The 101,320-nt window shown below is 70.4% G+C and carries 95 protein-coding genes, 5 tRNA genes and 2 pseudogenes (1 of these 102 cut by a window edge); 40 read left to right on the plus strand and 62 right to left on the minus strand.

Annotated elements, in window-relative coordinates; all coding sequences use genetic code 11:
• The 4 genes from ABD240_RS15775 to ABD240_RS15790 all read right to left on the minus strand — a co-directional run.
• A protein-coding gene (locus ABD240_RS15775; protein WP_344338413.1) for a nucleoside hydrolase crosses the window boundary here: on the minus strand, positions 1–480 show its start. It extends 480 nt beyond the left edge of the window; the window shows 480 of its 960 coding nt (coding positions 1–480); its start codon is at positions 478–480; the stop codon falls past the left edge of the window.
• Complete coding sequence (locus tag ABD240_RS15780; protein WP_344338415.1) at positions 477–1,505, minus strand: LacI family DNA-binding transcriptional regulator; 1,029 nt, start codon at positions 1,503–1,505, stop codon at positions 477–479. Before ABD240_RS15780 ends, ABD240_RS15775 begins: the two co-directional genes overlap by 4 nt.
• A 14-nt stretch (positions 1,506–1,519) precedes the next feature.
• Complete coding sequence (locus ABD240_RS15785) at positions 1,520–2,872, minus strand: MFS transporter (RefSeq protein ID WP_344338417.1); 1,353 nt, start codon at positions 2,870–2,872, stop codon at positions 1,520–1,522.
• A gap of 177 nt (positions 2,873–3,049) precedes the next feature.
• Positions 3,050–3,718, minus strand: coding sequence for a FadR/GntR family transcriptional regulator (locus ABD240_RS15790; protein WP_344338419.1), 669 nt, complete (start codon positions 3,716–3,718; stop codon positions 3,050–3,052).
• 148 nt (positions 3,719–3,866) lie between these two features.
• Between ABD240_RS15790 and ABD240_RS15795 the strand changes: the two genes are divergently transcribed.
• Together ABD240_RS15795 and ABD240_RS15800 are read left to right on the plus strand one after the other, a co-directional pair.
• Positions 3,867–4,646, plus strand: a complete 780-nt coding sequence (locus tag ABD240_RS15795; RefSeq protein WP_344338421.1) for an ABC transporter ATP-binding protein — start codon at positions 3,867–3,869, stop codon at positions 4,644–4,646.
• Between the two features lie 132 nt (positions 4,647–4,778).
• Positions 4,779–5,954, plus strand: a complete 1,176-nt coding sequence (locus ABD240_RS15800; RefSeq protein WP_344338423.1) for an ATP-binding protein — start codon at positions 4,779–4,781, stop codon at positions 5,952–5,954.
• A gap of 5 nt (positions 5,955–5,959) precedes the next feature.
• On the opposite strand, the gene ABD240_RS15805 is transcribed toward ABD240_RS15800, so the two are convergent.
• The gene (locus ABD240_RS15805) at positions 5,960–6,649 is read right to left on the minus strand and encodes an endonuclease III domain-containing protein (protein WP_344338425.1); all 690 of its coding nucleotides are present in this window, start codon (positions 6,647–6,649) and stop codon (positions 5,960–5,962) included.
• 99 nt (positions 6,650–6,748) lie between these two features.
• On the opposite strand from ABD240_RS15805, the gene ABD240_RS15810 reads away from it, so the two are divergent.
• Positions 6,749–8,035, plus strand: coding sequence for an MFS transporter (locus ABD240_RS15810; RefSeq protein ID WP_344338427.1), 1,287 nt, complete (start codon positions 6,749–6,751; stop codon positions 8,033–8,035).
• 55 nt (positions 8,036–8,090) lie between these two features.
• Here the strand turns inward: ABD240_RS15810 and ABD240_RS15815 are convergent, their stop codons facing one another.
• The gene (locus ABD240_RS15815) at positions 8,091–8,396 is read right to left on the minus strand and encodes a helix-turn-helix transcriptional regulator (RefSeq protein WP_344338429.1); all 306 of its coding nucleotides are present in this window, start codon (positions 8,394–8,396) and stop codon (positions 8,091–8,093) included.
• Between the two features lie 289 nt (positions 8,397–8,685).
• Entirely contained in the window at positions 8,686–10,209 is a 1,524-nt protein-coding gene (locus tag ABD240_RS15820; protein WP_344338431.1) for an aminotransferase-like domain-containing protein, read from the minus strand.
• Between the two features lie 60 nt (positions 10,210–10,269).
• Between ABD240_RS15820 and yczE the strand changes: the two genes are divergently transcribed.
• The gene (gene yczE, locus ABD240_RS15825) at positions 10,270–10,995 is read left to right on the plus strand and encodes a membrane protein YczE (RefSeq protein WP_291793984.1); all 726 of its coding nucleotides are present in this window, start codon (positions 10,270–10,272) and stop codon (positions 10,993–10,995) included.
• Here yczE and ABD240_RS15830 read toward each other — a convergent pair.
• Entirely contained in the window at positions 10,972–11,328 is a 357-nt protein-coding gene (locus ABD240_RS15830; protein WP_344338435.1) for an iron chaperone, read from the minus strand. The two genes, yczE and ABD240_RS15830, sit on opposite strands and share 24 nt — an antisense overlap.
• Positions 11,329–11,452: 124 nt before the next feature.
• Between ABD240_RS15830 and ABD240_RS15835 the strand changes: the two genes are divergently transcribed.
• Positions 11,453–11,965 (plus strand): AAA family ATPase, encoded by a 513-nt coding sequence (locus tag ABD240_RS15835; protein ID WP_344338437.1) that lies wholly within the window; start codon positions 11,453–11,455, stop codon positions 11,963–11,965.
• Positions 11,966–12,033: 68 nt separating this feature from the next.
• On the opposite strand, the gene ABD240_RS15840 is transcribed toward ABD240_RS15835, so the two are convergent.
• Together ABD240_RS15840 and ABD240_RS15845 are read right to left on the minus strand one after the other, a co-directional pair.
• A complete protein-coding gene (locus tag ABD240_RS15840) occupies positions 12,034–13,464 on the minus strand; it encodes an APC family permease (protein ID WP_344338439.1) in 1,431 nt (476 codons plus the stop codon).
• Positions 13,465–13,540: 76 nt separating this feature from the next.
• Entirely contained in the window at positions 13,541–14,005 is a 465-nt protein-coding gene (locus tag ABD240_RS15845) for a RidA family protein (RefSeq protein WP_344338441.1), read from the minus strand.
• A gap of 208 nt (positions 14,006–14,213) precedes the next feature.
• Between ABD240_RS15845 and bla the strand changes: the two genes are divergently transcribed.
• Together bla and ABD240_RS15855 are read left to right on the plus strand one after the other, a co-directional pair.
• Positions 14,214–15,188 carry a class A beta-lactamase gene (bla, locus tag ABD240_RS15850; protein WP_344338445.1) on the plus strand — a complete coding sequence of 325 codons (975 nt, stop codon included), beginning with the start codon at positions 14,214–14,216 and terminating at the stop codon, positions 15,186–15,188.
• Between the two features lie 198 nt (positions 15,189–15,386).
• A complete protein-coding gene (locus ABD240_RS15855; protein ID WP_344338447.1) occupies positions 15,387–15,959 on the plus strand; it encodes an AAA family ATPase in 573 nt (190 codons plus the stop codon).
• A gap of 27 nt (positions 15,960–15,986) precedes the next feature.
• Here the strand turns inward: ABD240_RS15855 and ABD240_RS15860 are convergent, their stop codons facing one another.
• The 3 genes from ABD240_RS15860 to ABD240_RS15870 form a co-directional block, all read right to left on the minus strand.
• A complete protein-coding gene (locus ABD240_RS15860) occupies positions 15,987–16,196 on the minus strand; it encodes a helix-turn-helix domain-containing protein (protein ID WP_344338449.1) in 210 nt (69 codons plus the stop codon).
• Positions 16,186–17,688 carry a DNA polymerase III subunit alpha gene (locus ABD240_RS15865; RefSeq protein ID WP_344338451.1) on the minus strand — a complete coding sequence of 501 codons (1,503 nt, stop codon included), beginning with the start codon at positions 17,686–17,688 and terminating at the stop codon, positions 16,186–16,188. Before ABD240_RS15865 ends, ABD240_RS15860 begins: the two co-directional genes overlap by 11 nt.
• Positions 17,689–17,840: 152 nt before the next feature.
• The gene (locus ABD240_RS15870) at positions 17,841–18,527 is read right to left on the minus strand and encodes a 4'-phosphopantetheinyl transferase family protein (RefSeq protein ID WP_291793966.1); all 687 of its coding nucleotides are present in this window, start codon (positions 18,525–18,527) and stop codon (positions 17,841–17,843) included.
• A gap of 125 nt (positions 18,528–18,652) precedes the next feature.
• Between ABD240_RS15870 and ABD240_RS15875 the strand changes: the two genes are divergently transcribed.
• The gene (locus ABD240_RS15875; RefSeq protein ID WP_344338454.1) at positions 18,653–22,648 is read left to right on the plus strand and encodes a Pls/PosA family non-ribosomal peptide synthetase; all 3,996 of its coding nucleotides are present in this window, start codon (positions 18,653–18,655) and stop codon (positions 22,646–22,648) included.
• Between the two features lie 22 nt (positions 22,649–22,670).
• Positions 22,671–24,026: a M1 family metallopeptidase gene (locus ABD240_RS15880; protein WP_344338456.1), complete on the plus strand. Its 1,356-nt coding sequence runs from the start codon at positions 22,671–22,673 to the stop codon at positions 24,024–24,026.
• A 59-nt stretch (positions 24,027–24,085) separates the two neighbouring features.
• Here ABD240_RS15880 and ABD240_RS15885 read toward each other — a convergent pair.
• A pseudogene (locus tag ABD240_RS15885) lies at positions 24,086–24,745 on the minus strand (alpha/beta fold hydrolase); the annotation flags it as partial.
• Positions 24,746–25,067: 322 nt separating this feature from the next.
• A tRNA-Val gene (locus ABD240_RS15890) sits at positions 25,068–25,141 on the minus strand.
• 261 nt (positions 25,142–25,402) lie between these two features.
• Between ABD240_RS15890 and ABD240_RS15895 the strand changes: the two genes are divergently transcribed.
• The gene (locus ABD240_RS15895; protein WP_344338458.1) at positions 25,403–27,208 is read left to right on the plus strand and encodes a putative sodium/potassium/calcium exchanger; all 1,806 of its coding nucleotides are present in this window, start codon (positions 25,403–25,405) and stop codon (positions 27,206–27,208) included.
• A 132-nt stretch (positions 27,209–27,340) separates the two neighbouring features.
• Here the strand turns inward: ABD240_RS15895 and ABD240_RS15900 are convergent, their stop codons facing one another.
• Positions 27,341–27,757: a DUF779 domain-containing protein gene (locus ABD240_RS15900; protein WP_344338460.1), complete on the minus strand. Its 417-nt coding sequence runs from the start codon at positions 27,755–27,757 to the stop codon at positions 27,341–27,343.
• A gap of 222 nt (positions 27,758–27,979) precedes the next feature.
• Between ABD240_RS15900 and ABD240_RS15905 the strand changes: the two genes are divergently transcribed.
• Positions 27,980–29,458, plus strand: coding sequence for a sunset domain-containing protein (locus ABD240_RS15905; RefSeq protein ID WP_344338462.1), 1,479 nt, complete (start codon positions 27,980–27,982; stop codon positions 29,456–29,458).
• A gap of 82 nt (positions 29,459–29,540) precedes the next feature.
• On the opposite strand, the gene ABD240_RS15910 is transcribed toward ABD240_RS15905, so the two are convergent.
• Genes ABD240_RS15910 through ABD240_RS15920 form a run of 3 tightly spaced genes read right to left on the minus strand, consistent with a single transcriptional unit; the run spans position 29,541 to position 32,545 of the window.
• Positions 29,541–31,079, minus strand: a complete 1,539-nt coding sequence (locus tag ABD240_RS15910) for a tripartite tricarboxylate transporter permease (RefSeq protein WP_344338463.1) — start codon at positions 31,077–31,079, stop codon at positions 29,541–29,543.
• 3 nt (positions 31,080–31,082) lie between these two features.
• Positions 31,083–31,556, minus strand: coding sequence for a tripartite tricarboxylate transporter TctB family protein (locus ABD240_RS15915; protein WP_291796313.1), 474 nt, complete (start codon positions 31,554–31,556; stop codon positions 31,083–31,085).
• Positions 31,553–32,545, minus strand: coding sequence for a tripartite tricarboxylate transporter substrate binding protein (locus ABD240_RS15920; protein WP_344338466.1), 993 nt, complete (start codon positions 32,543–32,545; stop codon positions 31,553–31,555). Before ABD240_RS15920 ends, ABD240_RS15915 begins: the two co-directional genes overlap by 4 nt.
• Before the next feature lie 174 nt (positions 32,546–32,719).
• On the opposite strand from ABD240_RS15920, the gene ABD240_RS15925 reads away from it, so the two are divergent.
• Positions 32,720–34,108, plus strand: coding sequence for a sensor histidine kinase (locus tag ABD240_RS15925; RefSeq protein ID WP_344338468.1), 1,389 nt, complete (start codon positions 32,720–32,722; stop codon positions 34,106–34,108).
• Positions 34,105–34,833, plus strand: coding sequence for a response regulator (locus tag ABD240_RS15930; protein ID WP_344338471.1), 729 nt, complete (start codon positions 34,105–34,107; stop codon positions 34,831–34,833). The genes ABD240_RS15925 and ABD240_RS15930 overlap by 4 nt, the downstream gene beginning before the upstream one ends.
• Positions 34,834–34,864: 31 nt before the next feature.
• Here the strand turns inward: ABD240_RS15930 and ABD240_RS15935 are convergent, their stop codons facing one another.
• Positions 34,865–35,776: an alpha/beta hydrolase gene (locus ABD240_RS15935; protein WP_344338474.1), complete on the minus strand. Its 912-nt coding sequence runs from the start codon at positions 35,774–35,776 to the stop codon at positions 34,865–34,867.
• Between the two features lie 256 nt (positions 35,777–36,032).
• Here ABD240_RS15935 and ABD240_RS15940 point away from each other — a divergent pair, with 256 nt between their 5' ends.
• The gene (locus ABD240_RS15940; RefSeq protein WP_344338476.1) at positions 36,033–36,653 is read left to right on the plus strand and encodes a class I SAM-dependent methyltransferase; all 621 of its coding nucleotides are present in this window, start codon (positions 36,033–36,035) and stop codon (positions 36,651–36,653) included.
• Positions 36,654–36,738: 85 nt separating this feature from the next.
• Here the strand turns inward: ABD240_RS15940 and ABD240_RS15945 are convergent, their stop codons facing one another.
• The 3 genes from ABD240_RS15945 to ABD240_RS15950 form a co-directional block, all read right to left on the minus strand.
• Positions 36,739–37,152 (minus strand): histone-like nucleoid-structuring protein Lsr2, encoded by a 414-nt coding sequence (locus ABD240_RS15945; protein ID WP_344338478.1) that lies wholly within the window; start codon positions 37,150–37,152, stop codon positions 36,739–36,741.
• Between the two features lie 188 nt (positions 37,153–37,340).
• Entirely contained in the window at positions 37,341–37,421 is an 81-nt protein-coding gene (locus ABD240_RS17140; protein ID WP_363316580.1) for a hypothetical protein, read from the minus strand.
• A 400-nt stretch (positions 37,422–37,821) separates the two neighbouring features.
• Positions 37,822–37,895, minus strand: a tRNA-Pro gene (locus tag ABD240_RS15950).
• A gap of 172 nt (positions 37,896–38,067) precedes the next feature.
• Between ABD240_RS15950 and ABD240_RS15955 the strand changes: the two genes are divergently transcribed.
• Complete coding sequence (locus ABD240_RS15955) at positions 38,068–38,550, plus strand: TetR family transcriptional regulator (RefSeq protein ID WP_344338480.1); 483 nt, start codon at positions 38,068–38,070, stop codon at positions 38,548–38,550.
• A 30-nt stretch (positions 38,551–38,580) separates the two neighbouring features.
• On the opposite strand, the gene ABD240_RS15960 is transcribed toward ABD240_RS15955, so the two are convergent.
• From ABD240_RS15960 to ABD240_RS15970, 3 genes are all read right to left on the minus strand, one after another.
• Entirely contained in the window at positions 38,581–38,970 is a 390-nt protein-coding gene (locus ABD240_RS15960; RefSeq protein ID WP_344338482.1) for an HIT family protein, read from the minus strand.
• A gap of 93 nt (positions 38,971–39,063) precedes the next feature.
• The gene (locus tag ABD240_RS15965) at positions 39,064–39,585 is read right to left on the minus strand and encodes a redoxin domain-containing protein (protein ID WP_344338748.1); all 522 of its coding nucleotides are present in this window, start codon (positions 39,583–39,585) and stop codon (positions 39,064–39,066) included.
• 79 nt (positions 39,586–39,664) lie between these two features.
• Entirely contained in the window at positions 39,665–40,102 is a 438-nt protein-coding gene (locus ABD240_RS15970; RefSeq protein WP_291791511.1) for a DUF3052 domain-containing protein, read from the minus strand.
• A 265-nt stretch (positions 40,103–40,367) separates the two neighbouring features.
• On the opposite strand from ABD240_RS15970, the gene aceE reads away from it, so the two are divergent.
• From aceE to ABD240_RS16000, 6 genes are all read left to right on the plus strand, one after another.
• A complete protein-coding gene (aceE, locus tag ABD240_RS15975; RefSeq protein WP_291791513.1) occupies positions 40,368–43,136 on the plus strand; it encodes a pyruvate dehydrogenase (acetyl-transferring), homodimeric type in 2,769 nt (922 codons plus the stop codon).
• A gap of 167 nt (positions 43,137–43,303) precedes the next feature.
• Complete coding sequence (locus ABD240_RS15980) at positions 43,304–44,530, plus strand: PucR family transcriptional regulator (RefSeq protein ID WP_291791514.1); 1,227 nt, start codon at positions 43,304–43,306, stop codon at positions 44,528–44,530.
• 49 nt (positions 44,531–44,579) lie between these two features.
• The gene (locus ABD240_RS15985) at positions 44,580–45,503 is read left to right on the plus strand and encodes an ACP S-malonyltransferase (RefSeq protein WP_291791516.1); all 924 of its coding nucleotides are present in this window, start codon (positions 44,580–44,582) and stop codon (positions 45,501–45,503) included.
• A gap of 46 nt (positions 45,504–45,549) precedes the next feature.
• Positions 45,550–46,551: a beta-ketoacyl-ACP synthase III gene (locus ABD240_RS15990; protein ID WP_291791517.1), complete on the plus strand. Its 1,002-nt coding sequence runs from the start codon at positions 45,550–45,552 to the stop codon at positions 46,549–46,551.
• A 140-nt stretch (positions 46,552–46,691) separates the two neighbouring features.
• Positions 46,692–46,943, plus strand: a complete 252-nt coding sequence (locus ABD240_RS15995; protein WP_291791520.1) for an acyl carrier protein — start codon at positions 46,692–46,694, stop codon at positions 46,941–46,943.
• Positions 46,944–47,021: 78 nt separating this feature from the next.
• Positions 47,022–48,281: a beta-ketoacyl-[acyl-carrier-protein] synthase family protein gene (locus ABD240_RS16000; protein WP_344338488.1), complete on the plus strand. Its 1,260-nt coding sequence runs from the start codon at positions 47,022–47,024 to the stop codon at positions 48,279–48,281.
• A gap of 86 nt (positions 48,282–48,367) precedes the next feature.
• Here ABD240_RS16000 and ABD240_RS16005 read toward each other — a convergent pair whose 3' ends face one another.
• The 3 genes from ABD240_RS16005 to ABD240_RS16015 all read right to left on the minus strand — a co-directional run bounded on the left by ABD240_RS16005 (position 48,368) and on the right by ABD240_RS16015 (position 51,103).
• Positions 48,368–49,630: a glycosyltransferase gene (locus ABD240_RS16005; RefSeq protein WP_486303409.1), complete on the minus strand. Its 1,263-nt coding sequence runs from the start codon at positions 49,628–49,630 to the stop codon at positions 48,368–48,370.
• Positions 49,617–50,582, minus strand: a complete 966-nt coding sequence (locus ABD240_RS16010) for a DMT family transporter (protein WP_344338490.1) — start codon at positions 50,580–50,582, stop codon at positions 49,617–49,619. Before ABD240_RS16010 ends, ABD240_RS16005 begins: the two co-directional genes overlap by 14 nt.
• 98 nt (positions 50,583–50,680) lie before the next feature.
• On the minus strand, positions 50,681–51,103 hold the full coding sequence (locus ABD240_RS16015; RefSeq protein WP_344338492.1) for a ChaB family protein: 423 nt from the start codon (positions 51,101–51,103) through the stop codon (positions 50,681–50,683).
• 261 nt (positions 51,104–51,364) lie between these two features.
• On the opposite strand from ABD240_RS16015, the gene ABD240_RS16020 reads away from it, so the two are divergent.
• Together ABD240_RS16020 and ABD240_RS16025 are read left to right on the plus strand one after the other, a co-directional pair.
• A tRNA-Asn gene (locus ABD240_RS16020) sits at positions 51,365–51,437 on the plus strand.
• Between the two features lie 85 nt (positions 51,438–51,522).
• Positions 51,523–51,595 (plus strand) — tRNA-Asn (locus ABD240_RS16025).
• 109 nt (positions 51,596–51,704) lie between these two features.
• Here the strand turns inward: ABD240_RS16025 and gluQRS are convergent.
• Positions 51,705–52,625 (minus strand): tRNA glutamyl-Q(34) synthetase GluQRS, encoded by a 921-nt coding sequence (gluQRS, locus tag ABD240_RS16030; RefSeq protein WP_344338494.1) that lies wholly within the window; start codon positions 52,623–52,625, stop codon positions 51,705–51,707.
• A 108-nt stretch (positions 52,626–52,733) separates the two neighbouring features.
• On the opposite strand from gluQRS, the gene ABD240_RS16035 reads away from it, so the two are divergent.
• Positions 52,734–54,278 carry an MFS transporter gene (locus tag ABD240_RS16035; RefSeq protein ID WP_344338496.1) on the plus strand — a complete coding sequence of 515 codons (1,545 nt, stop codon included), beginning with the start codon at positions 52,734–52,736 and terminating at the stop codon, positions 54,276–54,278.
• Positions 54,279–54,330: 52 nt separating this feature from the next.
• On the plus strand, positions 54,331–55,596 hold the full coding sequence (locus ABD240_RS16040; RefSeq protein ID WP_344338499.1) for an EAL domain-containing protein: 1,266 nt from the start codon (positions 54,331–54,333) through the stop codon (positions 55,594–55,596).
• 13 nt (positions 55,597–55,609) lie between these two features.
• Here ABD240_RS16040 and ABD240_RS16045 read toward each other — a convergent pair whose 3' ends face one another.
• From ABD240_RS16045 to ABD240_RS16055, 3 genes are all read right to left on the minus strand, one after another.
• A complete protein-coding gene (locus ABD240_RS16045) occupies positions 55,610–56,563 on the minus strand; it encodes an Fpg/Nei family DNA glycosylase (RefSeq protein ID WP_344338501.1) in 954 nt (317 codons plus the stop codon).
• Positions 56,563–58,008, minus strand: a complete 1,446-nt coding sequence (locus ABD240_RS16050) for an amidase (RefSeq protein WP_344338502.1) — start codon at positions 58,006–58,008, stop codon at positions 56,563–56,565. Before ABD240_RS16050 ends, ABD240_RS16045 begins: the two co-directional genes overlap by 1 nt.
• A gap of 175 nt (positions 58,009–58,183) precedes the next feature.
• Entirely contained in the window at positions 58,184–58,675 is a 492-nt protein-coding gene (locus ABD240_RS16055; protein ID WP_291792165.1) for a DUF3145 domain-containing protein, read from the minus strand.
• A gap of 122 nt (positions 58,676–58,797) precedes the next feature.
• Here ABD240_RS16055 and ABD240_RS16060 point away from each other — a divergent pair.
• Positions 58,798–58,871: transfer RNA gene (locus ABD240_RS16060), tRNA-Ile, on the plus strand.
• A 71-nt stretch (positions 58,872–58,942) separates the two neighbouring features.
• Here ABD240_RS16060 and ABD240_RS16065 read toward each other — a convergent pair.
• The 3 genes from ABD240_RS16065 to ABD240_RS16075 form a co-directional block, all read right to left on the minus strand.
• Positions 58,943–59,587 (minus strand): cysteine hydrolase family protein, encoded by a 645-nt coding sequence (locus ABD240_RS16065; protein WP_344338504.1) that lies wholly within the window; start codon positions 59,585–59,587, stop codon positions 58,943–58,945.
• A gap of 114 nt (positions 59,588–59,701) precedes the next feature.
• Positions 59,702–59,917: a hypervirulence associated TUDOR domain-containing protein gene (locus ABD240_RS16070; RefSeq protein WP_344338506.1), complete on the minus strand. Its 216-nt coding sequence runs from the start codon at positions 59,915–59,917 to the stop codon at positions 59,702–59,704.
• A gap of 160 nt (positions 59,918–60,077) precedes the next feature.
• Positions 60,078–60,671 (minus strand): TetR/AcrR family transcriptional regulator, encoded by a 594-nt coding sequence (locus tag ABD240_RS16075; protein ID WP_344338508.1) that lies wholly within the window; start codon positions 60,669–60,671, stop codon positions 60,078–60,080.
• A 157-nt stretch (positions 60,672–60,828) separates the two neighbouring features.
• Between ABD240_RS16075 and ABD240_RS16080 the strand changes: the two are divergent.
• The 4 genes and pseudogenes from ABD240_RS16080 to ABD240_RS16090 form a co-directional block, all read left to right on the plus strand.
• Positions 60,829–61,041 (plus strand): annotated as a pseudogene (locus ABD240_RS16080) (ubiquinone-dependent pyruvate dehydrogenase); the annotation flags it as partial.
• A 32-nt stretch (positions 61,042–61,073) separates the two neighbouring features.
• The gene (locus ABD240_RS16085; RefSeq protein ID WP_344338510.1) at positions 61,074–61,937 is read left to right on the plus strand and encodes an SDR family NAD(P)-dependent oxidoreductase; all 864 of its coding nucleotides are present in this window, start codon (positions 61,074–61,076) and stop codon (positions 61,935–61,937) included.
• Positions 61,938–62,002: 65 nt separating this feature from the next.
• Complete coding sequence (locus tag ABD240_RS17145) at positions 62,003–62,353, plus strand: tyrosine-protein phosphatase (RefSeq protein WP_363316520.1); 351 nt, start codon at positions 62,003–62,005, stop codon at positions 62,351–62,353.
• Complete coding sequence (locus ABD240_RS16090) at positions 62,254–62,886, plus strand: tyrosine-protein phosphatase (RefSeq protein ID WP_344338512.1); 633 nt, start codon at positions 62,254–62,256, stop codon at positions 62,884–62,886. Before ABD240_RS17145 ends, ABD240_RS16090 begins: the two co-directional genes overlap by 100 nt.
• A gap of 206 nt (positions 62,887–63,092) precedes the next feature.
• Here the strand turns inward: ABD240_RS16090 and ABD240_RS16095 are convergent, their stop codons facing one another.
• The 4 genes from ABD240_RS16095 to ABD240_RS16110 form a co-directional block, all read right to left on the minus strand.
• Positions 63,093–63,368 carry a hypothetical protein gene (locus ABD240_RS16095; protein ID WP_291797786.1) on the minus strand — a complete coding sequence of 92 codons (276 nt, stop codon included), beginning with the start codon at positions 63,366–63,368 and terminating at the stop codon, positions 63,093–63,095.
• A gap of 289 nt (positions 63,369–63,657) precedes the next feature.
• A complete protein-coding gene (locus ABD240_RS16100) occupies positions 63,658–64,158 on the minus strand; it encodes a GbsR/MarR family transcriptional regulator (protein ID WP_291797783.1) in 501 nt (166 codons plus the stop codon).
• Positions 64,155–65,768, minus strand: coding sequence for a hypothetical protein (locus ABD240_RS16105; protein ID WP_344338515.1), 1,614 nt, complete (start codon positions 65,766–65,768; stop codon positions 64,155–64,157). Before ABD240_RS16105 ends, ABD240_RS16100 begins: the two co-directional genes overlap by 4 nt.
• Positions 65,765–66,670, minus strand: coding sequence for an ABC transporter ATP-binding protein (locus tag ABD240_RS16110; RefSeq protein ID WP_291797778.1), 906 nt, complete (start codon positions 66,668–66,670; stop codon positions 65,765–65,767). The genes ABD240_RS16105 and ABD240_RS16110 overlap by 4 nt, the downstream gene beginning before the upstream one ends.
• Before the next feature lie 84 nt (positions 66,671–66,754).
• Here ABD240_RS16110 and ABD240_RS16115 point away from each other — a divergent pair, with 84 nt between their 5' ends.
• Positions 66,755–67,807: a YdcF family protein gene (locus tag ABD240_RS16115; protein WP_344338517.1), complete on the plus strand. Its 1,053-nt coding sequence runs from the start codon at positions 66,755–66,757 to the stop codon at positions 67,805–67,807.
• A gap of 30 nt (positions 67,808–67,837) precedes the next feature.
• On the opposite strand, the gene ABD240_RS16120 is transcribed toward ABD240_RS16115, so the two are convergent.
• The 5 genes from ABD240_RS16120 to ABD240_RS16140 form a co-directional block, all read right to left on the minus strand.
• The gene (locus ABD240_RS16120; protein ID WP_344338519.1) at positions 67,838–69,400 is read right to left on the minus strand and encodes a class I adenylate-forming enzyme family protein; all 1,563 of its coding nucleotides are present in this window, start codon (positions 69,398–69,400) and stop codon (positions 67,838–67,840) included.
• Positions 69,401–69,465: 65 nt separating this feature from the next.
• Complete coding sequence (locus tag ABD240_RS16125; RefSeq protein ID WP_344338521.1) at positions 69,466–71,013, minus strand: long-chain-fatty-acid--CoA ligase; 1,548 nt, start codon at positions 71,011–71,013, stop codon at positions 69,466–69,468.
• Between the two features lie 10 nt (positions 71,014–71,023).
• A complete protein-coding gene (locus ABD240_RS16130) occupies positions 71,024–71,881 on the minus strand; it encodes an enoyl-CoA hydratase (RefSeq protein WP_344338524.1) in 858 nt (285 codons plus the stop codon).
• Positions 71,882–71,894: 13 nt separating this feature from the next.
• The gene (locus tag ABD240_RS16135) at positions 71,895–72,683 is read right to left on the minus strand and encodes an enoyl-CoA hydratase/isomerase family protein (protein WP_344338526.1); all 789 of its coding nucleotides are present in this window, start codon (positions 72,681–72,683) and stop codon (positions 71,895–71,897) included.
• A gap of 12 nt (positions 72,684–72,695) precedes the next feature.
• Complete coding sequence (locus ABD240_RS16140) at positions 72,696–73,451, minus strand: SDR family NAD(P)-dependent oxidoreductase (protein ID WP_344338528.1); 756 nt, start codon at positions 73,449–73,451, stop codon at positions 72,696–72,698.
• A gap of 243 nt (positions 73,452–73,694) precedes the next feature.
• Between ABD240_RS16140 and ABD240_RS16145 the strand changes: the two genes are divergently transcribed.
• Positions 73,695–74,861 carry a TetR/AcrR family transcriptional regulator gene (locus tag ABD240_RS16145; protein ID WP_344338530.1) on the plus strand — a complete coding sequence of 389 codons (1,167 nt, stop codon included), beginning with the start codon at positions 73,695–73,697 and terminating at the stop codon, positions 74,859–74,861.
• Here ABD240_RS16145 and ABD240_RS16150 read toward each other — a convergent pair.
• The 4 genes from ABD240_RS16150 to ABD240_RS16165 form a co-directional block, all read right to left on the minus strand.
• A complete protein-coding gene (locus ABD240_RS16150) occupies positions 74,840–75,640 on the minus strand; it encodes an isoprenyl transferase (RefSeq protein ID WP_291797752.1) in 801 nt (266 codons plus the stop codon). The two genes, ABD240_RS16145 and ABD240_RS16150, sit on opposite strands and share 22 nt — an antisense overlap.
• Positions 75,637–76,365 carry a DNA repair protein RecO gene (recO, locus tag ABD240_RS16155; RefSeq protein ID WP_291797750.1) on the minus strand — a complete coding sequence of 243 codons (729 nt, stop codon included), beginning with the start codon at positions 76,363–76,365 and terminating at the stop codon, positions 75,637–75,639. Before recO ends, ABD240_RS16150 begins: the two co-directional genes overlap by 4 nt.
• Positions 76,366–76,396: 31 nt before the next feature.
• Positions 76,397–78,157: a 2-isopropylmalate synthase gene (gene leuA / locus ABD240_RS16160; protein ID WP_291797747.1), complete on the minus strand. Its 1,761-nt coding sequence runs from the start codon at positions 78,155–78,157 to the stop codon at positions 76,397–76,399.
• A gap of 273 nt (positions 78,158–78,430) precedes the next feature.
• Positions 78,431–79,630: a hypothetical protein gene (locus tag ABD240_RS16165; RefSeq protein ID WP_344338535.1), complete on the minus strand. Its 1,200-nt coding sequence runs from the start codon at positions 79,628–79,630 to the stop codon at positions 78,431–78,433.
• A gap of 166 nt (positions 79,631–79,796) precedes the next feature.
• Between ABD240_RS16165 and ABD240_RS16170 the strand changes: the two genes are divergently transcribed.
• Entirely contained in the window at positions 79,797–80,666 is an 870-nt protein-coding gene (locus tag ABD240_RS16170; RefSeq protein WP_344338537.1) for a L,D-transpeptidase family protein, read from the plus strand.
• On the plus strand, positions 80,663–81,520 hold the full coding sequence (locus ABD240_RS16175; protein ID WP_344338539.1) for a dihydrofolate reductase family protein: 858 nt from the start codon (positions 80,663–80,665) through the stop codon (positions 81,518–81,520). Before ABD240_RS16170 ends, ABD240_RS16175 begins: the two co-directional genes overlap by 4 nt.
• Here the strand turns inward: ABD240_RS16175 and ABD240_RS16180 are convergent.
• Positions 81,486–82,781: an alpha/beta hydrolase gene (locus tag ABD240_RS16180; RefSeq protein ID WP_344338541.1), complete on the minus strand. Its 1,296-nt coding sequence runs from the start codon at positions 82,779–82,781 to the stop codon at positions 81,486–81,488. The genes ABD240_RS16175 and ABD240_RS16180 overlap by 35 nt on opposite strands.
• Positions 82,782–82,942: 161 nt before the next feature.
• Here ABD240_RS16180 and msrB point away from each other — a divergent pair, with 161 nt between their 5' ends.
• Together msrB and ABD240_RS16190 are read left to right on the plus strand one after the other, a co-directional pair.
• Entirely contained in the window at positions 82,943–83,398 is a 456-nt protein-coding gene (gene msrB / locus ABD240_RS16185; RefSeq protein ID WP_344338543.1) for a peptide-methionine (R)-S-oxide reductase MsrB, read from the plus strand.
• Positions 83,395–83,970 (plus strand): GNAT family N-acetyltransferase, encoded by a 576-nt coding sequence (locus ABD240_RS16190; RefSeq protein ID WP_344338545.1) that lies wholly within the window; start codon positions 83,395–83,397, stop codon positions 83,968–83,970. Before msrB ends, ABD240_RS16190 begins: the two co-directional genes overlap by 4 nt.
• Here ABD240_RS16190 and hemQ read toward each other — a convergent pair.
• The 4 genes from hemQ to ABD240_RS16210 form a co-directional block, all read right to left on the minus strand.
• Positions 83,954–84,664 (minus strand): hydrogen peroxide-dependent heme synthase, encoded by a 711-nt coding sequence (gene hemQ / locus ABD240_RS16195; protein ID WP_291791572.1) that lies wholly within the window; start codon positions 84,662–84,664, stop codon positions 83,954–83,956. The two genes, ABD240_RS16190 and hemQ, sit on opposite strands and share 17 nt — an antisense overlap.
• A complete protein-coding gene (hemG, locus tag ABD240_RS16200) occupies positions 84,661–86,181 on the minus strand; it encodes a protoporphyrinogen oxidase (RefSeq protein WP_344338548.1) in 1,521 nt (506 codons plus the stop codon). The genes hemQ and hemG overlap by 4 nt, the downstream gene beginning before the upstream one ends.
• Positions 86,182–86,186: 5 nt before the next feature.
• Positions 86,187–87,239, minus strand: coding sequence for a uroporphyrinogen decarboxylase (hemE, locus tag ABD240_RS16205; RefSeq protein ID WP_291791578.1), 1,053 nt, complete (start codon positions 87,237–87,239; stop codon positions 86,187–86,189).
• Positions 87,240–87,326: 87 nt separating this feature from the next.
• Positions 87,327–87,836: a flavin reductase family protein gene (locus ABD240_RS16210; protein ID WP_291791581.1), complete on the minus strand. Its 510-nt coding sequence runs from the start codon at positions 87,834–87,836 to the stop codon at positions 87,327–87,329.
• 165 nt (positions 87,837–88,001) lie between these two features.
• Here ABD240_RS16210 and ABD240_RS16215 point away from each other — a divergent pair, with 165 nt between their 5' ends.
• Positions 88,002–88,616 (plus strand): DUF3000 domain-containing protein, encoded by a 615-nt coding sequence (locus ABD240_RS16215; RefSeq protein ID WP_344338551.1) that lies wholly within the window; start codon positions 88,002–88,004, stop codon positions 88,614–88,616.
• A gap of 55 nt (positions 88,617–88,671) precedes the next feature.
• The gene (locus ABD240_RS16220) at positions 88,672–90,015 is read left to right on the plus strand and encodes an HRDC domain-containing protein (protein ID WP_344338553.1); all 1,344 of its coding nucleotides are present in this window, start codon (positions 88,672–88,674) and stop codon (positions 90,013–90,015) included.
• Between the two features lie 49 nt (positions 90,016–90,064).
• Here ABD240_RS16220 and dxs read toward each other — a convergent pair whose 3' ends face one another.
• From dxs to dut, 7 genes are all read right to left on the minus strand, one after another.
• Complete coding sequence (gene dxs, locus ABD240_RS16225; protein ID WP_291795055.1) at positions 90,065–91,969, minus strand: 1-deoxy-D-xylulose-5-phosphate synthase; 1,905 nt, start codon at positions 91,967–91,969, stop codon at positions 90,065–90,067.
• Positions 91,970–92,273: 304 nt separating this feature from the next.
• Positions 92,274–93,260 (minus strand): PIN domain-containing protein, encoded by a 987-nt coding sequence (locus ABD240_RS16230; protein WP_344338555.1) that lies wholly within the window; start codon positions 93,258–93,260, stop codon positions 92,274–92,276.
• A complete protein-coding gene (locus ABD240_RS16235; RefSeq protein WP_344338557.1) occupies positions 93,257–93,670 on the minus strand; it encodes a helix-turn-helix domain-containing protein in 414 nt (137 codons plus the stop codon). The genes ABD240_RS16230 and ABD240_RS16235 overlap by 4 nt, the downstream gene beginning before the upstream one ends.
• Positions 93,671–94,008: 338 nt before the next feature.
• Positions 94,009–96,693, minus strand: coding sequence for an aconitate hydratase AcnA (gene acnA / locus ABD240_RS16240; RefSeq protein WP_344338559.1), 2,685 nt, complete (start codon positions 96,691–96,693; stop codon positions 94,009–94,011).
• Positions 96,694–96,795: 102 nt separating this feature from the next.
• Positions 96,796–98,226, minus strand: a complete 1,431-nt coding sequence (locus tag ABD240_RS16245; protein WP_291795048.1) for a class I SAM-dependent RNA methyltransferase — start codon at positions 98,224–98,226, stop codon at positions 96,796–96,798.
• 96 nt (positions 98,227–98,322) lie between these two features.
• Positions 98,323–99,186, minus strand: coding sequence for a DUF3710 domain-containing protein (locus tag ABD240_RS16250; protein ID WP_344338562.1), 864 nt, complete (start codon positions 99,184–99,186; stop codon positions 98,323–98,325).
• A gap of 32 nt (positions 99,187–99,218) precedes the next feature.
• Positions 99,219–99,683 (minus strand): dUTP diphosphatase, encoded by a 465-nt coding sequence (gene dut / locus ABD240_RS16255; RefSeq protein WP_344338564.1) that lies wholly within the window; start codon positions 99,681–99,683, stop codon positions 99,219–99,221.
• A 110-nt stretch (positions 99,684–99,793) separates the two neighbouring features.
• Here dut and ABD240_RS16260 point away from each other — a divergent pair, with 110 nt between their 5' ends.
• Positions 99,794–100,240 carry a DUF3093 domain-containing protein gene (locus ABD240_RS16260; protein ID WP_344338566.1) on the plus strand — a complete coding sequence of 149 codons (447 nt, stop codon included), beginning with the start codon at positions 99,794–99,796 and terminating at the stop codon, positions 100,238–100,240.
• 143 nt (positions 100,241–100,383) lie between these two features.
• Here ABD240_RS16260 and ABD240_RS16265 read toward each other — a convergent pair whose 3' ends face one another.
• Positions 100,384–100,677 (minus strand): DUF4193 domain-containing protein, encoded by a 294-nt coding sequence (locus tag ABD240_RS16265; RefSeq protein ID WP_291799086.1) that lies wholly within the window; start codon positions 100,675–100,677, stop codon positions 100,384–100,386.
• A gap of 296 nt (positions 100,678–100,973) precedes the next feature.
• On the opposite strand from ABD240_RS16265, the gene ABD240_RS16270 reads away from it, so the two are divergent.
• A complete protein-coding gene (locus ABD240_RS16270) occupies positions 100,974–101,258 on the plus strand; it encodes a hypothetical protein (protein ID WP_291799083.1) in 285 nt (94 codons plus the stop codon).
• Positions 101,259–101,320: the final 62 nt, after the last annotated feature.

The following is a 101,320-nucleotide window of genomic DNA, read 5'->3' on the forward strand; positions in this document are numbered from 1 at the left end:
GACCCGCTCGACGCCGGCGAGGGCAGCGGGGGCATGACGGAGCAGCCGGGCCAGATTGGTCAGCGGGCCGAGGCACACCAGCGTCACGCTGTCGCCCGCGGCGAGGAGGTCTGCGGCGAGTGCGGGCAGTGGGTCCTCCCCCGCCTCGGCGCCGTACCGGTGCGGAGGTTCCGCGACCCCCCACCGCCGGCAGACCTCGGGAGAGCGCCCCGGGGCGTCCAGACGCGACCGCCAGGCGGCCCGCTCCCCGGACAGTGGTGTGTCCGCGCCCTGCAGGAGGCGGGGTCCGCGCCCACCGAGCTCCCGCAGCAGCCGCGCCGCGGCATCACGGCCCTCCGCCGCCGAGGTGTTGCCGAACACCGTCCAGATGGATTCGACCTCGATCTCCGGATGCCGGAGGGCGAAGGCCAGGGCGATCGCGTCGTCGACGTTCGCGCCGGGGATGCCGTTGCCGGGATCGCAGTCGATCACGACCTTCATGCGTCCGCCTCCGCTGCCGGAACCTCACAGCCACAGCTCTCCCGGCGCACGAGCTCGGAGGCGGCGGTGAGTCCGGTGACTGCGGAATCGGGTTCGAGCGCATCCGCGATCTCGCGCGCGAGTGCGGACACCTGCAGCTCGACGGTGGTCAGCGAGGGAATGGCGAAGGCCGCCGCCGGCGTACCGTTGTAGGCGACGACGCTGAGGTCCTCAGGGACCCTGACGCCTGCTCGATGGAGTCCTCTGAGCAGCCCGGTCGCCTGCATCTCGTTCGCGGTGACGACGGCGTCGCAGCCGGACTCGAGTAGGTGTCCCGCCGCGTCCGCGCCGGCCTCCTGGGTGAATGGCACGTTCATCCGGACGGTCGGAGACAACCCTGCCGCGGAGACCGCATCGGCCCAGCCTCGGGATCTCTCCGCGGAGTTGAGCCTGCCCTGGGGCCCACCCAGATGCGCGATGCGGGTGCGCCCGTGCGCGAGCAGATGCTCCGTCGCCAGCCGCACACCTCGGTACTCCTCCGCGTCCACGGAGATGAGGCGACCGGCCGGCGCGGCCTCCGTGACTCCGGAACCGGCGAGGTCGTTGACCACGACCACAGGCAGGGCGGAGCCTCCGAGCACGTCGAGCGGCGGCGGCAGGTCGACCGAGTACCAGACGAGGCCCGCCACCTGCTGGGCGAGGAGCGTCTCGACGACTGTCGCCGCCCGGGCGGGTTCATCGCCGGAGTCCCCGATGAGCAGCGAGTAGCCGCGGCCGAAGAGCTCCCGCTCCAGGCTCTGCGTCAGCTGGGCGAGGAAGGGGTTCGCCAGATCCGGAACCACCAGGCCGATGACGGTGCTGCGGCCGGAGACGAGCGCGCGTGCCGCGCTGTTGGGCCTGTACCCGGTCTTCGCGATGGCGGCGAGCACCCTCCGCCGCGCGTCCTCGGAGACCGAGCGCGGACCGTTGTTGAGCACATAGCTGACGACGGCTGTCGAGGTCCCGGCGATCCGCGCGACCTCCTCCTGGGTGGGCCGTTTGGTCACGTGTGCGCCTTTCGTCAGACTGCGTCCGTCAGCAGCGTGAGATCACGGCCGCGGGTCTCCGGAGCGAAGAAGGTGGTGACCAGACCGATCCCGGCCATGACCACGAAGTAGACCGCCAGCGGGATCCACGATCCCCAGGCCGCGAGCAGAGCCGCGGCCACCATCGGCGCCGTCCCTCCGGAGAGTATAGAGCCGAGCTCCTTCGCGACCCCCATCTTCGTGTACCGGTGCTGCACCCCGAAGAGCTCCGCCCCGTAAGCCGCCTGCGCACCGAACATGCCGAGCGAGGCCAGGCACATGCCCACGACGATGACGCCTCCCACCACAAGGGGCTCGCGGGATTCCAGGAGCAGGAATGCGGGCACGCCGTAGACGACGAGCAGAAGGCAGAACACGCGGTAGACGATGCGGCGGCCGAACCGGTCGGTGAGCCAGCCGGAGAAGGGGATGACCGCGAAGCCGAGGAGGGAGGCGACGACCACGGCGGTGGTGGGCACCGACTTGTCGACCGCCAGCGCGTTGACGACATAGCCGATCAGGAACCCCTGCGCGATGTAGGAGGGGCCGTTCTCACCGATGCGCAGGCCGAGCATGACGAAGAACGCCCGCCATCCGGAACCCTGTGGCTCCTGCGCGGCGTGTGCGAGGTTCTGCTCCTTCGACTCCTTGAAGGACTCGAAGACCGGGCTCTCCCTCATCGTCCTGCGCAGGAGCAGAGCGGCACCGGCCACGAGGATCGAGCACAGGAACGGGATGCGCCAGCCCCAGGCCACGACGTCCTCCTGCGGCAGGAGGAGAACCAGGAGCCACACCGAGGAGGCCAGCAGGGTTCCGCTGTTCGAACCCACACCGATGAGAGAGGCCACGAGCCCGCGCCTCTTCGTGGGTGCGCTCTCCGCGAGCATCACCGCACCTCCCGAGAGTTCCGCACCTGCACCGAATCCCTGGCAGATGCGCAGGAACACGAGGATCGCAGGCGCCCACACGCCGATCGCGGCATAGCTCGGGATGAGGCCGATCGCCGTGGTGGAGACGCCCATGAGCGCCACGGTGATGACGAGGACCAGTTTCCGCCCGTGTCTGTCGCCCACCCGTCCCAGCACGATGGCACCCACGGGGCGCGCGATGAAGCCGACGGCCCAGGTGGCGAACGAAGAGAGCAGCGCGACCACCGGCCCCTGTTCGGGGAAGAAGACCTCCCCGAACACCAGTCCGGCGGCGAGGCCGTAGAGCGCGAAGTCCACGTACTCCATGGTCGTCCCGAGCCAGATCGAGACGATCGTCGACCAGAAGTTCCGGCGGCCCTCGGGGGTCTCGTAATGGAGATCCGCCTGCTGCGGAGCGCCGGCGGTATCAGTACGGCTCACTGCTGAACCCTTTCGGAGGAGGTGCCTGCCGGGTGAATCTATACGCTTAGATCCCTTGCGGACAAGCGCAGGAGGCCACCGCTCCGTGAAGCTCCGGTGAACGCGGGCCCGGGCCTGCCCATGCGGGAGGAATGCTCAGCAGCGCGGCGAGCAGGACACCCACATGCTGGCCCGCCCCTACTGCAGAACACCCATCAGTGCCGTGAGGTGTGCGCGGCTCAGACGGCGGGCTGCCACAGCATCACCTGCCGCAATGGCTTCCACGAGGCCCGCATGGCTGTCATGATCCGACTCGTCCGAGAGGCCCTTGCCCATACGGAGCATCTCGAGCATCGCTCTGCGCACTCGCGGCACGAACGAGTCGAAGATCTCCAGCAGGACGGGATTGGCGGCCGCAGCGACGACGGCACGGTGGAATCGCATGTCCGCTTCCGCCCAGGCCTCACTGCCCGCTTCCCGCCCCTCACGGTCCGCGAGCGCGCGGCGGATGTCACGCATGCCGTCGGGCGTGCGCCGCTCCGCAGCACAGGCCGCCGCCTCGGCCTCGATGGCGATCCTCGCCTCGAGCACCGCAACGATCCCTGCGCGCCGCAGCACCGCATCCCAGTCCTCGGCGACGTCCAGCGCCGTCACGAACACGCCGGAGCCCTGCCGCGATTCCAGGACACCCCTGCCAGCGAGCTGGCGAATGGCCTCGCGGACCGTCGAGCGACCAACCTTGAGCTGGGACGCGAGAGTCGTCTCGCCGGGCAGCCTGGCCCCCAGCGTCCACTCGCCGGCGCGGATCCGCGTCAGCAGCGCTTCCGCCACCCGGTCGGCAAGCGGCGTCCGTCCGATCACGCTCATCTCCCCACTCGCCCTCTTTCACCCGGCCCTCAACTTGTCTGAGGAGTTGTGTAGAGTCTACCCAGTCCCAGTGATGCCACCTGCCTCGCGGCGGCACATACCGGACTGAGCACGCACTGGACAGAGCAGACCGAGGAGGAAGCACCCGATGAATGAGGTCCTGCGGATGCGGAACGTCGATGTGGTCCGCGGGTCGCGGCAGATCCTCACGGGCATCGACTTCACCGTCTCCACCGGCGAACACTGGGCGCTGATCGGCCCGAACGGGGCAGGGAAGAGCACGATCCTCAGCATGTGCGGTGCGGAGAGGCATCCCACCCGCGGGACCGTCCACGTCCTCGGTCACCAGCTTGGTCGCGTGGAAATCCGCATGTTGCGGGAGTCGATCGGTCACGTCAATCCGCGTCATCCGCTGCGGTCGGCCCGCACCGCGCGCGAGGTGGTGCTCACGGGTATCACCGGCACCACCGAGCTGATGCCCCGGTGGGTTCCCGCCTCCGCCACACTGGACCGGGCCGACGCCCTCATCGAGATGCTCGGCCTCGATGCGGATCTCACGTGGCCGACGATGTCACAGGGCGAACGCGGCAGGACGCTCATCGCCCGTGCACTCATCACCGACCCGCCCCTGCTGCTCCTCGATGAACCGTCGACCGGCTTGGACGTGGCTGCACGCGAGCAGTTCCTCGAGACGGTGGACACGCTCCATCGCACGCAGCCGGAGCTCACCTCCGTGCTCGTCACACATCACCTGGAGGAGCTGCCGGAGACGACCACCCACGCGATGCTGGTCAAGGACGGCCGCGTCCTCGCCGCCGGCAGCGCAACGTCGGTCCTCACCAGCGAGCTCGTCTCCGAGTGCTTCGACCACCCGATCCGCATCGAGCATCAGGACCACCGCTGGCAGGCACGTGCGGTCCGGAGCTGACCGCTCCGTCATACCCCTGCTCATGGCCCCCACCTGCACGCGCCCTCCTTCGAGGCCACCACAGGCGCTCGAGGTCATACGCTATAAAGTGCTATAAACACGCACTGATGCTATATCTGCTATTGTGCGCTCATGGCGGAGACAGCATCCCGGCGTCAGCCCAATCCGTACCGCCCCGGCTTCAATCAGGCCCCGATGGTCTTCGCGGGGCGCCAGGAGATCCTCGACGCCGCGGGTGAGGCCATGGAGGTGGCGGCCTTCGACGGCCGCACCCCGCGTCCCCTCATCCTCGTGGGGCCGCGCGGAGTGGGCAAGACCGTCACCCTCGGGGAGATCTCCCATGCCGCAGCCGCGCAGCACTCCTGGCCCACTGTGCACGTCGAGGCCACCGCGGGCGGGCTGACGGAGACGCTGACCGTACGGCTCCGCGCCGTACGCAGCCTCCTCGAGGGACGCACTCCCACGGACCGGCAGCGCGGCGGCGCCAGAATCACCGGCGCCAAGGTGCAGGCCTCGATCCTCGGAGTCGGAGGCGGCATCGAGGTCGAGCGTGACACCACGGAATCGCGCCGCAGCCTTGACGCCGAGCTCCGGGACACCATGACGGTCGCGATGGAGCGCGAGGCAGGGCTCCTCCTCACCCTCGACGAGCTGCAGAACGCCTCGTCGGCAGAGCTGCACGCCCTCGGAGGGGTGCTGCAGGAGAACGTGCCGGAGGGCTGGCCCCTCGTCGTCGCGGTGGGCGCGCTCCCCTCGCTGCGCGGGAAGCGCAGCGGCAGACTCCCCACGTACCTGGAGAGAGCCGAGTGGCACACTCTCGAGACGCTGCCGGGTTCGGACGCACGCGCAGCGCTCAGCGGGCCGGCGGAGCGCTCCCACCGGCCCATGACCGCGGAAGCGGTCGAGGCGCTGCTCGCACTCTCCGGCGGGTATCCGTACGCGATCCAGGTCGCCGGGCACTTCGCCTGGCGCGCTTCCCACGGCCGCACCGCGATCACGGAACAGCACGCCCGGGAGGCCGAGCCGCGCATCGTCGCCGATCTGGACCAGCTCTTCCTCAGCCGGTGGGAAGACGCAAGCCCCCGCGAGCGCGAATACCTCACAGCGCTCGCCGCCGCCGAACTCTCCCATCCGGCGCCGAACGGCGGGCACGTCGCCGCCGTGCTGGACGAGCGCGTCACTGCGGTGTCCTACCTGCGTGATCGGCTCATGAAGAAGGGCACGATCTATCGTGACGGCGCCGGGGGTCTGCGCTTCATCACCCCGGGGATGGGCGATTGGGTCCGCCGCACGGCCAATCCTCGCTGACGGACTCATCCGCCTCCCGCCGGACGAGCACCCTGCGAGCGCTTGCCCTCCTCGACGATGAGGCCGTGCAGCTCCGCCAGATCCGCCACGGCGAGGCCTGCCTCGGCGAGGGCCGGGGCGAGCGCACGGCGTGCCGCCTCGTAGCTCCGCGGGACGGCGAACCCACGAGCCGTGAGCAGCCTCCGGGCATAGGCGTCCGCGATGAATGCCGGACGGCGATAGCCGTAGAGCCCGATGACATCGGCCGTCTCAGGCCCGATCCCCCGGAGAGCGAGCAGCTCCGCTCGCAGCTCACCGTCGCTGAGCCCCGGCACCTCCGCCTCACGCTCCTCGGTCCAGGCGGCGAGCGCCCGGAGTGCTGCCGCCTTGGCCCGCATGAACCCCGATGGGCGGATGAGGGCGCGCAGGTCCTCCTCGGGCACTGCCCGCAGGAGTGAGGGCCGGAGCAGGTCAGCCGCGCGCAGCCGGTCGAGACTCATCTCCACGTTCTGCCAGCGCGTGTTCTGGACGAGCACGGCACCCGCCATCATCTCGAAGCGGTCCTGCGCCGGCCACCACCAGCCCTGCGGACCATGCACAGCGAGGAGGTCAGTATGAAGCGTCCGCAGGTCGAGGTCCGCGAGCCGGCGCAGTGCGGCGGCTTCCGCCACCCATGCGTCTCCGCCCATGCCCGTGTGCCCATCAGCTCCTCCCATGCTCCTCACCCTAGGGCTTCCCCGGCGTGCCCTGCGCCGCCGCACTCTCTGAGGCCACGCGGGTTGCTCTGAAGGCGGGGACGGGGTTGGAATGAGCCCATGCCCGTTCCCCACTCCGGCGACTCCTCGCCCGCTCCCGTCGCCTCCGGACCGCCCTCCCACAGCAGCGGAGGAGCTCGCCGGACGGGCAGTGCGATTCTCCTGGGCACAGGTCTCATCCTCATCGGGCTGAATCTGCGGCCGGCGGTGGCCTCCGTGGGCCCGGTGCTCACGGACATCCAGGACGATCTGGGCTTCTCCGCGACCGCCGCCAGCCTGCTCACCACCATCCCCGTCTTCGCTTTCGGGGCCTTCGCGTTCCTCACTCCCCTGCTCAGCAGGAGGCTGGGCACCCATCGTCTGCTGGGCATACTCATGCTGGTGCTCACAGCCGGCATCCTGCTGCGTCTCCACCCCAGCCTCACCGCGCTTTTCGCAGGCACCGTCCTGCTGGGCGCGGCGATCGCGGTGGGCAATGTGCTCCTCCCGCCCGCCATCAAACAGGACTTCCCGCACCGCGCAGGCCTCATGATGGGCCTGTACTCGATGGTGCTCTTCGTGGGACCGGCCATCGCCTCGGGCGCCACCGCACCGCTGGCCCACGCGCCCGGCAGCGACTGGCGCAGGGCACTGGCGATCTGGGCGCTCCCCGCGCTCCTCGCCTTCGCCCTCTGGCTCCCCCAACTGAGACGGGGCCCGCGCCCGAGGCCGATCTCGGGCGCGGCCGGTCCTCCGGTGCCGTCCAGGTTCCGGACGCTGGTCACGGATCCCACGGCGCTCGCCGTCACCGCCCACATGGGGCTGCAGAGCGCCGGCTACTACACGTTCCTCACATGGACTCCCGCCCTCCTGCAGGACGCAGGAGTGCCCGCCGCCGAGGCCGGGCTGATGATCGCCTACTCCGCCCTCCCCGCGATCCTCGCCTCTCTCGCGGCACCGGTCGTCGCCGCGCGCATGCGCCGCGGATGGGTGCTCGTGGTGCTCACGGTCGCCGTGACCGGCACGGGACTGCTGGGACTGCTCCTCGCCCCCGCCGCCGGCGGCTACGCCTGGTTGACCCTGCTGGGACTGGGGCAGGGTGCGGCGATCGGCCTGGCCCTGTCCTACATCGTCGGACGGTCCGCGGACGCACAGCAGGCGGCCGGGCTCTCCACCATGGCGCAGGGCAGCGGGTATGTCATCGCCGGCCTCGGGCCGCTGGGGTTCGGCGCGGTCCACTCCCTCACCGGAGGATGGGCCGCGCCTCTGGCGGTCCTGCTCCTCGCGCTCGTCCTGCAGCTGGTGGCGGGGATCCTCGCAAGCCAGGACGTCGTCGTCGGTGAGAGGCGAAAGCGGGCCGCGAGCTGAGTGCGGCCGCTGGTCTCATACGACGGTGTGCGCTTCCCCAGGTTTGAGACCCATCTCAGGCAACTTGAATGCGGGCATCGCCGGTCACGTACTCGAGGACGAGCCCGCCGCCAACGGCCTCAAGGTATCCACGAATAGTGCCGATCTTGGCGTTGTCGAGTTCACCGTGTTCGATCTTGGAGACTTGCCGCTGCGAGACCCCGATCCTGTCAGCAAGCTGCTGCTGGGTCAGCCCAGCGTTCTCCCGCAATTCCCGGAGACGGAATGCCCGCACCTCAGCAAGCATCCGCTCCTTATGAGCGTCGACCCTGCGCCGGTCCACAGGATGCTCTGCAAGGAAGTCAGAGAGTTTCATGGCCATGTCAGTCACCTTCCTTCAACATCCTCAAATGATCATCCAGCAGATCGTCGGCGATCGGAATGTTCCTCCTATACCAGCGGCCTGCCCAAATGCGGACCTTGATCTTCAAGCAGTTCCACGGCCGCAACGACTTGTTCGCGCGAATCCTCATCCAGCGACGCGAGCCATCCTGCAATCAGCTCAATGTCCACGCTCCACATGCACAGACCATAGAACCTTCAGGTTCTGCGGTCAAGACCGCCCTCCATCCGTTCGCCCCATCGCGGGCATCCGCATACAACCGCTGGTCTCATACGACGGTGTCCGGGATGCGCCGTGGGTTCCGTGGTGGGCGGCCGCCGCCCCGCGCCTGTCCCCACGCCTCGGCCAGCAGCGGCACAGCGGCCTCCAGCTCCTTCGGCGAGGAGGTGAAGGGCAGCCGGATCTTCCTCTCGAAGGCGGAGCCGTCAGGGCCGAACCGAGGACCGGCAGGTACGAGCAGCCCGCGCGCGTGAGCGGCGAGGGCGAGCGCGGAGGAACCGGGCTGCGGCAGACGAGCCCATACGGAGATCCCACCGGCGACGGGCGGAAGCTCCCAGTCCGGCAGATGCACAGCCGCCAGTCGTCGCAGTGTCTGCTCCCCTGCGCGCAGCAGCTCCCCGCGTTCGGCGCGCACCTGCGCCAGTGCTTCGAGCAGCCGCGCCGTCGCCAGCTGCTCCACCACAGGAGTGCCCAGGTCGAAGGCGGAGCGCGCGGAGACGAGACGGTCGATGAGCCCGCGCTCCGCACGGATCCACCCCACCCGGAGACCGCCCCAGAACAGCTTTCCCGCCGAACCGATGTGCACCACGGTGCGCGCGCCTCCCCGGACCCCGGCACCCAGCGGCGGTGGGAGGACACCGGTGGGAGAGGACGCCGGTGCCTGGGCGCTCTGGGGTCCGGCGGCCTCGGGCACGGTCGGATTCTGTTCAGGGGCAGTTCCCAGGTCCAGCAGCGCGGTCGTTTCGTCCGCGAGGAGGACGGTGCCGGACTGCTCCGCGGCTGCGATGAGCCGCTCACGGGCGTCCGCGGGCATGCTGGCACCGGTGGGATTGTGGAAGTCCGGCATGAGGTAGGCGAGCGCGGCGCGGGAGCGACGCAGTGCCTCGAGCGCGACGTCCGTGTCCCAGCCGTCCTCGGCGGATACGGGGACGGGCACCACACGGGCCCTGGCGCTGCGGAGGGCGTCGAGGGCGTGCGGGTACGTGGGCGATTCGATGAGGGCGCGGTCTCCGGGGTTCAGCTGCACGTGGGTGAGCAGGTGGATCGCGTGCTGCGCGCCCAGGGTGACGAGGACCTCCGCCGGCGCGGTGGGCAGCCCTCGGTCGGTGTAGTGCGCGGCGATGACGGCACGCAGATGCGGCAGTCCGGTGCCGTCGTAGCCGCTGTCGCGGAGGAAGCGCGGCAGGTCCTCGGCGGCCCCGCGTACGGCCTCGGGCACGGCGGAGGCGGCGGGAGGCGAGGCCCTGCTCAGATCGATGAGGCCCTCCGTCCCCGGCACGGAGGGCAGGGAGAGCGAGGGACCGGGCAGCGCGGCCACCGTGCCCGAGCCTCGCCGGCTCACCGCATAGCCGTCGGCACGCAGCGTGTCGTAGGCACCCGCGACGGTCGTCCTGCTGAGGCCGAGCGCCTGGGCCAGCGCACGCTCGGAGGGCAGACGGGCGGCGAGGGGAACCCGCCCGTCGAGGATCAGCACGCGCAGACCGGAGGCGAGCGCACGGTGCAGCGGACCGTCCCCCTGCCAGTCCCCCAGCGAGCGGGCCAGGGTGTGCGGGGCGACCTGCAGTGGATTCATGGGGCCACTGTATTCCAATTGGCCCTGGAAACGAATGCCACCTGGAACGAGAGTGAGGACATGCAGAAGCACCGCACCCTCACCATCCGACTGTCCGCCGTCCTGCTGGGACTGTTCCTCTACGGCTTCGCCATCGCCCTCATGGTGAGGGGCGGAGTGGGAGTCTCCCCGTGGGACGTCCTCGCGCAGGGAGTGTCCAGACAGACCGGGCTGCCCTTCGGACTCACCACGAATCTCATCGGCCTGGTCGTCCTGTTGCTGTGGATCCCCCTCCGGCAGCGGCCCGGCGTGGGCACGGTGCTCAACGTGCTCATGGTCGGCACCAGCGCTCAGGTGGGCCTGTTCCTCGTGCCCGAGGTCTCCGCACTCTGGCTGCGCATCCCCCTCTTCGCCGCCGGGATGGTCCTGCTCGCCGTGGCCTCGGGTCTCTACATCGCGCCGCGCATGGGGCCCGGGCCCAGGGACGGCCTCATGACCGGCCTCCACGAGCGGTGGGGCGTGCCCATCTGGATCGCGCGCACCGGGATCGAGGTGTTCGTGGTGGCTGCCGGCTGGCTGCTGGGAGGGAACGTGGGAATGGGCACGCTCGTGTTCGCCGTGGGGATCGGGCCCCTGTGTCAGCGGACGCTGCCGTTCTTCGCCGCGCGGATTCCCGGCGGGCAGGGATCCGATGGACAGGGAGCTGATGAGCAGAGCTCCGATGCGCGAGGCCCCGGCGGGCAGCGGTCCGCAGCTGGGCAGCAGGCTGCCGGGACGCGGCCGTCAGGCCCGGGCGTCGTCTCGTGACGCTCGCGCCAGCTGTTGCACGAGCTCGTCCGGGATCCGCGAGCGCGGGGTGAACGTGATGCCGGTCTTGGTCGCCTTGAAGCCGGCGGCCGCGATCTCCACGGAGTGCTGGGAGATGGCCCCCGGCAGGAGATACAGCCCGCACTGCCGCGTGAAGGCCGCATAGCCGGCGACGATCGTGCCGTCGATCCGGAACCCAGGCATGTCATAGGCCACCACCTCCTCCGCTTCCGGCAGTGCTGCACGCAGGAGTGTGCGCAGGTGCGTGAGGGAAGGCCGGAAGGGTTCGGCGGCCGCGGCGATGTAGGCGTCGTGGTCGGCAATCGCAGTCATGACAGTCTCGCTTCCCAGGCAGAGGTGAGGGGCTCCAGGCTCATTATGCCCGCAGGGGTGCGCGGGGCGGAGGCGGCGAGCGCAGCCTTCAGACCTGGGACAATGAAGTATGGCGAATCCTCAGGTGATCCTCATCGGCGGACGCTCCGGCGTGGGCAAGTCTTCCGCCGCCTTTGCGCTCCATGATCTGCTGTCCGACCACGACGTGCAGCACACCGTCATCGAAGGCGACAACCTCGATCTGGCCCACCCCGCCCCATGGAAGCACCGCCTCGCGGAGCGGAACCTCGCCTCCATGTGGGCCAACTACCGCGCGCTCGGATATCACCGTCTCATCTATACGAACACCGTCTCGGTGCTGGAGGCCGAGGCTCTGCGCGACGCCGTGGGAGGAACGGCCGAGGTCACCTGCGTGCTGCTGCGCGCCAGCGATGCGTCCATTGCCCAGAGGCTGGGAGGCCGCGAGCAGGGCGAGAGCCTCCGACGCCATCTGGAACGCAGCGCCAGGATAGCGGGCCGGCTCGACCGGGCAGCGCCCGACGGCGTCCACCGCATCGAGACCGACGGGCTCACTCCGCAAGCCCTCGCCGAACAGATCCTGGACCTCTCGGGTTGGATGACCGCCGAAGAAGCATAGGTGGCCTGGGCGCCGGCGTGAGTCACGCCGGCGGCCAGGCCGTGCGCCACACGTTCACCGTATGGACATCATGACTGCATGCGTGCTTCGACAGCGGTCCGCACTGATTCCGAGGCCGGAGGACCGCCGCGGTGGTCGATCCCGCGCGCTGCGAGCGTGCGCTTGACGATCGGCCACCGGGTGAGCGCGAGGATGCCACCGATCCCCATCCACACACAGCAGGCGGTCCACACCCTGTAGTCGAAGTCGAGGAGGAGAAGGTAGCCCTGGTAGGCCGCGATCGCAACGGCGACCGCGACGATCGTGTAGTGGACCGGAGCTGACAGCCGGAACGGTGATCTGGCGTAGACCTCCGGCATCTTCCAGCGGATGCAGATCGACGCGATGACGATGACAATGAACATGATCTGCACGAAGACCGAGGCGGCTGTGCCGATCACGGAGACGTCCACTCCCGCGATGGCGGGGATGACGCCGATGAAGTAGAGGATGCACAGCAGCCAGTGCGGAGTTCCGAACCGCTTGTTGACACGTCCCCAGCTCGGCGGGATCCAGCCGTCGTCGCTCGCCGCGAGAAGTGACTTCGTTCCCCAGAGGAGCTCCGCGTTCATCGTCGAGATGATTGCGACCATCGCCCCGCCGATGATGAAGAAGATCCACAGTCCCGTGGGCAGGAACTCCTGGGCAACAGTGGAAAGGGGCTGATCGGCCACCTGTGCGATCGGCAGCACCCCCGCGGCGGGAACCGCGACGATGACGTAGATGATGCCGACGATGGCCGTGCCGCCGACCATGGCAAGGGGAATGTCCCGGCCGGGGTTCTTCAGCTCGCGTCCGAGCTCCCCCACACCATAGGCGCCGGCAGTGGCGAAGGAGAGAAGTGCGGCAGCGCTGAGCAGTTCGACCAAGCCATGGGGCATCATCTCGGGGTAGATCTCCCAGTTCACCTCGGCCATTCCGAAGAGTCCGAAGGTGCAGAAGCCGATGATCATGACCACCATGAGCACGACGCCGAGACGCGAGGAGATCACAGCACCCGCGAGGTTCGACACGAAGAAGATCGACACCAGCGTGACAGCGACCCAGATTTCGTTGAACCACGGATTGATCGCATGCATGTACTGACCGGCAGCAAGTCCGTAGAGGCTCAGCGAGCCCTTGCCCAGAGATGTCAGCCATGCGAGGAGGAACCCGGCAGAAGGGTGTATGAGCCGCGCCGGCCAGGTGTAGACGCCACCGGCGACGGGATAGGAGGCGGCCAGTGACGCGTAGGGAATCGAACTGATGATGACGGCGGCTGCCGCCAGAACATAGGCGATGGACACGCCTCCGCCGGTCATCGCGATGGCGACGCCGGTGAGGGAGACGATTCCGCCGCCGATGATCTGGTTGACAGAGATCCCGATCGCGCCGGGGAGGCCGATCGAGCGCTTGAGGTTGTCCTGGTTGAGGGTGGCCCGCACCGGGGCCTGACCATTCTGCTGCGGTGCTGAAGACAAGTGAGACTCCTTGGATCTTCGTCGTTGAAGCGAAGGATGCTGCTGTGCTGAGAAGGCGGTGGCTGCGCGGGCTCTGTCAGGAGACTTCGAGCACTGCCTCGACCTCGACCGCAGCATTCATGGGCAGGCTGGCGACGCCGACGGCTGACCGAGAATGCCGGCCCAGCTCCCCCAGGCCCGTCAGCAGGAAGTCGGAGGCACCATTGGCAACGAGGTGCTGATCCGTGAACTCTGGAGCACTTGCGACGAACACCGTGATCTTCGAGATCGCCCTGACAGAGTCGAGATCACCGAGGGCCCGCTGCGCCTGTGCCAGAACGTTGGCTGCGCAGCACGCGGCAGCTCTCTGCGCGTCCGCGAGCTCGACCTCAGCCCCGACGCGACCCGTCGCGACAAGTGCGCCTTCCTGCAACGGGAGCTGCCCGGAGATGAAAAGCAGGTTGCCCACCTGCCGGGCCGGTTCATAGGTGGCTGCCGGTGCTGCGGGTTCCGGCAGGGTGATCTGCGCATGGGCGAGGCGCTCCGTCATCGAGGCGGTCACTCTTACTCCTTCGTACGTGGTGAATCCATCCGTTCGGAACGCTATGGGGATTCGAGGGCAAGGTGTTCGCACATTCACAGGCACAGAAGTTCAGCGGGAACAAGATTCTCAGCGGGTCTGTCATGGACCGCAAGATTCTCTCGAGCCGGCAGGGGCACGGAACAATGCTGCTGAGGAGAACCATCACACACTCGCACGGAGGAGAACGATGACTGCGCAGTTCGCAGCTTCACCCATGCTCGTCTTCACTCGCCTGTTCCGCTCCACTGCTGTCCTCGGTGTCCTCTCCCTCGCCCTGCTGTCCGCCTGTGGGGGCGAGGCGACGACTGCGCCGGAGACTGTGGGGACGCCTCCGTCCTCCGAGGCGACTGAGTCGGAAACCACCCGCTCGGAGGCGCCGGAGGCGGACTCCTCAGATTTCCTCGCCCTCGAGGACCGCTTCGATGCACGGGTGGGCGTGTACGCAGTCGATACCGGCACAGGCCGCGAAGTCTCCTGGCGCGGCGACGAACGGTTCGCCTACGCCTCGACGATCAAGGCCTTGGCGGCTGCGGCTCTGCTCGAGAAGGTGGGCACGGCAGGACTCACCAAGACCGTGACGATCGAGGAATCGGACATCGTCTCCCATTCGCCGGTGACCGAGACCCGTGTGGGGCAGTCCATGTCCCTCGAGGAGGTCTGTGAAGCGGCACTGACGCAGAGTGACAACACCGCCGCGAACGTCCTCTTCGCCGAACTCGGAGGGCCGGAGGCCTTCGACGCGCAGCTGAACGCGCTCGGGGACACAGGCACCACGGTCTCCCGCATCGAACCCGAACTCAATGAAGCCCTGCCGGGAGATCCACGGGACACGACCACGCCTCGGGCGTCTGCGCAGAACCTGCGGGAGTACGTCTTCGGCGAAGCACTCGATGACGAGGAGACGGCCGCTCTGACCACGTGGATGAAGAACACCCGCACCGGAGACACGCTCGTGCGCGCAGAGCTTCCGGACGACTGGACGGTCGGGGACAAATCCGGAGGAGGGATGTACGGCTCACGCGGCGATCTGGCCGTGGTGTGGCCGACCGACGGAGCCCCGCTCGTCATCTCGGTGCTCTCCTCGCGCGAGGAGGAGGACGCCGGCTACGACGACCGCCTGGTCTCCGGCGCCGCAGCCGCAGCCGTCGAGCAGCTCCAGTGAACGGTCGGAGGGCAGGCCGCGGTCTCAGCTCCCGGGCCGGCGCCGCATCCGCCAGCAGGCCGCGGAACGCGCCCGGCAGTTGTATGACCCGCTCAAGCACGATCCACACCGCCACGGCCCGGGTCGTAAGGGGCTGAACCTCAGGATGTGAGCAAACCATGCACCCGGTCCCAGCGCACCGTTTCATAGGATTGAGGCATGAGAGACATCCAGGCGGTGAGCGACCGAGGCCGCGTAGTCTGGATCAACGGCGCGTTCGGTGCGGGAAAGACGACGACCGCAAGGTTGCTCGCTCAGTCGATACCGGGGTCGGTCATCCTTGATCCCGAAGAGATCGGCTCCATGCTGCGTCCAGTGCTCCAACCGATCGCACCTGTGCGAGATTTTCAGGAATGGGCCGCATGGCGCGAACTCGTCGCCGCCACGATCAACGCCGTCATAGATGAACTCCCTGAGGACGGCCCTCGGCTGGTGATCGTGCCCCAGACCATCACCAGTGAGGCGCACTGGTCTCAGATCAGGCGGGCGCTGCAACCAGGCGTTGAAGTCGTCGCCGTCGCGTTGCATGTCGACCCGGACGAGCACCACCGTCGAGTGACAGAGGATGCCGAAGAACCCCGCGCACTGCGGTGGCGGCTCAACAAGTTCGAGCACTTCCACACGTCCACGTGGGTATGCTCCGCTTTCACCGCGATCGAGACCTCAGCCCTCACCCCCACTGCGGCGGCGGACACCGTACAAGCCGTACTGACTCACCGCCGGCCGGCATGATGGAGACTGTCAGCGCCCTCTCTCTGATCACCGCACTCGCTCCCGGTGCATGAGGTGGGCGCGCATCCTGCCCAGATCGTGATTGAGAGGGTCCGCGGCCTCCACGACAGGCCGGTCGATGCCCAGCGCAGTTATCACTGACATGACCGCCGCGAACTGCGTGGTCCCTCGACCGGTCTCGATGTCCCGCAGCGTGCTGCGTCCGATGTCCGCACGTGCAGCCAGCTCATCCGCCACGCAGCGCCTGCCAGTCCCGCCACATCTGCGTGAGATCGTGCACCTCATCAGCTTCCAGGACCGTGCCGCCGCCCTCGTCATCGCGCACCCGCCCGTGGAGCACCATCCGGGAGATCCCCGCGAGCTGCGTGTGCACCGCTGAATGGAATCCTCCGCCCAGCACGGCATCGACCCTGCCGGTGCCGTCCTCGATGCTCACCTCCACCGAGGCCTCTCCCCTCCCTGATCCGGGCGCGGAGACGCGCAGCCCGGCGAGCACCACCTCACTGCCGGGGCGGAAGGCAGGCAGCTCCCCCAGAGGCGTCACTCCCAGCTCCGCGAGCAGCGGAGCGAAGCGCTCGGCGACATCGGACCCACGATAGAACTCCGCACGGAGCGGCTCACCCGCGATCAGCGCCCCTGCCGACTCCTCCGCCGCATCACCCGCCGCGAGAGCAGTCTCCTCATCCGCCCCCTCGCGCTCACCGTCCCCGCCGACTTCCGTTTCCAGAAGCGATCCGCTTCGTTCGACCTCACTGCCGAAGGGAAAGGATCCCGCAGCACTGGCCTCAGCAGCATCCGACTGCGCAGCACCGGGTTGCCGCACCTCGACGTCCTCCTCGCCGATGAGCTCGAGCTGACCGTCCGCCCCGCGCTTCCGCCCAGTCGCAGTGCTCTGACGCGTGAGAGTGATGGCGCGTGCACGTGCCGCCTCCTCAGCTTCGCCCTCACGTCGCACCAGAGAATCGAAGGCTCCCGCCTGCGCCGCATCCATGAGCAGACCCCGGGGTAGGCGAGCGCGCGCAACCACGTCGGCCAGAGAGGAGAACGGACGAGCCCTGCGAAGCCGGTCCCAGTCCCTCTCCGAAAGCGCGTGCGCCCGGCCCGATCCCACGAAAGGCGCACCGAACAGCCCACCCGGCAGCGGAAGCCTGATCGCCTTCGCCTTCCTACGCGCGGGCGTGACGAGGTGGGTGCGCCCTGAGAAGTTGATGTCCGCCGGGAGCAGAGGTATCCGCACCCTGCGTGCCTCCGCCGCTGCCGCCAGGCGCTGTGCAGGCCCTTCACCGCACTCCATGAGCGCCGCGAGGAACTCCACGGGGAAGTGCGCCTTGAGCCACGCGCAGCGGTAGAGGAGCCGCTCTGCATCTGCAGATTCCCGCCAGCAGTCGGGAATGAGACGGGGGAACCGGGAGCTTTCCAAGACGTCGAGGGCGAGCGCATCGTCTGCGTCGATGAGGTCGAGCGAGAGCGCCCCGGCCGCAGAGAAGCAGGCCGCACCCGGGCTCAGCCCACCGGCCCGGGCCGCCCCTGCACCGTTGACCCGGCGGATCTCCGTGACTGCGAATTCCAGGACTGCCCGCGCCGAGGCCGGCCCCACCTGGCACTCCGGTCCACCACCCGGAGCAGGCTCCGGTTCCGCCACGGCCGGGCCCGCCTCGGGCTCCTGCAGGAAGTCCTCGAGGGGAAGCAGGGCGAGCGCCCCGGCTCCACAGCTCCCCGTCTCTTCCATCCCGCACGTCCAGACACTCGATTAGAACACCTATTCGATACCGAGTGTAGGGGCCAACTCCACACGAGGGAAGCCGGGACGCACGCGCGGAACCCGCACCCCTCACGTGCGCGCACCGCTCCCCCGGGTCCACGCTCATGGCCCTGCTCCTCTCACCCCTCCCGCACAGCAGCGGACACGAGAAGCGTTCCCCCACCCAGGGGCAGCTGGACCTCACTGTCCTCCAGCCGCACCTCGGGATGGCTGAGGCAGACCGGCTCCTCCCAGGGCGCGCTGAGCGCCACCTCCTGCGGTGCCAGGCCGCCTCGGGCCACATCCAGGCCGGTGTGCAGCGACTTCAGCACCGCCTCCTTGCGCACCCATGTCCGCAGGAGCAGGGCCAGCCGCCGTGCAGGCATCTCACCCGCTGCGGCCCGGAACCATTCCCGCTCCGCCGAGGCCAGCACCACCTCCGCGAACGCCCCCGGCTGCGTGCCGGAGCGGAGGAAGGCCTCCAACACCTCCGCGTCGATGCCGACGGCAGGCCCGGGACGATCCGGTCCAGAATCAGCCGACCCAGCACCCGGCCCCAGGCACGCCGCCACCCTCACCTCGCGGCCGGAGGACGTGGAAGCGGAGGACACGAACGCAGAAGACACAGACGCAGGCACCCAGCGCTCCGCAGCACCTCCGTCCAGCCGCACCCACGGCACGCCCTTCCGCCGCATCACGGAGGCGAGCGCCGGGTCCGCGGCCCACACCTCGGCGGCGAGCGCGAGGAGGAGGCCGTCACCGGCGGCACCACCGCCTGCGTCACCTGCACGCCATGCCCAGTACACCTGCACGTCATCTGCCGTCACGGCCGGTCCACCTCCTCCGCATAGGATCAGCAGGTCCCAGTCTCGCACCGCGGTCAGCGTGGACACACGCCGCGCCGCCTGCGCCGTCCCACCGGGCGCGGCGCACCAGCACCCGCAGAAGGCACGTGAACACTCAGTCCCCGCAGTTCCCCGGCGCGCATCTGGCACCGCCGGAGCGCACGCTCATCGACCTCCTCCTCGAGGTCGCCGCCGACCATCCCCAGGCCCCGGCCCTCGACGACGGGACGCGCGTCCTCACCTACACGGAGCTGCTCATGGAGATGCGCACTGAGGCACTCCGCCTGGCCGCGGCCGGCGTGGGCCCCGGCGACAAGGTGGGCGTACGGGTGTCCAGCGGCTCCGCGGACCTCTACGTGGCGATCCTCTCCGTGCTCATGGCCGGGGCGGCCTACGTGCCCGTCGACGTGGACGACCCGGACGAACGCGCCCGCACCGTGTGGGAGGAGGCCGGTGTCGCCGCTGTCATCACGGACGGCCGCACCCTCACCCGCATGACGGACCGGCCGCTCGCAGAGACCCCCGCTCTGCGGGCGCCCAGGCCCGGCGACGACTGCTGGGTGATCTTCACCTCCGGCTCCACCGGCAAGCCCAAGGGCGTGGCCGTGAGCCACCGGTCCGCCGCCGCCTTCGTGGAGGCCGAGGGCCGCATCTTCTGCCGGGACGAGCCGCTGGGGCCCGAGGACCGGGTGCTGGCCGGCCTCTCCGTCGCCTTCGACGCGAGCTGCGAGGAGATGTGGCTGGCCTGGGGCCACGGAGCCTGCCTCGTGCCCGCACCGCGCTCGCTCGTGAAGTCCGGGATGGACCTGGGGCCGTGGCTCTCGCGCCGCGGCATCACGGTCGTCTCCACCGTGCCCACGCTGGCCGCACTCTGGCCGGCGGAGACGCTGGACAGCGTGCGCCTCCTCATCTTCGGCGGCGAGGCCTGCCCGCCGGAGCTCGCTCACCGCCTCTCCGACGGCACCCGCGAGGTCTGGAACACCTACGGCCCCACCGAGGCCACCGTCGTCGCCTGCGCCGCGCCGCTGGGTGCCGGCGAGGTGCGGATCGGCCTGCCGCTGGACGGCTGGGACCTTGCCGTCGTGGACTCCGCCGGCATCCCCGTGGCCGCGGGCGAGACCGGTGAGCTCATCATCGGCGGAGTGGGCCTGGCCCGCTACCTCGATCCCGCCAAGGACGCGGAGAAGTACGCACCCATGCCCACGCTGGGCTGGGACCGCGCCTATCGCTCCGGCGATCTCGTCGTCAACGATCCGGCAGGCCTGCTGTTCGTGGGCCGGGCGGACGAGCAGGTGAAGCTCGGCGGGCGCAGGATCGAGCTCGGCGAGGTCGACGCGGCGCTGCAGTCGCTGCCCGGCGTGAGCGGCGGCGCGGCGGCCGTGAAGACGACCCCCGGCGGCACCCAGCTGCTCATCGGCTATCTCGCCCCGGCCTCGGCAGCGGATGCCCGCGAGCGGCCCGAGGCCCTCCTCACCGCCTGGACGGAGGAGCTGCGAACCGTCCTGCCCGCCGCCCTCGTCCCCCGCCTCACGCTCGTGGACTCCCTGCCCACGAAGACCTCGGGCAAGGTCGACCGGGCGGCCCTGCCCTGGCCCCTGCCCTCCGCGGAGGGCGTGCACGACGCGGACGACCTCGGCGCGGAGCTGCCGGAGCACGCGCAGTGGATCGGCAAGCAGTGGGCGGCGGTGCTGGGCGGGAACCCCGGCATGAGGACGGACTTCTTCGAGGCCGGCGGCGGTTCGCTCGCCGCCGCTCAGCTGGTCTCCCGGCTGCGCTCACGGCACCCGGCCGTCACGGTGGGCGACATCTACGCCCGTCCGCGGTTCGGCGCGCTCGTGGAGCTCTGCACGGCGGAGGAGGGTGCGGCCGCCGCACCCCGGCCCACCCGCACCGTGGTGCGCACCGCCCGTTCCATGCAGTTCCTCCAGACCCTGCTGGGCATCCCCGTGCACATCCTCTCCGCCATGCGATGGGTGGTGCTCGCGCTCCTGCTGAGCAACGTCGCAGCGACGGCCGGGGCTGCAGCCGTCATGACGCCCTGGTGGCTCATCGCCGTCCTCTGGCTGGTCTTCGTCACCTCCTGGGGCCGCATGGCGCTCTCCGCCGGTGCCGCCCGCCTGCTGCTCGCCGGCGTGAAGCCGGGCGTCCACCCGCGCTCCGGCTCCGTCCACGCGCGCCTGTGGCTGGCCGAACACATCGCGGACCTCGCGGCGGCGGTCTCCGTGGCCTCAGCCCCCTGGGTCACCACCTATGCGCGGATGCTGGGCAACCGGATCGGCCCGGATGTCGACCTCCACACCGTGCCGCCGGTGACGGGCATGCTCACGGTGGAGGCCGGCGCGGCGATCGAGCCCGAGGTGGACCTCAAGGGCTGGTGGGTGGACGGCGACCTCCTCCGGCTGGGGCCCATCCACGTGGGTGCGGAGGCCACCGTGGGTGCACGCTCCACGCTCATGCCCGGTGCGAAGGTGGGCCCCGGCGCACACGTGGAGGCCGGCTCCGCGGTGATCGGGAAGGTCCGGAAGAACCAGACGTACTCCGGTTCGCCGGCCGTGCGCGTGGGCAGGCGGAAGGCCTCGGTGTGGCCGGAGCCTCCTCAGCGGCGCCGCCGCTCCCCCTTCCTCCTCTACGCCGCCGGCTCCGTCCTCCACGCCGCGATCCCCTACCTCGCCGCCGTGCCGGTCCTGCTGCTCATGGTGGGGGTCTCCGGGGTGCAGGCGCTGGCAGACCCGCTGCTCCTGCTCCTCTGGGCGCCGGCGCTCGCCGCCGGCTGGTTCCTCACCACAGCGGCACTCATCGTCCTCGCCGTGCGCGCCCTCGCCCTTGGGATGGAGGAGGGGCTCTTCCCCGTCCGCTCGTGGATGGGCTTCCGCGTGTGGGCCACGGAGCGGATCATGGACATGTCCCGCGACCTGCTGTTCCCGCTCTACGCCGGCCTGCTCACCCCCATCTGGCTGCGCGTCCTCGGTGCGAAGGTGGGCAGGGACGTGGAGGCCTCGACAGTGCTCCTCGTCCCCTGCATGACGGAGATCGCAGACGGTGCCTTCCTCGCCGACGACACCATGGTCGCCTCCTACGAACTGGGCCGCGGCTGGATGCGCGTGGGCCGGGCCAAGGTGGGCAAGCGGGCGTTCCTGGGCAACTCCGGCATGGCCGCCGCCGGCCGCCGCGTGCGCAAGAACTCCCTCGTGGCCGTGCTCTCCGCCGCGCCGGCCAAGGCGAAGAAGGGCAGCTCCTGGATCGGCTCGCCGCCGGTGCAGCTGCGCCGCAGCGAGGTCGAGGCGGACGAATCCCTCACCTATCAGCCGCCCGCCCGCCTGCGGGTGCTGCGCGGGATGTGGGAGACGCTGCGCGGGATCTCCGTCCTCGTGGCCGGGATCATGGTCGCCGGTGTGCTCTCCGCCCTGCTGCTCCTGCTGGGGCTGGGCGCAGAACTCTCCGTCTCCGCCCCCGCAGGTCCCGCACTGTTCACGGCCGCGCTCTCCGGCATCGTCATGATGGCGGCGGGGGCCGTCGCCGCAGGAACGGCCGTCGCCGCCAAATGGCTGCTGGTGGGCCGGATCCGGGAGGGCGAGCACCCGCTGTGGTCGTCCTTCATCTGGCGGACCGAGGTTGCGGACTGCTTCGTGGAGCTCGTGGCCGCGCCGTGGTTCGCCCGCGGGGCGGTGGGCACGCCCGCCCTGGTCTGGTATCTCCGCGCCCTGGGCGCGCGGGTGGGCCACGGGGTCTGGTGCGAGACCTACTGGCTGCCCGAGGCCGACCTCGTGCGGCTGGGCGACAACGCCACCGTCAACCGCGGCTGCGTCGTCCAGACCCACCTCTTCCACGACCGGGTCATGGCGCTCGACGCCGTGGAGCTGGACGAAGGTGCCACGCTGGGACCCAACAGCGTGATCCTGCCCGCGGCCTCCCTGGGACGGGCTGCGACGGTGGGGCCGTCCTCGCTGGTGATGCGCGGCGAGTTCGTGCCGGCGGACGCCTACTTCACCGGAAACCCGGTGATACCGTGGGTCGACGCGCCGCCTCTGCCGGACTCCTCCACGCGGCCCGCGAAGGCCGGCACGCCCACATCTGCCCCGCCGGCCGTCGTCGCCGCGGACTGACGAGGAGGAAGCCCTGCACAGGATGCGCACCATCGACCCCTACACGCCCGGCTCCGGCACGCCGGGCATGACCGTCGACCACTACGACCTCGAGCTCGACTACCGGATCCTGCCCAATCGGCTCGCCGGAAAGGCGGTGCTCCGGGCGCGCGTGCTCGAGGACTCCCCCGCTCTCGACCTCGACCTCGTGGGGCTGACCGTGTCCAAGGTGCTGGTCGACGGGCGGAAGCACCGGTTCCGGCATCTGCGCCGGCGCCTCGTCCTCCGCGACCGGCAGCGGCCCTTCCGCGCGGGTGAGGAGGTCAGCCTCGAGATCCACTACGCGGGCAACCCCCGTCCCGCGATGGGCACCTGGGGCGACGTGGGCTGGGAGGAGCTCGAGGACGGCGTGCTCGTCGCCGGACAGCCCGACGGCGCGGCGACCTGGTTCCCCTGTACGGACCACCCCGGCTCCAAGGCGACCTTCCGCTGTGCCGTGCTGGTCGAGTCCGACTACACCGCGATCTCCAACGGGGAGCTCACCGGCACCACCCGGAAGGCAGGTCGCACGGAGTGGGTGTGGGAGTCCGCGGAGCCGCTGGCCACCTATCTCGCGACCATGCAGATCGGCCAGTACCGCCGAGGCCCCCTGCTGCCGGGTGCGCATGCCGTCTCCCGCGTGCCGCTGGCCCTGGCCTGCGGCCGGCGCACCTGGGACCGGGCGCAGGAGGCACTGGCCGTCCAGCACGCGATGATGCGGGAGTTCGAGGAGCGGTTCGGGGCGTTCCCGTTCTCCTCCTACACCGTCGTCGTCACCGATGACGAACTCGAGATCCCGCTCGAGTCCCAGCCCCTGTCGATCCTCGGCCCCAATCACCTCGCGCAGGACTGGGAGGCGGAGCGGCTCGTGGCCCATGAGCTCGCGCACCAGTGGTTCGGCAATTCCGTCACGCTGCGCGCGTGGGCGGACATCTGGCTCAACGAGGGCTTCGCCTGCTACGCGGAGTGGCTGTGGTCCGAGGCCTCGGGCCGGGATTCCGCCGAGGCCCGGGCCCGGCACCACCATGCGCGCCTGGCGGAGCTGCCGCAGGATCTGGTGCTCACGGACCCCGGTGCCGAGGACATGTTCGACGACCGGGTCTACAAGCGCGGTGCGCTCGCCCTCCACGTCCTGCGCACCGCCGCCGGGGACGAGGCGTTCTTCCGGCTGCTGCGGACGTGGACGCAGGAGCACCGGCACGGTCACGGCACTACTGAGGAGTTCCTCGAGCTGGCACAGGCGGTCTGCGGTGAGGCGGACGAAGCAGGTGCCGGGGCGGAGACCTCACGGGTGCCGGACGTCCGCACGCTGCTGCACGACTGGCTGTTCGAGAAGCCGCTGCCGGCGCTGCCGGGCTGACCTCCCCGAATGCTCACGGGCGCCTCGGCCGCTTCCCTGAGCACCCTGGTGAACCGCTTGGGCCGGGAGAGGTTCGCGACGTGGCCGGCGTCCTCGAGGATCACGAGCCGGCACCGGGGCGCGGCGGCGACGAACTGCGCCTCGTTGCGGCGGAAGGGGTCGTGCTCCCCGTTGACGAAGGTGAGCGGGACCTGGATCGCGGCGACGTCCGCAAGCGGATCGAGCCCTCCCACCGCGCGCACCACGGAGCGGAGGATGAGGCTGTCCGCCCGGCCTCCGCCGTAGTAGCGCTGCGCCGCCTTCCGGGTGTGCGCACGGGCGAAGGAGCGTGCCACGCGTGCGTCCGCGTCCCCCGGCAGCCGGTCCTTGAGCACCATCCACAGACCGTAGATCCGGGCCAGCGCGGGACCGGGCACGATGGTGCAGTCGGCGGCGACGAGGCCGGACAGACGACGAGGGTTCCGCGCGGCCCAGCTCAGCGTGAGGAATCCGCCCAGGGACAGTCCCACCAGCAGCGGCGGCTCGGCGCAGGCCGCGACCGCACGGTCGATCGTCGCCCACGCGGCCTCCAGGGTGAACGTCTCGCCGCGGCGCCGGCCGTGCCCCGGCAGGTCCGGGGTGCGGACCTCGAAGCCGGCCTCGCGGAGACGGCGCTTCTGCCCCTTCCACATGGTGCGGGAGGAGCGGATCGCGTGGACGAGCACGATGCTCCGCGTCACCGCCGGCCCGCCGTCACCGAGGTGCCCCCTCTGTCATGCACGCCTCCCCCGCTCTCGTCTCACGAGGACGGTACGCGCCTCCGGTGGCGTCAGGATGACGGGCGGGTGGGCGGGGCGTGAACGCGGACCGCGATGTGCCTGCGTGCCCGTGCTTCTGTCGCTGAAGACGTGCCCGTATGCCTTCAACGACCAGCAGACCTTCGCCTGCTCCGGCCCATTTCGGCAGGACCTGCCACGGCGACGAGGGGTGAGCCCCCGCGCCCGTCAACGCGTTCGCCCCCGGCACGCTTTCACGTGCCGGGGGCGAACGCGTCGTCCACGGTGGACCCAGAGGGACTCGAACCCCCGACCCTCTCGGTGTAAACGAGATGCTCTAGCCAACTGAGCTATAGGTCCTCACCTGCCGGTGCGACCGGCGACGCGGACAAGTATGGCACATCCGCCCGCGGTACGCCGCCGGCTCGCACCCGCATGGCAGATCACCTTTCGGCAACATCCCGGCAGGGCGATCCTCGGACTGTCGCATTCGCGAACACAACGAACACAAATCGCCGCGCCCTTGCCTGAACCCCTACTGTGAGATCGATCTCCAAAGCATGGAACCGACCGGCTCCGCTGAGCCGGCCGGCACCGGGAACCCGCTCCCAGGAGGCCCGGATGCACGCAGCAGAACAGAAGGGCCCCGGCATGAAGTCAGCACACCTCGCCCCCGCAGTCCTCGCCTCCGTCGCCGCCGCCGGCCTCGTCCTCGCACCGGTCGCCGCCTCCGCCCAGGAGGTTCCGTCAACCTCGGCTGCCACGGAGGCTGAGACTTCCGCACCCGCCTCCACCGAACAGCAGAGCGGCAGCGGCGAGGCACCGGCTGAGGAGAAGCCCGCCGCCCCCGAGGCTCCGGCTGAGCAGCCGTCCGAGGCACCTTCCGCAGAGAACGGTTCCGAGGAGGAGAGCGAGGCCGGCTCCGGCACAGGGGAGGACAGCACCGGCGGCAACGACGATTCCGGCGCAGGCGACACAGACGCACCGGAGCCTCCTGCAGAAGACCCGACCGGGGAGAGCGAACCCGAGGAGGAGGCCGAGGAAGAGGCGCCTGCTGATCCGCAGCTTGCCGTGGACGACGTCGCCTTCGAGGACGTCGCGCAGACGGATGACGGCGCAGTGCCCGGTGCGACGATCACTGTCACCGACCTGCCCGCGGGCGCCGCTGCGGTGACGGTGTCGGGAGGCCCCGAAGGCGCTGAAGCACTCGAGGTCACGGCAACCCCGGATGCCGACGCGGACACTCAGACAGCGACCGCGTCGTACTCCTTCGCCCTCCCCGCGGACGCGGATCCGGCGGACTACGCAGGCACCCGCACCGTGAGCGTCACGGTCGAGGGCGAGGAAGTGGTCACCGGCAGCTTCGAGGTTCTCCCGGCCCAGGACGAGGCGCCTGAGGACGAGGGCACCGACGGAGGTGAGGACGGAGAACAGGACGCGTCTCCGGAGGACGACCCGCAGCAGGAAGACCCACAGCAGGACGATCCCGACGAGCAGCAGGAGGATCCGGCTCTCAGCGTCCCGGGCTCCATCAGCGTCGACGACATCGCCGTCCCACAGGGCGAGGAGCCGGCCAGCGGCGGACTCCTGCTCTCCGCCACCGGGCTGACCCCGGGCGAGACGTACACGTTCCGCATCCAGGCCCCGGAGGGCCTCGAAGAACTCGACCACTCCATCGAGGTCACTGCCGACGAGGACGGTGCGGCCAGCGCCTCCTACTACATCCAGTACTTCGGAGACATCGACCTCGACATCCTGCTCGGCACCTACACCGTGGATCTCCTCGGTGCCGAGGAGGAGGTGCTCGCCTCTTCGTCCTTCACCGTCACGGGATCCGAGGACGACGGGAACGGCGGCGAGGACGATGACGGGAGCGACGAGGGCTCAGACGAGGATGGCTCCGGCGACGACGGCAAGGACGAAGACGCTTCCGTACCGGGTGAGGACGAGGGGAACGACGGCCAGGACGAGGCGCCGGCCAGCGCGGAGATCTCCGTGAGCCCCCGCACCATCACCGCAGCGGACTTCACGGACGTCGACAAGGGCGTCCAGGTCACCGCATCCGGCTGCGCACCGGGCGAGGACGTCTACCTCGACGTCGTCTGGCCGGGAACCGGTGAGGTCGCATACTCCAGCACGGACACGGCGGACGAGGACGGCGTCGCCGGGTTCTCCTTCTACGGCACCGGAACGGACCTCGCCGCCTACGTGGGCACGTGGAAGGCAGAGGTGGGCTGCGGCGGCACCTCCGCCTCCACCACCTTCACGGTGACCGGAGGACAGGGCACGGGCGGACAGGACGGCTCGCGGCTGCCCCGCACCGGCACGGACTCCAGCGCACTCGCCGTCGGCGCCGCCGCGCTCCTGGCCGTCGGCTCGGCGGCGGTGATGATCTCGACCCGTCGCCAGATCGCGCGCGAGGACTGACTCCCGCACCACACAGACGAGGGCCGCTCTCCCTGCGGAGAGCGGCCCTCGCGCTGCGTGGCGACACGCGCCTCGGCGTCCGCCTGCGTCCCCACCTGCCGCACAGGGCCCCGTCCGGACCGCGGCCGAATCTCACTCCATCAGCCGGGACCGGACGATGAACCTCTTTCCCGTGGGCCCTTCGACGCTGAACCCGGAGCCTCGCCCCGGCACCGCGTCGATGGTGAGGTACGTGTGCTTCCAGTACTGGAACTGCTCGGCCGACATCCAGAACTCCAGCTCCGCGCTGTCCTCCGGCACTTCCGGCAGGGTGAACACGCCCAGCAGCACGTCCGCGTCGCCGGTGAGGAACTCCCCCGCCGGGTAGCACATGGGAGCGGAGCCGTCGCAGCAGCCGCCGGACTGGTGGAACATCAGCCGACCGTGCTGGCCCACGAGTTCCTGGAGCAGTTCCACCGCCGCCGAGGTGAGGGCCACTCGCGGGACCGTCTCCCCTTCCACGGCCGGTGCGGATTCGAGCACGTCCGCGGTGATCGTCTGTTCCTCCATCATGGCCTCCTTGCCGTCGAGGTGACTCCGGCGCTCCACGGCCTCCCCGCTCCGCCCGGCAGGTGGTCCCGCCATGCGGAGGAAGCCGCTGCACACCGTGGTTCGAGGCTAGCGCACCCGCCTCCGCACCGACAGGGCGGAACCGCGCTCTCCTTTCAGAACCGAAAGGCTATGATCCCCTTCGGGAATCTTCCCACCCCCTTCTGAGATCCAAGGAGATCCATGTCCCTGTACATGCGTGTGGTGAGCACAGCCAGTGCCGCTCTCATCGCGCTCACCGGCGGCATCGCAGCCGGACCCGCCTCGGCACAGCAGCCGGAGGCACCGGTCTTCGCAGTGACTGCACCGGAACAGCAGCCTGAGCAGTCAGCAGCACCCACCTCGGCACCGGCCGCGCCCACTGAGGAGGCCTCTCCCAGCCCAACGCCCACACCGCGGCCCACGGTGCTCGCAGGTGAGGTCAGCATCTCCGGCACGGCGAAGGTGGGTTCCACTCTCACGGCCGCCGCGGGCACATGGCAGCCGGACTCCGTGACACTCAGCTATCAGTGGCTGCGCTCCGGCACGGCGATCAAGGATGCGACCCGGAAGACGTACACCCTCACCGCCGCGGACAAGGGTCGGAAGATCTCCGTGCGGGTCACGGGCTCCGCTCCGGACGCCTCCAGCGCGACTGTGACCTCTGCGCCCACCCCCGCTGTGAAGGCCGGCACCCTCACGACCAGGAAGCCCACAATCTCGGGGACGACGACGGTGGGATCCACACTCACGGCCAAGCCCGGTTCGTGGGGACCGAATCCTGTGAGCCTGAGCTACCAGTGGATGCGTGCGGGCAAGGCGATCAAGAACGCCACGCGCAGCACCTATACGCTGACCTCTGCCGATGCGGGCAGGAAGCTCTCCGTGAAGGTCACCGGCACGAAGTCCGGCTACACCGCTGCGAGCAGGACGAGCGCGGCCACCGGGACGATCGGCAAGCGCCTCACCGCCACGCCGGTGCCCACGATCTCCGGAACGGCGAAGGTCGGCTCCACCCTCACGGCGAAGGCGGGCACGTGGAAGCCGGCGAAGGTGACGCTGAGCTACCAGTGGTACCGCAACGGCAAGGCCATCAAGGAAGCGACCGGCAACAAGCACAAGCTCGTCAAGGCCGACGCGGGCACCGCACTCACGGTGAAGGTCACCGGCAGGAAGCCCGGCTACACGACCGTGAGCAGGAAGAGCGCGGCGAAGACCGTGCAGAAGGTTCTCACCTCCACACCCACTCCCACGATCTCCGGCACCAGGAAGTACGGCTCCACCCTCACGGCGAAGGCCGGTGCGTGGAAGCCGGCGAAGGTGACGCTGAGCTACCAGTGGTACCGCAACGGCAAGGCCATCAAGGAAGCGACCGGCAGCAAGCACAAGCTGGTCAAGGCCGATGTGGGCACCAGACTCTCCGTGAAGGTCACCGGCAGGAAGTCCGGCTACACGACGGTGACGAAGACCAGCGCCTCGACGGCGAAGATCACCTATCCCTCCAGCACCGGGCCCGGCTACAGCGGCTGGGACTGCCCGGCGTGGGCCCCCATCAAGGGCAACGCGGACTCCATGATCTACCACGTGAAGGGCGGAGCCTTCTACGACCGCACCAATCCCGAGGAGTGCTTCCGGACGGAGGCGGCGGCGAAGGCCGCCGGGTACCGCCGCTCCAAGCGCTGATCCGCACTGCGCGAACCCGTGGCCGGACCGTCTCGAAGAGGACGGTCCGGCCGTGTCGCGCCGGCGAGGCCGGGAACCGGTCTCAGACCGTCGCTGCGACCGGCACCTCCTCCCCCGCCTTCGTGACCGCCCTGCGCTCACGAAGGCGGTTCACCAGGGAGAACACGAGCACGAGGACCAGCACGCCGTAGAGCACGAGCGCGATCGGGCTGCTCACGAGGACGGAGAAGTCGCCGTTCGCGCTCATCGCGGCGTCGCGCAGGCTCGTCTCCGCGAGCGGGCCGAGGACCATGCCGATGATGAGCGGCGCCAGGGGCACGCCGACGGCGCGCATGAGGAACCCGACCAGCCCCACACCGAGCAGCAGGAGGAGGTCGAACGTCGACCCCGAGGAGGCGTAGATCCCCATGGCGCAGAACAGCGTGATGCCGGCGTAGAGGAACGGACGCGGGATGAGCAGGAGCTTCGCCCAGAGCATCGCGAACGGGAGGTTGAGGATCAGCAGCACCACCATCGCGATGAAGAAGCTCGCGAGGAGCGCCCACACGAGGTCCGGCGCGCGCTCGAAGAGCAGCGGTCCCGGCTGCAGACCGTACTGCCTGAATGCGGCGAGCATGATCGCGGCGGTCGCCGAGATCGGCAGACCGAGCGCCAGCAGGGCGCCCATGGCCATACCGGTGGTCGAATTGCCGGCCGCCTCCGGGGCCGCGAGGCCGCGGATGGCGCCCTTGCCGAACTGGGGGTCACGACGGCGGGAGTCGAGGCGCTTCTCCAGACCGAAGGCCAGGAAGGTCGGGATCTCGGAGCCGCCGGCGGGAACCACGCCGAACGGCAGGCCGATCGCGGTGCCGCGCAGCCAGGCGGGGGTCGCCTCCCTGAACTCTGCACGGGTGAGCCACGGCCGCCCGCGGGGCCGGATGAGACGTCCCCCGCTGCTGTGCCGGTCCAGGCAGCCGACGTAGACGACCTCGCCGAGGGCGAGGATCGCGACGGTGACGGTGACGAGGGAGACCCCGTCGAAGAGGTGCGGGGAGTCCATCGTGAAGCGCGCCGCGCCGGAGACGCCGTCCACGCCGATGACGGCGATCCCCAGACCGATGAAGAGCGAGGCAAGCCCCTTCACCATGTCGTCGGTGACGACCGTCGAGGTCGCGGCGAAGGCGAACACGGCGAGCGCGAAGAACTCGGCAGGCCCGAACTTCGCGGAGAACTCGGCGAGGACGGGGGCGGCGAACACGACGACGATCGAGGCGATGAAGCCGCCGATGAAGGCGCCGATCGCGGCAGTCGCGAGAGCCTTGGCGGCTCGCCCGTCGAGCGCCATCCTGTGCCCCTCGAACGTCGAGGCGATGGCCGAGGCCTGTCCCGGCGTGTTCATGAGGATGCCCATCGTCGAATCGCCGAAGAGCCCGCCGAAGTACACGCCGGCGAACATGATGAACGCCGCGGTGGGCTCGAGGGTGAACGTCACCGGCAGCAGAAGTGCGACGGCCATCGAGGAGCCGAGCCCCGGGAGGACGCCGACGGCGGTGCCCAGGAGGCATCCGACGACGACCCACATGAGGTTCGCGAGTGAGAGCGCGCCGAGGAAGCCCTCGCCGAGCAGCTGCAGAGTGTCCATGATTCAGAACCCCCATCCGAGGATGCCGGAGGGCAGCGAGAGGCCCAGCAGCATGTCGAAAGCGATGTACGTGAGCGAGCTCGTCGTGACGCCGACGAGGAGCGAACGGCCGTGCCGCAGTTCGCCGAATCCGCGCGCCACGCACCAGAACAGCAGTGCGCCGCCGATGACCCATCCGAGTGTGGTGAGCAGCAGCGCGAAGCCGAGGAACCCTCCGGCGATCCAGGCGAACGACGCCCAGTCGACGGAGGATCGCGGAGCCGCGGAACCGGCGTCCTCGGCATGCGCGCGCTTCCGCGTGCGGAGGGCGCTGACGGTGAGGAGCACGGCGAAGAGGCCAAGGCCGACCGCGATGAGGCCGGGGAAGAACGCGGGTCCGGGGAATGCCGTCCCCTCGGGCACGTCCATCGTGAGGATGCCGAAGCCGAGGTAGGCCGCGAAGGCCAGGAGGAACACCGGCATGAGGAAGTCCTTCACTGTCCCATCTCCTCGTAGAGTGCGGCGATCCGGGACTCCTCGGCGGCGAGGAAGCCCTCGAGCGCTTCGCCGGAGAGGACGCGTGGGGACCAGTGGTACCGCTCCACCGCAGCGCGCCACTCGTCCGTCGCGAGGGTCTCGTCGATGAGCCCTTCGAGATCTGCGGTCTCCTCCGCCGTGAGCCCGGGAGGGGCGGAGAGGCTGCGCCAGTTGGAGAGCGTGATGTCGAAGCCCTGCTCCCGCGCGGTCGGGATGTCGATCCCGCCCACCGGCTCCTTCGCGACGAGGGCCAGAGCGCGCAGACGTCCGGACTCGATCTGGTCGATGTTGTCCGGGTAGCCTCCCGCCGCCGCGGCGGCGGTGCCGTTGAGAAGGGCCTGGATCGCCTCACCGCCTCCGTCGGAGGAGATGTAGGTGGTCTCGACGGGGTCGATGCCGGCGGCGATCGCCAGGTCGGTGACGACGAGCTCGTCGAAGGATCCTCCCCCGGTCCACGGCAGCGCCGCCGGGTCGTCCTTCCACGCGTCCACGAGCTCCTCCAGAGTCCGGTGGGGAGAGTCGGCGGGGACGACGATGACGTCGTACTCCTCGAAGAGCACGGCGAGGTTGGTCACGTCGCCGAGCGTCGTCGCCGATCCGTACTGCAGCGTCGCGGCGAGGAGGCCGGTGCCGCCGACCATGAGGTTGTTCGCCTGCCCGGCCAGCGTGGAGAGGTTGCCGAGGGCGATCGTGCCGCCGGCGCCGGGCATGTTCACGACCTGCACGTTGTTCACCAGCCCGTTGGCCTTCTGCGCCTGCTGGAGCTCGCGCGCAACGGTGTCCCATCCACCTCCCGCGGCCGCCGGGGCGATGAGCGTCAGCGATGCGTGCAGGTCCCCGCCTGCGGCGGCGGAGCTCACGGAGCCGTACACCGCGGTCCCGACGGCCGCAGCGACGAGCGTGCCGCCGAGGGCTCGCAGGACGGTCCTCCGTGTGAGGGAAGCCGGCAAGGTGTGCGATGTGTCGGGAGGCTCCGGCAGATGCGGAGGCGGTGGACCGGATGCGGACATGTCTTCACTCCTTCGTGGGACTCCGCGCAGACGACGATGTCGATGCGCGGCCGTGTGGAATACCGTCGACTAGGATGCAACGGCCCGCCATGTGGGAAGGTGCCCGGAGGATTTGTGCTCATTGATGCACACGGATCGATGTGCCTGGCCCGGTCACGTGTGGGACGGACGGACGCCGGCACGGCAGAGGGGAAGGTGGTGACGCACGTGGCTGCGGACAGGAGAACCTCCTTCTCGCGCTTCCTGCTGCTCCTCGTGCCCCCGCTCCTCGTCCTCGTGTGCGTGGGGGCCGTCACCGCGATCGCGATGGAGGTGCAGAGGCAGAGCATCCGGGACGCGGCCTCCGCGCGGGTGGTCGACGTGGCCGCAGGCTTCGCCGAACTCGAGCAGGTGCGCAGCGTCCTGCAGGAGCTGGAGGATCCCCACGACCGCGCCGAACGCACCGGAGCGACCCAGGAGCTGCAACCGCTCGCGAGCCTCGTCGAACGCTCCTCCGGGGTGGACTACGTCGTCGTCATCGACCCGGCGGGCCTGCGCCTCACGCACCCGGACCCGGAGGAGCGGGGGCGGCCCGTCTCGACCGACAGCTCCCGCGTGCTGGCCGGTGAGAGGGTCGTGGAGGTGAGGACGGGGACGATCGGCCGGACGCTCCGCGCCAAACTCCCGGTCCGGAACGCGCAGGGCGAAGTGATCGGCGCGGTCTCCGCGGGCATGTTCGAGTCGAGGATGACCCAGGACGTCGAGGAGGCCCTGCGGACGCTGCTGCCGTGGACCGCGGGCGCCCTCGTGGTCGGGCTGGCGCTGAGCACCCTCATGTCCGCGTCCATCCGACGCCGGTTCCACTTGCACGACGAGGCCGCCCGCGAGGTCGACCGCCTGGAACGGACGAGTGGAGCCCTGCGCGAACAGGCGCATGAGTTCGACACCCGCCTCCACGTGGTGCGCGGGCTGGTGGCCCACGGCGACATCGCCGAGGCGCTCGAGTACATCGACTCCTCGGTGTCCGTCACCTCCGCGTCTGCGGACGAGGCCTCCGCGGGGCAGCCGGTGCTGCGGGCGACGCTGGAGGCGCTGCGGGCCGAACTCGACGTGCTCGGCGCGAGCCTGGAGACGTCGATCGACGTCGTCTCCCGCGTCGACGAAACGGTCCTGCTCGTCGTGGCGAACCTCTGCCGGAACGCCGGCGAGGCGGGGGCCGGACGCGTCCGCTGCGCCCTGCAGGAGGCCGACGGGGTCTTCCACGGGGAGGTCGCGGACGACGGCGACGGCATCGACCTGCGCCAGCGGCACTCCCTGTTCGTCCGCGGCTTCACGTCGAAGCCCGATCGGACCGGTACGGGACGGGGCATCGGTCTCGCGATGGTGCGGCGCACCGTGGCGGAGAGGGGCGGCACGATCGAGGTCGGGACCTCCGAGCTGGGAGGTGCGCGCTTCGCCTTCGACATGCGCGTCGAGGAGACCGCCGCCGGGGCGGACGAGACACGGGAGAGGAGCCGGTCATGACTGAGCCGTCGCACCCCGCAGGGGCCGACCGTCCGCTGCGTCTCCTCATCGTCGACGACGACCCGGGGGCGCGGGCCCTGCACGCCCGGTTCGCCGCGGGGCTCCGGGACTTCGTCGTCGCGGACATCGTCGCCACGGGGGCGCAGGCGATCACCAGGGCGGGGCGCGGCGACATCGACCTCGTCCTCCTCGATCTGCGCCTGCCGGACGTGAGCGGCATCGAGGTGCTCCACAGGCTGCGAACGCTCACCTCCGGATCCCCGGACGTCATGGTCATCAGCTCGTCGCAGGACCGCATCACGGTGCGTCAGGCCCTCGCCGGCAGGGTCGCGGGCTACCTCGTGAAGCCATTCACGTACGAGGTGTTCGCGGAGCGGCTCGCCGTCTACCGGGAGGAGCACAGGCACGCATCGGCGGAACCCGTGCGGGAGACGGAGTTCGGGCAGGAGGAGATCGACCGCATGCTCGCACCGAGGCCTCCGCAGCAGGAGGCGGCCACTCACCTGCCGAAGGGGATCTCCGCCGTGACGCTCGCAAAGGTCATGGAGGCGCTCGACCCCGCTCAGTCCCGCTCCGCGGCCGAGGTCGCCCGGCGGTGCGAGCTCTCCCGGGCGACCGCGCGGCGATACCTCGACCACCTCGTGAGCACGGGGACGGTCGACCTCGCGCACCGCTACGGGAAGAGGGGACGCCCCGAGGTCCTCTACCGGCTCGTGCCCGGCTGAGCGGGACGCGGACCCCGGCGATCCCGAGCGCTCAGGCCGTCCGGGGGTAGCAGGTGCGGGCGAACAGGCGGTATGCGTCGACGCAGCCCGTCTCGTGGTCCTCGCCCTGGACGATCTGCGCCGTGAGGCTGTATCCCGGCACCGGCCGGCTCCTCACCAGGGAGAAGAACCTGATGTTCTCGACGGCGAGCTGGTGGTACATGGGAAGGGGCCCGAACACCTCGCCCGTCCCCAGGGTGAGCAGCACCGTCTGCTCGCGGACCCCGGAGTCTCCCGCACGCGCCGCGAACTCACGGTAGGCATCGAAGACGGTGCTGTCAGGGACGAGGATGCCGGGGCTCGCGGCACCGAAGCGGGTGAGCGTTCGCGCATGCATCGAGGCGTAGAGGGCGAAGAGCCCGCCGTAGGAGAACCCGAAGACACCGGCCCCCTCGTCCCCCACGGCGTAGTGCTCCCTGATGTGCGGATGGAGCTCTCCCTCCAGGAAGTCGAGGAAGCGATCGGCATGGGGGTTCTCCATGAGCACGGCGAACTGGTGCGCCAGCTCCTCCGACGCGAACGTCTCGCCGATGTAGTCGCGCATGAAGTCCGGCATTGGCTCCCCCGGCGGCACCAGGTCGCGGTTCCGGAGCGCCAGCGCATCGATCTGCTCGTCGACGTACCCGATGTTGACCTGGAGGAACGGGGCGACGGCGCGCATGCCCTCCGGACCGGTGAGGCCCCGGTGCATCTTCTCGTAGAGGCCTCCCTGCCACTGCGCGTCGAGCGCGTAGACGACCGGGATCGCGGGCCAGTCCGGATCGTAGCCGCTCGGCAGTGAGACCGAGATGCCGAGCCTGCCGCCGATCGTGGGCGACTCGACCTCGAAGTACTCGGTCTCGAGCTGGGCGATGCGGCTGCCGAAGCCGCCTGGCACGCGATCCGTGAGTTCAGGCCTCACCATGGCCCCGAGTCAACCACGCGGGACTCCTGAATGTGTAGTGACCACTAGGTTTTCACGAGGCGGAGCCGGTGCGTACCCTCGGTCGACTTGCACTTGCAGCTCCCGGCGGCGCGCCCCATTGAGACATGCACTCCGCACTGGTAATTGGTTGAGATGAGAGATCACAACACGCCCAGTCAGACCGCATTCTTCTCCGCAGCAGCTCGCGCCGCACACAAGCACGTGGATGCACCGCCCCACCTTCTGATCGACGACGATGCTGAAGCACTCTGCCGGAGCTGATCAGCTCCTCATTGTCGGCGCTGGACTCGACACGACCCATCTCCGGCTTCCGGCGCGCAGCCGAACGCACACCTGGACGCTCGACAAGCCTGGCGTCCTCGCATGGCGCCAGCAGGTCTTCGCAGAGGCGGAAGTCGGTGACAGCACAACACATATCCCGCTCGACCTCACCGACGGCCTCGGGGCAGGTGACCTTCAGGGCTGCGGACTCGATCTCGAAGCTCCAGTGGTGATTGTGTGGTTGGGCGTGAGCATGTACCTCGACCCACACGACCTGCGCCAGTTCCTCGCCGACCTCGCAGGACTCGCACCCGGCTCGACACTCATCTTCGACTACCACCTGGGGAAGAACAGGCGAGACGAAGCGGGGAACGCGTACGCCTCTGCAGTGGCCTCAACAGCCGGCCGCGGTGGCGAACCGTGGCGTACGGCAGCCTCTCCCCACCAGATGCACTCATGGCTGAACGCAGCCGGCTGGCACGTCGACGACGATCGAGACGAAGCAGATGCGGCCCCGTACGAATTCTGGAAAAGGCAACCGCACCTTCGCCCTATGGAACTCGTCCGCCTCGTGACGGCACATCTGGCCCACTGACACGGGAGAGGGCGGTGTGCATTCACCGACGAACGCACACCGCCCTCTCACTCGCACCTGCAGGCGAGCCGGCAGAGGCCGGCCCTCAGTTCCCCGAGGGCCGGCCGGCGTCCTCCCACTCCTTGAGCAGCGCAGCCTTGATCCTGCCCCGATCGCTGACCTCGTACCCGCGCAGCTTCAGCCACTGACGCGCATCAGCGAGCTCCTCACGGGAATACCCACTGCCGGACGACTGCGATGCCCGCTCACGCGCCGGTGCCGCAGCCGCAGATGCCTTCCTCGCGACTGCGAGATACGGCTCCAGCGCCTCACGCAGCTTCGCATCCTCCGCCTCGGTGAGATCGATCTCGTACCGCCGATCATCCAGACCGAAAGCCACGGTCCGGACATCCTCTCCACTCGCACCGGAAATATCGGAAACGAACGTTTCAACCACCTGACGAGCCACGGAGTTCCTTCCAGTCGCATTCATGTACCCCGGAGAACATACCATGAACATGCATTTCCCAATAGAGCGGCGCGAACGTCATTCGACCGCGATTGCCGCCTGAGGGAAACGGGCACGTCCTCGACGCCTCACATGGGTTCTCCCTGTCCGGGTCCGTCGTGATCAGCACGTGGATGCCATTGGGCATATCTGTGACGATGCTGCTCTTCGCCTCAGCCCGCAGATCCCCAGTCGCACACTCAACCAACCTCACCCGAAGAGTCTGGGATCACCAGAAGGATATCCACAATAGGCCTCGCCGCCAGACCGGCCACGGACATGGAACCGATCTGCAGCGGCCGAGAACCGAGCGCATCTCAAACGGAAAGGACGGTCCTCCTCCACTCCGAACAACAGATGCCCATCCGGAAATGGACAAGCCTCGCAACACACCGCAATCTTTCGCACACATGATCTGCAGGTGCCCCATCCGCTCAAAGCAGTGCTCCTGCCCTCCGACACCTTCACTCAGCGCCGGAACTCGATGACCTCATGCGCACATGGTCCTTCTCACGCGCCCGAGCACCTTCAGCCGGAGGCTCCGCCACCCCACTGAAACCGTGGGGGTCCCTATGGGGTCCCCGCCACCCCACCATCGGCACGCTCCCCCACCGGCCCGCACACACGACAAAGCCCCGCTCGCCCAGTGTTTTCGCGGGCGAGCGGGGCTTTCACAATCTGTCGGGATAGCGGGATTCGAACCCACGACCTCCTCGTCCCGAACGAGGCGCGCTACCAAGCTGCGCTATATCCCGGTATTCACTTCTCGCTGCCCGCTCCGCACTCCCTGAGCGCTTCTGGAAGCCGTCCCGGAGGCTGTCTCCCTCGCTGGGCAACGAGAAGTACTCTAGCCCATCCGCGGCGCTTTGCAAATCCGAGCGCGGCGCTAAGGTGGCAGCACACCCCCGCGCGGCACAAGGAGTTCGGATGGCCCTCACGGTCGACACGGTTGCGGACACCGCACTGCGGATCCTCTCCGACTTCGGCCTCGGCGACCTCACGATGCGCCGGCTGGCGCGGGAACTGGGGGTGCAGCCCTCCGCCCTCTACTGGCACGTGGCGGACAAGCAGTCCCTCTTCGTGCTCCTCGCGGAGCGCATCTCCGCAGAGGCGGAGGCTGCCGCACGCCCTGCCGAGACCGACCACAGTGCGAGGATCCTCACATTCCGCGAGGTGCTGCTCCGCTACCGGGAGAGCGCGGAGATCGTGATCCTGGCCTACTCCGTGAGCGGGGCGCAGGTGCTCCCCGCGGGGCTGCGCGAGCTGGAGCCCGGACTGCGGGAGCAGATCGTCGCGTTCGTCCTGGGCGCGGTGGCGGTGGAACAGAGCCGCGCCATGCTCGCCCGAGCCCCGGAACCCACCGCCGCGCAGTCCTTCCGCGCAGGACTGGACGCGCTGCTCGGGGCGTGAGGCCCCGTCCGCGCTCACAGCGATCTGCGCTCACAGCGCCGCGCGCAGCTTCTCCCCCACTGTCCTGAGCTCCTCCGGACCGGCCGCCGCACGCGTCGACGGGTCGAAGTTCTTCAGCGAGGTCGTCGGCCAGACGTGGATGTGGGTGTGGGGAACCTCATACCCCTGGATCATGAGGCCCACCTTCTCGCAGTCGAACACGGAGGACTGCGCCGCACCGATCCTCTTCGCCACGGCGAAGAGATGCGCCGCAAGGTCGTCGTCGAGATCGATCCAGTGGTCCACCTCCACCCGAGGCACCACGAGGGTGTGCCCGGGCGTCATGGGCTGCACGTCCAGGAACGCCACGCACCGCTCGTCCTCGTAGACGAACTCGCCGGGGATCTCGTGCTCGATGATCTTGGTGAACAGGGTCGTCATCGCCGCTCTCTGCCTTTCGCCGCGCATTCGCGCCGTGCCTTCCTCGCACGGCTGTCTCCGGTGTTGCGGGTCACAGAGGACCCGAGGGACAGACTACTGCCCCTCGCCCTCGGCCCAAGACTCCTCCGTGCCCTCCGCAGCGGACAGCAGGACGGAGAAGTCGCGTCGGCTGCCGAAGTCCGCGCTGATCACCTGCGTGACGGTGCCCGAGGCGTCCGCGAGCAGCGCTGTGCGGTGGGGACCGCCTCGGGCGCGGTCCATCACCCCCAGCGCCTCCGCCAGCCGCCCGTGCGGCCAGAAGTCGCTCAGCAGAGCGACGGCGTCCCAGTCCTCGCCTAGCTCCTGCTCCGCCCACGCGCGCAGGGTGTACTTGGTGTCGCACGAGACGACCACGGGACGCACGCCGGCCGCCCGCAGCCGCGGAGCGAGCGCTGCGAGTTCCGCGAGCTCGGAGGAGCAGACCGGCGTGAAGGCGTAGGGCACGAAGGCCAACAGCAGTCTCTCCCCCTCTGCCCCGTCCGCCCGGTCGGCCTCCCCGGTCCCCGCCGGGGACAGAAGCGGAACGTCCTCCCCGGTGTGTGCGGGGAGGACGAGGCGGGGGACGGTGCGACCCAGAAGGTCAGGGCGCGGTGCATCGGCATGCGCGGTGCGGGCAGCGGCATCAGATCCGCCGCCCGCACCGCTGCGCCCGAGGTCAGTCGTAGTTCTTCCTCCCCAGCAGGAGGCACGCGGACCAGTCCGGCACGGTGCTCACGGTGCGGGTGACGTGCATGCCGGCCGTGGGCGCGGCATCGGAGATGTCGACGGGACGGATGTGACCAGGACGGTTCGCCTTGGGCGTGAGGAGCCAGATGAAGCCTCCGTCCGCCAGGGTCGTCTGGGCGTCGACGATGGCATCGGTGAGGTCCGGGTCGTCGGCCCTCCACCACATGAGGATCGCGTCGAACACCTCATCCACGTCCTCGTCGGCCATCTCCTCGCCGATCACCGCCTCGATGGACTCGCGCAGATCGAAGTCGACGTCCTCGTCGTAACCGATCTCCTGGACGTACTGGCCCGGCTTGAAGTCGAGCGCGGCAGCGGCGGAGGCAGCGGAGTCCCGTGTATTCCTCTCTGAGGCAGAAGTGCTCATGCAACCATTCTCCACACGCTTGGCACCGCCGGGCAAACGACGCGCGGAAATCCGGCGCGCCGTTCCCGCGCAGTCCCGCACATTGCACCGCGAGTCGAAGAACACATCGGCCGATCACTCCCCGTTCCCGCGGGGACCGGCCGGAGCCCATATGCTGGAACCATCCGTACGCGGAGCGGGCGGCGTCCACATTCATGCGCGCCGGCCGGTCCGCATGTGCTGAAGACCCAAGAGCAGCACGTGAAACTTCGTGAGGAGGACTGCCGTGCCCGACAACCCCAGAGGACCCATCCTCAACGGGCTTCCGAGCCAGGTTCCGGACATCGATCCGGAAGAGACGCAGGAATGGTTGGAGTCCCTCGACTCCCTCATCGCCGAGGCAGGACCTGCCCGCGCCCGCTATGTCATGCTCAGCCTCCTGGAGAAGGCCCGCATGTCCAATGTGGGCGTGCCCAGCCTGACCGCGACCGACTACATCAACACCATCAGCCCCGAGGCGGAGCCCTGGTTCCCCGGCGATGAGGCCGTCGAGCGCACCTACCGCCGCTGGAACCGCTGGAACGCCGCGATGCTCGTGCACCGCTCGCAGCGGCCCGGCATCGAGGTGGGCGGCCACATCTCCACCTACGCCGGTGCCGCCACACTGTACGAGGTGGGCCTCAACCACTTCTTCCGCGGCAAGGACCACCCGGGCGGCGGCGACCACGTCTTCTTCCAAGGCCACGCCTCCCCCGGCATGTACGCCCGCGCCTATCTCGAGGGCCGGCTGAGCGAGGACCAGCTCGACGGCTTCCGGCAGCAGGCCAGCCACGTGGTCAACGGGAAGAACCTGGGTATGCCCTCGTACCCGCACCCCCGCCAGATGCCGGACTTCTGGGAGCACCCCACCGTCTCCATGGGCCTCGGCCCCATGAACGCGATCGCGCAGGCGCAGTTCGACAAGTACCTCCACAACCGCGGCATCAAGGACACCTCGCAGCAGCACACCTGGGCCTTCCTCGGCGACGGCGAGCTGGACGAGCCGGAGAGCCGCGGCATGCTGCACGTCGCGGCGAACGAGGAGCTCGACAACCTCACCTTCGTCATCAACTGCAATCTGCAGCGTCTCGACGGCCCGGTGCGCGGCAACGGCAAGATCATCCAGGAGCTCGAGGCGTTCTTCCGGGGCGCCGGCTGGAACGTCATCAAGGTGGTCTGGGGCCGCGAGTGGGACGCCCTCCTGGCCAAGGACCGCGACGGCGCACTGATCAACCTCATGAACCAGACGCCGGACGGCGACTACCAGACCTACAAGGCGGAGAACGGCGGCTTCGTCCGCGACAACTTCTTCGGCCGTGACCCCCGCACCAAGGCCCTGGTGGAGGACTACACGGACGAGCAGATCTGGAACCTCAAGCGCGGCGGCCACGACTACCGCAAGGTCTACGCCGCCTACCGCGCGGCCATGGCCCACACCGGCCAGCCCACCGTGGTGCTCGTGAAGACCGTGAAGGGCTACTCGCTCGGCCCCACGTTCGAGGCCCGCAACGCCACGCACCAGATGAAGAAGATGACGCTCGAGGACCTCAAGCTGGCCCGCGACCACTTCTCCATCCCGATCACGGACAAGCAGCTCGAGGAGAACCCGAAGAAGCCGCCGTACTACCACCCCGGCGAGGACGACCCGGCGATCCAGTACCTGCAGGAGCGCCGCGCCAAGCTGGGCGGGTACGTGCCGGAGCGCCGGTCGAAGTACACGCAGATCTCCCTGCCCGGCGACAAGGCCTACGCCGTCGCCAAGCGCGGCTCGGGCCACCAGGAGATCGCCACGACGATGGGCTTCGTGCGCGTGCTCAAGGACCTCATGCGGGACAAGGAGTTCGGCAAGCGGATCGTGCCGATCATCCCGGACGAGGCCCGCACCTTCGGCATGGACTCGTTCTTCCCCACCGCGAAGATCTACAACCCGCACGGACAGAACTACATCTCCGTGGACCGCGACCTCTTTCTCGCGTACAAGGAGTCCCCGCAGGGCCAGCTGCTCCATGTGGGCATCAACGAGGCCGGCGCCACCTCCGCCCTCACGGCGGTGGGCACGTCCTACGCCACCCACGGCGAGCCGATGATCCCGTTCTACATCTTCTACTCGATGTTCGGGTTCCAGCGCACCGGCGACGCCTTCTGGGCAGCCGGCGACCAGATGGCCCGCGGCTTCGTCATGGGCGCCACCGCCGGTCGCACCACGCTCACCGGCGAGGGGCTGCAGCACGGCGACGGCCATTCCCCGCTGCTCGCCTCGACCTACCCCTCGGTGGTCTCCTACGACCCCGCCTACGTCTACGAGGTCGGCCACATCGTGCGCGCCGGCATCGAGCGGATGTACGGCCAGGACCCGGAGAACCCGGCGCTCGACCCCAATGTGCTCTACTACATCACCCTGTACAACGAGCCCATGTCGCAGCCGGCGGAGCCGGAGGACCTGGACGTCGACGGTCTGCTGCGCGGCATCTACAAGCTGGCCGACGGCCCGGACAACGGCGGGCCCAAGGTCCAGCTCCTCGCCTCCGGTGTGGCGGTCGCCTGGGCGCTCGAGGCCCAGCGGATGCTGGACGAGGACTGGGGCGTGAGCGCGGACGTCTGGTCCGTCACCTCCTGGTCGGAGCTCCGCCGCGACGGTCTCGCCGCGGACGAGGAGCGCCTGCTCGATCCCAATGGAGACGCCCGTCAGCCGTACATCACCCAGGTCCTCGGTGAGGCCGAGGGGCCGGTCGTGGCGACGAGCGACTACATGCGCGCCGTCCAGGACCAGATCCGGCAGTACGTGCCCGGCCACTTCACCTCGCTGGGCGCCGACGGCTACGCGATCTCGGACACTCGTCCGGCCGCGCGCCGCAAGTTCCTCATCGACGGCGCCTCCATGACCGTCCAGGCGCTCATCAGCCTGGCGGACACCGGCGCGATCGACATCTCGAAGGCCGCCGAGGCCGCCGAGCGCTACCAGCTCGACGACCCCACGGCCGGCACCTCCGGTTCGCTGGAGGGCGGCGCGGCCTGAGCGGCAGCGCACCCCCGCCGGGCCCGAGACCGCGGTGACCTCCCCACGGAGGCCGCCGCGGCCTCGGGCCCGGTCTGCGTCTGCATCGCCACTTCGACTGTGCGGTCTCACCAATAGTTGTCGTGTCGCTACAAGATCCTCGTGCTCCGGACGGTAGGGTGAGCGCTATGTCGCAGCAGCAGACCGCCCCCGCACCCGCCGCAGAGCTCCGCGGACGGGCCGAGACCGTCCGCAGGCTCAAGGCCGGCCAGGCGCAGCTCGCCAAGCTCACCGTCCAGCAGCTGGACGCGCAGCTGCCCTGGTACCGCAGCATGGAGCCCGCGGACCGGCAGTGGGTCTCCGTGGTGGCCACCTCCGGCATCTCCTCCTTCGTGGACTGGTACCGGGACCCGCAGACTCCTCTGCGCATGGTCCTCGACATCTTCCGCTCCGCACCCCGCGAACTCGTGCGCGCCGTCTCGCTCCAGCAGACCCTCCAGCTGCTGCGCGTGGTGGTGCAGGTGGTCGAGGAGCGCGTCCCGGACCTGGCGCGCGCCCCGGAGCAGGCCGAGCTCAAGGACGCGGTCCTCGTCTACTCCCGGGAGATCGCCTTCGCCGCGGCGGACGTCTACGCCCGGGCGGCCGAGGCCCGCGGCAGCTGGGACGCCCGTCTGGAGGCGATGGTGGTCGACGCCCTCGTCCGCGGCGACTCGGTCGACGAGCTCGCCAGCCGCTCCGCTGCCTTCGGCTGGCAGTCCCAGGGGCAGGTGGCCGTGGTGCTGGGGCGGGCGCCGCGCCGCTCGGCGCACAAGAGCATCGACGAGATCCGCCGTGCCGCGCGGAAGTGGGCCGAGGACGTGCTCGTGGGCATCCACGACGACCGCCTGCTCATCGTGCTGGGCGGTGCCGAGGACGTGGACCAGGCCGCAGAGGCCCTCTCCCACTTCTACGGACCCTCCCACGTGGTGGTCGGACCGGTCGTCGCCTCGCTCGCCGAGGCCGGCACCTCCGCCGCCTCCGCGCTCTGGGCGCTGCGCACCGCCTCCGCCTGGCAGTCCACGCCGCGGCCCGTCCACGCGGACGCGCTGCTGCCGGAGCGCGCGATCGCCGGCGACGAGGCCGCGGTGGACGCGCTCATCGACCGGTACCACGCACCGCTCGCCGCGGGCAGCGGCAATCTGCTCGAGACGGTCGCCTCCTACCTGGACCACGGCGGATCGCTCGAGGCGACGGGCCGGGCGCTGCAGGTCCACCCCAACACTGTCCGGTACCGGCTGAAGAAGATCACGGAGCTCGTGGGCCTCGATCCCACGCAGCCCCGGCCGTCGTTCGTGATACGCATAGCCTTGGTGTTCGGCCGACTGTCAGCTGTCGGTCAGTTATCGAGCGGCCACAAACAGACCCCCGGCAGCTGACAGCTGTCGTAGTGTGCACAACCGAATCGACTGATGGGAAGACATACTCGTGCTCGTGACAGCATGCCCTGGACAGGGCGCCCAGAAGGCCGGGTTCCTCAGCTCCTGGCTGGAACTGCCCGGCTTCGCCTCCGCCCTCGGGGAGCTCGCAGAGGCCTCCGGCATCGACCTCGTGACCCACGGCACCGTCTCCGACGACGCCACGATCACCGACACCGCTCTCGCACAGCCGCTGCTCGTGGCGGCGGCGATCGCCTCCTACCGTGAGATCTTCATCGAGGCCGGTCTGGCCACGGACCTCGTCGCCGGGCACAGTGTGGGCGAGATCGGCGCCGCGCAGATCGCCGGCATCCTCTCCCCCACTGACGCGATGGCCCTCGTGCAGGTGCGCGGTGCGGCGATGGCCGCGGCCGCTGCCGCGGAGCCCTCCGGCATGGCCGCCGTGGTCGGCGGGGATCCCGAGCAGGTGCTCGCCGCCATCGCCGAGGCCGGCCTGGAGCCGGCCAACGTCAACGGCGGGGGCCAGACCGTGGCCGCCGGCTCCAAGGACGCGATCGCGGCGTTCGCGGAGAACCCGCCGGAGCGTGCCCGGGTGATCCCGCTCAAGGTCGCAGGCGCCTTCCACACCTCGTACATGGGCTCCGCCACGCAGGCGGTCTCCGAGGCCGCGGCCTCGATCACGCCCGCGGACCCCTCCCTCCCCATCCTCACCAACTCCGACGGCACGCGCGTGGAATCGGGGCAGGCGTACCTGGACCTCCTCGTGAGCCAGGTGACCAGCCCGGTCCGCTGGGACCTCTGCCAGGCCACTCTGCTGGAGGCCGGCGTCACCGGCATCCTCGAGCTCGTGCCCGGCGGCACGCTCACCGGCCTCGCCAAGCGCGCCATGAAGGGCGTGGAGGTCTTCGCCGTGAAGAGCGCAGCGGACGTCGAGGGCGCACGCGAGTTCGTCCGGGCACACACGAGCGCCTGAGCCCACCGCACGCCGGGCTCCCAGGCATCATCCGAGAGGAAATCCCATGACCACACTGAAGACACCCGAGGCCGGACGCTTCTCCCGCATCACGGGGATCGGCGGCTGCCGGTCCGAGCACGCGGTCCCCAACGAGGCCCTCGTGGGCCCGATCGACTCGTCCGACGAGTGGATCAGGCAGAGGACGGGCATCATCACCCGGCACCGGGCGGGTGCGGACGTGAGCGTCGCCGACATGGCCGAGGAGGCCGCGGTCGAGGCGATCGCGAACGCCGGCCTCAAGCCCTCGGACATCGGCGGCATCCTGCTCGCCACGGTCACCACCGGCATCCCGACGCCGTCCGCGGCCGCGCTGCTCACGGAGAAGCTGGGCACCGGCCCGGTGCCGGCCTGGGACATCTCCGCGGCCTGCGCCGGCTACTGCTACGGCATCGCGCAGGCGGACGCGCTCGTGCGCTCCGGCACGATGGACAACATCCTCGTGATCGGCGCGGAGAAGCTCTCCGACTTCGTCGACCCCACGGACCGCTCCATCTCGTTCCTCCTCGGCGACGGAGCCGGCGCGGTCGTCGTCTCCGCCTCGGACACCCCCGGCATTGCTGCGAGCGTGTGGGGCTCCAAGGGCGAGAACTGGGAGACCATCCGCCTCACCAACTCCTTCATCGAGATGAAGGACGACCCCGAGGCGCCGTTCCCCACCCTCCGCCAGGACGGTCCGTCCGTGTTCCGGTGGGCCGTGTGGGAGATGGCGGAGGTCGCCCAGCAGGCCCTCGACGCCGCCGGCATCACCGCCGCGGACCTGTCCGCGTTCATTCCGCACCAGGCCAACATGCGGATCATCGACGAGCTCGCCAAGCAGCTGAAGCTCCCGGAGTCGGTGCAGATCGGGCGTGACATCGCGGACAACGGCAACACCTCGGCCGCTTCCATCCCGCTCGCCACCGAGCGCCTGCTCCGTGAGAATCCGGAGCTGCACGGCAAGCTGGCCCTCCAGATCGGGTTCGGCGCAGGGCTGGTCTACGGCGCACAGGTCGTCGTCCTCCCCTGAGCTTCCCTGACGACGCGCACGCGATGACGTAAGATCAGCGCGGGATCGTCGTCGAATCACGTTTCCTGCCCACTCGGGCGTGCGCGCTCCGCACTGCGGGGCCGCCTGCCCGGCGGACACTATGAGAGAAGGAAAGACACATGGCACACAGCGAAGCTGACGTCCTCGCAGGACTCGCAGAGATCGTCAACGAGGAGACCGGCCTGGAGACCTCGGCCGTCGAGGGCTCCAAGTCGTTCACCGACGACCTGGACATCGACTCGATCTCCATGATGACCATCGTCGTCAACGCCGAGAAGAAGTTCGGCGTGAAGATCCCGGACGACGACGTCAAGGACCTCGTCACCGTCCAGGACGCCGTCGACTACATCGTCAAGGCACAGCAGGCCTGAGCTCCCGACCGTCGGCGGGGTCGGGCGACCCTCGGCCCCGCTGCGGACACCCCCTTCGATTCGACGAGGTTTCACACCATGAGTTCCACTGTCGTCGTCACAGGCCTCGGCGCCGTGACGCCCCTCGGCGCTACTGCCGCAGAGACCTGGCAGGCAGCGCTTGCCGGCACCCCCGGCGCGCACACCCTCGACAACGACTGGGCAGAGAAGTACGAGATCCCCGTCGACTTCGCTGCGACCGTTCCGGCCGAATTCACCGCCGACAAGCTGAAGAAGGTCGAGGCCAAGCGCCTAGACCCCTCCAGCCGCTTCGCACTCGTCAGCGCCCGTGAGGCGCTCGCGGACGCCGGCCTCCGCAGCGAGGACGGCACCTCGGACCTCGATCCGGAGCGCACCTCCGTCTCCTGGGCGACCGGGATCGGCGGAGTCTGGACGCTGCTCGACGCCTGGGACACCCTCCGTGAGGAGGGCTCGCGCCGCGTCATGCCGCTCACCGTGCCCATGCTCATGCCCAACGGCCCCGCCGCGGCGATCGGCATGGACATCGCGGCGCGCGCCGGCGTCCAGACGGTGGTCTCCGCCTGCGCCTCGTCCACCGAGAGCCTGGGGCAGGCCTACGAGATGATCTCCTCCGGCCGCGCGGACGTCGTGGTCGCAGGCGGCTCCGAATCCGCGATCCATCCCATCACCCTGGCCGCGTTCTCCTCGATGCGCGCGCTCTCGCGCCGCACCGACTCCCCGGAGACGGCTTCCCGCCCCTACGACGTGGACCGCGACGGCTTCGTCATGGGTGAGGGCTCCGGAGCCGTCGTCCTCGAGTCCGAGGAGCACGCCCGGGCCCGCGGCGCGCGCGTCTACGCGCAGCTGGCCGGCTGGGGCCTGTCGAACGACTCGCACCACATCACCGCGAACGAGCCCGAGGGCGTGCACGCTCTGCGCGCCATGCGGCTCGCCCTCCAGCAGGGCGGCCTCGAACCCGGCGACCTCGCCCACGTGAATGCGCATGCGACCTCCACCCCGGTGGGAGACATTCCCGAGTCGATCGCGATCAACCAGCTGCTGGGCGGCCACGTGGACTCCGCGCTGGTCTCCGGCACCAAGTCAATGACCGGCCACCTGCTGGGCGGTGCCGGGGCCGTGGAGGCGATCTTCACGATCCTCGCCCTCCACAACCGCCTCGCTCCCCCGACGATCAACATCAGTGAGGTGGACCCCAAGGTCAACCTCAACATCGTCCGGGACACCCCTGCGGAGCTCCCGGCCGGTGACCTCGCCGCACTGTCGAACTCCTTCGGGTTCGGCGGGCACAACGCGGTGGTGGCGTTCAAGACCGCCTGAACCGCTCACGCCCTGCGCAGCTGCGCGAAAGAGGTGTGCAGGAGCGCACCCGGGCAGGCGCACCGCGGAGCACCGTGGACTGAGGCTCAGCTCGCGGAGCGCTCGGCGATGACCTCGCGGTAGATCTCCTCGAACCGGGTGATGGTGCGGCGGATGTCGTGCGCCTTCACCAGTTCGCGGGAGGCCTCCTGCATGAGGGCGTACTCCTCCGGAGGCGCCGCGACCACAGCCGTGAGCTTCGCCGCCAGATCCGCCGCGTCCAGCGGCCGGAACAGATGGCCGTTGACCCCGTCGCGCACCAGGTGCGGCAGGGCGACGGCGTCGGCGAGCACCACGGGCAGTCCGGAGGCCAGCGCCTCCAGGGTGGCGATGGACTGGAGCTCGGCCGTCGAGGGCATGCAGAAGCACGTCGCCTCGGCGAACTCACGCCGCAGCTGCGCATCGTCCACCTTCCCGAGCACGTGCACCCTGTCTCCCACACCTCGGGCACGGGCGAGCTCCGCGAGCGGCTCCGCCTGGTCCCCTTCGCCCACGATCCGCGCGTGCAGCCTCAGCCCCGGGTCCATGAGCGCGAGCGCCTCGACGATGGTCTCGGGATGCTTCTCCTGCGAGAGCCTGCCCACGAACAGCACGGAGGGCTCGGCCGGTGCACGGCCGGACGCCTCGGCCTCCTCCGCCCGCGCCCGCGCCTGCGCATGGGCCTGGTCGAAGGCCTCGAGGTCGATCCCGCAGCTCACCGCCTCGATCGGACGGTCGAAGCCGTTCTGGGTGAGGAGATCGCTGGCCAGCTGTGTGGGCACGGTGATGCGGTCCGCACGCTGGAAGCGGGCCCGCAGGTCCTTCCAGGCCAGCGCGGTGGCGCCGTCGAGGACGGGCCTGGGAGCGCGGACGTACGGGCGGACGTTGTCCGGCATGAAGTGGTTGGTCGCGACCACGGGGATGTTCCGCTCCTCCGCGAGGGAGAAGGCGAAGCGCCCCAGCACGAAATGCGCCTGTGTGTGCACCACGTCCGGGTCGATGACGTCCAGCAGGCGCGCCAGCTCGGGCCGGGTCTCCCAGGGCAGGCAGATCATCCACGTGGGGTGCAGCGGCCAGTGATGCGATCGCACCCGGTGCACGCGCACGCTGTCCTCGTCGCGGGTGCTGGGGAAACCGGAGGCCGAGGGGGCGATGACGTGCACCTCGTGCCCCCGGGCCGCGAGACCGCCGGCCAGACGGGTGGCGAAGGTCGCCGCCCCGTTGATCTCCGGCGGGTACGTCTCCGCGGCGACGACGATGCGCAGGGGGCGGAGATCCGCACGGGTGCGCGGCTCCGCGCCTGGGGCGGGGCGGGGATCATGGGCGTGCAGGATCGGACACCTCTTCCGGGGGTGTGGAACGGGGCGCGCCGTCGGAGGACGGGGAGCCGTGCTTGAGGGCGGAGCGGCGGCGCTCGGCCTCGACCGCATCAGGATGATAGCGGGACAGGATGAAGACGGCGAAGCATGCGAGCGCGCCGCAGACCAGCATCACCGCCAGTGAGAGCGCGGTGGCGCCCTCCGCCTCGCCGAGCACCAGGATGCCCAGCAGCACCGCGACGATCGGATCGATCACGGTGAGACCGGCGATGACCATCTCCGGCGGTCCCGAGGCGTAGGCGGCCTGGACGAACCAGGAGCCGACCAGGCCGGAGGCGGCCAGCGCGGCCGCGTTCCACCAGGGGATGTCTCCCAGCGTCGCCAGGGTGATGCCCTCCTGGACCACCGTGGCGCTGACGACGTGGACGTTGGTGGCGCAGAAGGCGAAGAGCATGCCCGCGCCGGAGATGAGCACGAGCTGGCGGGGGCGCCGCCACACGAGCATGAACAGTGCCCCGGCACCGGCCCCGGTGAGGCCGATGACGGTGAGGATGACGGCCTCGGTCCCGGTCATGGGAGTGGTGGTGGCGATGAGGGCCGAGGCGATGACGAACCCGAGCACCCCGCACGCGCAGGCGATCACGGCACGGATGAGCTTGCCGTCCACGGCGAGTCCGCGATGAAGCACGCCCAGCCCCACGGACAGGACGAGGGAGATCGCACCGACCGGCTGGACCACCATCACCGGCGCGAGCGACAGCGCGACGACGTTGGCGAGCATCCCCGCGCCCAGGGTGAGCAGGCCCAGCAGCCACGGCGCTGAGCGCAGCAGCGGCAGGAGGGCGCGCAGGCGCAGCGCCCCGGGGGACGCACCGAGCGCGCTCACGCCCCTGTGCTGGAGCAGCGCGCCGTAGGCAAGAGAGACGGCCGAGAGAAGGGCTAGGCCGATGGCGATCGCGGTCATCACCGGTCAGACTACTGACTCTCGCCGTGCACCGCCTGACAGCAGCCCCGACCGTGGCCGAAAGGTGACTCATGCCATGTGGAACGCACATGCCGGACTCAGCCGGTGCGGCGTTTCCTCGTTCTCCTGTCGTTCTCCTTCCGGAGCGCCTCAACGAGCTCCTCCTTGTTCATCGTGGAGCGGCCGGAGATGTCCAGCTCACGCGCGAGGCCGAGGAGGTGCTCCTTGGTGGCGTTGGCGTCGACTCCGCCGGCGGTCGTCCTCTCGGTGTCCTTCCCGCCCTCCGCCTGCGCGTCAGAAGGACCGGAGTGGTCCTTGGGCCGCCATCGGTCCCCCACCTTCTCGTGGGTGTGCTTGAGTGCGGCCCAGGCGGCCCTGTGCGCCCGGTCCTCCTCGCCGTACTGGTCCATCGCGGAATCGTAGGCCTTTGCGAACGTTCTCTGCGCGAGTGCGTCCGAACGCTGCAGAGTGGCAGGCAGCTCGTCCTTGCGGGCCTTACCGGACTTCGTCGTCTTGGGCATGGTGCGGGCCTCCTCGTGTCGCGTGGCGGACCTGATGGACGGTGCCCCGACCGCGGTGCGGGCGGGACCGCCGCAGCGCCTCTCCCTCCTGTGGCAGTCTCGCGGAGAGACGCTTCTCCTCACGGAGACACCGCCAGGGTAACGCCGCGGACGCCTACGCGCAGTGCGTCTCCTCACATTCACCGGTGCCGGGCGGGCGTGAGTGGCGGGGTGCTGTGCCCACTGCTATATTGGTCTCTCGTGTTCAGCAATGAGCACCAGTCCTCCGTAGCTCAGTTGGCAGAGCATTCGACTGTTAATCGAAGGGTCGCTGGTTCGAGCCCAGCCGGGGGAGCGCTCGGGAAGCCGCATGCATGTGGTCCCGTGCAGTACAGCGCGGTTCGCGCGCAAAGTGAATACACATCCGTTCGCGGATGCAGTCCTCCGTAGCTCAGTTGGCAGAGCATTCGACTGTTAATCGAAGGGTCGCTGGTTCGAGCCCAGCCGGGGGAGCATCGCAGAAGGGCCCCGTCCTCTGGACGGGGCCCTTCTCGTCGCCGTTCTGCCGGCCGAGCGCTCGGATCGCCGAGCGCCGCCGCACCCGGTCCGCCCGTTCACATTCCTACCGACCAGTACTCGGGTCGAACACCGTGGGCTCATGCCGCATGCGCGCCGGGTCGAAGGACTCCAGCGCTTCATCCAGACCCGTCCAGGGCCCGAACCCCAGCGACTCCCCCATCCACGCCCACAGGTCGAACCCCGTCCCCGCGAGCTGCTCGAGGGTGACGGCACCGTCCCGCTTGGCCAGCCGCTGCCCCGTGGGGCCCAGTACCAGCGGGACGTGCACGTACTGCGGCACGGACAGATCCAGCAGGCCGGCGAGGTAGGCCTGACGGGGCGCAGACGAGGCGAGGTCATCCCCGCGCACCACCTGATCGACACCCATCGCCGCATCGTCCACGACCACGGCGAGGTTGTAGGCCCACACCCCGTCACCGCGGCGCAACACCAGATCGTCCACGTGCGCGGAGACCTCTCCCAGGACCACGTCGTCGACGCGGCACTCCGCGCCGTCGGAGCGCAGCCTCAGCGCGGGCGTCCGTCCCTGCGCCGCGAGGCGGGCCCGGGCCTCGGTCCGCTGCTGTTCGCCGAGGTCGCGGCAGGTGCCCGGGTAGGCGCCGGGAGGTGCATGAGGAGCAGAGGGTGCGGCGAGGATGTCCTTCCGCGAGCAGTAGCACTCGTAGACCAGACCGCCTTCCCGCAGCCGCTCACAGGCCGCGGCATATGCCGCCGTGCGCCGCGACTGATCCACCACCTCGCCGTCGATCCGCACGCCCAGGGCCAGGAACTGCTCCCGCTGTCGTTCGGCAGCCCCCGCTCGCACCCGGTCCAGGTCCTCGTTGCGCCAGAGGAAGCGGCGACCGGTGCGCCGCGCCCACAGATAGGCGAGGATCCCGGTGCGCACATTGCCGATGTGGAGATCGCCGCTGGGCGAGGGAGCGAACCGCCCCGCGCCATCCGCCCCATTCGAATCTGCCCGCATGCTGCCAAGCCTAGCCACAGGTGCAGATGCGGCGCGGAGCGGCCCGGCCAGGAGGCTGCCGCACCCCTGCGATTGCCCTTCCTCCGCGCCAGGAGTAGAACTGCAGGGGTGACCTCCCACTCCAGCGCCTCCCCTGAACCCGCACCGGACGCCTCCTCCACCGGCTTCACCTCCGAGCAGAAGAAGATCCTGCTGGTCTCCTTCGTCGTCGCCTTCCTCTCCCTGCTGAGCGTCTCCATCGTCAACGTGGTCATCCCGGCCATCGAGTCCTCCATCAGTGCGAGCCCCGCCGCACTCCAGTGGATCCTCTCCGGTTACGCGCTGGCCTTCGGCGTGGTGCTCGTGGCCGCGGGCCGGGCCGGCGACATCTTCGGCAGAGGCCGGCTCTTCGTCATCGGTCTGCTCATGTTCGGTCTCGGCTCCCTGTGTGCGGGGTTCTCCACGGACGCGCTGTGGCTCAACCTCTCCCGCGTCCTCATGGGGCTGGGCTCCGGCTTCCTCAACCCGCAGGTCACCGGGCTCATCCAGCAGTACTTCCGGGGCGCGCAGCGCGGCCAGGCGTTCGGACTCTTCGGCGGCGTGATCGGCGTCTCCGTAGCTGTCGGTCCCGTGCTGGGAGGCATCCTCGTCGCGGTGCTCGGGGACGAATGGGGCTGGCGGTCCGCCTTCCTCATCAACGTCCCCTTCGTGATCCTCGGTCTCGTGGGGGCGTTCCTCTGGCTGCCGAGCAGCGCCTGGAGACCCACCTCGGGCACCGTCGCCACCGGTGCGGCCGGTGCCACAGGTGCGGCCGGTGAGGGCGCCGGAAGCCCGGCACCTGACCGCCGCAGACTCGCCGATCTGGACCCCGTGGGCGTCGTCCTGCTGAGCGCGGGCATCCTCCTGGTCATGCTGCCCTTCGTGGAGCGCGAGGTGGGACCCGTCATCTGGGCGGCACTGGGCCTCGGTGCGGTCTTCGTGCTCATCTGGGTGTGGTGGGAGCGCCGCTTCGCGCGCACGGGCAGGGAGCCCATGGTGGACCTCACGCTGTTCCGGACCCGCAGCTTCGCCAACGGCGCCGTCATCATCACCGTCTACTTCCTCGGCATGACGAGCATCTGGGTGGTCCTCGCGCTCTGGATGCAGCAGGGCCTCGGCCACTCCGCCCTCGCCGCCGGCATGATCGGCCTGCCCTCGGCCGTGGTCAGCGCCGTCCTCTCCCCCATCGCCGGCCGCCACGTCACCCGTGTGGGCAGGGTGATGGTCCTCTGGGGGATCCTGCTCGCACTCGCCGGACTGGTGCTCTCCGGCGCCGCGGTGCTCCTCCACTACTCGACGGGTCTGAGCGAATGGTGGCTGCTGGGCACGCTTGCGATCCTGGGAGCCGGCCAGGCGTTCGTGGTCGGCCCCAATCAGACGCTCACCCTCGCCGAGGTGCCGCTGCGCTACGCCGGCTCCGCCGGCGGAGTGCTCCAGACCGGTCAGCGCGTGGGCACCTCGATCGGCATCGCGATGATCACCGGGATCGTCTTCGCCACCGTCGCGGCGACCGGCTGGGAGGTCGCGTTCGCCACCGGCCTGGGCGTCATCGCCGTGGTCATCGCCGTCGCGGGAGCGGTCGCCGTCGCAGACCTCGCGCGCAGTAGGAGGGCGAGGGGGCGGCGCGATTCCTGAAAGGCCGCCATGAGACAATCGGCCTGCAGGCGACCGAAAGGGAGAACAGCGCGTGGAGGCCTCACACGGTAGCGGTCCGGCGGCGACGCCGGCGTCCGAGCACACCCTCGAGCAGCTGGTCCGCGGCGGTCTCGTCGCGACGCACCTTAGTCCGGTCGTCGACCTGCAGAGCGACATCGTGATCGGCCATCGGGTGTATCACGGGGTCGCCGGCGTGCCGCCGGAGCCCGCGCACTTCACCGCCTTCCGCCGTGCCGTGCGGGAGTCGGAGCACGTGGCGGACCTCGACGCCTCGCTGCGCTCCCTGGCGCTCCGCGAGGCCGAACAGCTCCGGCTGCCGCGCACCAATCGCCTCTTCATGACGGCGGAGCCGCAGGCGCTCGGCACCGTCGAGGACCGGACCGCGGAGCCGGACCGCTCCGCCATCCTCCAGCTGCACCCGGACCGGATAGCACAGGCACCGGCCATGACCCTGCGCTCGGTGCGCCAGGCCCGCACGCTGGGGTGGGGCATCGGCATGGCGGAGATCGGCGACGATCTCCGCACCACCTCCTTCCTGCCGCTCGTGAATCCCTCCGTCGTCATGCTCCGGCCCTCCGTCCTCGCGATCGAGGACCACGTCCACCTCGCGGAGCTCATCCGCCTGCTGCAGGCGCACGTCGAACGCACCGACGCGATCCTCGTGGCCGACGGGGTGACCACGGAGGAGGACCTGCTCAAGGCGGAGGCGCTCGGCGCACGGTTCGGCACCGGGCCCTGGTTCGGAGAGCCCTCGCAGGAGCCCGAGGCCGCAGATCCCGGCGAGACGGATGTGCTCGCCGACCACCACACCCGCAACCAGCTGGCGCAGGGCACGCCCTTCACCATCGCCCAGGGCAGGGAGCGCGACCCGCTGGTGATGGACGGGGAGATGCTCACGGCGCAGCTGCACTCGCTGGCGGAGCGGAGCCTCGCCGCCGGCGAGTCCGCCGTGGTCATCAGCGTGTTCGCGGACGCGGAGGAGCTGAGCCCGGAGACCCTCGCCCGGTTCGAGAGCGTCGCGGACTCCGTGGGCTACACGGTCATGCTCTCCGCCGGCTTCGACACTCCACCGGTGCCGGCGGCGCGCGGCGGTCAGATCGACACCTCGGACCCGCTGCAGGCGGAGTTCTGCGTCATCGTGATCGGCCCGGACTGGTCCGGACTCACGGTGGGCAAGCGCCGTTTTAGCCCCGGGCCCGACGGGCGCACGGAGTACGACGTGCACGTCACCACGGAGCGCTATGCCTGCGTGGACGCCGCCCGTTCGGTCTTCACCCGGATCCGCACCCTGCACTGAGGCGCGCGCTCCGTCATGCGGCCTGGCACTGCGCGCACCAGTACAGCTTGCGCCCCTGCATCTCCGCCAGGCTCACGGGGGTGCCGCAGACCAGACAGGGCTGTCCCTGCCTTCCGTACACCCAGTGCCGGTGTTCCGGCTCCGCCAGCGCACGTTCCCGCCGGCGTCCGCGCAGTTCCGTGCGGGTGAGGATCACCCCGGTCTCCACACCGAGCGGCAGGAGCCGGCACCAGTCGTCCCAGAGCGCTGCGAGTGTCTCCTCCCCCAGCGATGCCGTGGAGGTGTAGGGGTTCACCCGCGCGCGGAAGAGCAGCTCCGCACGGTAGATGTTGCCGATCCCGGCGATGACCTCCTGGTCCATGAGCACGGCGCCCACCGCAGTGCGCTTCCGGCTCGCCTTCGCGAGGAACCGGCGCCTGCCTGCGGCACGGCCGTCCACCAGCGGATCAGGACCCAGCCTGAGCAGACGCGCGGCGGTCTCCTCCGGCGTGAGCACCTCGCACACGGTGGGCCCGCGCAGATCCGCGCAGACCGAGCCGGTGAGCAGACGTGCACGCACGGCCCCCACCGGTGGCGGCGGCCACGCTTCAGGAGCACCGCGCAGCTCCGTGTCGCTCTCACCCACACGGGTGCCGCGGGCGGCGGTCCGGCTCTCCGTCCCGGTGCGCCGGGGTGCGCCCATGGAGGACGCCGAGGCGCCGTCCGCAGCACCGTCTGCGAGCGCTCCCGCCCGCTCCCAGAGGTCCCAGGCTCCGTAGAGCCCCAGGTGGACGCGCAGGGTGAGCTCCCTGTCGAACTCCGCGAACATCTGCTTGCCCACCGCGCGGCAGGCCGTCATCTCCCGGCCGTCCAGCAGCTCCGCCCCCTGCGAGAAGCGCCCCTGCGGGGATGAGACCGCCACCTGCGCCTCCGCGAAGACGGCCGTGAAGCGGTTTGCGATCCGATGGACGGAATGGCCCTCCGGCATCAGAGCTGCGGGCGGACGCGGTGGTGGCCGGTGAGCTCCTCGAAGGCCTTGGCGGCGAGGAGGAGCTCCACGTCCTTCCCGGGAGCTGCGACTAGCTGGATGCCCACCGGCAGTCCGGTGGGTGCGCCGGGCAGCGGCGGGGTGAAGCCCGCCGGCACTGTGACGGCGGGGCAGCCGGTGGCGGAGATGAGGGTCGCCGCCCGCATCCAGTCGAGATAGGTGTGCAGCGCGGTGCCCTCGATCTCCGTGGGGTACTCGATGCCCGCATCGAAGGGCAGGACCTGGCTGGTGGTCGTGACCAGCAGGTCGTGCTCGGCGAAGAAGGCCTCGGTGGCGGCGAGCAGGCGACCACGGCCGGCCTCGGCACCGATGAGCTCCTCCACCGTGAGGCCGAGCCCCATCTCCGTGTTCCAGATGACGAAGTCCTTCATCTGGTCACGGTGCTCCTTCAGCACCGGCCCGTTGCTGCAGGCGAAGTCGTAGGCGCGCTGCACGCGGAACACCTCGTCCGCGTCGTCGAGGTCGGGCACTGCCTCGTCCACATGAGCGCCGGCGGACTCGAAGACGCTGCGGGAGGCCTCGACGACGGCGCGCACGGGCCTCTCCACCCGGAGCCGTCCGTCCAGGTCCGCCGAGAAGCCCACGCGCAGACCGCGCAGGCCCTCACCCTCGCCGTCGCGGGCGAACTCCGGCCGGTCGAAGACCTCACCGGTCTCGCGGAGCGACTGCGGCGCCCCGGCGGCGGGACCCGCTCCGGCCTGCATGAGCAGAGCGACATCCGCGACCTCGCGGGCCATGAAGCCCTGCTGGCCGAGCCAGGCCCACGGGCGGCCCGGCAGAGCATGCGGGATGCGGCCGTTCGAGGGCCGCAGTCCCACCGTGTTGGTGAAGGACCCCGGGGTGCGCAGCGAACCGCCCATGTCCGAGCCGTCGCCGGAGGCCTGGATGCCGGCGGCGATCGCCGCGGAGACCCCGCCGGACGAGCCGCCCGAGGTCCGCGAGGTGTCATAGGGATTGACAGTGGTGCCGAAGACCGGGTTGAAGGTGTGCGAGCCGGCGGCGAACTCCGGCACGTTGGTCTTGCCGGTCGTGATGACACCGGCGGCGCGCAGCCGGCTGATGAGGAGGTCGTCCGACTCGGGCACCCTGTCCGCGAAGACCGGGGATCCCAGTGTGGTGCGCATGCCACGGGTGTCGTGGGTGTCCTTGTGCGTCATGGGGACGCCGTGGAGCAGGCCCAGCCGCTCGCCGCGGGCGTACGCCTCGTCCGCCGCCGAGGCCTGGGCGCGAGCGGTGTCCGCGTCGAGGGTGACGACGGCGTTGAGGGCCGGGTTGACCGCATCGATGCGGTCCAGGTGCGCCTCGAGCGCCTCCCGTGCGGACACCTCACCGGTGCGGAGGCGGGAGGCGAGCTCACGGGTGCTCAGCCAGGTCAGGTCGGTCATCGTCGGCTCCTCGGTCGCGGCAGATTCTCGCTCTCACACTAGCGCCGGCACGAGGGGCCGGGCACAGCGGGGCGGGACCGGAGGTGACGCGACGGGGGCGACAGGCCGAGCCGGGCGCTCCGGCCGTCGCACACGGCGATCGACCGGCCACGCCCGGCTCCGGCGACCGGACCGCTCAGCTGACCTTGGTGAGCCAGCGGACCGGGGCACCGTCGCCTGCGTAGCGGAAGGGCTCGAGCTCCTCGTCCCAGGCCTGGCCGAGCACGCGCTCCATCTGCGCGGTGAGGCCGTGCGGGTCACCCGCAGTGCGCTCCATGACGGAGCGGATGACGTCCTCGGGCACGACGATGTTGCCGTGCGCGTCCGTCACGGCATGGTAGATGCCCAGATCCGGCGTGTGGCTCCAACGGCCGCCGTCCACGCCCTCGCTGGGCTCCTCCGTGACCTCGTAGCGGAGCCCGTCCCATCCGCGGAGGGCAGAGGCGATCCGCGCGCCGGAACCGGCCGGAGCCTTCCAGCAGATCTCCGCCCGGTACATGCCCGGAGCGGCAGGCTGCGGAGTCCAGTCGAACTTCGCGTGCGCGCCGATCGCCCCGCCCGCCGCCCATTCGATGTGAGGGCACAGCGCACGAGGTGCTGAGTGGACGAAGAGTACGCCCTGAGCCATATCCATTTGGTGCCTCCTCTACCCGGATACGTCTTCCCCTACGATCCGTGCCGAGGTGAGCACGAGCTTTATTGTACTATAGGCGAGGCGCCGGACCAGCGACAATGCGACTCCGGAGCCGGGCCCCTGTAGCTCAGCTGGTCAGAGCAGAGGACTCATAATCCTTTGGTCGTCGGTTCAAGTCCGACCGGGGGCACCCGATGCGCGGATGCACCGTGCGTGCGACCCCGGCAGCGCGTCCCCACACCCCCAGGCCGGTTCACGACCTCAGCTGCGGCTCAGCGCATCCACCACCTGAGCCGACTCGCGCAGCTGTACGCCGATGCCCTCCAGATCGACGAGGCGTTCAGGGGTGACCTGTGAGACGGCGTCGGTCACGAGCACGGTGCGGAAGTCTCGTTCGCTGGCGTCGAACAGGGTTGCCCGGGGACAGTTGGGCAGATTGCAGCCGGCGACGACCACGGTGTCACAACCGGTCTCCTGCAGCCACGACTCCAGCCCTGTGCGGTGAAATGCGCTCCAGCGGGGTTTGAAGAACACGACTTCCCCGCCGGAACCGGTGAGTGTCTGCGGAGCGCCGGCGAGCAGCTTCTCACTGTCCAGAGCGACTTCAGCGGGCAGCAGGACAGAGGGGATCTGCGACCCCGGAGAGCCTGGGACGACGATCCGCCGGCCAGCCTCGACCGCCGCACGGCGCGGCAGGTCGACATCGCAGCCGCCCGGCTGGTAGAAGCGCACGATGTGTGCAATAGGCCTGCCGGAGCGACGGAACGCGGCGGTGGTCTCCGCGAGAGCCGGCAGCACCTCGCGCGTCCCGGCAACAGGGGCCGCTCCGCCTTCGAGGAAGTCGTTCTGGACGTCGATGACGACCAGTGCGGCACTCTCCCAATGCGGGCCGAGGTAGTCGGTCATACGCGCGAGCCTAGCGACCCCACAAGTGTCACGGACACCGCTGCAGCCTCTCTCCCACTCCACTCACACTGATCGCGCCGTGGTGTTCGCCTCGGGCTGTGCCCGCAGATCGGCTCACTCATCGAGCAGGCTCAGAGCACTCCCCTTGTGAGCCGCGATGTGATCGGTCTTGTCGCTCTTGATCTCGTACTGCGGGTCGTCCTCCGACGCTCGGCGGGTGTGACCCTTGTAGTCGAAGTCCCGCGTATGCACCTTCGTCACCGTGCCCGAGACGCGGCCTGCTTCCGAGTTCCACGTCACGTGGTCGCCCACACTGAACCGATCGGACATCGTGCCTCCTTCGCCGGGCATCCATTGAATCACGGCTGACTCGGAAACAGCACGCCCCGGACGGAGCCCGGTGAGCGGCCCAGGAGACGCCGATAGGCATCCGGCGGCAGAACGGCCCACGCGCGCGGACACCGCCTCCGGGCACCCGCAGGCACGGCGGTCAGCTCGTGGATGACTGCGGCCTGCGTGAGAGAGGCGCACTCCGGAAGGCGGCGGCGACCTTCGCGACGGCCTGGTGGCGGTCCTCGTCCAGATACACCATTCGCCTGACGGAGGACTCGGCGAGCAGAGCCGCCTGGTCGGCCGCCATGCGCGCTTCCGCGCTGTCCGGAGAGAGGCCCAGCGCCCGGGCGAGCGTGGGCAGGAGCATGTCAACCAGGTCCTCGTTGGACTCCAGCCACACACGCCGCAGCGCGGGCACGGTGAGCACGAGCTGCATGAGATGGTGCGTCCAGGGCGTGCGCACACCGGCGAACGCCTCCGGAAGGGCCGTGACGACGGCATCGAACACGGACGCGGCGGAGCGCGAGAGGTGCTGAGTGAGAACGGCGGAGAAACGGCGGCTGCCGGCGTCCAGGAACGGCCTGATGCTCTCGGCCTTGGTGGGGAAGTAGCGGAAGAACGTCCGCTCGGAAAGGCCCGAGGCCGCCACCAGGGCGGAGGTCGGCGCATTGCCGTCGTACTCATGGATGACCTCGGCGCAGCGCAGGGAGATGTCCAGGAGCTCCTCGTCGTTGAGCGGTCTTCGTACCATATGGAAACCCTAAGCCAGGCCGGCCGACGCTCTGGACCTGAACGCTGGTTACTGCCAGTATGAAGGGTGGATCGACGCATCGGGCCGATCTCGAGATCCATCATCTCCGCAGAACCGAAGGAACCGCATGGGAACCGAGGGTGCGCACCAACAGGTGCTCGAGGACGCGCTCACGGCCGCGTTCGCCCACGACGGTCCCGCGCTGATCGACGTGGGCACCGCCCGGCAGGAGCTGTCCATCCCACCGACGATCTCCGCTGCGCAGGCGAAGGGATTCACGCTCTACGCACTGCGCACAGTGCTGTCGGGCCGGGGCGAGGAGCTGATCGACCTGGCCGAGACGAACCTATTCCGCCGGCTCTTCGACTGAAGGCCCGCATGATGAACGAGAAGGAGAAGAGCATGAGCGAGAAGAACGATGAGCGCGTGGTGGTCGTCACCGGCGCAGCCCGCGGGATCGGTCGGGCCACGGCGGTCGCGTTCGCGCGAGCGGGATACAGGATCGCTGGGGCGGACATCGCCGCACCGACCAGCGCGGCGATGGACTACGCACCGGCCACACCGGAGGATCTCGACGAGACCGGACGCCTCGTGCAGGAGGCCGGTGCCGAATGGCTGCCGGTGATCTTCGACCAACGCGACCGGGCCGCGGTGAAGGCCGGATTCGCACAGGTGGTGGACCGGTTCGGGGGCGTCGACGTGGTGTTCGCCAACGCCGGCATCCAGGGCTTCGGCTCGATCCTGGAGATGAGCGACGAACTCTGGGACGACCAGATCGACGTCAACCTCACCGGCACGGCCAACGTGCTGCGCACCGCGGCCCCGCTGCTCATCGAGCGGGGCGGCGGCCGGATCATCGTCACCTCCTCCACACAGGGCCAGCACGGCACCCTCGACGGCGCGGGCTATTCGGCTTCCAAGTGGGGACTGCTCGGGCTGATGAAGTCCGCCGCCCTCGACCTGGGCAAGCACAACACCACGGTGAACGCCGTCATCCCCGGGCTGATCAACACGGCACTCACCCGGCACGAGGACCGCTACGCCCAGATCATCCGCACCGGCGGCCACGAGCCCACCGGCGACGTCGAGAAGGACGAGCAGACCGCCACCGGCGCTCAGCGGGCCAAGCTCCCCCTGGGCGTGCCCTGGGTCGAGCCCGAGGACGTGGCTCCGCTGGTGGTCTTCCTCGCCTCCGAGGAGGCCCGCATGGTCTCGGGCACGAGCTTCGCCGCGACCGGCGGCGACAGCGCCAACATCACGGCCTGAGCAGGGAGAACCGAGCAGGGAGAACGACGTGCCGGCGATACTGCTGCACGGCGCCGGAGCACCCGATGGTCCACAAAGGTCTGCGACACCCGCAGCGGCCGGACAATGAGGAGAGGACATCCGTGACACACGAGACCACGACCACCGGACCGGGCACATGCATCCCGCTGGCGTCTCTGCCGAACCTGCGTGACATCGGCGGGTACACCACCTCCTCGGGGGCGACGGTGCGCACCGGAGTCCTGTACAGACCGTCGCCCTCGACACACTCACGGACGCGGATGCCGCAGAACTGCAGAAGCGCGGCATCCGCACCGTGTTCGATCTGCGGACCCGGGCAGAACGTGACGCAGCGCCGGACCGTCTGCCCGAGGGCGCGACCGGTGTCGTCTGCGACGTCCTCGCGGGCTCGATGAACGCAGCCCCGGCCCAGATGCTCGAAGTCGTCAGGAATCCCGCCCGTGCCGCCGACGCCCTCGGCCACGGTCAGGCCGTCGAGCTCTTCCACGACGCCTACCGCCACATCGTCTCCTCGACCAGTGCCCTGGAGGCCTACCGACGGTTCTTCACCGACCTCGCCGCGGAGCCCACCCGCCCCGCCCTGTTCCACTGCACCACCGGCAAGGACCGCACCGGCTGGGCCGCCGCGGCGGCCCTCCTCCTGCTCGGCGTCGACGAGGAGGACGTGTTCGCCGACTATCTGCTCGCTAATCGCGATCTGCTGCCCGCGTTCCAGGGCCTGTTCGAGCAGTTCACCGCCGCGGGCGGCGATCCGGAGATCCTCAAGCCGGTGCTCGGCGTCGATCCCAGCTATCTGCACGCGGCCCTGGACGAGATGAGGCGACACTTCGGCTCGATCCACGGCTACTTCTCCGACGGCCTCGGGCTCGACGCACAGGCACAGGGAGAGCTGCGTGCCGCGCTCACCCGGAGCGAGCCGCATCCGTGAGCACGCGCGCGCGAAGGCGATCCGCCTCTGAGAGAGGGTGAACCCGCGACCGGAGACCCACGAACCGGGGCGGCAGCCGCCGGAACGGCCGGCGCACCACGCGCAGAACTCCTCCCCGCCGAATGCAACGGCGGGGAGGAGTTCTGCGCGTGTGTGCAGTGCGCCTGCGCAGGCGGACGCGGCTGCGAGCCGCACCGCCCGGATGCTCAGTGGATCGACTTCGCCTCGGACTGCTGCCCGGTCCGGCGTGCCTGTGCGCGCTCCTCGATGCCGCTGCGCACGTGGCCCAGCACTGCTGCGGTGTTCTCGGCGCGCTCCTGGTCCTCGCGGGCGATCACCTCGGGGGTGCGGCTGGGATGGCGGTCCGGCGAACCCATGTTGAAGACGGCCCCGAGCCCGAAGATGAGGCCGAGCCCCACGATCACGACGAGGGAGATGATGAGAGCGGGATGCACGGTGGCGAGGTAGATGAGGTGGTCCATGGCTGCCTTCCGGTGAGGATGGGGGGCGGGTGCGGTGCAAGCGGCCCGGCGCGCACATCTCTGCTCACGCGAAGGCCGTCTGCGCTCTCCCCCGATGATACGTGTCCTGCGCGGGCTTCGCGAAAGGAGGAGGGCCGCATCCGTGCCGCCGGCCGTGCATGCCGCGACCACCTCCCGCGGCGCCTCAGCGCAGCTTGATCGAGCGGATGGCCCGGAGCGAGAGCGGGACGAAAGTCCCGCACACGAGGTGCCCGCCACGAGGACGAGCTGCATGAGTGCGACGCGCAGATCAGCGCCGGGACTCCCATTCCTCGAGCAGCTCCGGGAAGCGGCGATCCAGGAAGGCGTAGAAGTCGGCCATCTCCCGCACTCGCTCCCCTGCCGCAGTGCCTTCTGCGAGTGCGGGCGGACGCTGTGCCGCTCGCTCGGCGAGCTCACGGTAGAGCGAGCGGCGGCTGAGCGTGGCCGTGTACCACCCGGAGACGACCCGGTAGACCCGCTTGCGGGTCTTCGGGAGCGAATCGGCCCGGAGCACCCGCACGGATTCGAGATAGCGCACCGCCCCGGAGATCGCAGCCCGGCTGGCATCGAGAACGTCGCTCAGCTGCTCGGCGGTGAGTCCGTCGTGCGGGCTCGTGAGCAGCGCCATGAGCACACGAGCCGGCATCCTCGGGAAACCGGCCGCTTCCAGCAGTCCGGCGAGTCCGTCGGCGTATCGGCGAGTCTCCTCGTCAGGCTCCGCGCGGGGAATCGGCCTCGTCGAGTCGGACTTCCTCGGGTCAGAGGTCATGGGGTGAGGTCCCTTCTCCTGTAGGCGGCGACGGCGAGGAAGGCGAGGACCAGGGAGACGGCAGTCATCCAGATCGCGCCTGCCCACTGAGTATCGGGCATCGTCACGAGCGGGCTGTGGAGGAACGGCGAGAGGACGAGAATCCACTCGGGCAGCCCCAGCCTGCCGCCGAGTTCGGCGATGACCACGCCGAGGACGAGGACGGACCAGGCGACGCCCGCTGTGAGACGGGGCCGCACAGCGAACACGAGTCCGATGAGGCCCAGGTGCAGAAGCGCGGCGGGAGCCTGGGCCGCCGCTGCCGCAGACAGCCCCAGGACCAGGCCGGCATCAGCACCCCGGAGCAGATGGACGAGCATCGCCCCGAGCGCCGCCGCCGCGAGGACCGTGAGCACCGAGACGAGACCGGCTCCGAGCACGGAGGCGAGCCACCGTCCCGGACCGCTCGCAGCGGCGCGCACGAGCTCGCCGTTCCCTGCCCTCTCCTCACGCCGCGCATGCAGCACGGTCAGGGCACCGGCGACAGCCGCGCATTCGCCGACGAGCACCATGACGTAGCCCAGCAGCAGATCATAGAGCGAGCCGTTACCGCCGACGACGTCCCGGATGGCGGCATCGAGAGACTGGTCCTGCTCGCTTCCGAGGGCCATGCCCGCCATGACCGCGGCAAACGCTCCGACGACGGCACCGGCGAGCGCCATCGCCACGAGAGTGCCTCGCTGCAGACGGAGCTGCACCTGCAGGGGCGTACGCAGCGAGGCCGGTGCATGTGGCGGCCCCGGCCGGGCGCGCAGCGCCGACTCCCCGAACTCGCGTCGCCGTTCGCAGACGAAGGCGGCGGCGAGACCGAGCACCGTCGCAGCGACGAGGACGAGCAGCGCCCGGAGATCGAGCGAGCCGAACGGATCGGCGATCCCGGCGAGGCTGAACGGCGAGAACCACGCGAGCGGCACCGGGGAGCCCACGAGCGTTGCCGGATCGACGTCGGCCAGGAGGTCGGCGGCCACTCGCACGGCGAAGAACCCGATGACCACGGCGAAGGACAGGCCGGCGGCCGCGCGGGAGGTGGGGGCGATCTGACCCGACAGGGCGCCGAGAGGCAGGAACACCGCGCCGACGAGCGCGCAGACCAGCCCTGCCCGGAACGCCCCTCCCGGCTGAGCACCGCCGATGAGCAGTCCTGCGATCATCGCAAGGGCGAGCAGCAGGAGCCCGGCCGTCCCGGCGGCGAGAGCGGCGGCGAGGCTCGCGGTCTTCCCGGTGGCCGCAGCTCGCATGAGCTCCCGGCTGCCGTCGTCCTCCTCGGCACGGCCGTGGCGGATCGTGAAGAACACGGCGAACAGCGCGAAGACGTTCGCGAGAAGCACCCCGTGGGTGTAGAAGAGGAACGCTCCGTGCGAAGCCCCCATCTGCAGCCCGCGCCCCACGAGCAGAGCGGGACTGTCGATCGCGGCGCGCAGCGAGGCCGCGCGCACAGCCTCCTCACCGAATCCGCTCGTCACGTGCATCGCGCAGACAGTCGCGAATGCCAGCATGCCGACGGACCACGCGAACAGCCGGCCGCGATCCCGGCGCAGCGCGACCTGCGTCAGCAGGAACACCCCGGTCATGCCGCACCCTGCCGGTCGTCGCGGTAGTGGCGCAGGAACAGCTCCTCGAGCGACGGCGGCCGCACCGTCAGCCCGGTGATCCGCGCCTCGGCCAGCAGCGCGAGCACCGTGGCCGTGTCAGCGGCCTCGACCGTGAAGCGCGTGCGCCCTTCCGACTCCGCGAACTCGTGGACCACACCCCGGAGGCGTTCGCACACGGCCTGGTCCAGGACCGCCGGGACCTCGTACTCCGCTCGGGTGAGGTGCCTCAGCTCGGCAAGGGTGCCCGTCTCCACCCGCCGGCCCCTGCGAATGAGTGAGAGCCGGTCGGCCACCTCCTCGACCTCCGCGAGGATGTGGCTGGACAGCAGGACCGAGGATCCCCGAGCCGCGACCCGGGCGACCTCGGCCTGGAAGCGGCGAGCCATGAGCGGATCCAGGCCCGAGGTCGGCTCGTCGAAGATGTACAGCTCCACCGGCAGCGCGAACGCCGCGATTAGCGCGACCTTCTGCCGGTTGCCCTTCGAGAGGGTGCGGATGCGGGCGGTCGGGTCGAAGTCGAATGCCTCGATCAGCCGTTCCCGATCCGAGTGGACCGCACTGCCGCCCCGCAGCCGGATCAGAAGGTCGATGGCCTCTCCTCCGGTCAGGGACGGCCACAGAGTCACGTCACCGGGAACGTAGGCCAGACGCCGATGCAGCTCCGCCGGGCGCACCCACGGACGCCGGCCGAACAGCTGCACCTCTCCGCCGCTGGACCGATAGAGGCCGAGCAGCACCCGGATGGTCGTCGACTTCCCCGCGCCGTTGGGCCCGAGGAACCCGTGCACCTCGCCGGCCTCGACTTCGAGGTCGAGGCCGTCAAGGGCTCGGAACGAGCCGAATCTCTTCTCCAGTCCTCGGGCACGCACGACAGCAGTCATGACAGTGAGCATTCCTATTTTCACTAGTTCATGAAATTAGTGTGCGTGCACCCTCCCGCTTCCGCCCTCGATAGACTCCCCTCCATGTTCAGCCTCCTCTGCGCCGTGTGCCTCGGGTTCCTGTTCCGGCGAATGTGGGCAGAGGAGCCGCGCCGTCTCCGGAATGCGGCGGTCTTCCTCCTCACCTGCTACTTCGCGGTCTCCGCGGCCCTGGAGCTCATCGCACTCCTGCTCCCCGGCGCGGCGGGCTTCCTGGTGCTGGGGGTGCTGTTCCTCTTCCCGCTCTCCGTCCTCGTGCTCAGCGGCGTCCTCATCCGCAACGGCATGCGGATGTTCCGGCGCGAGGGCCGCAGCCTCGGCAACTCCCTGTCGCTCCTGGCAGGCATCGGCCTCCTCGCCGCCCCGGCCGTCGCGATCCCGCTGGCGCTCACCCTGAGCCCTCTGGGCATCGCCGGAGCGATGCTGCTGTTCCTCGTCTGCGCGCATCTGGGTACGGCGTTCCTCGTGTTCCTGACCTTCGCCCGCCTGTACGCCCGCCGCCGGCCACGTCCGGAACCGGATGCCGTCGTGGTCCTCGGATCCCGGCTCATCCGCGGCGAGGTGCCTCCGCTGCTCCGCGCCCGCCTGGACCGGGGCCGCTTCGAGTTCGAGCAGCAGCTCGCCGCAGGCGCAGCACCTCTCTACCTGGTGCCCTCCGGCGGCCAGGGCCAGGACGAGCCCCGCCCGGAGGGCGAGGCGATGGCGGAGTACCTCAGGGACAGCGGAGTGCCCGCGGGCGCGGTCCTCGCCGAGGACCGCGCCCGCACCACGGAGGAGAACCTCCTCTTCTCCCGCAGGCTGGTCGACGAGCGGAACGCGGACGGCCAGGATGCCGGCGGCCGGCAGGGGCCCGCCGGCGGACACCTGCTCGTCGTCACGAACGGCTATCACGTGCCGCGGACGGCGCTGCTCTCACGCGCGGTGGGCATCGATGCGGACGCGGTCGGCGCGAGGACCGCGCGGTACTTCGTCCCCAGCGCCTTCCTCCGCGAATTCGTCGCCGTGGCGAACATGCACCGGCGTCTGCACGTGCTTCTGCTGCTTCCGAGCATCCTGCTCACCGGCGCGTTCGGCTGGCTGCTCTGGAACCTCAACTGAGCGCAGGCTGCCGCCCGCACAGGCCGCCGGTCACGACGGCGCGTACTCCTCCAGCAGCGAGTATTTGGTGACCTTCCCCGTCGGAGTCCGCGGGATGGGATCCGTGCGGAACAGCACCGCTTTGGGCGTCTTGAACCCGGCCAGGGACTGCCTGCAGTACTCGATGAGAGCCTCCTCGGTCACCTCGGCTTCCGGTGCGGCCACCACCACGGCCGTGACCCTCTCACCCCAGAACTCGTCGGCCAGTCCGATCACCGAGCAGTCCGCCACACCGGGGTGGCGGAGCAGCAGGTCCTCGACCTCGGTCGCGAACACGTTCTGCCCGCCGGTGACGATGACGTCCTTGGCCCGGCCGGTGATGTAGAGGAAGCCGTCCTCGTCGAAGCGACCGATGTCGCCGGTGTGGATCCACCCGTCGCGGAAGGTCTCGCGGGACTTCTCCGGGTTCCGGTAGTACCCCGTGGTCGAGGTCGGCGCCTGCACGATGATCGCACCGTTCTCCCCTGCAGGGACGTCGTTGCCCTCCGGATCGACCGCGCGGACCTCGCAGAAGGGAGAGACCCGTCCGACCGAGGTCGGGTGCGTCCGCTTCTCCTCCGGCTTGATGTCGACGACGACGCCCGTCTCCTGCATGCCGTAGTACTCGTAGACGTGCGGACACAGCTGCCGGACGGTGGCCTCATGGACGGGCGTGGGCAGAGGCGCGCCGGCGTAGACGATCCCGCGCAGGGAGCTCAGGTCGCGGGCCTCGATGTCGTCCAGCCCCATGAGCATCTGCGCCATGGTGGGCACCAGATTGACGATCGTGCACTTCTCGTCCTGGATCGCCGCCGCCACAGCTCGCGGCTCGAAGTCCATGATGACGTTCGGCAGCCCGCTGTACACGGCCGCCAGCGTCCAGCCGAACCCCACCCGGCCGAACATCGGGAAGACGGTGAGGACGACGTCGGTGCCGGTGAGATCGAACTGGCCGGCCATGAGTGTTCCCGCCAGAGCGTTGTTGTAGTGGTTGAGAAGGTAGGTCTTGGGAGACCCCGTGGTGCCCGAGGTGAGGTTGAAGTACTGCGGGTCTTCCTCCGTGACGACGGTGCCCGGCTCCTCGGGGGACGATCCCTCCAGCAGCTCCTCGTATCCCTGAGCGAAGCCCGGGACCTCCTCACCGATCGCGATGCAGCGCAGTCCGGAGCGCTCATGGCCGTCGCTGCCGTCGGCACCCGTGTGCAGGCCCTCGACCGCAGCTGCGAAGCGCGGCGCGAAGATGAGGGTCCCGGCCTCGCTGAGCTGCAGGAGGTCGGCGATCTCCGATGTGCTCAGCCGGTAGTTGATCGGCATGCCGACGGCTCCGAGCTTCGCCAGGGCAAAGTACGTCTCGACCAGTTCCGCGCGGTTGTTGCACAGGAAGGCGACGCAGTCCCCCTTGCGCACACCGAGGGAGGACAGACCGTTCGCCAGACGATTGACCCGGGTGTTCGCCTCTCCGAAGGTGAAGCTCCGTCCCGTCGTCACGCAGCGGAGCATCGTCCTCCCGTGGAAGCGGCGGGCCGCGACCGTGAGGAGGTTGCCCACCGTGAGCGTTCCGGTTGCCTTGTTCATCCTCGCACCTCTTCCTGCGTCTGTTCGCACTTGAGCGGCGGCACCGCGAACGGTGCCGGTGGGCCTCAGTTGACCGATCGTCCTGCGTCGTCCCACAGCTCCTTGCGCAGATCGCGTTTGAGGATCTTCCCCGCGCCGGACAGGGGGAACACGGGCACGATTTCCATGGAGCGCGGGATCTTGTAGTTGGCGATGTGCTCCTTGCAGAAGGCCTGGACCTCCTCCAGCGTGAGCGTCTCCCCCTCGCGCAGGATGACGAAGGCGTGCACGCGCTCGCCCCATTCCTCGTCCGGCGCACCGACCACCGCGACGGACTCGACCTGCGGGATCTTCGCCAGGACGTTCTCGACCTCGACGGAGTAGACGTTCTCGCCGCCGGTGATGATCATGTCCTTGAGGCGGTCGACGACGAAGAAGTAGCCGTCCTCATTCATGTAGCCCATGTCCCCGGTGTGCATCCAGCCGCCCCGCAGCGCCGCCTCAGTCTCCTCCGGCTTGTTCCAGTACCCCTGCATGACGTGATCGCCCCGGGCCACGATCTCGCCCACGTCTCCCGGCGGCAGCTCGGTGTCGTCGGGATCCACCACCCGGACCTCGGAGTGCGCGGCGGCGCGTCCGCAGGACCGGGCGAGTTCCGGCCTGCCGTGGTCGGCCGGACTCATCACGGTGGCGACCGGGGCGAGTTCGGTCATCCCGTAGGCCTGGATGAAGCCCGCGTTGGCGAACACGTCCTGCGCGCGCCGCAGCAGCGTCTCCGACATGGGCGAGGCGCCGTAGAGCACCTGTTCGACGGTGGAGAAGTCCGCACTCGCTGATTCCGGTGCGTCCAGGAGCATCTGGATCATCGTCGGCACGAGGAACAGGTTGGTGACCCCGTGCTCCTGGATCGCCTCGATCACTCCGGCCGGCGTGAAGCTCGGCACCATCACGTGGGTGCTCAGGGTCAGATTCGCCTGGTTGCCCGCTGCGCCGTCCGCGAGGTGGAACATCGGAGCGGCGTGCAGCAGGACCCCGCGCAGGGCCACGGTTCCTGCACTGATCGAGGATCCCATCGCCGAGGTCAGCATCGCCCGGTGGTCGAGCATGACGCCCTTCGGCGCTCCGGTGGTCCCTCCCGTGTAGTAGATCCCGTAGAGGTCCCGGTCGCGGCGGCGGACGTCCTCGACCGGCTCCGTCCCGCTGATCAGCTCCTCGTAGTCGAGAACGCCGTCCGGAGCCGCGTGCTCGCCCATGTGGATGACGGTGCGGAGAGCGGGAGCCTTCTCCCGCACCTCCGCGATCGTGCCTATGAAGGCATCGTCGACCAGCAGGATCTCGGTCTGGCAGTCGACCAGGGAGTAGGCGACCTCCGCGGGGCTCCAGCGCACGTTGACGGGGTTAACCACCCCTCCAGCCCAGGGGACCGCCAGGAGGAACTCGTGGTACCGGTCGCTGTTGAGCGCATAGATGCCGACGCGTTCCCCGTCGCCCACACCCAGCCGTTGCAGGGCGCCGGCGAATCGAGCCACCCGATCGGCGACCTCGGCGAACGTGCGCTTCCTCTCGCCGAACACCGTGCACACCTCATGGGGCACGGCCTGCACAGCGCGGTGCAGTGACTGTGTGATCTGCATGGTGGATCTCCTACTCCCTCTCGGCGGTGTGGTGCTTCGCCTCTTCCCGGATGACGGCGGCGCCCTCCGGATGGACCACGGTGCCGTGCGCGAGCATGTTCTGCGCATGGCCCAGGTTGTGCAGCGACAGAGCCGCCTCGAACGACTGCCGCTGGCCCATCGCGTCCAGCTGCTGGTTGATGCTCATCTTGGACAGGCGCAGGCCGAACTGCGGCCGGGCGGCGATGCGTGCGGCCAGGTCGAGGGTGAAGGACTCGAGTTCGTCCGGCGGCACCACATGGTTGACCATGCCGAGTTCCCTGGCCTCGTGCGCGGACACGGCCATGCCGGTGTAGAGCATCTCGCGGGCCTTGCGGACACCGACCTCGAAGACGTGCGCGAAGTACTCGACGCCGTTGACGCCGAAAGCGGCGACCGGATCGGAGAAGCTTGCGTCTTCCGAGGCGACGATGAGGTCCATCGGCCACGCCACCATGAGCCCGCCGGCGATGACGCGGCCCTGGACCTGCGCGATCGTCGGCTTGGGTATGTCCCGCCAGCGCAGGCTCAGTCCCAGGAAGGCCTCGCACTCGAAGGCGAAGTGGCCGTCGATGCCGCCCTGATCCGAGCGCGCGTGCATCGTGGCGATAGGCTCCCCGTCGAGTTCCATGGGCGCTCTGAGGTCGTGGCCGGAGGAGAAGTCCGGTCCGTCCGCCGCGAGCACGATGACGCTGACCTCCGCATCGCGCACGGCGTCCATGAATGCCGCGTCGAGCTCCTTGAGCAGCTCGGGGCTCTGCGCATTGCGGGTCTGCGCGCGGGCGAGGACCACGCGGGCGATCCCCGGCCGCGGCCTCTCCGTCCGGATGTACCGGGCACTCGTGCTCATGCCTTCTCCTCCGTCAGTCCTTCTTCGTCTCTGCGAGCAGGGCCGCCATGGCCTCCCGCGCCGGCAGGCTCAGCCCTCCGACGACCTGCGCCCGGGCCTCGGAGTCGAGGTGTTCGTGGAGGCCGGCGGAGCCGCTCGCGTCCATCAGCGCCTTGCTCGCCCGGACGCCGTAGACCGGGAACGCGGCCAGGTCGCGGGCATACTCCGTGGCCGCATCCAGAGGATCCTCACAGATCCGGATCGCCAGGCCGTACTCCACCGCGTCTCCGGCCGTGAGCTCTCCGGCGGAGAGGAACAGCTCGGAGGCGCGGCCCTGACCGATGAGCCGCGGGAGGAACCATGACAGGCCCAGATCCCCGACACTCATCCCGAGCCGGAGGAACGGGGCGGAGAACACCGCCGCAGGGCCGATGAACCGCACGTCCGAGGCCGCTGCGAGCGCGAAGCCCGCGCCGACCGCGTGCCCCTGGACGACCGCGATGACCGGCTGCGGGACGGCGCGCATCGTCCGGATGAGATCCGCGCCTGTCCGCATCCCCTGCTCCATCGCGAGAGCCGGGTCCGCGACCGCTGGATCGCCGATGCCGGCCTCCAGGTCGAGACCCGCGCAGAAGGCCCGGCCCTCGCCGCGCAGGACGATCGCCCGGACGCCGTCCCGGACGCCGAGGTCCCGGAATGCCTCGCGAAGCCGGATGATCACCTCGTGCGTCACGGCGTTGAGGCGCTGGGGGCGGTTCAGGGTGATGACACCGATCGCGTCCCGCACCTGCGTCCTCACCACCGGGCATCCGGAGTCCGACACTGCCTCGTCCTCTCACCGGATCCGGGCCGGAGCGCGCAGCGCCGCGTCGAGCCGGATCACCTCACCGTTGATCATCGGGTTCTCGATGATGTGCTGGACCAGGCCGGCGAACTCCTCGGCCGCGCCGCGGCGCGGCGGGTGCGCCGGCCGGCCGAGGCTCTCCACCGCGGCCGTGCTCATCCCGGCGACCATCTCCGTGTCGAAGACTCCGGGGGCGACGGCGGCCACCCTGATCGCCCGCCCGGCGAGTTCGCGTGCGGCGGCCAGCGCGATCCCGGCGACCGCGGCCTTCGACCCGCCGTAGGACACGGAGCTGCTGTCCAGTCCGGCCGCCGAGGAGACGAGGACCGCGACGCCGCGGTCTCCGTCCAGCGGCTCGTTGTGCTGCATGGCGTCAGCGGCATGGGCGAGTGCACCCACCGCACCCACGAAGTTCACATCCATCACGTGCCGCACTCTCCGCAGGTCCACCGGGCCCCGCGAGCCGAGGAGACGGCCCTGATCGGCGATGCCGGCACAGGCGACCAGGATGCGGAGGGGACCGAGCCCGCTCGCGGCGCGGACGGCCGCGGCGATGGCGGACTCGTCCGTCACGTCGGCCGGGGCGAACTCCACGCGACCGCCGAACTCGGCCTCCACGTGCGCCTGTGTGTCCGGAAGATCCGCGATCACGACCCGGGCGCCGGATGCGGCCAGCCGATGCGCTGCTGCCCGCCCCAGCCCGGAGGCTCCGCCGGTGACCAGCGCGATCGCGTTCCCCACTTCCACTCCGCACTCCTCCGTGTTCCGTGGCGGGTCCGCAGCGGAGCGGGAGCACAGGGAGCCACCGCTGCCGCTGGGCGGGAAGCACCTCTCTGTGCCTCCTCCCATCGCTTTCCAGTAGACCGCGGTGAGACGGATAAGTCAACGGCCATTCAGGTAACACTGACGTCGCTGCGGCTCTCCAAGGCTGTCCCAAGGACTACAGTGAAGCAGAAGTGAATGTCGATTCCTCCCCGAGAAGGAGCGGGTATGACCGGCCGCGAAGAGCCGACCGCAGGGCGCAGACGCCCCCGCGACCGCAGACGGCAGATCGTCGCGCACGCCCGGGAGCTGTTCGTCGACCACGGCTTCCCCAACGTCTCCATGGCGACCATCGCCGCGGGGGTCGGCATCACCGCGGGAGCTCTGTACCGGCACTTCTCCGACAAGGCGGATCTGCTCCGTGCCGTGTGTCTGGACGGCTTCGCCTACCAGGACGACCCCATCCGCGACGCCACCCCGGAGGCCTTCATCGACGGGGCGATCGCCGCGGTGTCCGCGCGTCCCTATCTGGGCGTCCTGTGGTTCCGGGAGATCCGCTACCTCCCCCCGGAGTCGCAGCGGGAGATGCGTGCGCGGCTGCGCCGGTGGACGCACTCGTTCCTGCCCGTGCTCGGCCGCGCCCGCCCGGAGCTCGACGACGGGCAGGCGGAGATCCTGGCCTGGTCCCTGCACTCCGCACTCGCCGGCCTCGTGACACGAAGCGGCAGGGTTCCCGAGGACGAGCGGGTCGCCGGCGTCCGCACGGCGATGTCGGTCCTCATCCGCACGCAGCTGGTGCCCACGGGCCCGTGGATGCCGACGTCGCCCCGGCGCCTGCCGCAGTCTCGCCGGGAACGCCTCCTGCTCGCGGCCACGGAGCAGTTCGGGGAACGGGGCTACTCGGAGACGTCGATGGCGAACATCGCCGCCGCCGCCGGCACGACGGGGCCCAACCTCTACGGATACTTCGAGAGCAAGGCGGACCTGCTCAGGGGCGTGCTGGACCGCGGCAGGCATGCCGCCTGGTTCGTCCTCGACCGGGCGCTGGCCGAGGCCGACTCGCCGGAGTCGGCGCTGCACCTCCTCGTGGAGGGACAGCTGCGGCTGTCCCGGACATGGACCCGCTGGGTGGTCGATCCGGAGATCGGGGACGAGCTCATCGCCGGCACACAGCGCGCGCAGTCGGAGTACATCGACGAATGGACCGCGCTCGTCTGCGAGGCCGATCCCGCCGCCGGTCGCCTCGAGGCCCGGATGCGGGTCATCATCGCCACGGCGATCCTCAGCGACCTCGGCCGGACGCCGCGGGTGAGCGCGCGGACGACCTTCGCCTCCAATGTGCAGGCGATCGCCATGGCGGTCCTGCACGGCGATCAGCCCGCGCCCTCCTCCTGAGACCCGGCTCCCACCGCGTCCACCGCTCCCCCGAACCGCCGGTCGCGGCCCGCGTACTCGAGCACCGCGTCCCAGAGCGTGCGCCGGTCCACGTCCGGCCACAGCACGTCCTGGAAGACGAACTCCGCGTAGGCGGACTGCCAGAGAAGGAAGTTCGAGGTGCGCTGCTCGCCGGAGGAGCGCAGGAACAGGTCCACGTCGGGCACCTCGGGCGCATACAGGCGCCTGGCGATGGACTTCTCCGTGATGTGGTCCGGGGAGATCCTGCCGGCGGCGGCCTCGGCCGCGAGCTCCCGCATCGCATCGACGAGCTCCGTGCGACCTCCGTAGTTCACGCAGAACTGCAGGACGAGCCCGGTGTTGTGCTTCGTCATCTCCGCGGCGTCCTCGAGCTCGCGGATGACGGACTTCCAGAGCCGGCCGGGCCGCCCCGCCCACACGATCCGCACGCCCAGCGCGTGCAGCTCGTCGCGGCGACGACGGATGACGTCACGGTTGAACCCCATGAGGAACCGGACCTCCGCCGGCGAACGCTTCCAGTTCTCCGTCGAGAAGGCGTAGGCGCTCAGGTACTCCACGCCCACCTCGATCGCCCCGTGGATGACGTCGAGGAGCGAGGCCTCCCCCGCCTTGTGGCCCTCCGTGCGCGGCAGCCCCCGCTCATTGGCCCAGCGGCCGTTGCCGTCCATCACGACGGCCACGTGCCGCGGCAGGAACCGCTTCTCGATCTGCGGCGCACGCGCTCCGCTCGGATGCGGCGGGGGTGCGGGATAGCTCATATGCGCTCCAGGACGGTGAGGGAGCGCACGCGGCGCTCCAGATGCCAGTGGACGAAGGAGGCGACCAGGCGCGAGGCCTCGGCCGCGTGATGCACAGGCGAGTCCTCCACCCGGGACCAGTCCCCCGTGAGGAGGGCGGCCAGGTGCTCGATCACCGCCACGGAGTGCAGCGCCGTACCGGGCGCACGGCAGTCCGGACAGACGGTCCCGCCCATCGCCGGGGAGAAGCCGCGGTGCGGACCCGGCGCCCCGCACTGCGCGCAGTCCGTGAGGCTGGGGGCCCAGCCGCCCAGGGACATCGCCCGCAGCAGATAGGCGTCGAGGCTGAGGCGCGGGGGATGCTCGCCGCGGCACAGGGACCGCAGCGCGGACAGCAGCAGGAGGAACTGCCCCCGGGTCCGCGGCTCGTCCTCGGTGAGCTTCTGCGCCGTCTCCGCCATCACCGAGGCGGCGGAGTACGTGTCGAAGTCCGCCGCGATCCCGCGGGCGAAGGGCTCCTTGAGCTCCACCTGGGTGATGACGTCCAGCGAGCGGCCCACGTGGGCCTGCACGTCGACGAACATGAACGGCTCCAGCCGGGAGCCGAACCGCGACTTGGTGCGCCTGATCCCCTTCGCCACGGCGCGCACCAGCCCGTGGTCGCGGGTGAGGAGGACGACGATGCGGTCGGCCTCGCCGAGCTTGTGCCCGCCGAGGACGACCGCCTCATCCCTGTAGTGCTTCACCCGGTGATTATCCCACCACCGGGCTCAGACCTCAGCGAACGGCACGGTTCACCGCGGAGATGATCGCCTTGAGCGTCGCCTTGGTGATGTTGGGGTGGAGGCCTGCGCCCCACAGCACCCGGTCGCCCACCGCGAGCTCCACGTACGCCGCGGCGGTGGTGTCCGCGCCCGTGCCCACGGCGTGCTCCGTGTAGTCCTGCAGCCGGATGTCCAGGTCGAAGCGGTCGTTGAGGATGTTCACCAGCGCGGCGACGGGTCCGTTGCCGCTGCCCTCGAACGTCCGCTCCTGGCCGTCGACCCGCAGATCCACCTCGATGCGCTCACCGTGGCGACCGCCCTCGTCCTCCTCGGTGTGCGCCGATTCCGTGCGCAGGCCGAGGATCTCGAAGCGGCCCCACTTCGCGGAGGCGTCGTCGGCCGGCAGGTACTCGTCGGAGAACATGCGCCAGATCTCCTTGGCGGTGACCTCGCCGCCGCCGTCCGTGTGCGCCTGCACGACCTTGGAGAACTCCACCTGCATGCGTCGCGGCGTGTCCAGCCCGTACTCGCTCTTGAGCAGGTACGTCACGCCGCCTTTGCCGGACTGCGAGTTCACGCGGATGACGGCCTCGTAGGTGCGGCCCAGGTCCTTGGGGTCCACCGGCAGGTAGGGCATGTCCCACTCCTGCAGGTCGACCGGCACGCCCGCCTCGAAGGCGTCCTTCTCACGGCGCGCGAACGCCTTGTTGATCGCGTCCTGGTGCGAACCGGAGAACGAGGTGAACACGAGATCGCCGCCGTAGGGGTGGCGTTCGTGCACGCCGATCTGGTTGCAGTGCTCCACGGTGTGGATGACCTCGTCGATGTCGGAGAAGTCGAGCTCCGGATCGATGCCCTGCGAGTACAGGTTCAGCGCCACCGTCACGAGGTCGAGGTTGCCGGTCCGCTCGCCGTTGCCGAACAGGCACCCCTCCACCCGGTCCGCACCGGCCATGAGGCCCAGCTCGGCCGCCGCCACGCCGGTGCCACGGTCGTTGTGCGGGTGCAGCGAGACCGCCACGTCCTCGCGGTAGGGCATGTTCCGGATGAACCACTCGATCTGGTCCGCGTAGGTGTTGGGGGTGCCGCGCTCCACCGTCGCCGGCAGGTTCACGACCGTCTCACGGCCGGCGCCGGGCTGCCACAGGTCGAGGACGCCGCTGACCACGTCGATGGCGAAGTCCGGCTCCGTGTCCACGAAGATCTCCGGGGAGTACTGGTAGCCGAACTCCGCGTCGCCGAGCATCGACTCCGCATGCTTCATGACGGCCTGCGTGCCTCGCAGCGCGATGTCGCGGATCTCGTCGCGGCCGTCGCCGTCGAGGCCGAAGACCACTTTGCGGAAGACGGGGGCAGTGGCGTTGTAGAGGTGCACGGTGGGCTTCGCCGCTCCCCGCAGGCTCTCCACCGTGCGCTCGATGAGATCCTCGCGGGCCTGGGTGAGGACGCTGATGCGGACGTCGTCCGGGATCGCGTCCTCCTCGATGATCTGCCGCACGAAGTCGAAGTCCGGCTGGCTCGCCGCCGGGAAGCCCACCTCGATCTCCTTGAAGCCCAGCTTCACGAGGAGGTCGAACATCCGGCGCTTGCGCTCGACCGTCATGGGGTCGATGAGGGCCTGGTTGCCGTCGCGCAGATCCGTGGACAGCCAGCGCGGGGCCTTGGTGAGCCGGTTGTCCGGCCAGGTGCGGTCCCGCATGTCCAGCTGGATGCGGTCGAAGAACGACTTGTACTTGCCGAACGGCATGGGACTGGGCTTCTGCAGATTGGCCATTGCTCTCACTCCTGTGTTCGTGTTCGCCTCTGCGGCGGGGTCCTGTCGATGAGTGACCCGCACCGGGTTCGTGAACAGTGTGCGACCGGCACGGCGAACTCCGCGGCGAGGGGGCGGCCTCGTGGATCAGGCCTCGCCGCGGCAGATAAGGAGGAGCAGTCCGTGGGACATGCCCGTCACTATAGTGCCCCGGGCCACGGCACGAAGCCGCCTGTCCGCATCGCGGACCCTCTCCGGCTCCCGGTCGCCCGGGGAACGCCGGCGCGGGCCGCCTCAGGGCTGGTCGAAGGACGCACCCGCTCGGGCGATCTGGAAGCCCGCCTCGGTCTCGTCCGCCTCGCAGCGCACGCCCTGCTCGGAGGAGTGGCAGGACATGCCGTGCGCGGAGACCGACTGACCGTACTCCAGAGTCTCCGCACCCACCGGGAAGTTCGCCTCCGTGCAGGAGAATCCCGCGCCGTCGCGATTCGCCACCACGACGGAGCCCCACTTGTCCATGTCGCAGGAGTCCGGCGCCTCGGGCGGGGTGAAGTCCCACGACTTGATGATGCAGCGGGCGCGTTCGGAGTCGATGGTGCAGCCGATGTTCCCGGAGGGCACGACGAACGACTCCGCCGGCTCCTCGTCCTCACCGGTGACGAGGTCGTCGCCGCCCTGGGCGTCCTCGTCCGCACTCTCGTCGTCCTGCCCCTCCGCGGCCTCCGTCGCGGGAGGGGGTGCTACGTCCTGCGAGGAGTCGCCGCCGCGGGTGAGCACGTCGTAGGTGATCCATCCGCCCACGCCGAAGACCACGAGTGCGGCGATGATGACGAAGACCACCGCGACCGGCGGGAGACCGCCGCGGCGCTTCTGCCGCCCGTCGCCCTGCGGCGCCTCGTTCGGCTGTGCGCCTCCCTGTCCCACGCCGCCGTGACCGGCACCGCCGGCCGCCGCGAGGTGCGGGGCGACTCCCGCCTGCCTGCCGGAGGAACCGTACGGGTCCGCCGCGCCCGGAACCCCCTGAGAGCCCGAGGCGCCCTGGGGAAAGGTGCTGTGCGACTGGGGGAAGCTCCCCTGCGGCGCAGGAGCGACAGGGGCGGCAGCGGTGGGGAACACCCCCTGCAGGGACGGAGAGCCGTGCTGCGGGGCGTGCAGAGGCGCCGATGCGCCCGGCTGCGCGCTGAACACGCTGGGCGGGGCCTGCACCTGCGCCCGTGCCTCGTCCTCGGCCCCGGCCTTCCTCGCCGTCCCGCGCCCACCGGCCTCCCGCGGACCGTCGATCTCGTCCACGTGCGACTCCGCCGCGAGCTGCCGGAGCTCCTCCATCGACAGCATCTGCGTCGACTCGCCCTCGGCAGCCGCCCCGGACGCGGTCCCCGCACCGCTCGCACCGCCCACGTACAGCTGGGTGGTGAGCGACTCGCCCTCCTCGCCCACGGGAGGCTGAGGAGCGCGGCGCGGCGGCGGGTGCTGCGGAGGAGGAGGTACAGACATAGTGCCGACATCCTACGATGCGAAGCCTGGACCCCGCTTGAGAGGCGGACGCGTCCCGGCGCACCCGTCACGGCCAGGGACACCGGGCGTCCGCACCGCCGCGCCGCAGCGGCCACGGGAGGAGCACAGGCTGACAGGGGCCTGCGAGAAGTGGAAGAATGCTCACATGCGTCCTTCCCTCCTCTCTGCACGAGTGGTCTCCGCACGGGTGGCCGCTGCGGCACTCGCCGCGGGCCTGCTCACGGTGCCTCTCCTCCGCAGCGCGCTTCCCGCGGCCGCGGCGGACGGCGACGCCTTCGCCGCACCCGCGCAGCGGGAACCGGACGGCTTCGCCGCCCCGAGCCAGCGCACCCCCTCCCCGGCAGAGGCCTCGGAGACGCCCGCCGCGGATCAGGACGCCGACGGCCCGGCTGCGGACGCACAGGACGCAGACGCGCAGGACGCCGCTCTGCCCCGCCCCGCCGGCCTCGGCGAGAAGACCTACGCCCGGGTGCCCGAGGAGACCACCCAGCTCGTCGTGGTCTCCGGCGAGGACGAGACCTCCACGGATTCGCAGCTCTCGCTCTGGGAGCGGGAGGACGACGGCTGGGTGCGCACGATGGGGTGGGACACGATCAACGGACAGAACGGGTGGAGGGAGGACCGCCGGGAGGGCGACAAGACCACTCCCGAGGGCGTCTTCTCCCTCAGCGACGCCGGCGGCTTCCTCGACGACCCGGGCTCCGATCTGCCCTACTACCAGGACGCGGGCCTCCGCGGAGGCGCGGAGGCCGTCTACGGGGAGGGCTACGAGAACGTCTTCGACTACGTCATCGCCATCGACTACAACCGGAAGACCGGCGTGGCGCCCACGGAGAACACGCGCCCGGAGGGCTGGGACAAGGGCGGGAAGATCTGGCTCCACGTCGAGCACACCTCGCCCACCAGCGGCTGCGTCTCCATGCCCGCAGACGATCTCAAGCGCCTCATCCGGGAGCTCAAGCAGGACAGCAGACCGCACATCGCGATGGGCGAGGCGGAGTTCCTCGCGCAATGAGCACGCCCCCGCCCTCCCCGCACCCGTCCTCCGTGCCGCTCACGCTGCTCCTGCCGCAGGCCGCGGACGGACCGCGGCGACACCCCGCGCAGTTCCCGCCGGAGACCGGTGAGGCCGGTCTCGTCGCGCTGTACGCAGACCTCACCGGTGCGCCGCGGGACGCCGGCGGCATGTGGGTGCGCGCGAACATGGTGACGACGCTCGACGGCGAGGTGGTGGGCGGCGACGGCAGATCCGGCTCCATCTCCTCGCCCGCGGACAAGCGCGTCTTCTCCGTCCTGCGCGGGCTGGCCGACGCCGTGGTGGTGGGCGGCGCCACAGCACGGACCGAGCGCTACACCCGGCTGGCGCCCAAGGCAGACCACCTGGACCGGCGACGCTCGCGCGGACAGGAGGACGTCCCCGTCCTCGTGCTCGTCTCACGGTCCGGCGATGTCGACCTCGCCCGCCTCGAGGAGGCCGGCAGCTCCCCCGTGCTCGTGCACGCCTCCGCCGCGCACGTGCCCGCCGACCGCGCCGCCGCGATCCGCACCACCCTGGGAGCCGAGGCACTCGTCCTCCACGCGGGAGAGCCCACGCCTGCGGCCGTCCTCGCCGATCTGCGCACCCGCGGGCTCCGCGAGATCCTCCACGAGGGCGGGCCGGGCACGCTCGGGCGCTGGGTGGCCGCCGGCTGCATCGACGAGCTCTGCCTCACCGTCTCCCCGGTGCTCGCCGGCCCGCCCGGCGCCGGTGCTCCCCGCTCCGTCCTGGACGACTCCGGACCGGAGCAGCTGCAGCAGGCGGTGCCGCTGAGCATCCTCACAGACGGCTCCACGCTCATCCAGCGCTGGGGGCTGGCGCCCTCACCCTGAGCTTGGCCTCGAGGTAGTTCGCCACATCGTCCTCCCAACGCTCCGGGTCCACGTTCCACTCCTTGGTGTGGGCCGCCGTGTCGTAGTGCGGCATCGTCACGAGGTCCGACCGGACCCGCGCCAGCGAGTGCGAGGGGCCCGAGGGCACGAACTCGTCGTCGTCGGAGTGGATGAGGAGCACGGGCCGGTCCAGCTCCGAGGCCCGCGTCACCCAGTCCAGCCGGTCGAGGTCCAGCGGCGTCTCCAGTCCCGTGAAGGGACGCGCCCAGGGCTGCGAGATCATCTGCAGCGTGAGCCGTGCGATGGGGGTGGGCAGGTAGTTCAGCCGGGCCTGGTTGTCCAGCACGTCGTACCAGTCCACCACCGGACCGTCGAGGACGAGGCCGGCGATCCGCTCCCGGTTGCGCCCGCGCGAGGCGGCCTGGAAGACGATCGCCCCGCCCATGGACCAGCCGAACAGCACCACCCGCCGGGCCCCGTGCGCGAGCGCGTGGTCGATGGCGAGGTCCACGTCGATCCACTCCGTGTCGCCCAGGCCGTACCGCGCGGCGGCACTCGTGCGGACCTCGGGATCGTTGCGGTAGGACATGGCGAGGGCGGGCACGCCCAGGGTGTCGAGGACGCGGGCGGCACGGAGCGTCTCCGTGCGGGTGGCGCCCCGGCCGTGGACGAGAATCGCCCAGGTGTCCGCCGGAGCGGCGGCGCGCGTGGGGAGGAACCAGGCAGGGAGATCGCCCACGTCGGAGCGCAGGACCACGTCCTCGTAGGGCACCCCGGTCTGGGCGGGGTGGGTGAAGACGGAGCCGGTCCACTTCCCCCAGCGCGCCCGGTGGAGGTCTCCCGAGGTGACCGATTCGACGCGCCGGGCCACGGTCCGCGAAGCGGGGTCGTACTCGACCACCTCGCCGATCCGCGCGTGGCCGTTCCCGCCGGCGAACATCAGCCCGTAGGTGCCGGGCAGCATGGTGTCCTCCGTGGCCGGCAGCTGCACCGTGAGATCGTCGTCGAATCCGGAGACGTGGAGGATCTCGAGGTCCTCCGGACTGTTCTCCGGCACCACGATCCTGCGGGCGAAGTACACCGCGAGGCCCGAGGAGGCGATGGACACGAGCGCCGCGAGCCCCGCGCCCGCGGCGAGCACCGTGCTCGCCACGCGGACCGCCGTGCCGGAGGACGGCCCCTCCCCCGTGCCCGGCCCCTGCGGCGTCCTGCTGCGTCCTGTCCTCGTGCGCGCCACCGCGGCCGACCGTCTCACGCTCATGCCGCAATCCTATGCACCGCAGGCGGGGAGACCGCGGGCGGAACACACGCGCGCCGTGCGTGGTTATCCTGCTGTGACCACTGCGGCGCAGCGGACGCCTGCCGGAGACGGCACGGCGCACCCACTGTGCCGCCACCGCGGACGACGAACGGAGACGGCTCATGGAGCAGGCAGCAGGCGCCGAGCGCACAGAGGCCGAATGGCGGGAGATCCTCTCCCCGGAGGAGTACCACGTGCTGCGCGAGGCCGGCACGGAGCGGCCCTTCTCCGGCGAGTACGAGACGGAGACGCGCACGGGCGTCTACGCCTGCCGCGCATGTGGGGCGGAGCTGTTCCGCTCGCAGGCGAAGTTCGACGCGCACTGCGGCTGGCCGTCGTTCTTCGCCCCTCTGGCGGAGGACCGGGTGCGCTACATCCGGGACTCCTCGATGGGCATGGAGCGCATCGAGGTGCGCTGCGCGGCCTGCGACTCCCACATGGGCCACGTGTTCCGGGGTGAGGGCTTCCCCACCCCCACGGACCTGCGCTACTGCATCAACTCCGTGAGCCTGCGGCTGGTGCCCGAGGACGAGGCGGAGGCCGCCGGGGCGCACACGGGCAGCGCGGACGCGCAGTGAGGCAGGAGCACGGCGACTGGGTCCTCGCGGACTTCTCCGGCCTGCGCGCCGAGGAGCTCTACGGCATCCTCCAGCTGCGCAGCCGCATCTTCGTGGTCGAGCAGGACTGCGTCTTCCTCGACCTCGACGGCGTGGACACCCTGCCCGGCACGCACCACCTCTTCCTGCCGCAGTCGCCCCGCACGGCCCGCGACTCGCACGGTGCGGAGGCCGGGGTCTCCGTGGAGCCCGCCGCCTACGCCCGCGTCCTCCCCGAGGGCTTCGCCGACGGGCCCGCCGCGCGCCCCGGCGCCCGCAGCGTAGGCCGTGTTGTGACGGACCCGGCCGCGCGGGGCACGGGGCTCGGCCACCGCCTCATGCAGGCGGTCGTGGAGCTCTACGGGCACGCGGACCTCACCCTCAACGCCCAGGCCCATCTAGAGGGCTACTACGGCCGCCACGGGTTCGCGCTCTCCGGACCCGGCTTCACGGAGGACGGGATCCCGCACATTCCCATGCACCGGCCGGGCGCCGAGGACCGGGTGCGGGCGGAGCTCGGCGCCGGGCGGACCGGACTCAGCGCCAGCCGGTGATGATCTCCTGCAGGGTGCGGCGGGGACCGGTGAAGAAGGGGATCTCCTCACGCACGTGCAGACGCGCCTTAGTGTCCCGCAGATCCCGCATGAGATCGACGATCCGGGCGAGCTCCTCGGCCTCGAAGGCCAGCACCCACTCGTAGTCGCCCAGGGCGAACGCGGCCAGCGTGTTGGCCTTCACGTCCTTGTAGTCCGCGGCCGCCATGCCGTGCTCGCGCAGCATGGCCGAGCGCTCCTCCGCGGGCAGCACGTACCACTCGTAGGACCGGACGAACGGGTAGACGCAGATGTAGGCCCCGGCCTCGTCGTCGGTGAGGAACGCGGGCAGGTGCGCCTTGTTGAACTCCGCCGGCCGGTGGACCGCCATCGCCGACCACACCGGCTCCAGCGCCGCTCCCAGCTCCGTCCTGCGGACCGCGGCGTAGGCCGCCTGGATCAGCTCCACGGAGGGCGCGTGCCACCAGAACATGATGTCCGCGTCCGCGCGGAAGGCGGACACGTCGTAGATGCCGCGCACCACGAGCCCCAGCTCCGCGAGCGGGGCCAGTGCCGCGTCGACCTCGGCGGAGAGCGTCTGCCTGTCCGCCGTGCCGAGCTCGCCGGAGACGGCGAACACGGAGTAGGCGACGTAGCGGGTCTCCTGGTTGAGCTTCTCGATCTGCTCCGGAGTGGGAGGTGTGTAGTCGCTCATGCGTGCTCCTTCGTGAGAATGGTGGATGAGAGGTCTGCGAGGACGCGCTGCGCCGTGGCGCGCGCCCGGGAGATGCAGGCGGGTATGCCCACACCCTCGAGGTAGCTGCCGGCGAGCGAGAGGCCGGCGGACGTCGAGGCCGTCAGCGCGGCCGCGAGCTCCGCGTGGCCGGGAGCGTACTGCGGCAGGGCCCGCTCCCAGCGGCGCACCTCCGCGTGGACCACGGCGGCCTCCTGACCGGTGGCCTCCCGCCATTCTGCCAGCGCGGCCTCGATGAGTGCGGCATCGTCGCACTGCTGCCAGGCGGTGTCGCCTAAGCGGCCCACGCTCATCCGCACCACGTGCCGGCCGGCCGGCAGCTCCGCGGCCAGCCACGGCCACTTGTTGGAGGAGAAGGTCGAGGCCTTGACCAGGCTCCCGCGCACCGGCGGCACGAGGTAGCCCGAACCGGACAGCGCATCCGTGCCTGCGTCGTCGAGGACCGCGGTGATGACGGCCGAGGAGGCGTAGCCGATCCCGGACAGGAGCTCCGCCGTCCGCGGATCCGCCTCCCGGAGGAGGCCTGCGGCCGCCCAGGCCGGCACCGCCAGCACCACGTGGTCGTACTGCTCCCAGCCGGCCTGCGTCCGCACCGCCGGGCGCGCCTCCCCGGAGGGCCTGCCTGCGCGGATCTCCCGCACCCCTGTGCCTGTTCTGATGCAGGCGCCGAGGGCGGTCAGCCGGTCCGCGAGGGCCGGGATGAGACCGCTGATGCCGCCGCGCAGCGAGCAGAACACCGGCGGCTGGCCGTTCCCGCCCGAGGCCCCGGGAATGCTCGCGCCCTGCGTCTGCGCCCGGGACGCGAGCACCTCCCGGACCGTCTCCAGCACCGGGGTGCCCTGCTGCGCGGCCGGGAGGAGGGCGGGCACGGTGGCGGCCAGCGAGAGCTCGCGGCACCGGCCCGCGTAGACCCCGCCGATGAGCGGATCGATCAGCGTGTCCACGACCTCGTCGCCGAGCCGGGAGGCCAGGAAGCCGCCGCAGGACACGTCCCCGTCCTGCGGCGGCGTGAGCGTCTCCTCAGCGACTCTCGCCACGCCCTCGGGGCTGAGGACCTCCGCGAGTGCGCGCGGATCGCCGGGCACGCCCATGAGCGTGCCCCGCGGGATCGCACGCAGGCCGTGGTCGGTGAGGATGCGCGAGCCGTGCGCCGTGGACGGGTGCACCGGCGTCAGTCCCAGCTCCTCCATGAGCTCCCGGGTCTCCGGGCGGCGGTGCAGCGAGGCCTCGGCGCCCTCGTCCGCTCCGCCGGGCAGCAGCCCGCCCAGCTCCGTGCGGGACAGGCATCCGCCCAGCCGCGGTGCGGACTCGTAGACGGTCACCTGCACACCTGCCGGGGCCAGTCCCTGCGATGCGGAGTCCTGCGACGCGGAATCCCGTGCGGTGAGCAGGCGCAGCGCGGTGGTGAGGCCGGAGATCCCGCCGCCCACGACGGCGACGGACGGCACGTGCTCCGGGGAGTCTGCGGTGCGGTCCACGGTGATCAGCGGCCTCCCAGGATCTCTGCCGAGACGCGGTGGACTTCCTCGACGATCCTGCCGGGCACCTCGGGATCCGTCGTGGGCAGCACGCCGTGGCCCAGGTTGAAGACGTAGCCGCCGGGATGCTCCAGTCCCGCCCGCACGATCTGCTCCACCCGCGGGCGCAGCACCTCCCAGGGGGCGAACAGCATCGCCGGGTCCAGGTTGCCCTGCAGCGCCTGTCCCGTCTGCACCCGGGAGGAGGCGTCCGCGAGATCGACCCGGAAGTCCACGCCCATGACGTCCGAACCGGCCTCCGACATGGGAGCCAGGAGCTCCCCGGTCTGCACGCCGAAGTGGAAGGAGGGCACCGCGAGGTCCGCGAGGTCCGCGAAGACCTGCGAGGAGTGCGGGAGGACGGAGGCCCGGTAGTCCTGCGGCGAGAGGTATCCGGCCCAGGAGTCGAAGAGCTGGAAGGCCTGCGCGCCGGCCTCCAGCTGCACGCGGAGGAAGGCCGAGGAGATCGCGCCCAGCCGGGAGAGCAGGTCCGAGAACAGCTGGGGGTCCCCCAGCATCATCGCCTTGGTCCGCTCGTGGTTGCGGCTGGGGCCGCCCTCGATGAGATAGCTCGCGAGCGTGAACGGGGCCCCGGCGAAGCCGATGAGCGCGGTGTCCGGGTGCTGCGCGTCGAGCTCCGCGCGGATGGCGCTCACGGATTCCGCGATGTCCGCGAGCTCCGCCGGGTCGAGCTCTGCCAGCCTGTCGAGGTCCGCGCGGCTGCGCACCGGGTGCGCGATGACCGGGCCCACGCCGGCCTGGATCTCCACGTCCACCCCGGCCGCCTGGAGGGGCACGACGATGTCGGAGAAGAAGATCGCCGCGTCCACCCCGTGCCGGCGGACCGGCTGCAGGGTGATCTCCGTGACGAGCTCTGGGGTGCGGCAGGCCTGGAGCATGGTGGTGCCGGAGCGCAGGCTGCGGTACTCCGGCAGCGAGCGCCCCGCCTGGCGCATGAACCACACCGGGGTGCGGGAGACGGGCTGGGAACGGGCCGCGGAGACGAGAGTGGGCTGCATGGGCATCAGTCTCTCAGACCGCACGGACACCGCCGACCGCACCCGCCTCCGCGGGATCCCGGATCTCGCCAGACGGAAGCGGTCCGCTCACTCCAGCGCCGAGTCCGTGCCCAGGCCGTGGAAGGTCCGGTCGCGGTAGACCATCCCCGTGCCGGGCTCGCCCCGACGCACCTCGGTGATCTCCGCGATGACGACCACGGCCTCGCCCAGCTCCACCGTCCGCGTCACATGGCCGATCAGCACGGCCGCGGCGTCCGCGAGCACCGGCGTCCCGTCCTCGAGGCGGTCCCAGTTCTGCTCGGGCGTGAACCGGGGCGCGCCGCGCGTGGCGAAGTCGCGGGCGAGGCGGACGTGCCCGGCGTGGACGAGGTTGACGCTGAGCCGGTCCGCCTCCAGCACGGCGACGGCGGACCGGGAGGTGCGCATGAGTGAGAAGAGGACCGTGGTGGGCGTGACCGAGACGCTCGCGACGGAGGAGGCCGTCATCCCCACCGGACCCTCGGCGCCTGTCGCCGCGATGATCGCGATGCCGCCCGGGTGGTGCCGGAACGCCTCGCGGAAGTCCTCGCTGAGCTTCTCCTCTGTCACGTCCTGCATGGGTGCCGTCTCTCCGTTCCGATGTGAGCGGTGCACGTCTGTGCCCTCGCCACCGTGCAGAAGGCACATGCGTCCGGTTCTATTCCCGTCCCGGATTCGGCGGATTCCGGCCGCGCCCGGCGTGGGTCCGCCACGGCAGGAGCCCGAGGTCCTACGGTGGGTGGCGTGGCTGCACTGACCCCCATCCATCCGACGCCCGAGGCGTTCGCACGCGTCCGCGCCGTGCTCGATGCGGCCGCGGACGTCCCCCACGTGACGGTGTCCGCCATCCGCGCTCCGGACGGGCTCGCGCCGTTCGCCGTGGCGGTGGGCGCCGAGGTCCATGCCGACGCGGCCTTCCAGCGCGTGACCGGCGAGGAGATCGACGAGCTCGCGACCGGCAGGATCGTGGTCCTGCACGACCCCTCCGCACCGGCGGAATGGCGGGGCGAGTTCCGCATCGTCTCCTACGTGCGCGCCGAGCTGGAGCACGAGATGGGCGGCGAGGCCATGCTGGGCGCGGTCGCCTGGTCCTGGCTCAGGGACGCGCTGGAGGCGCAGGACTGCGAGGTGCGCGAGGCCGGCGGCACCACCACCAAGGTGATGTCGGAGAGCTTCGGCACCCTCTCGGCCCGCCCCACCACGATCGACCTCGAGATGCGCTCCTCCTGGACCCCCGTGCTCGGCGAGCCCGAGGACATCGCCCGCCACTTCGACGCCTGGATCGACCTCCTCACCACCGTCGCCGGCCTGCCGCCCCTGCCGGAGGGCGTCACCGCTCTGCCCGGCCGCCGCCGGTGAGGCCGCTCACCCCGCGGGTCCTCGCCCCGCGCGGCGATCTGCGAGACTTCTCCCGATGAGTGCGAACGACGTCGACCCTGACCCGACCCCCCTCCCGGCACCCGCAGCGGGCCGCCCCTCCCCGGGAGCGCCCGCCGAGGAGCGCCCCTCCCGCGCAGCGCCTGCACAGCACAGGTCTCCGCGCAGCATGCCTCCCGAGGATCTGCCCCTTCTCAGCGCGCCGGCCGAGGGCCTGCCCGAGGTCGTCGACACGCCCGCGGGTCTGCGCGCGGCGGTCTCCGGCCTCGGCGCCGGCACCGGCTCCGTGGCAGTCGACGCGGAGCGCGCCTCCGGCTTCCGGTACGGGCAGCGCGCCTTCCTCGTGCAGCTGCGCCGGGAGGGGGCCGGCACCGTGCTCATCGACCCGGAGCCGTTCTCCAGCCTCGCGATCCTCGACGACGCCCTGCGCGGGACCGAGTGGGTCCTCCACGCCGCCACCCAGGACCTGCCCTGCCTGGCGGAGCTCGACATGCGTCCGGACGCCCTCTTCGACACGGAGCTCGCCGCGCGCATGCTCGGCTACGACCGCTTCGGCCTGGCCGCCGTCGTGGGCGAGACGGTGGGCGTCCGCCTCGCGAAGGAGCATTCGGCCGTGGACTGGTCGACCCGCCCGCTGCCGGAGTCGTGGCTGAACTACGCGGCGCTCGACGTCGAGGTCCTCCTCGAGGTCGCCGATGTGCTCGACGGCCAGCTCCACGCCCGCGGCCTCGCGGAGTACGCCCAGCAGGAGTTCGAGCACCTGCTGGGCTTCGCGCCCCCGGTGCGGGACGAGCCCTGGCGGCGCATGCACGGGCTGGGGACGCTGCGCTCCCCGCGGCAGCTCGCCCGCGCCCGGGAGCTCTGGACCGTCCGCGAACGCGTCGCCGAGGCCGAGGACGTGGCCCCCAGCCGCCTGCTCCGGGACCGTGACATCACCGCCCTCGCGGGAGCGACCCTCCGCACCGCCGACGACGTCTTCCGCACCCTGGGCACCGGCCGGCTCACCCGCCGCGACGCCCGGCGGTGGCTCGACGCGGTCAGACACGCGGACTCCCTGCCCCAGGACGCGCTGCCGCCCCGCCGCGCCCCCGGCGACCGCAGCCGTCCCCGCACCGACCGCACGGACGTGAAGGAGCGCACCGCGGCGATGCGGGAGGCGATGTACGAGCTCGCGGAGCGGACGGGGATCCCCCATGACCTCCTGCTCCAGCCCGCCCTCGTGAGGGCCCTGGCCGCGCGCCCGGATCTCGCTCCCTCCGGGAGCTCAGGGCTGCTGGAGCCCGTGCGCGGCTTCCTCGCCGGCGAGGACGCGCGCGCCTGGCAGACGGAGCTCAGCGCTCCCGTGCTCGCACGGGCGCTCGAGGCCGTGCCGGGGGTCTGACGCCGTGCCACGGGTCTGACGCCGTGCCGCCGGCCTGAGGCCCGGGGCGTCAGCCCCGCCGGGGCAGCCGTGCGAGGATCTGCTCGACCATCGCGGTCACGCTCAGCCCCGCGCCGTCGAGCACCGTCTCCCGTGTCCCCTGCGGCAGGAAGCGATCGGGCACTCCCAGTTCGAGCACGCCCACGGGAGAGTCGTCAGCCCGCAGCTCCTGCCGCAGGCGGGAGCCCACTCCACCGGTGCGCACGCCGTCCTCGATGACGGCGGCGAGCCGGTGCTGCTGGGCCATGGCCTGGACGGACTCGGGCACCGGCAGCACCCACCGCGGATCGACGACGCAGGCCCCCACGCCGGCCTCCGCGAGTGCCCGGCGCACGGCGAGTGCACGGTCGGCCAGCGCTCCCACGCTCACCACGAGCACGTCCGCGCCGAGCCCCTCCGGGACCTCGGCGAGCACGTCCGCGCCGTCCTCCGTGCGCCGCAGGGCGGCGATCTCCTCCCCCACGTCGCCGCGGCTGAAGCGGACCACCGTGGGGGCGTCGGAGACCTCGACGGCCTCCTCGAGCTCCTCCACGAGCCGTACGGCGTCACGGGGTGCGGCCAGTCGCAGCCCCGGCACCACCTGCAGGAGCGCCATGTCCCAGATCCCGTGGTGGCTGGGCCCGTCGGGCCCTGTCACTCCCGCGCGGTCGAGGACGAAGGTCACGCCCTGCCGGTGCAGGGCGACGTCCATGAGCATCTGGTCGAACGCCCGATTCATGAAGGTCGCGTAGAGGCACACCACGGGGTGCAGGCCGCCGTACGAGAGCCCTGCGGCGGAGGCGACGGCGTGCTGCTCCGCGATGCCCACGTCGAAGACGCGGTCCGGATGCGCGGCCTGGAAGCGGTCCAGGCCCACAGGGTGGAGCATGGCGGCCGTGATGCCCACGACGTCCTCGCGCCGGTCCGCGATGGCGGCGATCGCCTTGGAGAACACCGAGGTCCACGACTCCGCCGCGCGCGGGGCCGCCTGACCGGTGAGCGGGTCGATGACGCCCACGGCGTGGAACTGGTCCGCCTCGTCCGCCACCGCCGGCCCGTAGCCGTAGCCCTTCTGCGTGAGGGCGTGGACGATCACGGGGCCCTGCTCGTAGTCCTTCGCCAGCTGCAGCGCCCGTTCGAGGGCCTCCAGATCGTGCCCGTCCACGGGCCCCAGGTACTTGAGCCCCAGGTCGTCGAACACGCCGGTGCGGGAGTCGGACGCCATGTCCTTGAGACCGCGCTTCATGCCGTGCAGCGCGGCATAGGCCGCGCGTCCGGGGGCACCGGCACCGTGCAGGCGCTCCTTGCCCCAGCTGAGCAGGCTCTCGTAGCTGTTCGAGGCGCGCATGGAGTCCAGGTGCGCGGCGAGGCCGCCCACGGTGGGCGAGTAGGAGCGGCCGTTGTCGTTGATGACGACCACCAGCTTGCGCGGCGGGTGCGAGTCGTCCGCCGCGATGGTGTTGAGCGCCTCCCAGGCCACTCCGCCGGTGAGCGCGCCGTCGCCGATCACCGCGACGACCCACCGGTCGTCCTCGCCCTTGAGCTGATGGGCCTTGGCGATGCCGTCCGCCCAGGACAGGGAGGTGGAGGCGTGGGAGTTCTCGAGCACATCGTGCGGGCTCTCCGCCCGCGACGGGTAGCCGGACAGGCCGCCGTCCTGCCGCAGAGTGTCGAACCGGTCGCCCCTGCCTGTCACGTACTTGTGGACGTAGCTCTGATGGCCCACGTCGAAGAGGAGCGTGTCCTTGGGGCTGTCGAACACCCGGTGGAGTGCGAAGGTGAGCTCCACGACGCCCAGGTTGGGGCCCAGGTGGCCGCCCGTGCGGGAGACGGTGCGCACGAGCTCCTCCCGGAGCTCCTTGGCGTAGACCTCGCACTCCGCGAGGGTGAGCTTCCGCAGGTCTGCTGGCTCTGACACGGACTCCACGAAGCTCATGCGGCGGACACTCCTGGTAAGCGGACGGATGGGTTCCCACTCTATCCTCTGTGGTGAGGCTCCCGCCCTTCGCGCCGGCCCGTGGTGCGGCGGACACGCCGGCTCCGCATTGCTGCGCTGCAGCGTGCGAACGCGCCGGAGAGGTGCGGTAAAGCGGAGGCGCGGCGGCAACGCACCGGGGCTCAGCGCGCAGCGTGCGACTCAGCTCGTGGCGAGTTGCACATCGGAGCGAACCTCGGCGCTGACAAGCCCGGTTCCGAGACCGACAAGCCCTACTTCATGTGAGAGGAATCGGAGGATCCCCTCACTCGCCGAGGATCTCCCGGGCAGGCAGAAGAGCCGGACCTAGCCCCCACACCCGCCAGGTCCCGTCCTCTATACGGACCACGGTGAGGAACGTCACCGGAGCGAGGAAAGACTGAAAGACCTGTGACGTCTGCGCGACCTCCGGGACGAACCGCATGAACGCGATCCGGTCGGGAGCGTCCACCGCCGGGATCACCTTCGAGGCCAGGGACTTCTTCTCCAGGTGCTCGACCGCCCACCCGTAGTCGCCCCACACAGACGGGTCATAGGTGAGCGACCGAGCGATGTCGAGGTCGTCGAGGAGTCCCGCATACCACAGGAGTGCGACCTGCGCCGGACTGGTCAGATCCCCCGGCTCCCCCAGCGAAGCGGCGACAGAGTCGTCGTCGGAGACGGTCATGGCGACGACCGGACTGACCGGGTCCGGAGGTTCGCCCATGGCGTCCGCAGCAAGGTTGGCGAACATCGGGACGGTGGCGGCGAGCCCGGCCAGCCAGCCGGACATCGTCTCCGGCGGCCTGCGGAGGTCCTGGACGCCGACCTCCAGCGCGGCGATCACGGCGGTCGGCCGCCGATTCAGCAGCTGGAGCAGGAACGCGTCCGGATGGAGCACCTCGACGCCGTGCGGATCCGTGCTCTCAGCCGGGAAGTCCTTGAGGTTGAAGGTGACAAGCGCATCGGCCTCATCGTGCACCGCGGCGGCGAGCACATGCGCATCCTTCGGGTCGCACGTCATCTTCTCGATCAGCTCGTCGAAACCGTCGACGAGCGCCTCGGCGCCGAAGGCCTCGCGCATGAATCCGACCCGGCGAGCCGCGTGCTTCGGGTCCACGCCGAGCTTCGGCAGGTTGTGCTCGACCTCTCCGAGGATCCGATCCGACCACAGAGGCTGGAAGAGCCCGGCCTCGGCGAGCCACAGCAGCGTCGAGGCGAGCCTGATCGGGATCAGGGCGTTCGCGTCGAGAACGACGGTCGGACCGCTCACCGGGTGCTGATCACGCGGTCCGGTCGCGTGTCCTCGGCGACGTCTTGGGCCAGCTCGCGCAACGCGGTCCGCCTGCGCGCCACGCTGGCCTTGCGGTAACGCTCCAGCTCCGCGGCGGAGATCCGACGGTGAACTCCCCCGCCCTCGGCCTCCAGCTCACCGCGGTCGATCAGCCGCACCACCGTCATCCGGCTCACGCCCAGCAGTTCCGCCGCCTGCTGCGTGCTCAGAAGCGCGTCCGCAGGGAGGACCACAGCGCCTCCGCTCGATTCCAGCACCTCGACGACGCGCAGCAACGCGTCCCGCGCCTCCCCCGGGATCGCCGCGCCGCTGCCTGTCGGGACGCCGATCGCGTCCTCAATGGCAGAACGAAGGCGCTGCGCCTCGTTGTGCGCGATCACTCCAGTCATGGAGTCCATGGTACGCCTCAAACGCTCAAAACGCACAGCGTGGCGGTCGACGACCTGACTCGAACTGGTCGAACGTGGCATCGGGCAGTATCCGCACGCCCGTCGAGGTTCTGACGGGATCCAGCGTCTCGGCGACGATCGGCGCCCCCTATGGCACTCCGCAATCACCTCACCGACAGCCCCCGGCCTGAACACACACGCCGGCTCCGCGTTGCTGTGCTGCAGCATGCGAACACACCGGGGAGGTGCGGTGAAGCGGAGGCGCAGCGGCGCCCGGACGCACCGGAGCCCCGGTCACGTCCAGGACGTGACCGGGGCTCCGGTGCGCAGCGTGCGACTCAGCTCGTGGCGAGCTGACGCAGCACGTACTGCAGGATGCCGCCGTTGCGGTAGTAGTCCGCCTCACCGGGGGTGTCGATGCGGACGACGCCGTCGAACTCCACCGTGGTGCCGTCGGCCTTGGTCGCGGTGACCTTGACGGTGGACGGGGTGGTGCCCTCGTTGAGCTGCTCCACACCGGTGATGGAGAAGGTCTCCGTGCCGTCGAGGCCCAGCGACTCCGCGGACTCGCCGGCGGGGAACTGCAGCGGCAGCACGCCCATGCCGATGAGGTTGGAGCGGTGGATGCGCTCGAAGCTCTCCGCGATGACCGCGGCCACACCGAGCAGCTTGGTGCCCTTGGCGGCCCAGTCGCGCGACGATCCGGAGCCGTACTCCTTGCCGCCCAGGACGACCAGCGGGATGCCGGCGGCCTGGTAGTTGACGGAGGCGTCGTAGATCGTGGTCTGCGGTCCGCCCTCCTGCGTGAAGTCACGCGTGAAGCCGCCCTGCACGCCGTCCAGCAGCTGGTTCTGCAGACGGATGTTGGCGAAGGTGCCGCGGATCATCACCTCGTGGTTGCCGCGGCGGGAGCCGTAGGAGTTGAAGTCCTTGCGCTCCACGCCGTTGGCGACGAGGTACTTGCCGGCCGGGGTGTCCGCCTTGAAGGAGCCCGCGGGCGAGATGTGGTCGGTGGTGACCGAGTCGCCCAGCTTGGCGAGCACCCGCGCACCGGAGATGTCCTTCACGGGGGAGGTCTCCAGCGTCATGCCCTCGAAGTACGGGGGCTTGCGCACGTACGTCGACTTCTCGTCCCACTCGAAGACGTTGCCGGTGGGCGTGTCGATCTGCTGCCAGCGCTCGTCGCCGTCGAAGATCGAGCCGTACTCGCCGGTGAACATCTCCGTGCTGATCGAGGAGTCGATGAGGGCCTCGACCTCTTCAGGCGAGGGCCACACGTCCTTGAGGTACACGTCGTTGCCGTCCTGGTCCTGACCCAGCGGCTGCGACTCGAAGTCGAAGTCCATGGTGCCGGCCAGGGCGTAGGCGATGACGAGCGGCGGGGACGCGAGGTAGTTCATCTTCACGTCCGGGCTGATGCGGCCCTCGAAGTTGCGGTTGCCGGAGAGCACCGCGGTGACGGAGAGGTCGTTGTCCTGGATGGACTGCGAGATCTCGTCCTCGAGCGGACCGGAGTTGCCGATGCAGGTGGCGCAGCCGTAGCCCACCACGTAGAAGTTGAGCGCCTCGAGGTCCGGGATGAGCCCGGCCTTCTCGTAGTACTCGGTGACGACGCGGGAGCCGGGTGCGATCGAGGTCTTCACCCACGGCTTCGAGCTGAGACCCTTCTCACGCGCCTTCCGCGCGAGCAGGCCGGCAGCCATCATGACGGAGGGGTTCGAGGTGTTGGTGCACGAGGTGATCGAGGCGATCGCCACTGCGCCGTTGGCCAGCTCGAACTCACGGCCGTCGGGCATGGAGACGGGGGCGGACTTGGCCTCGTCGCCGGGCTGCGAGTAGTTGTGGATGTCCTTGGCGAACTGCGACTTGGCGTCCGAGAGCTGGATGCGGTCCTGCGGGCGCTTGGGGCCGGAGATCGAGGGGACGACCGTGGAGAGGTCGAGCTCGAGGTACTCCGAGTACGCGACCTCCTCGTCCGGGTTGTGCCAGAGGCCCTGCTCCTTGGCGTAGGCCTCGACCAGGTCGATCTGCTCCTGGCTGCGGCCGGTGAGGCGCAGGTAGTCGACCGTGACCTCGTCGATCGGGAAGATCGCGGCGGTGGAGCCGAACTCGGGGCTCATGTTGCCGATCGTGGCGCGGTTGGCCAGCGGCACGGAGGACACGCCCTTGCCGTAGAACTCCACGAACTTGCCCACGACGCCGTGCTTGCGCAGCATGTCCGTGATCGTGAGGACCACGTCCGTGGCGGTGACGCCGGAGGGGATCTCGCCGGTGAGCTTGAAGCCCACCACGCGCGGGATGAGCATGGAGACGGGCTGGCCGAGCATCGCGGCCTCGGCCTCGATGCCGCCCACGCCCCAGCCTAGGACGCCCAGGCCGTTGACCATCGTGGTGTGGGAGTCGGTGCCCACGAGGGTGTCCGGGTAGGCGCGGGTGACGCCGTCGACCTCACGCGCCATGACGACGCGGGCCAGGTACTCGATGTTGACCTGGTGGACGATGCCCATGCCCGGGGGGACGACCTTGAAGTCGTCGAACGCCGTCTGGCCCCAGCGGAGGAACTGGTACCGCTCACCGTTGCGCTGGTACTCGATGTCCATGTTGCGCTCGATCGCGTTCGCGTTGCCGAACGAGTCGATCTGCACGGAGTGGTCGATGACGAGCTCGGCCGGGGCCAGCGGGTTCACCTTGTCCGGGTCGCCGCCGAGCTCCTTGACCGCCTCGCGCATCGTCGCGAGGTCGACGATGCAGGGCACGCCGGTGAAGTCCTGCATGACCACGCGCGCGGGGGTGAACTGGATCTCGTGGCTGGGATCCGCCGTGGCGTCCCAGTTCGCGAGGGTGCGGATGTGGTCCGCGGTGATGTTCGCACCGTCCTCCGTGCGGAGGAGGTTCTCGAGGAGCACCTTGAGGCTGTAGGGCAGCTTCTCCGAGCCTTCCACCTGGTTCAGGCGGAAGATCTCATAGCTCTTGCCGTTGACCTCAAGCGCGCTCTTGGACTTGAAACTGTCGACGTTGCTCAACGTGTTTCTCCTCTTCGTGCTGCTCGCGACACCCACGGAATCTGTGCGCGGCATTTAGGCAACGCGAATGTTCCGTAAAGTATCTTGATGTCAAGATAAATCCTACCACGCGCGCCGGAACAGGGAGACGGTCTCCAGGTGTCCGGTGAGCGGGAACAGATCGTGTCCGGTGACGGACAGGAGCTCGTATCCGCCCGCTCGCAGTCCCGCCGCATCGCGGGCGAAGGTCGCGGGATCGCAGGAGACGTAGACGAGGTCCCGGACCGGGGAGTCCACCAGCGCCCGGACCACCTCACGCCCCGCCCCCGCGCGCGGGGGATCCAGCACCGCCGCCGCGGCCTCGGGCAGCTCCCCGAGCCGCTCCACCCGCCCCGTGCGGAACTCCGCTCCGAGGCCCGCGGCGTTCTCCCGTGCGCGTTCGATGGCCTCGGCCGAGCCCTCGACCCCGATCACCCGGCGACCGTCCTCCGCCAGCGCGACGCCCAGCAGCCCGGCACCGCAGTAGAGGTCCAGCACCGTCCCGGAAGTGGCGCCGCCGTCCGCGAGCAGGTCTCGCACCTCCTGCGCGAGCACCCCGGCCGCGTCCCGGTGCACCTGCCAGAAGCCGGTGCCCGCGACCGTGAGGGGACGGCCCAGACCCGGCACCGCCTCGGTGACGAGACCGGAGCCGGTCACGAGGCGGAGGTCCGCCGCCGAGGTCCCGCCCCGGTTGCGCGCATTCCCACCGCGGCCGGTCCGCGCACGGCCGGCGCCCCGGCGTCCGCGGGCGGAGCGCCCGCCGCGGCCGGCGGCCCCGCCGGGCACCGGGGCAGCGGCACTCTCGCCGTCCTCGGCGAGCACGCTCCACTCCCCCGGCCAGCACGCGCTCATCTCCACGACAGCAGGGGCGTGAGAGAGCGCGGACGGGCCGCGCAGGACCACCGCCCCGGAGTCCGCGCCCGCGGCGATCTCGAGCCGGGTGAGACCGGGCAGCCGCATCCGTGCGAGGCCGAGCGCGCTGATGGCCTCGGTCGCGAGCGGGACGTCCGTCCCGCCGAGCGGGACGACGCGGTGGGAGCCGGCGGCGTACATGCCGGGGCGCCCCTCCGCGTCGAGGGCGAGCTGCACGCGGGTGCGCCAGCGCGTGCCGGCGGCGAGGTCAGCGGGATCCGCGTCCGCCTCGGAGGGGGCCGGCAGCACGCGGAACCCCACGGCCTCGGGATCGATCCCGCCGAGGCGCCTGAGCTGGTCCGCCGCCGCCTGCTCCTTGAGCACGCGGGAGTGCGCGAGCTCCGCATGGGCGAACTCGATGCCGCCGGCACCGGGGACGCCGAGGAGGTCCCTGCGGTCCGCGACACGGTGCGCGCTGGGCTCGAGCACCTCCACCGTGCGGGCGCGGAGCACCTTGGCGGAGGTGCGGACCACCTCGGCGACCACGTCCTCACCGGGCAGTGCGCCGGAGAGGAACATCGTCCGACCGTCGTGGTGGGCGAGCATCTCACCGCCCGCCGCCGGTCGCAGGGCCCGGACGGTGACTGTCTCGTTCTGTGTCATCTCTGCTCTCAGTGGCGCGGTTCTCAGGGGCGCTGCGCACGAGGAGGGACGCGCGGTGCGCTGTGTACGAGGCCGGCGCCCGCGGCCCGGTCCCGGTCAGCGGACCTCGGCGATCTCCGGCCCGCGCTCGAAGGGGTTGAGATCGTCGTCGTCCGGCCCGCCGGACTTCTCCTCCCCGGCGTCGGAGGCCGCCCGCGCCTCCTCCGCGGCACCGCCGGACTGTGCGGCGGGAGCGGTGAGGGCGATGAGCTCACGCGGAGGCATGGCCGCATCACCGCGGCGGACGACGGCTCCCCGGAACAGATCCACGAGCGCGGCGCGCTCGCTCGCCTCCGTCACGGCGGTGCCGGAGAACACGGCACGGAGGAACCAGCGCGGCCCGTCCACTCCCGCGAACCGCGTGATCCGCACACCCGTGCGGCCGTCCTTGGTCCGGACGGGCACCTGCGAGACCAGCTCGTGGCCCAGCTCCGTGTAGAGCTCGTCCGCCTTGCCGCCGCGCTTGCGGATGCTCTCCGCGAGCTCGGTGCGCACCGAACGCCAGAGGCCCTCGCCGCGCGGGGCGGCGAACACCTGCAGCTGCATGGCGGCCTTGCCGTTGACGAGGGTGACGGCCAGGATGCGATCGGTCTTGCCCTCCGTCTCGAGACGGATCTGCATCCCGTCGATGACGGGGACGGCGACGGCGCCCAGGTCCAGCCTGTTGCGCTCCGGAACGGCCTCGGCCGCATCGAACGGTCCGTTCTCCGCGCGGTCCCGCGGACCCTCCTTGGGGTCAGGCGCCCATTCGTCGTCAGGTGCGGCCGCACCCGAGGCCGCCTCGGCCTCGGCGGGGGCCTCCTCGTCCGCGGCAGATGGCTGGGCCGCGGAACGCGCGTCTGCGTCCTCCGGCAGCGCGTCCTCGCTCCCGCCGGATGCGGCGGGGTCGGAAGACTTCCGGAAAAGGTCGAACAGTCCCATACATCCTTCTTTCGCGACGATATGGTGCGAGTCTAGTCGCCGGACGCGGAGAATCCGCCCGTGGACCCGAAGCCCCCGGAGCCCCGCTGCGTCTCGTCCAGCGACTCCACCACGGCGAACTCCGCGTGGGCCACCTCCTGGACGACGAGCTGGGCGATGCGGTCACCGGCGGTGATGTGGTGCGCCGTGTGCGGATCGAGGTTGACGAGCGCCACCCTGATCTCGCCGCGATAGCCCGCATCAATGGTTCCCGGCGCGTTCGCCACGGTCACACCGTGCTTCGCGGCGAGACCGGAACGCGGGTGGACGAACGCCGCGTACCCCTCCGGGAGCGCGATCGCCAGGCCGGTGCGGACCGCGTGCCGGGCGAAGGGCTCGAGCACGACGTCCTCGGCGGCACAGAGATCGGCGCCGGCGTCGTCGGCGTGGGCGTAGGCGGGAACGGCCGCACCTGCGTCGAGCTTCCGGATCGGGATGTGCGGGCGGGAGGGTGTCACAGGAGCTCCTTGTCCTCGAGGTGCGGGCACGGACACACTAGCGCGCCCCGGGAGCGCCGCGGCGTCCGAGGCCGTGGTGGAGCCCGATCCGCCTGTGGGACGATGGGGGAATGACCACGACCACCTCGGTGACCTTCAGCGAGCGCCTCCACCCCAGCGCGGGCTGGGCGATCGCAGGATTCCTGCTCTCCGCCATGACCTCCCTCCTCCTCGTCCCGGTGAACCCCTGGGCCGGAGTGGTGCTCGCGCTGCTCGTGATGATCGCCGTGGCGATCGGCTTCGCCCGCGCCTCCGCCCGGGTGCTCGTCACGCAGGACACCTTCGCCGCCGGCGGCGCGGCGATCGCCAGGCGGTTCATCGCCGGCGCGGAGGGCTTCGACGCGCAGGAGTCCTTCCGCCAGCGCGGGCAGAAGCTCGACGTCCGCGCCTTCCTCGTCCTGCGGCCGTGGGTGAAGACCGTCGTGAAGGTGGAGCTGAACGATCCCGCGGACCCCACCCCCTACTGGCTGGTGTCCACCCGGCACCCGCAGGAGCTGGCGGCGGCGCTGCGCGCCTGAGCCGGTTCACGGCTCCCCACCGGCCGGCCCTCTGGACCGTGCGCTGCCCCGCGCCCACACGCGCGACGGCCCCGGACCATCGCGGTCCGGGGCCGTCCGCCGCCCGGCTGCGTGCGGGCTGCAGAGCGGAGTGCGGGTGCGGGTCAGCCGGCGCAGTCCGTGCAGATCATCGCCTCGGCGTCGGCCAGCTGGGACCGGTGACGGACGAGGAAGCACTCCATACAGGTGAATTCGTCATTCTGCTTGGGAAGCACACGGACGGAGAGCTCCTCGTTGGAGAGGTCCGCACCGGGGAGCTCGAAGCCCTCAGCAGCGACGGCCTCGTCCTCGTCCACCTGGCTCGCCATCTGCTGGTTTCGCTGCGCCTTGAGCTCCTCGATGGAATCGCTCCGGAGCTCCTCGTCCTGCTTCTTCGGCGCATCGTAGTCGGTTGCCACTGGCGTGATCACACTCCGCTGTTCTCTGGTCGGAGGACGGGGGAAAGGGCCTTCGTCCGATATGTCCCCTGCATTTTGCACGCACACCGCCCCTCGCGCAACACGAAAGAGGCATCCTGTTCTGTGATTCGCCTCCTATTACGCCCACAGGAGCCCGGATGTCACCCGCAGGGCGCGCAGGGATGGGAGAATCGACCTTCGGAAAGACGCCAGCCGCCTGCGGCACACACCTCCGGGCACGCCGCAGGACATCCTGCCGCACAGCTGCGCCGCCGGCTGCCAAGAGGGGAGACACAGTGAGCAGATTCGAAGACGAGCTCGACACCAGGATCGCGGAACTCCGGCAGCGCCTCGCTCAGGCGCGGGCGGAACAGGACGAGCTCCGGGAGCAGGAGCTCCTAACGGATCTCGAGACCCTCATCGACATCGCGGGCCGCACCGATGTGGACACGAAGCAGATGGAAGCGGTGCTGGAGGCGGAGACCGGGGCGCTGCCGGTCATCCCGGATCTGAGCGCCGATCCCGGGGAGAGCCCGACGGGCGTCGCGGACGAGCCGGAGGGCTTCACCTCCACGGACTGAGCCTCACCTCCACGGGCTGAGACGCACTCCAGCACTCCGCCACGCACACAGAGGCGCCCGGA

The organism is Brevibacterium salitolerans (assembly GCF_039531405.1).
Lineage (GTDB): Bacteria > Actinomycetota > Actinomycetes > Actinomycetales > Brevibacteriaceae > Brevibacterium > Brevibacterium salitolerans.

What these genes read in the sequence shown, in the direction of transcription:
- ABD240_RS15790 (WP_344338419.1), bottom strand. Translation starts at nt 3,718, where the DNA reads ATGAGCGTGATCGGACGGACGCCGCTTGCCGACCGGGTGGCGGAAGCG.
- ABD240_RS16170 (WP_344338537.1), top strand. Translation starts at nt 79,797, where the DNA reads ATGCGTCCTTCCCTCCTCTCTGCACGAGTGGTCTCCGCACGGGTGGCC.
- ABD240_RS15795 (WP_344338421.1), top strand. Translation starts at nt 3,867, where the DNA reads ATGAATGAGGTCCTGCGGATGCGGAACGTCGATGTGGTCCGCGGGTCG.
- ABD240_RS16245 (WP_291795048.1), bottom strand. Translation starts at nt 98,226, where the DNA reads ATGACACAGAACGAGACAGTCACCGTCCGGGCCCTGCGACCGGCGGCG.
- ABD240_RS16095 (WP_291797786.1), bottom strand. Translation starts at nt 63,368, where the DNA reads ATGGACCACCTCATCTACCTCGCCACCGTGCATCCCGCTCTCATCATC.
- ABD240_RS16085 (WP_344338510.1), top strand. Translation starts at nt 61,074, where the DNA reads ATGAGCGAGAAGAACGATGAGCGCGTGGTGGTCGTCACCGGCGCAGCC.
- ABD240_RS15800 (WP_344338423.1), top strand. Translation starts at nt 4,779, where the DNA reads ATGGCGGAGACAGCATCCCGGCGTCAGCCCAATCCGTACCGCCCCGGC.
- ABD240_RS15940 (WP_344338476.1), top strand. Translation starts at nt 36,033, where the DNA reads ATGCTGAAGCACTCTGCCGGAGCTGATCAGCTCCTCATTGTCGGCGCT.
- ABD240_RS15960 (WP_344338482.1), bottom strand. Translation starts at nt 38,970, where the DNA reads ATGACGACCCTGTTCACCAAGATCATCGAGCACGAGATCCCCGGCGAG.
- ABD240_RS15820 (WP_344338431.1), bottom strand. Translation starts at nt 10,209, where the DNA reads ATGAATCCACTGCAGGTCGCCCCGCACACCCTGGCCCGCTCGCTGGGG.
- ABD240_RS16115 (WP_344338517.1), top strand. Translation starts at nt 66,755, where the DNA reads ATGTTCAGCCTCCTCTGCGCCGTGTGCCTCGGGTTCCTGTTCCGGCGA.
- ABD240_RS16120 (WP_344338519.1), bottom strand. Translation starts at nt 69,400, where the DNA reads ATGAACAAGGCAACCGGAACGCTCACGGTGGGCAACCTCCTCACGGTC.
- ABD240_RS16165 (WP_344338535.1), bottom strand. Translation starts at nt 79,630, where the DNA reads ATGTCTGTACCTCCTCCTCCGCAGCACCCGCCGCCGCGCCGCGCTCCT.
- ABD240_RS15980 (WP_291791514.1), top strand. Translation starts at nt 43,304, where the DNA reads ATGTCGCAGCAGCAGACCGCCCCCGCACCCGCCGCAGAGCTCCGCGGA.
- ABD240_RS15830 (WP_344338435.1), bottom strand. Translation starts at nt 11,328, where the DNA reads ATGACTGCGATTGCCGACCACGACGCCTACATCGCCGCGGCCGCCGAA.
- ABD240_RS15815 (WP_344338429.1), bottom strand. Translation starts at nt 8,396, where the DNA reads ATGGCCATGAAACTCTCTGACTTCCTTGCAGAGCATCCTGTGGACCGG.
- ABD240_RS16235 (WP_344338557.1), bottom strand. Translation starts at nt 93,670, where the DNA reads ATGACTGGAGTGATCGCGCACAACGAGGCGCAGCGCCTTCGTTCTGCC.
- ABD240_RS16130 (WP_344338524.1), bottom strand. Translation starts at nt 71,881, where the DNA reads ATGAGCACGAGTGCCCGGTACATCCGGACGGAGAGGCCGCGGCCGGGG.
- ABD240_RS17145 (WP_363316520.1), top strand. Translation starts at nt 62,003, where the DNA reads ATGGTCCACAAAGGTCTGCGACACCCGCAGCGGCCGGACAATGAGGAG.
- ABD240_RS16000 (WP_344338488.1), top strand. Translation starts at nt 47,022, where the DNA reads ATGAGTTCCACTGTCGTCGTCACAGGCCTCGGCGCCGTGACGCCCCTC.
- ABD240_RS17140 (WP_363316580.1), bottom strand. Translation starts at nt 37,421, where the DNA reads ATGTCCGTGGCCGGTCTGGCGGCGAGGCCTATTGTGGATATCCTTCTG.
- yczE (WP_291793984.1), top strand. Translation starts at nt 10,270, where the DNA reads ATGCAGAAGCACCGCACCCTCACCATCCGACTGTCCGCCGTCCTGCTG.
- ABD240_RS16150 (WP_291797752.1), bottom strand. Translation starts at nt 75,640, where the DNA reads ATGAGCTATCCCGCACCCCCGCCGCATCCGAGCGGAGCGCGTGCGCCG.
- ABD240_RS15955 (WP_344338480.1), top strand. Translation starts at nt 38,068, where the DNA reads ATGGCCCTCACGGTCGACACGGTTGCGGACACCGCACTGCGGATCCTC.
- gluQRS (WP_344338494.1), bottom strand. Translation starts at nt 52,625, where the DNA reads ATGCGGGCAGATTCGAATGGGGCGGATGGCGCGGGGCGGTTCGCTCCC.
- ABD240_RS16105 (WP_344338515.1), bottom strand. Translation starts at nt 65,768, where the DNA reads ATGACCGGGGTGTTCCTGCTGACGCAGGTCGCGCTGCGCCGGGATCGC.
- ABD240_RS15905 (WP_344338462.1), top strand. Translation starts at nt 27,980, where the DNA reads ATGTCCCTGTACATGCGTGTGGTGAGCACAGCCAGTGCCGCTCTCATC.
- ABD240_RS16065 (WP_344338504.1), bottom strand. Translation starts at nt 59,587, where the DNA reads ATGACCGACTACCTCGGCCCGCATTGGGAGAGTGCCGCACTGGTCGTC.
- ABD240_RS15945 (WP_344338478.1), bottom strand. Translation starts at nt 37,152, where the DNA reads ATGTTCATGGTATGTTCTCCGGGGTACATGAATGCGACTGGAAGGAAC.
- bla (WP_344338445.1), top strand. Translation starts at nt 14,214, where the DNA reads ATGACTGCGCAGTTCGCAGCTTCACCCATGCTCGTCTTCACTCGCCTG.
- ABD240_RS15855 (WP_344338447.1), top strand. Translation starts at nt 15,387, where the DNA reads ATGAGAGACATCCAGGCGGTGAGCGACCGAGGCCGCGTAGTCTGGATC.
- ABD240_RS16015 (WP_344338492.1), bottom strand. Translation starts at nt 51,103, where the DNA reads ATGCCCAAGACGACGAAGTCCGGTAAGGCCCGCAAGGACGAGCTGCCT.
- ABD240_RS16055 (WP_291792165.1), bottom strand. Translation starts at nt 58,675, where the DNA reads ATGGCTCAGGGCGTACTCTTCGTCCACTCAGCACCTCGTGCGCTGTGC.
- leuA (WP_291797747.1), bottom strand. Translation starts at nt 78,157, where the DNA reads ATGGCCAATCTGCAGAAGCCCAGTCCCATGCCGTTCGGCAAGTACAAG.
- ABD240_RS16050 (WP_344338502.1), bottom strand. Translation starts at nt 58,008, where the DNA reads ATGACCGACCTGACCTGGCTGAGCACCCGTGAGCTCGCCTCCCGCCTC.
- ABD240_RS16260 (WP_344338566.1), top strand. Translation starts at nt 99,794, where the DNA reads ATGACCACGACCACCTCGGTGACCTTCAGCGAGCGCCTCCACCCCAGC.
- hemQ (WP_291791572.1), bottom strand. Translation starts at nt 84,664, where the DNA reads ATGAGCGACTACACACCTCCCACTCCGGAGCAGATCGAGAAGCTCAAC.
- ABD240_RS15805 (WP_344338425.1), bottom strand. Translation starts at nt 6,649, where the DNA reads ATGGGAGGAGCTGATGGGCACACGGGCATGGGCGGAGACGCATGGGTG.
- ABD240_RS16250 (WP_344338562.1), bottom strand. Translation starts at nt 99,186, where the DNA reads ATGGGACTGTTCGACCTTTTCCGGAAGTCTTCCGACCCCGCCGCATCC.
- ABD240_RS16145 (WP_344338530.1), top strand. Translation starts at nt 73,695, where the DNA reads ATGACCGGCCGCGAAGAGCCGACCGCAGGGCGCAGACGCCCCCGCGAC.
- ABD240_RS15935 (WP_344338474.1), bottom strand. Translation starts at nt 35,776, where the DNA reads ATGGTGAGGCCTGAACTCACGGATCGCGTGCCAGGCGGCTTCGGCAGC.
- ABD240_RS15880 (WP_344338456.1), top strand. Translation starts at nt 22,671, where the DNA reads ATGCGCACCATCGACCCCTACACGCCCGGCTCCGGCACGCCGGGCATG.
- ABD240_RS15895 (WP_344338458.1), top strand. Translation starts at nt 25,403, where the DNA reads ATGCACGCAGCAGAACAGAAGGGCCCCGGCATGAAGTCAGCACACCTC.
- ABD240_RS15990 (WP_291791517.1), top strand. Translation starts at nt 45,550, where the DNA reads ATGACCACACTGAAGACACCCGAGGCCGGACGCTTCTCCCGCATCACG.
- ABD240_RS15810 (WP_344338427.1), top strand. Translation starts at nt 6,749, where the DNA reads ATGCCCGTTCCCCACTCCGGCGACTCCTCGCCCGCTCCCGTCGCCTCC.
- ABD240_RS15930 (WP_344338471.1), top strand. Translation starts at nt 34,105, where the DNA reads ATGACTGAGCCGTCGCACCCCGCAGGGGCCGACCGTCCGCTGCGTCTC.
- ABD240_RS15970 (WP_291791511.1), bottom strand. Translation starts at nt 40,102, where the DNA reads ATGAGCACTTCTGCCTCAGAGAGGAATACACGGGACTCCGCTGCCTCC.
- ABD240_RS16180 (WP_344338541.1), bottom strand. Translation starts at nt 82,781, where the DNA reads ATGAGCGTGAGACGGTCGGCCGCGGTGGCGCGCACGAGGACAGGACGC.
- ABD240_RS16045 (WP_344338501.1), bottom strand. Translation starts at nt 56,563, where the DNA reads ATGCCGGAGGGCCATTCCGTCCATCGGATCGCAAACCGCTTCACGGCC.
- ABD240_RS16110 (WP_291797778.1), bottom strand. Translation starts at nt 66,670, where the DNA reads ATGACTGCTGTCGTGCGTGCCCGAGGACTGGAGAAGAGATTCGGCTCG.
- ABD240_RS16075 (WP_344338508.1), bottom strand. Translation starts at nt 60,671, where the DNA reads ATGGTACGAAGACCGCTCAACGACGAGGAGCTCCTGGACATCTCCCTG.
- msrB (WP_344338543.1), top strand. Translation starts at nt 82,943, where the DNA reads ATGGAGCAGGCAGCAGGCGCCGAGCGCACAGAGGCCGAATGGCGGGAG.
- dxs (WP_291795055.1), bottom strand. Translation starts at nt 91,969, where the DNA reads ATGAGCTTCGTGGAGTCCGTGTCAGAGCCAGCAGACCTGCGGAAGCTC.
- ABD240_RS15900 (WP_344338460.1), bottom strand. Translation starts at nt 27,757, where the DNA reads ATGGAGGAACAGACGATCACCGCGGACGTGCTCGAATCCGCACCGGCC.
- ABD240_RS16175 (WP_344338539.1), top strand. Translation starts at nt 80,663, where the DNA reads ATGAGCACGCCCCCGCCCTCCCCGCACCCGTCCTCCGTGCCGCTCACG.
- hemE (WP_291791578.1), bottom strand. Translation starts at nt 87,239, where the DNA reads ATGCAGCCCACTCTCGTCTCCGCGGCCCGTTCCCAGCCCGTCTCCCGC.
- ABD240_RS15995 (WP_291791520.1), top strand. Translation starts at nt 46,692, where the DNA reads ATGGCACACAGCGAAGCTGACGTCCTCGCAGGACTCGCAGAGATCGTC.
- ABD240_RS16125 (WP_344338521.1), bottom strand. Translation starts at nt 71,013, where the DNA reads ATGCAGATCACACAGTCACTGCACCGCGCTGTGCAGGCCGTGCCCCAT.
- ABD240_RS16210 (WP_291791581.1), bottom strand. Translation starts at nt 87,836, where the DNA reads ATGCAGGACGTGACAGAGGAGAAGCTCAGCGAGGACTTCCGCGAGGCG.
- ABD240_RS15865 (WP_344338451.1), bottom strand. Translation starts at nt 17,688, where the DNA reads ATGGAAGAGACGGGGAGCTGTGGAGCCGGGGCGCTCGCCCTGCTTCCC.
- ABD240_RS16220 (WP_344338553.1), top strand. Translation starts at nt 88,672, where the DNA reads ATGAGTGCGAACGACGTCGACCCTGACCCGACCCCCCTCCCGGCACCC.
- ABD240_RS16010 (WP_344338490.1), bottom strand. Translation starts at nt 50,582, where the DNA reads ATGACCGCGATCGCCATCGGCCTAGCCCTTCTCTCGGCCGTCTCTCTT.
- ABD240_RS16100 (WP_291797783.1), bottom strand. Translation starts at nt 64,158, where the DNA reads ATGACCTCTGACCCGAGGAAGTCCGACTCGACGAGGCCGATTCCCCGC.
- ABD240_RS15910 (WP_344338463.1), bottom strand. Translation starts at nt 31,079, where the DNA reads ATGGACACTCTGCAGCTGCTCGGCGAGGGCTTCCTCGGCGCGCTCTCA.
- ABD240_RS16070 (WP_344338506.1), bottom strand. Translation starts at nt 59,917, where the DNA reads ATGTCCGATCGGTTCAGTGTGGGCGACCACGTGACGTGGAACTCGGAA.